Genomic DNA, 115,343 nt, shown 5'->3' on the forward strand with positions numbered 1-115,343 from the left:
CGAGACCGAGGTCATCGCGGGCAACGGGCGGATCCTGACGGCCGGCGCCATCGACGCGCACGTCCACTTCATCTGTCCGCAGATCGCCGACGAGGCGCTGTCCTCCGGCATCACCACGCTGATCGGCGGCGGCACGGGCCCGGCCGAGGGCTCCAAGGCGACCACGGTCACCCCCGGCCCGTGGCATCTGGCCCGGATGCTGGAGGCGATGGAGGCCTACCCCGTCAACTTCGGTCTGCTGGGCAAGGGCAACACCGTCTCCCGTGAGGCGATGCTGTCGCAGATCCGTGGTGGAGCGCTGGGCCTGAAGCTGCATGAGGACTGGGGATCCACTCCGGCCGTCATCGACGCCTCGCTGACCGTGGCGGACCAGACGGGCATTCAGATCGCCATCCACACGGACACCTTGAACGAGGCCGGTTTCGTGGGCGACACCCTCGCCGCGATCGCCGGACGCGGCATCCACGCGTACCACACCGAGGGCGCGGGCGGCGGGCACGCGCCCGACATCATGACCGTGGTCTCCGAGCCGCATGTGCTGCCGAGCTCGACGAACCCGACGCGGCCGTTCACGGTGAACACCGCCGAGGAACACCTCGACATGCTGATGGTGTGCCACCACCTGAACGCGGCCGTGCCGGAGGACCTGGCCTTCGCCGAGTCCCGGATCCGGCCGTCCACCATCGGCGCCGAGGACATCCTGCACGACCTGGGCGCCATCTCGATCATCTCCTCGGACTCCCAGGCCATGGGCCGGGTCGGCGAGGTCATCATGCGCACCTGGCAGACGGCGCATGTGATGAAGCGGCGGCGGGGTGTCCTGCCGGGTGACGGTCGCGCGGACAATCGTCGAGTACGTCGCTATGTCGCCAAGTACACGATCAACCCGGCGCTCGCGCAGGGCCTGGCGCGCGAGATCGGCTCCGTCGAGACCGGCAAGCTCGCCGACCTCGTGCTGTGGGAGCCGGCGTTCTTCGGCGTCAAGCCGCAGCTCGTCATCAAGGGCGGGCAGATCGCGTACGCGCAGATGGGCGACGCGAACGCGTCCATTCCGACCCCGCAGCCGATCCTTCCGCGGCCGATGTTCGGCGCGATCGGGCGGGCGCCCGCGTCCAACTCGGTCAACTTCGTCGCGCCGTTGGCGATCGAGGACGGGCTGCCGGAGCGGCTGCAGCTCGGCAAGTCGTTCGTCGCCATCGCGTCGACGCGTGCCGTGACCAAGGCCGACATGCGGGAGAACGACGCACGGCCGCGGGTGCGGGTCGATCCCGACAGCTTCGCCGTGCACATCGACGGGGAGCTGGTCGAGGCGACCGCCGCCGCCGAACTGCCGATGGCCCAGCGTTACTTCCTCTTCTGAGGGCGGGTCCGATGTCCAGGGCAGCGCTTCTCGTTCTGGCCGACGGCCGGTTTCCCGCCGGAGGGCATGCGCACTCCGGCGGGGCCGAGGCCGCGGTCAAGGCCGGGCGGATCACCGGGGCGGCGAGTCTTGAGGCCTTCTGCCGGGGGCGGTTGCATACGGCAGGGCTGGTGTCGGGGGCGCTGGCGGCCGCTGCCGCGGTGGGGGTCGATCCGGTGTCGTTGGATGCGGCCGCGGATGCGCGTACACCGTCCGAGGCGTTGCGTGGTGCCGCGCGGAAGCTGGGGCGGCAGTTGATGCGGGCCGCTCGGGCGACGTGGCCGTCTTCCGAACTCGACGCGCTGGCACGGGAGTTTCCCAAGGGGGCGCATCAGCCGGTGGTGCTGGGGCTTGCGGCGCGGGCTGCCGGGTTGGGGGCGGTGGATGCGGCGTACTGCTCGGTGTACGAGTGTGTGAGTGGGGCTGCTTCGGCGACGGTGCGGTTGTTGAGTCTTGATCCGTTCGATGCGACGGGGGTTCTGGCGCGGTTGGCGCCTGAGATGGACCTGGTTGCGGATCGGGCGGTGGAGGCGGCTCGGCGGGTGGCCGACGAGGGGGTCGGGGCGTTGCCTGCGGGTTCGGCTCCGTTGTTGGAGATCGGGGCGGAGGTGCATGCGGCTTGGGCTGTACGGCTGTTTGCGTCCTGAGTTTCTTTCGCCCCCGCCGCCCCTACCCGTCCCATCCCTGGGGGCTGCGCCCCCAGACCCCCCTTCGCCTGGCGGCCTCGTCCTCAAACGCCGGACGGGCTAGATAGCTATTGGAGCCGCTTCTATGCATCTTGACCACTCTCACGAGGGCGTTTCCGCCATCAGCGCCGACGCCCGCCGTCCCGACGGCTCCCGTCGTGCCCTTCGTGTCGGGCTCGGTGGGCCCGTCGGTTCCGGGAAGACCGCCACCGTTGCCGCGCTGTGTCGTGCCCTGCGGGACGAGCTGTCCCTTGCCGTGGTCACCAACGACATCTACACGCGCGAGGATGCCGAGTTCCTGCTCAAGGAGGCCGTGTTGCCGCCGGAGCGGATCACCGCTGTGGAGACGGGGGCCTGTCCGCACACGGCGATTCGGGACGACATCTCGGCGAACCTGGAAGCGGTGGAGGATCTGGAGGACGAGGTCGGGCCGCTCGATCTGATCCTCGTCGAATCCGGTGGGGACAATCTCACCGCCACCTTCTCCAAGGGGCTCGTCGACGCGCAGATCTTCGTGATCGATGTCGCCGGAGGGGACGACATTCCGCGGAAGGGCGGCCCCGGCGTCACCACCGCCGATCTGCTGGTCGTCAACAAGACCGACCTCGCTCCGTACGTCGGCTCCGACCTGGCGCGGATGGCGGCCGATGCCAAGGCGCAGCGGGCCGAACTGCCGGTCGTGTTCCAGTCGTTGAGGAGCGAGGCCGGCGTGGCGGACGTTGCCGGGTGGGTGCGGGCGCAGCTCGCCTCGTGGCGGGCGTGACCGTGACCGGTGTGCGGGCCACCGCGAGGATCGGCGCCCGGGAGGACGGACGCGGCGGTACCGCCCTGCCGGTGCTGGAGGGGGAGGGGCCGATCGCCCTGCGGCGTACGCGGGGGAGTGGCTCTCAGGCGCATGTCATGCTCGTCGGCGCGATGAGCGGCCCGCTCGGCGGGGACCACTTCACGGTGGTCGCGGACGTGGCCGAAGGAGCCCGGTTGAAGGTCGGGTCGGCCGCGGCGACCATCGCGCTGCCCGGGCAGGCGAAGGGCGAGGCGCGCTACGACGTGCGGCTCTCCGTCGCCGACGAAGGTGAACTGCACTGGCTGCCCGAGCAGTTGATCTCGGCGGGCGGCAGCGATCTGTACGTCGGCACACAGATCGACCTCGGTGCGAGCGCCCGGCTCGTGCTGCGCGAGGAACAGGTGCTCGGCCGCGTCGGTGAGGAACCCGGCAGGCTCACCAGCCGTCTCACCGTGCGGATCGCGGGGCGGACCGTCCTCGACCAGGAGCTGGCGTGCGGGCCCGGGGCGCCGGGAGGCTGGGACGGGCCCGCCGTCCTCGGTGGGTATCGGGCCGTGGGGCAACTGGTCGTCGTACGACCGGAGTTCGCGACCGAGCCCGCGGTGGCCCGGGTCATCGGGGACACGGCTGCCGTGACGCCGCTCGCCGGGCCCGCCGCGCTGGTCACGGCCGTCGCGCCGGACGCGCTGCGGCTGCGCCGGGTGCTGGACGAGGCGCTGACGGTTCTGGGCGAGGGTTCCGGCCAGCGAACGGCGTAATCCGGTTATCGGATTGGCAAAGAACGGTCGTCAACCCTGTTCTCAGGGATCACACAGCCGAGAGGATCCCCGTACTCATCACAACGACGTACGGGGAGGTCCCACTTGAGGGACATGCGACCAAAAGGCCGGGTTGCGGCGCTCGGTTCGGCCGGAGTGCTCGTCACGGCGACCCTGATAGCGGGCGCTGTCGCGGCGCCCACCGCCGGCGCGACCAGCCGGCACGGGCAGGATCGCGAGGCCCGTGGCGTGTCGCTGGCCGCCGCCCGTGCCGCGAAGGCCGGGATCGACTGGCAGGACTGCCCCGCCGACTGGGGACTCGAGAAGCCCATCCAGTGCGGCTGGGTCACGGTTCCGCTCGACTACGCCAAGCCGAACGGCAAGCAGATCAAGCTCGCCGTCGACCGCATCGGCAACACGGGCACCAAGGCGGAGCGCCAGGGCGCCCTCATCTACAACCCCGGCGGCCCCGGCGGTTCGGGCCTGCGCTTCCCACGCCGGGTCACCACCAAGGCCCCGCTCTGGGTGAACACTTCGAAGGCGTACGACTTCGTGGGCTTCGACCCGCGCGGTGTCGGGCACTCGGCGCCCATCTCCTGCGCCGATCCTCAGGAGTTCGTGAAGGCGCCCAAGCTGGACCCGGTGCCGGACTCCGAGGCCGACAAGCGCGCCCAGCGCAAGCTCGCCGCCGAGTACGCGGCCGGCTGCAAGGAGCGCAGCGGCGAGATGCTGCCGCACATGACCACGCCGAACACCGCACGCGACCTGGACGTGATCCGGGCCGCGCTCGGCGAGAAGAAGCTCAACTTCCTCGGCGTCTCCTACGGCACGTACATCGCCGCCGTCTACGGCACGATGTTCCCGACGCATGTGCGCCGTATGGTCGCCGACAGCGTCGTCAACCCGTCGCGCGAGAAGATCTGGTACGAGGCCAACCTCGACCAGGACGTCGCCTTCGAGATGCGCTGGAAGGACTGGCAGGACTGGGTCGCCAAGAACGACGCGACCTATCACCTGGGCGACACTCGGGCCGAAGTCCAGGCCCAGTGGCTGAAGTTGAGGGCCGCGGCCAAGGAGAACCCGATCGGTGGGGTCGTCGGTCCGGCCGAGCTCATCAGCTTCTTCCAGAGCGCTCCTTACTACGACTCCGCGTGGGCGCCCACCGCCCAGGTGTGGAGCAAGTACGTCGCCGGTGACACTCAGGCGCTCGTCGACGCCGCCGCTCCCGACCTGTCGGACACCGCGGGCAACGCCGCCTCGGAGAACGGCAACGCCGTCTACACCGCCGTCGAGTGCACCGACGCCAAGTGGCCCACCAGCTGGAAGAAGTGGGACCGCGACAACACCGAGCTGCACAAGAAGTACCCGTTCATGACGTGGGCCAACGCCTGGCTGAACCTGCCCTGCGCCACCTGGCCGGTCAAGCAGCAGACCCCGGTGAACGTGAAGACCGGCAAAGGTCTGCCGGGCGTGCTGATCGTGCAGGCCACGCGTGACGCGGCCACTCCGTACGAGGGCGCGCTCGAGCTGCACAAGCGCTTCAAGGGCTCCCGCCTGATCACCGAGAAGAACGCGGGCTCCCACGGCGTGACCAGCCTGGTCAACCCGTGCATCAACGAGCGGGTGGACACCTACTTGCTCACCGGCAAGCTGGACGGCGCCGACGTGACCTGCGCACCGCACGCCACGCCCAAGCCGTAAAGAGTCGTACGACATGAGGGGCGGCCGGAGTCTCCGGCCGCCCCTTGCTCACGCCTCCAGCCAGGCGTCCTCCGCCGCGTAGTCGAAGAGGTCGCCGTAGGACTGGAACATCTTCGGGTACGCCTCCCGCCAGTCCCGTCCGGCCAGTCGGCGCTCGATCCAGGCGACCGTGGCGGGGAGCGTCTCCGCGTACCGCGCCACCGGGTGGTAGCCCAGCTCCCGTTCGGCGGCGGACATGGCGCAGACCACGGGCGCCGGAACCGACCACGGAGTGTCGCCGACGGTCGGTGCCGGAGGCGGCCCGTCCACGAGCACGCTCTCCGTCTCGACGCCCATGACCGCGTCGATGGCCCCGGCGATCTCCGCCACCGTCGGCGCGTCGGGATCGACGGCGTTGAGGACGCGCGAGCCGGGCCGCGCGGCGGCCAGCCGGATCAGCTCCGCGATGTTGTGCACGCTCGCCGGATGGAAGCGGCTCTCGCCGCCGAAGGGGAGGATCCGCCGGGTCCGGCCGTCCAGGTTGCGCTTGACGAAGTACAGCTCGCGCGGAGTCTGGCAGTGCGGGCCGTGGATAGCGCCCGCGCGCAGCAGCGTCGTCGGCAACCGGTCGTCGGCGGCGAGGAGTTCACGCTCCAGCGCGGCCTTGCGGGTGCTGTACGAGGCGTCGCCCGGCCGGACCGTGCGCTGGTCCTCCGTGAGCGGCACCGGATATACGGGAAAGCCGTCGGGCTCGCCCTGTGTGTCGAAGTTCCGGCCCTTGTCGTCCTCGTACACCGACACGCTGGAGATCACCACGGCCGAGCCGACGCGTCCGGCGAGCGAGATCAACTGCCGTGCGTGCTCGGTCCCGTAGGCGACCATGTCCACCAGCACGTCACAGCCGTCGCCGACCACGGCGGCCAGGGCCGCGTCGTCCGCCCGGTCGACGCGCGCGACGCGCACCCCCTCGGGCCAGTCCTCGTCCCGCCCGCCGCCCCGCGAGACGGCGGTCACCTCCCAGCCGTCCCGGGCCAGCGCGTCCACCGCCGGCCGTCCGATCTGTCCTGTCGCTCCGAGCACCACAGCACGTCTCATACGGCGACCGTACGGGCGATGAGATCCGCTGCGGAAAGGCTTCTGCCGACAGCAGAGTTCAGCCGAGCGGCAGCCGCGGGAACCGGCGCTCCTTGGCCGCGCTCGCCGCGGCCTGCTCGGCCTTGACGACGGCCGCGTACTGGTCGACGTACTCCTGCTCGGAGAGCGAGAGGATCGCGTACATGATCTCGTCGGTGATGGCGCGCAGGATCGCCTTCTCGTTCTCCATCCCGGCATAGCGGGAGAAGTCGAGGGGCTTGCCGAAGCGGATGACCACCGGGTGGATCTTCGGGATCTTCCGGCCCGGCGGCTGGGCCTCGAAGGTGCCGATCATCGCGCAGGGAATGACGGGGGCCTGGGCCTTCAGGGCCATGACCGCGACGCCGACCTTGCCCTTGTAGAGGCGGCCGTCGTGCGAGCGGGTGCCTTCCGGGTAGATGCCGAGCAGCTCGTCCTTGCGCAGTACGCCGAGGCCCTCGCGGATCGCGGCCTGGCCGGCCTCCTTGCCGGAGCGGTCGACCGGGATCTGCCCGGCACTGCGGAAGAAGGTCGCGATCAGCCGGCCCTTGAGACCGGGGCCGGTGAAGTACTCGGCCTTCGCCAGGAACGTGATGCGCCGCTTGAGGATCGCGGGCATCAGGAAGTGGTCCGAGAAGGAGAGGTGGTTGCCGGCGACGATGGCGGCGCCCGTCGCGGGAATGTGCTCGAGTCCCTCGATCCGGGGGCGGAAGACCAGTCTCAGCAACGGACCCAGCAACACATACTTGAGCACGTAGTAGAACAAGGGGTGGCTCCTCACTCCGGTGGTTCGGCTCAACCGCCGTGTTCTAGCAGGTCAACCGGCACGTCGTGGGCTGTCAGTGTAGGGGCAGGCGGCACCGGCGGGAACCGTCCTGCCCCTTCTGCGGCTCTGGAACAACTATGGGCGTACACCACCCGGGGACGATGCCCGTGAGCCGAAGAGGATGTAATGCTCCGCATTCATTTCACCCCCCATGACCTGCAGAATATTCGAATTCTCCGCAGACCGGATCCGCTGTGGGAGCTGATCTGCAGTGTGTGCCGCCTGAAAACAGGCCAGGGGCCGCTGGAATTCGGCCATTGGCGTCGCTCCGTGCACGCCAGAATGGAAGGGGACCGGGTTCTGGGGGCGGCGCTGCAGCCGTTACGGACACTGGTCCCCAGCGTCGGATACATTCCCGATTTCCTCACACCCCCGGCCGCCGGAGGGGAGCTGTCCGACGCGCTCGACCTGGTGCGTGGCACCCCGCGCGGGCGGATCGTACGTGAGCTGACCCGGCTCGGCGAGCGCCGGGTCCTGCCGGGCTGGACCGTGACGCTGGGCAGGCCGGGGGACGAGGGGCTGGCCGCGCTGACCCGTGCGCTGGACGCGTACTTCGGCGCCGTGCTGCGGCCGCACTGGCCCCACATCCGAGCGGTCGTCGGCAATGACATCGACCTGCGCACCCGCACCCTCCTGGACGGGGGCACCCAGGCGCTGCTCAACGGCCTGTATCCGCTGGCCCGTTGGAACGCTCCCGTCCTGGAGGTCGACTACCCCGTGCGGCGCGACCTCCTCCTCGAAGGCCGCGGTCTGCTCCTCGTCCCGTCCTTCTTCTGCTGGCGCCGGCCCACCGCCCTGGCCGATCCCGCGCTGCCGCCGGTGCTCGTCTATCCCGTGTCGAAAGCCCCGTTGGACCTCACCCGGGCCACGGGGCAGGGCGTCGTACGCCTGCTCGGCCGCACGCGGGCCGCCATCCTGGCCGATGTCGCCCGGCGAGACGGCCGTACCAGCTCCGAGGTCGCCGAAGCGGTCGGTATCGCTCCGGCCAGCGTGAGTTACCAGATCGGTGTCCTGCGGGAGGGCGGTCTTGTGGACAGTCAACGCGCCGGTAAATACGTCCTCCACGCGGCCACCGCATTGGGCTTACGGTTACTCGACGCGCGGTGACGCGCGGTGACGCTGCGGTGCGACATTTCGAACCACATTGAAGTGTTTGAGCTTCGCTTCCGCCGATGCGAATGTGACGGCTGTCCTTGCGATGACTGTTTGAGGCCTGTGCGCTGTGCCGGGCCGAACCAGGGGGAAACGCATGAGATATGCCGCAGGACCAGGAAGAAATCACACACCACGCCGCCGGGCGATATGGGTGGCCGTCCTCGCACTGCTGGCCGGACTGTTCTCGACGGCTCAACTCGCCGGCGCCGACAGCGCGTCCGCACTGCCGCCGCCGCCCCAGCCGGCGATGAACTGCGACAAGCCGTGGGTGATCATCAATGCCTACGGCACGGCCGAGTATGTGACACCGGGCGTGACCACGCCTTACGGATCCATCGGAGTCAACGACACCTACGTCAGGGCGGTGAACTCGGCGCTCAACGACCAGGGAGTGCCGGACAGCGACATCACCGCGCGCAATCTGCCCTATCCCGCGTCGGCGATCGACTGGGACCTGCCGTGGCCGCCCTTCCTGGGCGACAACCCGGGGCCCGACGACTACTGGGAGTCGATGTGGAAGGGCCGCGACGAACTGGTCCGTGAGATCGAGTTCTACTCCGACTGCCCGAGCCGCCCGACGCTGGTGCTGATCGGATACTCGCAGGGTGGTCAGGTGATCAAGAACGCCCTCGCCGACTCGGCCGTCGCCGGGGACCAGCGCCGGTCCGACTCGGTGGGCGCCGCCATCACCATCGGGGACGCGTCCCGCCACAACGGCCAGGCCGGAATGGCGCAGAACAGGCAGATGCTGACCCTCAACCGTGACTACCAGGAGACCACCACCACCATCGACCGCGGCGGACTGATGCAGCGGGTGTCGGTGCCTTCGGTGTTCGCCGGGTTCATCGGTGACGGACGGTACTTCGACGTCTGCCGCACCGACGACCTCGTGTGCAACAAGCCGGGACGCCCCGGCACGGGCAACTGGCTGGCTGAGTTCGGCCTGAGCATCGACGACGGTACGACCAACCCGCCGCACATCGCCTACCGGGACAACGCCCGCCCCAACGGGAACCCCAGGATCGTGTGGCAGAACGAGCAAGGCGCACGCGTCGCGGCCGATGTCGCCGAACGTGCCGTGGCCGCCGCGGTGGCCCAGCGCAACATCGTCCACCCGCCGCCGGAGCCGGAAGTACCGCCCGGCACCACGCCGGTCGAGATGTGGGCGACCGATGTCAACGTGCGCACGGCCCCGACGACCGACGCCGCGATCACCCACCGGTTCCCCGGTCCCACCACCGTCTACGTCCAGTGCCAGAAGCATGCCGAGTCGGTGACGGACGGCGGTGTCACCAACGACGTCTGGTCGTATCTGCCCGTCCAGCACGGCTGGATCAGCAACGTCTATCTGCGGGGCCCCGCGTGGCTTCCGGGGGTGCCGGAGTGCGCTGGCTCGACACCGCCGCCCGAGCAGGGGCTCTACCACTGCGACATCGGCGGTGACCCCGAGAACTGGTGCGCCCGGGTGACCGGCATCGACCCGGGATCGTTCCTCGGCATGTACAACGAGCCGAACTACGATCACGGGCGGAGCTCGTCCTACCAGGGCCACAACGGCGACGAGTTGATCGTGCACTGCTGGACGACGGGTGCGGTCGACGCCGACGGGACCGGCAACCGGTACTGGTTCTTCGCCGACACCGGCGGAGCCCTGCCGGGCGGTTACGTCAACGACCACTACCTGACGACGGGCAGGTTCGCGGACTGGAGCCAGGTCATCCCGCCCTGCTGAAACCGGAGTTGATCGTCGTACGGCGCTGCGCCATCACAGCCGTACGACGATCAGCGCCGTGTCGTCGGTGGCACCTCCCGGCGGCAGCAGCTCCAGCAGGACGGCGTCGGCGAGGGTCTCGGGGTCGGCCCCCAGGTGGCGGCCGAGTGAGTCGGCGAGGCGGGACAGGCCGGTGTCGATGTCCTCGCGGCGGCGTTCGATCAGGCCGTCCGTGTACAGCACGAGCGTCGCGCCCTCGGTGAAGGTGATGCGGGCCTCCGGTCGGGGGATCGGGCTCGGGCGGGCGTCCAGCGGGGGATCGGTGGCCCGGTCGAGGAACTCCACCCGGCCGTCGGGGTGCAGCAGCGCGGGCGGGGGGTGTCCGGCGCTGCTGTAGGTGATGGTGTGGGCGTCGAAGTCGATGAAGGTGGTGACCGCGGTGGCCGATTCGGCGCCGTCGACCACATGGGCGTAGCGGCCCAGGACGTCCAGGGCCTGCGCGGGTCCGTCGGCGACGCGTGAGGTGGCGGTGAGCGCGCTGCGCAGCTGGCCCATGACACCGGCGGCCTCCAGGCCGTGGCCGACCACGTCGCCCACGGAGACGCCGATGCGGTTGCCGCCCACCAGGTCGACCAGGTCGTACCAGTCCCCGCACACGTTCAGGGCGCCGACGGCCGGACGGTAGCGGACCGCGGCGCGCTGGTCGCCGACCTGGCGGCGGGCGGGGAGCATCGCCTCCTGGAGAGCGAGGGCGACCTCGCGCTCGCGGGCGTGGGCCTGGCGCAACCGGTCGTTGAGTTCCTGGAGTTCACGGCCGCGCGTGTACAGCTCGGCCTCCAGCACCCGGGCGCGGCCACCCATGGGACCGCCGCGGGCCCGGATGAGTTCGGTGACCTCCTCGACCCGGTGCACCACCAGCACGACTGTGCCGTCCGGTCCGAACACCGGCGCGTTCACCGGGCTCCAGTAGCGCTCCTCCCACTGCCCGGGGCGCTCGGGGGATTCGACGTCGTACCGCTGCAGTGCCATGGTGTCGCGCTCGCCCGTGGCCACCACCCGGCGCATGGAGGTCTGCACGTTGTGCATGCCCTTGGACGACGGGTTGTCGGGGTTCTCCGGGAAGACGTCGAAGATGTAGCGCCCCACGACCTGCTCGCGCTCGCGCCCGGCGAGCCGCAGGAAGTCCTCGTTGACGTCCGCGTACACCAGCTCGGGGGTGAGCAGCGCGACCATTCCGGGCAGGCCCTTGAAGACCGCCTCGTAGTCGATCGACGCGTCCTTCATGGCTGCCGCCTCACCGCCGGTTCACCCCAGTTTCGCACGATATAAAACGGGGTTCGTGGCTCATTGCGGATCTGTCAGGGACTGCTCGGCCCAGATGATCTTCCCCTCGGGCACGAACCGGGTGCCCCAGTGCTGGGTGAACTGGGAGACCAGCAGCAGCCCGCGCCCGCCCTCGTCCGTGGTGCGGGGATGACGCAGATGAGGTGCGGTGGCGCCACCGTCGAAGACCTCGCAGACCAGGGAGCGCTCCCTGATCAGCCGCAGCCGCACCGGGCCGTCGGAGTGCCGGATGGCGTTGGTGACCAGCTCGCTGACGACCAGCTCCGTGGTGAAGGCCAGCTCCTCCAGGCCCCACTCCGTCAGCTGCCGGGCGGCGGCCTTGCGGGCGTCGGCGACGATCGCCGGATCCATGGGCAGATCCCAGTCCGCGACCTGGTCGGCGCCCAGCAGCCGGGTACGGGCCATCAGCAGGGCCACGTCGTCGTGCGGGCGCTCCGGCGACAGCGCGTCGACCACGGTCCGGCAGCGCAGGTCGAGCGAGGACGCGCGCTTCTCCAGCGCCCGGCGCAGCCGGTCCCGGCCCGCGTCCAGGGCCCAGTCCTCCTCCCCGCGTGCCAACAGCCCGTCGGTGTGCAGCGCGAGCGTGCTGCCCTCGGCCAGCGCCAGCTCGACCGCCTCGAAGGGCGGTCCGCCCGCACCGAGCGGCGGCCCCTGCGGAAGGTCGACGAAGGTCACGGAGCCGTCGGGCATGATCACGGCGGGCGCGGGATGCCCGGCCGCGGCCATGGAGCACTGCCCGTCGACGGGGTCGTACACCACGTACACGCACCCGGAGCCCGCCGTGCCCGGCTCCCCGGAGTCCGGTGCCACGCCTTCCTCGCGCGCCGACCGGGCGGCCAGGTCGTCGAGGTGAGCCAGCACCTCCTCGGGCGGCAGATCCAGCGCGGCGAGCGTCCGTACGGCGGTCCGCAGCCGGCCCATGGCGGCGGCCGCGTCGATGCCGTGCCCGGGCACCTCGCCGACCACGAGGGCGACGCGGGCACCGGAGAGCTGGACGACGTCGTACCAGTCGCCGCCGAGGCCGGTCAGCTCGTCGGCCGGGCGGTAGCAGGCGGCCACCTCCACCGCGTCCTGCTCGGGCAGCCGGTGCGGGAGCAGACTGCGCTGCAGCACCAGCGCCGCGTCGCGCTCGCGGGTGTAGCGCCGGGCGTTGTCCACACAGACGGCCGCCCGCGAGACGAGATCCTCGGCCAGGGCGAGGTCGTCCTCGTCGAACGGTTCCTGGCGGTGGCGCCGGAAGAACGTGGTGACGCCCAGCGTGGTGCCCCGCGCCCGGATCGGCACGATCACGACGCTGTGCAGCCCCAGCTCCAGGAAGGTCGCCTCCCGGCCGCCCGGGATGTCCGTGGCCCACTCCCGGGCGAGCGGGTCGAGCCGCTCCTCGCGCCAGGACAGACCGGTGGCGAGCGAACGGACCGGGGGCGACCCGGCGACGTAGGCGGCCACGGAGCCGACGGGGACGACCGCCTCGGGGACGTTCTCGTGCACCGACTGCTGACCGGCCCGGCGCAGCGGCACCCGGTCCAGGTCGCCGACCGGCCCCGGCGTCAGCTCCGCTCCCCGCAGCACCGGTTCCAGCAGGTCCACGGTGACGAAGTCCGCGAAGTCCGGCACGGCCACGTCGGCCAGCTCCTGCGCGGTCCGCAAGATGTCCAGGCTGCGGCCGATGTGCTCGCCGGCCCGGTCCAGCAGCGCCAGCCGCTGCCGGGCACGGTGGCGCTCGGTGATGTCGACGACGGTGTAGTACACGCCCATCGGACGGCCCCGGTCGTCGTGCAGCCGGGTGAACGACATGACGTGCGCCGTCTCCCGGTGCGGCGCGGACTGCACCTGGCCCACGTGCTCGTATCCGACCACCGGCTCACCGGTCTCCAGCACGTGCCGCATCTGCGCCTCTATGCCGTCGGCGTCCAGGCCCGGCTGGATGTCCGCGAGACGCAGCCCGAGCCGGCTCACGGGCGGTCCGCCGCCGTACTGCTCCAGGGCCGCGTTGGACCACACGAAGCGCAGGTCCGTGTCGACGATGGCGATGCCGACCGGCGACCGGTCGGCGATCTGCTCCAGCACCGAACGGCTCATGTCCCAGCCGGGCGCCCCGGCCAGCTCCGAGAGCAGCACCAGCCACCGCGTGCGGCTGTCGGGCTCCTCCGCGCCGGTGATCCGCACCATGAGCCGGTCCTGCTGTCCGCCGCCGCGCCTGACCGTCAGCAGACCCGCCCAGCCGCCGTCCCTGCGGCACCGCTCGACGATGTCCGGCATCCGCTCCGCGTCCTCGGCGGACAGCAGGCCGGCCACGCTCGTCCCGATCACCTCGGAGGCCGCGTGGCCCAGCAGCCGCCTGGCCTCGTCGGTCCAGCCGGTCACCACGCCCCGCGCGTCGAGCAGCAGGGGCGCGGCATCGGCCACGTCGAACCGTGGCCGGGCAAGGTCGTGCTCCTCATATGTGCCCACGGCCGACCTCTCTGTCGCTGAGAGTGGTCTACCACCTCTTGTCCCCATCTTCACCCTTCGGGACGGACCGCGGCGCGGGCGGTGTGGTGACCGGGTGGCAGGGCGCGTACGGACCGGTGCCGCGCGCCCCGCCACCTCCCGTTCAGGCCCCCAGCACCTTCTCCAGCGCCACCAGGGCCTGGGTGAGTTCCCCGGCGGTGATGGTGAGCGGCGGGGCGAGGCGGATCGTCGAGCCGTGGGTGTCCTTGACCAGGACGCCTTCCCGCATGAGGCGTTCGCTGACCTCGCGGCCGCTGCCGAGGGCCGGGTCGACGTCGACGCCCGCCCACAGCCCGCGCGAGCGGAAACCGACGACTCCCTTGCCGACCAGCGCGGACAGTCCGTCCCGCAGCACCGTGCCCAGTTCGGCCGCCCGCTGCTGGAACTCACCCGTCTCCAGCAGCTCGACGACCGCCGTGCCTACCGCCGCCGCCAGGGGATTGCCGCCGAACGTCGACCCGTGCTCGCCGGGCCGCAGCACACCCAGCACGTCCCGGCGCGCGACCACCGCCGACACCGGCACGATGCCGCCGCCGAGCGCCTTGCCGAGCAGCAGGACGTCGGGGACCACCGACTCGTGCTCGACGGCGAGCGTGCGGCCCGTGCGGCCAAGCCCCGACTGGATCTCGTCCGCGATGAACAGGCAGCCCTCGCGGCGGGTCAGCTCGCGCACACCGGCCAGATAGCCGGCGTCCGGGATGACCACCCCGGCCTCGCCCTGGATCGGCTCGATCAGCACCGCCGCCGTCGTCTCGTCGACCGCCGCCTCCAGCGCGGCCAGATCGTTGTACGGCACGATCCGGAAGCCCGGCGTGAAGGGGCCGAAGCCGGTGCGGGCGGTCTCGTCCGTGGAGAAGCTGACGATGGTCGTCGTACGGCCGTGGAAGTTCTCCGCCGCGACCACGATCGTCGCCCGGTCGGCGGGGACGCCCTTCACGTCGTACGCCCATTTGCGGGCCACCTTGATGCCGCTCTCCACGGCCTCGGCGCCCGTGTTCATGGGCAGCACCATGTCCAGGCCGGTCAGTGCGGCGAGCCGTTCGGCGAACTCGGCGAGCTTGTCGTTGTGGAAGGCGCGCGAGGTCAGCGTGAGCCGGTCGAGCTGGGCGTGGGCGGCCTCGATCAGGGCGGGGTGGCGGTGGCCGAAGTTGAGGGCCGAGTAGCCGGCCAGCATGTCGAGGTAGCGGCGGCCCTCGACGTCCTCCACCCAGGTGCCCTCGGCGCGGGCGACGACCACGGGCAGCGGGTGGTAGTTGTGCGCGAGGACCGGCTCTTCGGCGCGGATCAGGTCGGCGGAGGAACGGGTGCGGGCGGGCGCTGTCATGGGCGGATCTCCTGAGTGCAGCACTTGATGCCGCCGCCGGCCTTCTGGAACTCGGAGAGGTCGACGGGGACGGGAACATAGCCGTGGTCGTCCAGCCGGGCGGCGAGGGACTCGGCCTGGGGCGCGATGAAGACATGGCGTCCGTCGGAGACGGAGTTCAGCCCGAACGCCATCGCGTCGTCGCGGGTCGCGAGCACGGCGTCCGGGAACAGCCGCGCGAGGACCTCACGGCTGCCCGGCGAGAACGCCTCCGGGTAGTACACGATGGTGTCCTCGTCGAGGACGAACAGCGCCGTGTCCAGGTGGTAGAAGTACGGGTCGACCAGCGTCAGGCTGATCACCGGGTGCCCGAAGAACTCCTGCACCTCGCGGTGGGCCTCCCGCGTCGTCCGGAATCCGGTGCCGGCCAGGACGTACCGGCCCGTCCAGACCAGGTCCCCCTCGCCCTCGCAGACCGACTCCGGGCGGTGGACGGCGAAGCCCGCCGCCTTGAACCACATGTCGTAGTGCGTGGACTCGGGCCGCCGCTGCGGTGCGTGGAAGAGCGAGCCGAAGACACGGCCGTCCACGACGACCGCCGAGTTCGCGGCGAACACCATGTCCGGAAGACCGGGCACCGGCTCCACGGTGTCGACGGTGTGGCCGTGGGCCCGGTAGGTGCTGATCAGGGACTGCCACTGCTCCTGGGCCAGATCGACGTCGACGCGGACGTCGGGATGCATCCAGGGGTTGATCGCGTACTGCACGGCGAAATGTCTGGGTTCACAGACGAGGAAGCGCCGCCGGCGCGGCACACGGCTTTCGGACACAGAGGGGTTCCTCCGCTTCCTGGGGTGTCGAGTCGGGTTGACACCACGTTAGGAAGTGACCGATACGCCCGACAAGAAACAATGCTTGCGTGTCCGCGCAGGAATGCTGCGTCTTTACGATCCTCAGCGCACGTCTCATGCGCCCTCGGGGGCGGGCTGGCTGGCGCCCGCCTCCGGACTCTCCGGGATCAGATGGGACAGCACCATCACGCTGATCGTCTTCCGGATGAACGGCTCCGCACGGATCCGCTCCAGCACCTCCTCGAAGTGCTCCACGTCCCGCGCCCGCACATGCAGCAGCGCGTCCGCGCCGCCGGTCACCGTCATCGCCGCCGTGATCTCCGGATGGTTGCGCACCACTTCCGCCAGCCGCCGCGGCGGCGCCGCCCCCTCGCAGTACACCTCCACATACGCCTCCGTGCGCCAGCCCAGCGCCGACGGCCGCACCGTCGCCGTGAACCCGGTGATCACCCCCGTCTCCCGCAGCCGGTCCACCCGCCGCTTGACGGCCGTGGCGGACAGCCCGACAGCCGTCCCGATCTCGGCGAAACTGGTTCGCGCGTTGGCCATCAGCGCGGTGATGATCTTCCGGTCGAGGTCGTCGAAGGAATCGGCCCTGCTGTTCATGGCCGCACTGTATCCAGCGGAAACGTCCCCCCGAGCACGTGCGCAGGCGTACGAATTGCTCCTAGACTCCGGGTTCATGCTGCGCGCCCTCGCCGTCGACGACGAACGACCCTCGCTGGAGGAGTTGCTCTACCTCCTGAACGCGGATCCCCGGATCGGCACAGCCGAGGGCGCCAGCGACGCCACCGAGGCGCTGCGCCGCATCAACCGGGCCCTGGAATCGGGCCCGCGCGGTCCCGAGGCCATCGACGTCGTCTTCCTCGACATCAACATGCCCGGCCTCGACGGCCTCGACCTGGCCCGGCTGCTCACCGGCTTCGCCCAGCCGCCGCTCGTCGTGTTCGTCACCGCCCACGAGGACTTCGCCGTGCAGGCCTTCGACCTCAAGGCCGTCGACTACGTGCTCAAGCCCGTCCGCAAGGAACGGCTGGCCGAGGCGATCCGCCGCGCCGCCGAGCTGCGGGACAGCGCCCCGCACATACCCGTGCACGAACCCGACCCCGACCACATATCCGTCGAGCTCGGCGGCGTGACCCGCTTCGTCGCCGTCGAGGACATCACCCACGTCGAGGCCCAGGGCGACTACGCCCGGCTCCACACCGACAAGGGCAGTCACCTCGTACGCATCCCGCTGTCCACCCTCGAGGAGCGCTGGCGCTCCCGCGGCTTCGTCCGCATCCACCGCCGCCATCTCGTCGCCCTGCGCCACATCGGCGAACTCCGGCTGGACGCCGGCACCGTGAGCGTCGTGGTCGGCTCCGAGGAACTCCAGGTCAGCCGGCGCCACACCCGCGAGCTGCGGGACCTGCTGATGAGGAGGCCGTAGCCGTGCCGAACCAGGACCCCGCCGAACGGCGCGTCGTCGTCACCGGCCCGCCGCGCCGCAGCCGACCCACCTCCGGCTACTACCGCCCCCGCACCGAGATCGACGAGCAGACCACCCTCGGCCACACCTACGTCCGCTCCCTGATGCGCACCCAACTGCGCGCCGCCCTCGCCGTGTTCGCCGTCCTCGGCCTGCTCGTCGGCCCGCTGCCGCTGCTCTTCGCGACGGTGCCCGACGCCCACGGCGTCCAATGGGCCGTCCTCGGCTTCGGCATCTACGCCCCGCTCGTTCTGCTCGCCCGCTGGTACGTGCGGCGTGCCGAGCGCAACGAGCGGGACTTCGTACGCCTCGTCGAAGACCGCTGAAGCCGCGGACCCATGAACTCCAGCTACGCCGTCCCCGCCGTCGCCCTCGTCGTCCTCGCGACGGTCTTCGTCGGCGCGTTCGGCCTGCGCATCTCCCGCACCACCTCCGACTTCTACGTCGCCTCCCGCACCGTCGGCCCCCGCCTCAACGCGGCCGCCATCAGCGGCGAGTACCTCTCCGCCGCCTCCTTCCTGGGCATCGCGGGCCTGGTCCTGGTGCAGGGCCCCGACATGCTCTGGTACCCCGTCGGCTACACGGCGGGCTATCTGGTGCTGCTGATCTTCGTCGCCGCCCCGCTGCGCCGCTCCGGCGCCTACACGCTGCCCGACTTCGCCGAGGCCCGCCTCGCCTCCCAGGCGGTACGGCGGCTCGCGGGCGCCTTCGTCGTCGGCGTCGGCTGGCTCTACCTGCTGCCCCAGCTCCAGGGCGCCGGACTGACGCTGACCGTCCTCACCGGCGCACCGGACTACCTCGGCGGGCTGATCGTCGCGGTCGTCGTGGTCGCCACGGTCGCCGCGGGCGGTATGCGCAGCATCACCTTCGTGCAGGCCTTCCAGTACTGGCTCAAGCTCACCGCCCTGCTGGTCCCCGCGCTCTTCCTGGTCCTCGCCTGGCAGGGCGACGGATCACCGACCCGCGCCTTCGAGGAACCGGCCACCTTCCGTGAACAGCGCGTCGTCCGCGTCGACGACAGCCTCGACATGAAGCTGGACAAGCCGCTGACGGTCACGGTGACCGGCACCGTCGACGGCCGCGCCCACGAGGACACCGAACTACGCCTCCCCGCCGGCACCCACCACATCGACGCGGGCACCCGGCTGACCTTCGACAAGGGCACCCCCGTCCCCGAGGCCGACCGCGTCGGCGACGGCAGCCTGTCACCCTCGCAGGCCGAGAGCCGCGGCGAACGCCCGCTGTACGCGACGTACGGACTGATCCTCGCCACCTTCCTCGGCACCATGGGCCTCCCGCACGTCGTCGTCCGCTTCTACACCAGCCCGCACGGAGTCGCCGCCCGCCGCACCACCGTCGCCGTCCTGGGCCTGATCGGCGCGTTCTACCTGCTGCCCCCGGTCTACGGCGCCCTGGGCCGCCTGTACGCCCCCGAGCTCACCCTCACCGGAAATGCGGACGCCGCCGTCCTGCTCCTGCCCGACCGCATGATCGGCGGTCTCGGCGGCGACCTGCTCGGCGCGCTGGTCGCCGGGGGAGCCTTCGCCGCATTCTTGTCGACGGCATCGGGGCTGACGATGGCCGTGGCGGGCGTGCTCACCCAGGACGTGTTGCCGTCGCGCGGCGTACGGCACTTCAGGCTCGGTACGGTCCTCGCGATGGCCGTACCCGTGGCCGCCAGCGTCCTGGTGGGCGGACTGCCGGTCGCCGACGCCGTCGGGCTGGCCTTCGCTGTGTCCGCGTCGTCGTTCTGCCCGCTGCTCGTGCTCGGGATCTGGTGGCGGCGGCTCACCCCACCAGGTGCCGCCGCCGGAATGCTGGTGGGCGGCGGCTCCGCACTCGTCGCCGTCGCCGCGACCATGGCGGGCTTCCCGGGCAGCGGCGCCCTCCACGCCCTGCTCGCCTGGCCCGCCATCTGGTCGGTCCCGCTGGGCTTCCTCACCATGGTGCTGGTCTCCCTCTCCACGCCGAGCCGGGTACCGGCGGGGACAGCGGCGATCCTGGCCCGATTCCATCTCCCGGAGGAGCTGCGCACGGAGGTAAAGGCATGAACGGTTCGGTAGCGCCCCAAAGGGGCGCGGGGAACTGCGCGACCAGCCACGACGGCGCCGCGGCCGCGAGACGGCGTTTCCTGGCACGACCAGCGGAGCTCACCGCATGATCGGATTCATCGCAGGCCTGTGCGTGGCGATCCTCCCGTTGCTCGCCGCCGGATTCTGGCTCGGCCGCCGCACCGCACGCCCCGAGAGCCTCGTCGGTCTCGGTACCCCGGTCGAGCACGCCACGTTCCAGACCCTGCACACCGCCTCCCTCGCCGCGCCGCCGCTGCGCGCGGGCCTGACCGAGGAGACCGCCCGCAAGTCGGCCCGCAGACTGCGCACGCTGCTCGGCACGGACGCGCTGTGCCTGGCGGACCAGAAGGAGGTGCTGGTCTGGGACGGGGTGGGCGGCCACCACCGGGCGGAGATCATGGAGCGCCTCGCCGGCCCTCTGGAGTCGGGCCGGGGCGAGGCCTTCCCGCTGACCTGCGAGACGCCCGACTGCCCGGTCCGCTGGGCCGTCGTCGCCCCGCTCACCGTCGACGAGCGGGTGCACGGAGCGCTCGTCGCCTGCGCGCCCCGCGAATCGGCGGTGCTCGTGCGCGCCGCCGGCGAGGTCGCCCGCTGGGTCTCCGTCCAGCTGGAGCTGGCCGACCTGGACCAGTCCCGCACCCGCCTCATCGAGGCCGAGATCAAGGCCCTGCGCGCCCAGATATCCCCCCACTTCATCTTCAACTCGCTCGCGGTGATCGCCTCGTTCGTGCGCACCGACCCCGAGCGCGCCCGCGAACTGCTCCTGGAATTCGCCGACTTCACCCGCTACTCGTTCCGCAGGCACGGCGACTTCACCACTCTCGCCGACGAGCTCCACGCCATCGACCACTACCTGGCGCTCGTCCGGGCACGCTTCGGCGACCGCCTCTCCGTCACCCTCCAGATCGCCCCGGAGGTGCTGCCGGTCGCCCTGCCCTTCCTCTGCCTCCAGCCGCTCGTCGAGAACGCCGTGAAGCACGGGCTCGAAGGCAAGGCGGCCTCCGCGGGCAAGTGCCACATCAGCATCACCGCACAGGACACCGGAGCCGAGGCGCTGGTCGTCATCGAGGACGACGGCGCCGGAATGGACCCCGTCGCCCTGCGCCGCATCCTCGCCGGCGAGGCCAGCCCGTCGGGCGGCATCGGCCTGTCCAACGTCGACGACCGGCTCCGCCAGGTGTACGGAGACGACTACGGCCTCGTGATCGAGACCGCCGTGGGAGCGGGCATGAAAGTCACCGCCCGGCTGCCGAAGTACCAGCCGGGCGTGCACTCGGCGAGCCGGTTGACCCGCCCCTGACGCTCACGTGCTCTTGGTGGCGATCATTCCGAGAGTGATCAGTCCCAGCACGACCCAGCCGAACCACAGCCAGCCACTGCTGCCGAGCGCCACCGTATAGGCGGTCACCACGACCAGTCCGCCGACCGTGAGCACCCCCATCGCCTTGGTCGATCCGTCCGAAGAACCGGGCATCGCAACACCCTCCTCATGGTCCGTCCCCCTCCATGGTGCCCCGGTTCTGCCTCCACAGCGACGTGTCCGCGAACTCCGTCCCCCGCCCTGCTGCTGAACGAAAGGCCGGTCAGTGTCCCCGTGCGTTCAATGAGGCCAAATACGCGTTGTACGCCTCGAGTTCCTTGTCGCCGTCCCGGTCGGCCGCCCGGTCCTTGCGCCGCGCCTGCCGCTGCTCACTGCTGTGCCACTGGAACAGCAACGCGAGCAGCACCAGCACGGACGGGATCTCACTGAACGCCCAGGCGATTCCGCCGGCCGCGTTCTGGTCGGAGAGCGCGTCGATACCGAGCGAGGCGGGCGGGTTCTGGAACGTCTCGACCATCGGCGTGGACGCCATCATCAACGCGATACCGAAGAACGCGTGGAACGGCATGCCCGCGAACAGCTCCAGCATCCGCATCAGATAGCCGGGCCGGTTCGGTCCCGGATCGACGCCGATGATCGGCCAGAAGAAGACGACACCCACCGCCAGGAAGTGCACCATCATCGCGACGTGCCCCGTCTTGGACCCCATCAGGAAGTCGAAGAGCGGCGTGAAGTACAGCGCGTACAGGCTCGCGATGAACAGTGGAATGGTGAAGGCCGGGTGGGTGACGAGCTGCATGTACCGGCTGTGCAGCAGCGCCAGCAGCAGCTCGCGCGGCCCCTTGCGCCCCTTGCCGGCGACGGGCAGCGCCCGCAGCGCGAGCGTGATCGGGGCGCCGAGCAGGATCAGGATCGGCGACAGCATGCTGATCACCATGTGCTGCACCATGTGCACGCTGAACATCACCATGCCGTAGTCGTTCAGCTTGGTGCACATCACCAGCGCGATGGTCAGCACACCGACGACGTACGAGACCGTCCGCCCCACCGGCCAGCTGTCACCGCGCCGCCGCAGCCGCACGACGCCGTACGCATACAGCGCGAGCCCCACCAGACAGGCGACGAGGAAGAACGGGTCGGCCGACCACTGAAGACCCCGCCCCAGCGTGAACGGCGGCAGATCCATGGTCATGCCGTGCCCGCTGTGATCCATTCCGACGGCTCCTGATTCGTGGGGGTTGTGCGTGTCTGTCCGCACAAGGGTATGACCGACCCCGGCCACGCCTGTGACCGGGGCCAGTGCAACCCACCCAGGGGCGCGGGGAACTGCGCGACCAGCCACACACGACCCGCACCCGGCAGATCAGGGAACCGTCAGAGCACGCATTCCGCTTCTTCGTATCGCTCCGCGGGAACCGTCTTCAGTGTCTCCACGGCCTCCGCCAACGGCACCATCACGATGTCCGTCCCACGAAGCGCCGTCATCTTCCCGAACTCCCCGCGGTGCACGGCCTCCACCGCATGCCACCCGAACCGCGTGGCGAGCACACGGTCGTACGCGGTCGGCGTCCCCCCACGCTGCACATGCCCGAGGATCACCGGCCGGGCTTCCTTCCCCAGCCGCTCCTCCAGCTCGATCGACAGCTGACGGGCGATCCCGGCGAAGCGCTCATGGCCGTAGATGTCCTTGCCGCCCTCGTCGAAGGCCATGGAGCCCGGCTTCGGCTTGGCCCCCTCCGCCGCCACGACGATCGCGAACCGCTTCCCGGCCTGGAACCGCTCCCCGACGACCGCGGCCAACTCCTCGATGTCGAAGGGCCGTTCCGGTACGACGATGGCGTGGGCGCCGGCAGCCATGCCGGAGTGCAGTGCGATCCAGCCGGTGTTGCGGCCCATGACCTCGACCACGAGCACACGCTGGTGGGACTCGGCGGTGGTCTTGAGGCGGTCCAGCGCCTCGGTCGCCACGCCCACGGCCGTGTCGAAGCCGAAGGTGACGTCGGTCACCGCGATGTCGTTGTCGATGGTCTTGGGCACGCCCACGATGGGCAGGCCGCTGTCCGACATCAGCCGGGCGGCCTTCAGCGTGCCCTCGCCGCCGATCGGGATGACGGCGTCGAGACCGAGTTCCTCGACATGGCCCTTCGCCCGCTCGACCCCGTCCCTCAGGTGGGACGGCTGGACGCGGGAGGAACCGAGGATCGTGCCGCCACGAGCGAGGATGCCGCCCACCGCGTCGAGGTCGAGCTTGAGGTAGTCGCACTCCAGGAGGCCTTTCCAGCCGTCCCGGAAACCGATGACCTCGTCGCCGTGGTCGGCGACGGCACGGTGCACGACGGACCGGATGACGGCGTTCAGGCCGGGGCAGTCGCCGCCGGACGTGAGGACACCAATGCGCATAGCCCGAAATACCTTCTCAACGTGGGCCGGGGACCGGACCACGTTGTCCGGTTCGATCCCCGCCACCCTAGCGGGAGGAAGGGGCGGGGCCGAATGGTGCGTCCGCCTGCTGGACGACCCCGCTCACCTGTGCGGACACAGCGTCAGACGGGCCGGTAAAGCCTGGCTGGAGCCCAGGTGTACAGGCAGCTCAGGCAGGCTGCTGAGCCGCCGCGATGCGCTCGCCGCGCAGCGCCTCGTACCACCGGTCGTCGGTCGGCGGCAGCGCGTTCACGTCGAGCGCCAGCTTCAGCAGCAGGTCGGCGATGAGCGGGTTCCGGGCCAGCACCGGGCCGTGCATGTACGTACCGAACACCGTGTCGTTGTACGCGCCCTCCGTGCCGTCTCCCGTGCCGTTGCCCTTGCCGAGCTTCACCTGGGCGAGAGGGCGGGCGGTGGGGCCGAGGTGGGTGACGCCCTGGTGGTTCTCGAAGCCGGTCAGCGGCGGCAGCCCGAGGCGCGGGTCGATGTCCCCGAGCACGTCGCCGACGCACCGCTCACCCTCACCGCGCACGGACACCACGTCCAGCAGCCCCAGACCGGGCTCGCGCTGGCCGAGGTCGTTGATGAACTCGTGGCCGAGGATCTGGTAGCCCGCGCACACCGAGAACACGATCGCGCCGTTGCCGACGGCGCGCTGCAGTCCGCCGTCCCGCCGCAGCCGCTCGGCCGCGAGCCGCTGCGGGCGGTCCTCGCCGCCGCCGATCAGGTAGATGTCGCCGGACGTCGGGATCGGCTGGTCGCTGCGGACGTCCAGGCGGGCCACGTCGAGGCCGCGCTGCCGGGCCCGGCGCTCCACGACCAGGACGTTGCCCTGGTCGCCGTATGTGCTGAGCAGGTCGGGATAGATCCAGACGACCCGCAGGCTGTTGTCGCTCACAAAAGTCCCCTGTGTGTCAGTTGCCGACGCGGCGGCGCAGGTCCTGGAAGGCGGTGTAGTTGGCGATGACCTCGATCCGGCCGGGCGGGCTCATCTGCACGGCCTGGTCGAGGTTCTCGCAGACCTGGAAGTGCTGGTTCGCGACCTCCAGCCGGACCGCGAGGTCCAGCCTGCGGTCGCCGATGACGCAGATCGGGTGCCCGGTCAGCCGCGTGTAGTCCACGTCCCACAGCCAGGAGGTGTCGGTGCCGTCGGCGCCGCGAGCGTTCACGGAGAGGATCACCGGGGTGGGCGGCGGGTCGATGAGGGAGAACGTCTCGAGCCAGCCGGCCGGGTTCTTCGCGAGCAGCAGCCGCAGATCGCGCTCCATGAACTGCACCACGTCATAGCGCCCGGCCACGGCCTGCACCTGGTACATCCGCTCCAGCGCGACCTGCGGCGGCACCCCGAACACGGCGGCGACGGCTGCCGACGAGGCGGCGTTGGCCTTGTTGGCGCGGCCCGGCAGCTGAAGGTGAATGGGCCAGGCAGAGCCGTGCGGGTCGAGGACGTGGTCGCCCGAGAGTGCCCAGCTGGGCGTGGGCCGCCGGAAACCGCACTCACTGCAGAACCAGTCGTCGCCCGGGCGCTGCATCACGCCACCGCAGGACGGGCAGGACCAGGCGTCGTCCTTCCACATCTGACCGGCGGCGACCCAGATCACGTTGGGGGAGGAGGAGGCGGCCCACACCACGAGCGGGTCGTCGGCGTTGGCGACGACCACGGCCTTGGAGCCCGCGAGTCCCTCCCGCCAGTTCTCGGCGAGCATCCGGGTCTCGGCGGCGCGGTCGAGCTGGTCGCGGGAGAGGTTGAGCAGGGCGATGCACTTCGGATCGGTGTCCCGGGCGACCCCGGCGAGGTACTTCTCGTCGACCTCGATCACGCCGTACCGCGCCTCGGACCCACCGGCCAGCGCGGAGGTGATACCGGCGGGCATGTTGGCACCGAGCGCGTTCGAGACGACCGGGCCCGCGGCGCGCAGGGCCTCGGCGATCAGCCGGGTCGTCGTGGTCTTTCCGTTGGTCGCCGACACCAGGATCACGTCCAGGTTCTGGGCGAGCCGGGCGAGGAGGTCGGGGTCGAGCTTGAGTGCCACGCGGCCGCCGATCACCGAACCGCTCCCGCGCCCCGCGGCACGCGATGCCGCCGCGACCGCCTTGCCCGCGGTCACGGCGAGCTTGGCCCGCGGCGTGAGCGGGTCCGAGTTGCCTGACATCAGTTCCCGATCCTCCTTGCGTACGCGCCGCGCCTCTGCCTGACGGCAACGTGGTGGTGGTCAGCCTATCGAGATCCATTCGCACTCCCGAATCGCCGTACCCTTGCGGCCATGCGAAACGGCTCCATTCCGGGCGCGCACGGGCGCGTCCGGCCCCTCACCCTGCATGGCGCTCCGCTGCTGCGTGAGCGGTGCCGCGAGGTGACCGACTTCGGCCCGGCCCTTACGGCCCTCGTCGAAGACCTGTTCGCCACGATGTACGCGGCACAGGGAGTCGGCCTGGCAGCGAATCAGATCGGCGAGCCCTTGCGGGTGTTCGTCTACGACTGCCCCGACGACGAGGACGTACGGCATCTGGGCCACGTCGTGAACCCGCGGCTGGTGGAGGCGGACGGCGTGGTGATCCGCGGTCCCGAGGGCTGCCTCTCCCTACCGGGCCTGGAGGCGGGCACGGAACGGTACGACCACGCGGTGGTCGAGGGCTTCACGGTGACAGGAGAGCCGATCACGGTTCACGGCACGGGTTTCTTCGCACGCTGCCTGCAGCACGAGTACGACCACCTGGAAGGCAAGGTCTACGCGGACCACTTGACGGGCTGGCGCTACAGGCGACTGATGCGACAGGCAACGCGAGCTTCTTGGGGTAGGGCGACTGGTCCGACTTAAGGGGCGCGGGGAACTGCGCGACCAGCCCCCACAACCCGCAGACGGCACACAACCGTCAGAACCCAGGACCCCCCACTTTGTCCCCGGCCGCAGCCAACCGCCCCCACAACAGGTCGGCCAGACTCCGCACCAACTCAGCCCGAGAACAAGGCCGTTCCCCCAGCCACCAATCCCCGGCCGCGTGCATCATCCCGACGATCCCATGCCCCCACACCCGAGCCAGCTGCTGGCTCCCCGGCCCGAGATGCAGCCGGTCCTCGATGACCTGGGCCAACTCCTCGCCCATCCGCCGAAGCAGCGGCCCCGCCTGAACGCCGACATCGAACCCGTGGTCACTGGTCGACCCCTCGGACGGATGCATCAGGAACCGGTACACCTGAGGACGCGCCTCGATCGCCGCGAGATACGTGTCGAGCGTGGCCTCGACCCGCTCCCGCCGGTCCGCAGGGGCGTCCAGCGCGGCCCGCAGGGAATCCAGCAGGGCGTCGGTGTGACGCTTGGCAAGGGCCGCGTAAAGTCCGCCCTTGTCACCGAAGTGCCGGTAGAGGATCGGCTTCGTGATGCCCGCCTCCGCCGCGATCGCATTCATCGAGGCCTGCGGGCCGTCGCGCAGCACCACTCTGTCCGCGGCCTCCAGCAGCTCACGCCGACGGCGGTCGGCGGAGCGCTGCTGATCGGTCCGCTGTGTGGTGTCCATGTGATCTCCCCCTGCTCGATCGGTGACGCCTGCGCAAACTAACACTCATTACGCTCCTGACATCGAACGGGCTGCCGAGCCGTCAGGAGTTGACTTTTCCTACCGGTCGGTAACAGACTTCGGTTACCGCAAGTAACAAGATAGTGCGCCACTGCTGGAGGGGACATGGCCGAGTTCACCATGGAGCTCAACGACGAACAGAAGGAGGTCCGGGACTGGCTGCACGGTTTCGCCGCCGACGTCATCCGTCCCGCCGCCGCCGAATGGGACGAGCGTGAGGAGACTCCCTGGCCTGTCATCCAGGAGGCCGCCAAGGTCGGCATCTATTCCCTGGACTTCTACGCCCAGCAGTATTTCGACCCCACCGGCCTCGGCATCCCCATGGCCATGGAGGAACTGTTCTGGGGGGACGCGGGCATCGCCCTGTCCATCGTCGGCACGGGCCTCGCCGCCGTCGGCGTCCTCGCCAACGGCACCGAGGAACAGATCGGCACCTGGATTCCCCAGATGTACGGCGATGCCAACGATGTCAAGGTCGCCGCGTTCTGCTCCTCCGAGCCCGACGCCGGCTCCGATGTGGCCTCCATGCGGACGCGTGCCGTGTACGACGAGGCCAAGGACGAATGGGTGCTCAACGGTACGAAGACCTGGGCGACCAACGGCGGCATCGCCAACGTCCATGTCGTCGTCGCCGTCGTCGACCCGGACCTCGGCTCCAAGGGGCACGCCTCCTTCATCGTCCCGCCGAACACTCCTGGCCTGTCCCAGGGCCAGAAGTTCAAGAAGCACGGCATCCGCGCCTCGCACACCGCCGAGGTCGTGCTGGACAACGTGCGGGTTCCCGGCTCCTGCCTGCTGGGTGGCAAGGAGAAGCTGGACGAGCGGCTCGCCCGGGCTCGGGAGAGGGCGAAGGCGTCCGGTGGTGAGCGGGTGAAGAACGCGGCGATGGCGACGTTCGAGGCTTCGCGGCCGGCGGTGGGTGCGATGGCGGTGGGCACCGCTCGGGCCGCGTACGAGGTGGCCCTCGACTACGCCATGACGCGCGAGCAGTTCGGGCGCCCGATCATCGACAACCAGGGTGTCGCCTTCGAGATCGCGGACATGCGGACGTCCATCGACGCGGCCCGTCTGCTGGTGTGGCGCGCGTCCTGGATGGCGGTCAACGGGAAGCCGTTCACGGCGGCCGAGGGCTCGATGTCGAAGCTGTTCGCGAGCGAGACGGCGAAGAAGGTGACCGCGCAGGCGATCCAGATCCTGGGCGGGAACGGGTACACGCGGGAGTATCCGGTGGAGCGGATGCATCGCGATGCGGCGATCTACACGATCTTCGAGGGGACCAGTGAGATCCAGCGGCTGGTGATTGCTCGGACGCTCTCGGGGATGTCCATTCGGTAGTGCGCGGGCTGCGGGTTGTGGGGGCTGGTCGCGCAGTTCCCCGCGCCCCTTCGAGCGCTACCTGTGCCGGAGTGGAGTTAGTTGCTGGATGTCGTATCTGGCGCGCAACTCCTCGATCGCTGTGTGATCCGGCGGACCCCCGTTGCCCAGGATTTCCAGCAACTCCTCGAAGTAGCGCTCGTGATCCGGCGGTGGGCTGGCCTGGAAGAACATCTTGGCCGGGTTGTCCGTTGGATTTGCGAACGCATGAGGGCAGCCGGGTGGGACGACGATGAGCGTGCCCGGGGTCGCGCGTACGACCCTGTTGCCCGAACTCGACTCCCACTTCTGCCAGTTGTCGGGGGTACGGATCCGCGGCTCGAAGGCGAGTACGTCCAGCTCGCCTTCCAGGACGTAGAACAACTCCTCGCTGCGCGTGTGCACATGGGCGCCGACGTCGAAGCCCGGAGGGACGAGGACCTCGAAGGTGGAGGCCGTCCGGGAGTGCGTGCCGGTGACCTTGAAGGTCACGTGCTGGGCCGGTGTCTGGACGACCCGGCCGTGGCCCGGTGGTACGAGGAGCCCCTCCGTCGTCGTCATCGGCGTCTCACCACGTGACCGGCAGGGCCTCGGGCCCGCGGATCAACGCGCCCTTCTTGAAGGGCACTTCCCGGGGCGGCACGGCGAGCTTCAGTCCCGGCACCCGGTCGAGGAGCGCGTCGACGAGGAGCTCGGACTCCAGCCGGGCCAGCATGCCGCCGGGGCAGTAGTGCGGGCCGAAGCCGAAGGAGACGTGGGGGTTGGGGTTGCGAGAGAAGTCGATCATCTCGGGTTGCGGGAAGACGTCCGGGTCGCGGTTGGCGGCGAGGTACGACACGTAGATCGCGTCGCCCGCCCGGATCCGTACGCCCTTGATGCCGACGTCCTCCATCGCGATCCGGGACAGCCCGACGGCGTTGCGGTGCGGGATGTAGCGCAGCAGCTCGTCGATGGCCTGGGGGCGGATCTCCGGCTCGGCGCGCAGCCGTGCGGTGAGGTCGGGGCGGGTCAGCAGGATGTAGAACATCTGCCCGCTGTTGTTGGTGACCGCCTCGCCGCCGATCTGGAGGAGCACCGCGAGTCCGACGGCCTCCTCCAGCGTCACCTCGCCCTTGCCGACGGCCGCGCCGAGCAGTGAGGTGACGTCCTCGCCGGTGCTGCCCTCGCGCATGCCGATGAGGTCGGCGAAGTAGGCGCCCATCTCGTTCTTGGCCTTCTCGCTGACGTCGGCGCCGTGCGAGGAGGACAGGATGAGCTGGGTCCAGGTGTGCATGCCGTGCCGGTCGGCGGCCGGGACGCCCATCAGCTCGCAGATCACGGCGATGGGGAAGGGGCTGAGGACGGTTGCGGTCAGGTCGGCCGGCGGGCCGTCCTGGAGGAGTTCGTCGACCAGTTCGTCCAGCATGCGGCGGGACTTCTCCCGTACCCGCTCCACGCCCTTCGCGGTGAACGCGGCCGCCACCGAGCGGCGCAGCCGGGTGTGGTCCGGCGGGTCCAGGAAGCCGACCGCGCCGCGGGCCGGGATGAAGTGCGGGGCGAGCCGGGTGACCTGCCGGTCCATGACGGCCTCGCGGCTGAACCGGGGGTCGTTGGTCACCATGCGTACGTCGTCGTAGCGGGTGACCAGCCACGCCCAGCCCTCGCCGTTGGGCAGCTGGATCCGGGTGACCGGGCCCTCGTCCATCAGCTGGCCGAGGATCGGGTCGAAGTCCACGCCCGACAGGTCGAGCGCCGGCCAGTGCCGGACGGGGGGAAGGGTTTCGGTGATCGTCTCTTCGGTCATCTCACGTCGTCTCGTCAGTTGCGGTGCCAGCGGCCCAGGGCCATCTCGGCGGTGATACCGGGACCGAACCCGGCGAGGAGCCCGCGCGCCTTGTGCTCGGCGCCGCCCTCCTCGAACAGCCGGCGCAGCGCGTCCAGGACGACGGCGCTCGCGATGTTGCCGTACTCGGTGAGTGTCGACCGGCTGAACCGGAACGCGTGCGGGTCGACCTGCAGGAACTTGCTGAGGTCGTCGAGTATTCGGGGCCCGCCCGCATGGACTATGTAGAAGTCCAGGTCGGCGGCGTCCCAGCCGTGCAGGCCCGCGAGGTCCTGGAGCGCCGGGGCGAGCGGCTCCATGGTGGCCGGCACCCGCTTGTCCAGCAGGAAGTGGAATCCGGTGGCCCGGACGTCGTACATGATCCACTCTTCGGTCTTGGGGATCAGGTACGAGCCGTTGCGCTCCAGCGTGATGCCCTCGCCGCCGCGCCCGCGGACCGCCGCTGCGGCGATGCCGTCGCCGAACAGACCGTTGGACAGCAGCGAGCCGACGCCGATGTCCGTGGGCTGGTAGCACAGCGAGCAGAACTCGCAGGCCACGATGAGCGCGTTGGCCTCGGGGTAGGCCGTGCAGAAGTCGTGCGCCCGGTTGATCGCCGCCCCGCCGGCCGCGCAGCCCAGCTGGGCTATGGGGAGCTGGCGGGTGGTGCTGTCGAAGTCCATCTCGTTGATCAGCCAGGCCGTGAGCGAGGGCATCATGAAGCCCGTGCACGACACATAGATGATCACGTCGATGTCGGTGGTGAGCAGCTCCGCGTCGTCGAGCGCCCGCTGTATGACCGCCGGGACCCGGGCCTTCGCCTCGGCCTCGTAGATCTTGTTCCGCTCCTCGAAGCCGGGGTGCTTCAGGGTCTCCTCGATCGGCTGCACGATGTGCCGGGTGCGTACGCCGGTGTTCTCGATCAGCCGGAGGGCCAGCGGCAGTTGGGGGTGGTCGGAGTGGCGGGAGCGAGCCAGCTCCAGCGTCTCCTCCATCGTGATCACGTGCTCTGGAACGGACACCGAGGGTCTGCACAAAGTCGCCATGAACCGTGCCTGCTTTCGCCTTCCGGAAGGCCTGCGCCCCCCGGTCAGAAGGTTGTGCATTCACGATCACCCGACGGGGCGACTATCTCGCGCCGGACTACTCCAAATTGGGGATCACTGGAATTGCCTAGCGCTACGGCGTGCCCCCGCTGCTGTGCGCGATACAGGCGACATCGATACGATCGGCCAGCTTGGCCAGCTCGATCGTCAGAGCCGCCACCGTGTCCTCGTCCAGTTCCTCCTGCCCGGCCTCGACGAGGTGCAGCCATCGCGCACCCACCGTCCGCAACAACTTGCTGACGTCGGCGGCAGCCACCTGCAGGGTCCCGCGGTCGTCGACGATCAGAGGCAGAGTCACTTCGCGGTTCACAAAGGGGATCGTAGCCGCGGAACCCTCACGCTCCGTGCCATACGGTCGTGATGTTGCAGAACTCGCGGATTCCGTGCCCGGACAGCTCACGCCCGTACCCGGACCGCTTCACTCCGCCGAACGGGAACGCCGGGTGGGACGCCGTCATCCCGTTGACGTAGACGCCACCCGCCTCCAGGTCCCGTGCGAACCGTTCGACCTCGGTCCCGTCGCGCGTCCAGACGTTGGAACTCAGCCCGAACGGCGAGTCGTTGGCGATGAGCACGGCCTCGTCCAGGTCGCCCGCACGGTACACCGTGGCCACCGGCCCGAACGCTTCCTCGCGGTGGATCCGCATCTCGCGGGTGATGCCGGTGAGGACGGTCGGCGGGTACCACCAGCCGGCCTGCTCGGGACGTTCGCCGCCGCACAGCACGGCCGCTCCGCCGCGTACCGCGTCGTCCACCAGCTCCTCCAGATCGGCCCGGCCCTGCTCGCTGGCCAGCGGCCCGACCTCGGTCTCCTCCTCCAGCGGGTCACCGACCGTGAGCGCCCGCATTCCGGCGACGAACCGCTCGGCGAACGCGTCGTACACATCGGCGTGCACGATGAACCGCTTGGCGGCGATGCAGGACTGGCCGTTGTTCTGCACCCGTGCGGTGACCGCGACTTGGGCGGCCCGGTCGACGTCGGCGGAGGGCATGACGATGTACGGGTCGCTGCCGCCCAGCTCCAGCACCGTCTTCTTCACCATCTCCCCGGCGACGGACGCGACCGCGCGGCCGGCGGGCTCGCTGCCGGTGAGGGTGGCCGCCCGGACGCGCTCGTCGCGCAGGATGTCCTCGACCGCGCCGGAGCCGATGAGCAGGGTCTGGAAGCAGCCCTCGGGGAAGCCGGCACGGTGGAACAGGTCCTCCAGGTAGAGGGCGGTCTGCGGGACGTTCGAGGCGTGTTTGAGGAGGCCGACGTTGCCCGCCATCAGCGCGGGCGCGGCGAAGCGGACGACCTGCCAGAGCGGGAAGTTCCACGGCATGACCGCGAGCACCGGGCCCAGCGGCCGGTAGCGGATGAGGACGCGGGAGGCGCCGGAGTCCCGCACGTCGGCGTCGGCGGGTTCCTCGTCGGCGAGGAGCTCGGCCGCGTGGTCGGCGTACCAGCGCATCGCCTTGGCGCACTTCGCGGCCTCCGCGCGGGCCTGCTTGACCGGCTTGCCCATCTCGGTGGTCATGACCCGGCCGATGTCCTGCTGGTCCTCCTCGAGGAGATCGGCGGCCCGGCGCAGCAGCAGGGTGCGCTCGGCGAAGCCGGTCGCCCGGTAGGTGCGAAACGTGGCTTCGGCGAGCTGGAGCCTGCGTTCCAGTTCTTCGGCGCCCATGGCCTCGTACGTCTTGAGCGTCTCGCCGTTCGCCGGGTTCACCGTCGCGATGGGCATGGCTGACCTCCTGAGGGCGGCTTTGGTTCGACCTTCCCGCGCTGCGTGGGGGACCGCAACGCGTAGGCCGCTGTTCAGCCCGAGTGCTCCGCCAGCCGGTCGAGAAACGCGGTCTGCGCCTTCACGATCACGCCGCGGGCCCGGTCGAGCCCGAACCATTCCACCCGGTCCAGCTCGGGGAACTCCCGCGTCTGCCCGGACTTCGGCGGCCACTCCATCCGGAAGGTGCCGGGGACGACGGCAGCCGGGTCGAGGTCGGCCTCCACCGCCCATACGGTGACGATCTTGCCGCCGGTCTGTCGGACCTCGCCGAGGTCGATCGCCTCACCGTCCGGCGGCGGCAGCCCCAGCTCCTCCTGGAACTCACGGCGGGCGGCGTCCCAGGCCGGCTCGTCGGGTTCGTACTCGCCCTTGGGCACGGTCCACGCCCCTTCGTCACGGCGCGCGAAGAACGGGCCGCCCATATGCCCGAGCAACACCTCCACGCCCCGGTCCGTGTGCCGGAACAACAGCAGGCCGGCGCTCGTCCTCACGGCGTCACCTCGGGATGTGCGGCCAGCAGCGTCTCCACCGTGTCCGCCTCCTCCGGCCGCTTGTCCTCGCGGTAGCGGACCACGCGGGCGAAGCGGAGGGTGACGCCGGCCGGGTAGCGGGTGGACTTCTGCAGACCGTCGTAGGCGATCTCGACGACGAGTTCCGGGCGTACGGTCACGCCCCAGCCGTTGTCCTCGACGGTCAGCTCCTGGAGGCGCTCGGTCTGCCAGGTCAGCATGGCGTCGGTCATGCCCTTGAAGGTCTTGCCGAGCATGGCGAAGGAGCCGTCGGGACGCAGCGCGCCCAGGTGGAGGTTGGAGAGCTTGCCGGTGCGGCGGCCGTGGCCCCACTCGGCGGCCAGGACGACGAGGTCGAGCGTGTGCACCGGCTTGACCTTCAGCCAGGACGCGCCGCGCCGGCCGGCGCTGTAGGGGGCGTCGAGGGCCTTGGCGACGACGCCCTCGTGGCCGCGCTTCAGGGTCTCGGCGAGGAAGGCGTCCGCCGCGTCGATGTCGTCGGGTCCGTCGACGAGCGTCCGGCGCACCCGCATCGGCTCGGGCACCAGCCGCGCCAGCTCCGCGTGCCGCTCGGCGAACGGCAGGTCGAGCAGGTCGCGGTCGCCGACGGACAGCGCGTCGAAGAAGACGGGGGAGACGGGGACCTCCTGGGCCGCCGTCGCCACGTCCACGCGGGAGCCGACGCGCCCGGCGGTCTCCTGGAAGGAACGGGGCCGCCCGTCCGCGCCGAAGGAGATCACCTCACCGTCCAGGATGAAGCGCTCACCGTTCAACTCCAGGGCCGCCGAGGTCAGTTCGGGCAGCCGGTCGGTGATGTCGTCGAGGGTGCGGGTGTAGACGCGTACGGCGTCGCCGTCCCGGTGCACCTGGACGCGGATGCCGTCGAGCTTCTCCTCGATCGCGCACGCGCCGATCTTGTCGACCGCCTCGGCCACCGAGGACGCGCTGTGCGCCAGCATCGGCAGGACCGGGCGGCCGACGGTGAGCCGGAAGCGGTCCAGCGACGCCGGGCCGTCCGCGAGCAGCGCCTGGGCGACGGTCTGGAGGGACCCGGCGAGCATCACCGCCCGCCGTACGTCCGCCGCCGGCGCCCCGGTCGCCACCGCGAGGCCCTCCACCGCCACCGCCTCCAGCGCGCCCTGCCGTACCTCACCGGTGATCAGCCCGAGCAGGAACCGCTGCTCGTCCTCGGTGGCCGCGCCCATCAACTCACCCACCAGCCGGGCCCGTTCCGCCTGCGAACCGGGCCCGGACACCTTGCCCAGCTCGCTGAGCAGGGCGTCCACCTCGCGCACGCTCAGGGTCGGCTCGGCGGCCGGGGCGACCGGGCGGCTCAGCACCTTCCAGCCGACGCCGAGCCGTCCCTGCGGAAGCCTTCCGGCGAGATACGGGATCACTATCGGTACGTCGTCCGCCTCCGCGTCCCGGAACAATTCCGCGAGGAGCGCGATCTTGCGGGACCGCGCGGAGGTGGCGGCGACCTCTTGGGACACTTGGGCCAGCCGGGTCAGGAGCATGCAGCCCATGGTGCGACGGGCTCCGCCGGTTTTCACCCCGACGAACGGTTGTCGATTGTCTGCGGGCTCGTTGTGGCTGGTCGCGCAGTTCCCCGCGCCCCTTAGGGCGTTTTGTCGAGGTCCGTCATTAGTAGCTCCCCGTTGATCGTGGCGCCCGCGCGGTAGCCGCCGCTCGCCGCGTTCACTACCTGCTCGCCGAAGCCCATCGCGTTGCCCGCCGCCCAGACGCCCGGCACGGTTGTCAGGCCGGTCGGGTCGACCACCGGGTACGAGCCGAACGGGGTCTCCTGGAGCTCGGCGCCGAGCTTCTCCAGCAGGCCGGTCTGTGGGATTGCGCGCGGCGCTACGAACAGCGCCTGGCGGTCGTACGTCGAACCGTCCGTGAGTCGTACGCCCCTCAGCCGGTCGTCCTCGACCACCAGGCCCGCGACCTCGCCCGGGATGACGTGTACGCCCGCCGCGGCCAGTCTGCGCAGGTCGTCGTCCGACAGGTCGTCCTCGGCGACCTTGTGGAGGAAGAGGGTCACGTCCTTGGACCACTGGGAGACGATCAGGGCCTGGTGAACGCCCATCGGGCTGGTCGCCAGCACGCCGAAGGCCTGGTCGCGTACCTCCCAGCCATGGCAGTACGGGCAGTGCAGCACGTCGCGGCCGAAGCGCTCGGCGACGCCGGGGACGTCCGGCAGCTCGTCCTTGAGGCCGGTGGTGACGACGAGACGCCGGGCGCGTACTGTCCGTCCGCTCGCGAGCTCGACCGTGAAGTCCTCGGCCTTGGTGACGTCCACGGCCGTGTCCCGGACCAGCTCGACTCCGTACCGCGAGATCTCCTCGCGGCCGATCGCGAGGAACTCGGCGGGGGACATGCCGTCGCGGGACAGATAGCCCTGCATGTGCGCGGCGGGGGCGTTGCGTGGTTCGCCCGCGTCGACCACCAGGGTGTGGCGCCGGGCCCGGCCCAGGATGAGGGCGGCGGACAGGCCCGCCGCGCCGCCGCCGATGACGACCACCTCGTATGTGTCGCTGTATGTCTCGGTCATGGTGACCACCTCCACGCCAGACGGTCGCGCCACCACTGCCGCATTGACAAACACATTTGCCGAAACTGCAATGGACTCCATGAGTGACGACGACATGGACGAGGTGCTCGCCGAGGTCGGTCCGCGGCTGCGGCGGATCCGCAAGGAGCGGGGCGCCACGCTGGCCGGGCTCTCCGAGGCGACCGGTATCTCGGTGAGCACGCTCTCCCGGCTGGAGTCCGGGCTGCGCAAGCCCAGCCTGGAGCTGCTGCTGCCGATCGCGCGGGCGCACGAGGTGGCACTGGACGAACTGGTGGGCGCTCCCGCAGTGCGTGATCCCCGGGTGCGGGCCGAGCCGATCAAGAGGCACGGGCGCACATACTGGCCGCTGACCCGCCAGCCGGGAGGGCTGCAGGCCTTCAAGGTGCTGGTGCCGCAGGAGGAGGCCGAGCCGGTGGAGCCGCGGACCCATGAGGGCTACGAGTGGCTGTATGTGATGTCGGGGCGGCTGAGGATGGTCCTGGGCGATCACGACATCGTGCTGAACGCGGGGGAGGCCGCCGAGTTCGACACGCGGGTGCCGCATTGGTTCGGGTCGACGGGGGAGGGGCCGGTGGAGTTCCTCAGTCTGTTCGGGCCGCAGGGGGAGCGGATGCATGTGCGGGCGCGGCCGAAGCGGGCGTGACGGACGCGACTGTTCCCTGATCGGCAAGCGACCGCTTAGTATGCGAGGGATCTGGTCGGACGAAGCAGTCTGTGGAGGCCCCGCATGCAGGCATGGCAAGTGCACGAGATCGGTGAGCCGGGCGAGGTGATGCGGCTGGCGGACGTGGCGCGGCCGACGCCCGGCGACGGCCAGGTCCTGCTGAAGGTGCGAGCCGCCAACATCAACTTCCCGGATGCCCTGATGTGCCGGGGCCAGTACCAGGTCAAGCCGCCGCTGCCGTTCACGCCGGGCGTCGAAGTCTGCGGCGAGACCGAGGACGGGCGCCGGGTGATCGCCAACCCCGCCCTGCCGTACGGCGGCTTCGCCGAGTACGCCGTCGCGGATGCGGCGGCTGTGCTGCCCGCGCCCGATTCTCTGGACGACGCCGAGGCCGCCGCGCTGCACATCGGTTACCAGACGGGCTGGTTCGGTCTGCACCGGCGGGCCCGGCTGGAGGCCGGCGAGACGCTGCTCGTCCACGCTGCCGCGGGAGGGGTCGGCAGCGCGGCCGTGCAGCTCGGGAAGGCGGCCGGCGCCACCGTCATCGGAGTCGTGGGTGGCGCCGAAAAGGCGGCGGTCGCACGGGAGTTGGGCTGCGATGTCGTCGTCGACCGCCGTGCCGAGGACGTCGTCGCCGCCGTGAAGGAGGCCACCGGTGGCCGGGGCGCCGACGTGATCTACGACCCGGTCGGCGGCGCGGCCTACACCCAGTCCGCCAAGGTCGTCGCCTTCGAGGGCCGGATCGTGGTCGTCGGCTTCGCCAGCGGGACGATCCCCAGCCCGGGCCTCAACCACGCGCTGGTGAAGAACTACGCGATCCTCGGCCTGCACTGGGGCCTGTACAACACCAAGAACCCGAAGCTGGTCCAGCACTGCCACGAACAGCTCACCGAGCTGGCCGCGCGGGGCGCGATCAAGCCGCTGGTGAGCGAGCGGGTGCCGCTGGCGGGGGCCGCGGCGGCGGTGCAGCGGGTCGCCGACGGGGCCACGACGGGCCGGGTCGCCGTCGTTCCCTCCCTGGAGAACGGAGCCGCCGCATGACCGACGCCGCAGAACTGCGCAGCCGCACACGGGAGTTGCTGGCCGCGCACCCCCCTGCCACCACGGAACGCATCGACTTCCTCAAGGCCCGCTTCGACGCCGGACTCGCCTGGGTGCACTACCCGGAGGGCCTCGGCGGACTCGGTGCGCCGCGCTCCCTCCAGGCCGTCGTGGACGCCGAGTTGGAGGCGGCGGGCGCCCCTGACAACGACCCGCGGCGCATCGGCATCGGCCTCGGTATGGCGGCGCCGACGATCCTGAAGTACGGCACCGAGGAGCAGAAGCAGCAGTTCCTCAGGCCGCTGTGGGTGGGCGAGGAGGTCTGGTGCCAGCTGTTCAGCGAGCCGGGCGCCGGGTCCGACCTGGCCGCGCTCGGCACGCGTGCGGTCAGGGAAGGCGACGGCTGGGTCGTCAACGGGCAGAAGGTGTGGACCTCCAGCGCCCATCTCGCCCGCTGGGCCATCCTCATCGCCCGCACCGACCCGGACCTGCCCAAGCACCAGGGCATCACGTACTTCATCTGCGACATGACGGACCCGGGCGTCGAGGTCAGGCCGCTGCGCCAGATCACCGGCGAGGCCGAGTTCAACGAGGTGTTCCTCACCGACGTCCGCATCCCGGACGCGCACCGCCTCGGCGCGGTCGGCGACGGCTGGAAGGTCGCGCAGACGACGCTGATGAACGAGCGCGTCTCCATCGGCGGCATGCGCATCCCGCGCGAGGGCGGCATGATCGGGCCGATCGCGCAGACCTGGCGCGAACGCCCCGAACTGCGCACCCACGACCTCCACCAGCGCCTGCTGAAGCTCTGGGTCGAGGCCGAGGTCGCCCGCCTCACCGGCGAACGCCTGCGCCAGCAGCTCGTCGCGGGCCAGCCCGGCTACGAGGGCTCCGGCATGAAGCTGTCCTTCGCCCGCCTCAACCAGGAGATCAGCGGCCTGGAGGTCGAACTCCTCGGCGAGGAGGGCCTGTTGTACGACGACTGGACCATGCGCCGCCCGGAACTGGTCGACTTCACCGGCCGCGACGCCGGCTACCGCTACCTCCGCTCCAAGGGCAACAGCATCGAGGGCGGGACCAGCGAGGTCCTGCTGAACATCGTCGCCGAGCGCGTCCTGGGCCTGCCCGCGGAGCCGCGCACCGACAAGGACGTCGCGTGGAAGGACCTGGCCCGATGACCGCACAGCGTGACCTGCTGTACTCGGAGGAGGAAGAGGCGCTGCGCGCCGCCGTCCGGGACCTGCTCACCGACCACTGCGACGCGGCGGGCGTGATCACCCGCACCGAGTCCGACGCCCCGCACGACCTCTCCCTGTGGAAGTCCCTCGCCGACGGCATGGGCCTCGCCGGCCTGCTCGTCCCCGAGGCACGGGGCGGCCAGGGCGCCACCCACCGCGAAGTCGCCGTCGTCCTGGAGGAGTTGGGACGGGCCGTCGCCCCCGTGCCGTATCTGACGAGCGCCGTGGTCGCCACGGAGGCCCTCCTGGCCTGCGACGCCGACGACCTGCTCGCCGAGCTGGCGTCCGGCCGGCGGATCGGCGTCCTCGCCGTCGCCCTGAACGTCGCTCCGGACGGCGCCTTCAAGGCCGTACGACAGGAAGCCGGTGCCCTGCACGGCGAGTTGACCGGCATCGCGGACGCGTCGGCCGCGGACGTGCTGCTCGTGCCCACGGACGACGGTGGGCTCTACGCCGTGGACGCCGATGCCGTGAGCGTCGTACCGCAGGTGTCGCTGGATCTGACGCGGCCGGTGGCACGGGTGGTGCTGGAGGGCGCTCGCGGGCGTCGGCTGGGCGATGCCGAACCCGCCGTACGACGGGCCCTGCGGGCCGGAGCCGGGCTGCTCGCGTCCGAGCAACTCGGGCTCGCCGACTGGGCGTTGACCGAGACGGTCCGGTATCTCAAGGAGCGCAAGCAGTTCAACCGGCCCGTCGGCGGGTTCCAGGCGATCAAGCACCGGCTCGCGCAGCTGTGGCTGGAGGTCGTCAACCTGCGCGCCGCCGCCCGGAACGCGGCGGACGCGCTCGCGACCGGCGAGGACGCCGAGGTGGCGGTCGCCGTCGCGCAGGCCTACGCGGCGGGCGTCGCCGTCCACGCCGCTGAGGAGGCGCTGCAGTTGCACGGCGGTATCGGGATGACCTGGGAGCATCCGGTGCATCTGTATCTGAAGCGGGCCAAGGCGGACTCGATCGCGTACGGCACCGCGGGCGGCCACCGTGCGGCGCTCGCCGAACTGGTCGACCTGCGCGCCCCCTGACGTACACCTGGGAGTAGACCGAGAGAAGCCTGTCCCACCAGGGGCGGGCTTTTCGGTGTGTCTTCGGCCAAGGAAGTGAACTCACGGCGGCAGTCCGGCCAACTCACTTTCTCAGGCGGTTTCTTGAGCCGCTCTCGAACGCATACTCGCTGGGGTTTCACTTCAGAACACCTCGGGGAGAGAGCATGGCCCACACCACCCGTCGCAGAGTCCTCACCCTCGGCGCCGCCCTCGCGGGCGCGGTCGTGGCGCCCGCCTCACAGGCACTGGCGGGCGAGCAGAAGAAGCATCACCCGCGCCCGCTCTGGCGCGCCCACGCACACAACGACTACGAGCACCCCCGTCCCCTCCTCGACGCCCTCGACCACCGCTTCGGCAGCGTCGAGGCCGACATCTGGCTCGTCGGCGACCAGCTACTCGTCGCGCACGACCAGGTGGACCTCGACCCGGCGCGCACCCTCGAATCCCTCTACCTGAACACGCTCGCGTCCCGCGTGAAGGCCAACCGCGGCTCCGTCTACCGGGGTTACCGCGGCTCGCTCCAGCTGCTCATCGACATCAAGACCGAGGGGTCGTCGACGTACCTCGAGCTCGACCGGCACCTGCGGCGCTACAAGGGCCTGTTCACCACGTACGCGCACGGCCGGGTGTACCCCGGTCCCGTCACCGCGGTGATCTCCGGCGACCGTGCGGCCCGCGTCCCCATGGAGGCCCAGACCGTACGCCGGGCCTTCTACGACGGCCGGCTCGCCGACCTCGGCACCTCCGCGCCCGCCTCCTTCGTCCCGCTGATCAGCGACAACTGGACGCTCAACTTCACCTGGCGGGGCGTGGGCGCCTTCCCGGCCGCCGAGCGGCAGAAACTGCACACCATCGTCCAGGCCGCGCACGCGCGCGGGCAGAAGGTCCGCTTCTGGGCCACCCCGGACATCGCGGGCCCCGCCCGGGACGCCCTGTGGACGGAACTCCTCGCCGCCGACGTCGACTACCTCAACACCGACGACCTGATCGGCCTGGAAGCCTTCCTGGACGCACACGCGGCGTAAGCGCTCCGGCTGGAAGTCCGGTGCATCGCCTGCCGGTCCGTCGTGGCTGGTCGCGCAGTTCCCCGCGCCCCTTCGGGGCGCTGCCGCACCGGACTCGCCGGAGCCGCTTCGACACCACACGTTCGGAGGACACGCCAGCCGCCCGGACGAACCCTCCGCTACGCCACACTCGTGGCCGAACGCCGCGAAGCGGACGTGGCGGAGGAGGTTTTCGATGGCCGTGTCCATCTCTGTGGTGCTGCTGCTGTTGATCCTGGCGGTGATCTTCCTGCGGCACGGCGGGCTGAAGCCCAGCCACGCGATCGTCTGCGCGCTGCTCGGGTTCTACATGGCGAGCACGAGCATGGCGCCGACCATCGAGAGCGGCCTCACGGCGACCGCGGACATCGTCAGCGGTCTGAGACCGTGAGGCCACCGCGGCGGTCAGCCGGCCGAGAAGACCCCGATGCCGTTCGGGACGGGGCGTTCCACGCCGCCTGAGGGATGGTTGCGTACGGACACGGCGGTCGCTCCCGGCACGCGGGCGACCAGCGTCGTCGACCCGCCGCCGTCCAGGTTGAACGCGTCGACCGAGCCCAACTTCCGCATGGCGTCGGCGACTTCCGCGACCGTCAGGCCCGTGCGGTACTCGGCGGCGCCGTCCAGCGCGAGCAGAATCACCCGCCGCCCGCCGTCCGCGATGCCCACGGCCGTGCGCACCGCCGCGGTCCTGTTGTCCAGCCCGGGCAGCGGCTGTCCGTCCGTCAGGACCGGGAAGCCGCCCAGGGCGAAGCTGAACGGTTTGCGGGACTCGGCCGGCACCAGCTTGTGCTGCACCGTGACGCGCTCCCCCTTGGACAGCTTCCGCAGCCGCTGCGCACCCGCCTCCCGGCCGACCAGCACGGTGCTGTCCTTGGCGATGGTGCCGCTGCCCGGGGTGTCGGCGGTCGACACCACGCGTCCCCCGCGGACCGTCACCTCGTATGTGTCGGTACTGCACGGCGCGGCCCGGTCGGTGTCCGTGCCGCACGTCGCGCGCACCCGGGAGACGCTGCCCCATTTGGCGGTGTAGGCGCCGACCGAGCCCACCGGCAGCGCGTACTGATTGAGCCCGCCGAGCGGCAGCTTCCCGTCGGGCGTGCCGATCGACCCGCTCAGGGAGAGGCTGTCCAGCCGGGCCCGCCGGTCGTCGCCGACCCCGAACACGTCCTTCGTGGTCCTGCCGGGCGGCATCGCGGGACCGAAGCGCTGGCCGCCCGGCACCGCGGCGCTCAGGGCGCTGCCCTTGGCGATCGCCGGTCCCACGCTCGCGCCGGTCGCCTGCACGCCCGGGTGCTGGGTCTCGGTGAGATTGAAGAAGTCGCCGTTGACGCCCCCTACGGCGCCCTGGGCGTCGGCCAGCCGGGACACGGTCCCGCGGGCGGCCACCGCCCCCGGATACAGCAGTCCCAGCCGGACCTTCGGATTGCGCAGGTCGACGCTGAGCACATGCGCCCGCGTCAGGCCTTTGGACGCCTGGATCTCGAACTGCTCGTAGGTGACACCCGGAGCGATCCGGGTGCCGCCCTGAACGGCGCCGGCCGGTGCCGCCCCCGCCAGGGCCGCACCGGCCAGCGCGCCGAATGCCGTGAGAAGCGTGAGGACCGATCTGCCTGTTCCGAACCGTTTCTGACGACGCGTCACCGTGCCCCCTGAGGTCTCGTCACATGTCGTGGGACTCAGGGGAATTGGAACAGAGGGCGGTGACCGCCGGGGTGCCTAAGCGCCGACTACGCGCGAACGGATCAGAAAACGCACCCCCTCGGGTGCCTCGAGCGAGAAGCCGCTGCCCCGGCCCTCGACGACGTCGACGATCAGCCGGGTGTGGCTCCACACCTCGTACTGACTCCTCGACATCCAGAAGCCCACCGGCTCCTCGACCCCCTCCACGGCCAGCTCCGCGAGCAGCACGTCCGAGCCGCCGGTACGGAACTCGCCCTCCGGGTAACACATGGGCGCACTGCCGTCGCAGCAGCCGCCGGACTGATGGAACATCAGCGGACCGTGCGCCTGCCGCAACGAACGCAGCAGGTCGGCGGCCGCGGGCGTGAGCTCGACACGCGGGGTCTCTTCATCCATGCCGACAGCGCAGCACGCGGGAGGTTGCGAGGGGGTTGCAGGGCTACACGATCTCCACGAGCAGGTCTCCGCCCTCCACCTGCTGGATGCGGTTGATGGCCAGCCGCGTGACCCGGCCCGCCGTCGGCGCGGTGATGGCGGCCTCCATCTTCATCGCCTCGATGGTGGCCACCGTCACGCCGGCCTCCACCACGTCGCCCTCGGCGACCGAGAGCGTCACCACGCCCGCGAACGGCGCCGCCACATGCCCGGGGTTGGTCCGGTCCGCCTTCTCGGTGACCGGGGCGTCCGAGGCGGCGGCCACGTCGCGGACCTGGATCGGCCGCAGCTGGCCGTTGAGGCCGGCCATGACGTTGCGCATGCCGCGTTCGTCGGCCTCGCCGATGGCCTGGAGCTCGATGAGCAGGCGTACACCGGGCTCCAGATCGACGGCGTACTCCTTGCCGGGGCGCAGACCGTAGAAGAAGTGCCTGCTGTCCAGGACGCTGGTGTCGCCGTACGACTGACGGTGCGTCTCGAACTCGCGCGTCGGGCCCGGGAAGAGCAGCCGGTTGAGGGTGGTGCGGCGGGACTTCTCCAGGCCGTCGCGGTCCTCGGCGGTCAGATCCGGTACGGGCCTCGCGTCGGCGCGTCCCTGGAGCGCCTTGGTGCGGAACGGCTCCGGCCAGCCGCCCGGCGGGGTCCCCAGCTCGCCGCGCAGGAAGCCGATGACCGAGTCGGGGATGTCGAACCGTTCGGGCGTCTCCTCGAAGTCCTCCGGCGTCACACCGGCTCCCACCAGGTGCAGGGCCAGGTCGCCGACCACCTTCGACGAGGGGGTGACCTTCACCAGCCGGCCGAGGATGCGGTCGGCGGCGGCGTACATCGCCTCGATGTCCTCGAAGCGGTCGCCGAGGCCGAGCGCGACGGCCTGGGTGCGCAGGTTGGACAGCTGGCCGCCGGGGATCTCGTGATGGTAGACGCGTCCGGTGGGGGAGGCGAGGCCCGCCTCGAACGGCGCGTACACACGGCGGACGCTCTCCCAGTACGGCTCCAGGTCCCCGACGGCCTGGAGGTCCAGGCCCGTCGGCCGTTCGGAGTGGTCGGTGGCGGCGACGATCGCCGACAAGGACGGCTGCGACGTCGTACCCGCCATCGAGGCCACCGCCCCGTCCACCGCGTCCACGCCCGCCTGGGCCGCCGCGAGGTAGGTGGCGAGCTGGCCGCCCGCGGTGTCATGGGTGTGCAGATGGACCGGCAGACCGAACTCGCGGCGCAGCGCCGAGACGAGGGTCGCGGCGGCGGGGGCACGCAGCAGGCCCGCCATGTCCTTGACGGCCAGGACGTGGGCGCCCGCCTCGACGATCTGCTCGGCGAGACGCAGGTAGTAGTCGAGGGTGTAGAGCCGTTCGGCGGGGTCGGACAGGTCAGCGGTGTAGCAGAGGGCCACCTCGGCGATCGCCGTTCCCGTCTCGCGTACGGCGTCGATGGCCGGGCGCATCTGGCCGACGTCGTTGAGGGCGTCGAAGATGCGGAAGATGTCGATGCCGGTGGCCGCGGCCTCCTGCACGAAGGCGTCGGTCACCTCGGTGGGATACGGGGTGTAGCCGACGGTGTTCCGGCCGCGCAGCAGCATCTGCAGGCAGACATTGGGCACGGCCTCGCGCAGGGCGGCCAGGCGTTCCCACGGGTCCTCGGCGAGGAAGCGCAGGGCGACGTCGTAGGTGGCGCCGCCCCAGCATTCCAGGGACAGGAGCTCCGGCAGGGTGCGCGCGACGACGGGGGCGACGGCCAACAGGTCCTTGGTGCGTACCCGGGTGGCCAGCAGGGACTGGTGGGCGTCGCGGAAGGTGGTGTCGGTGACGCCGAGCAGCGGCGACTCGCGCAACGCGCGGGCGAAGCCCTCGGGGCCCAGCTCGGCGAGCCGCTGCCGTGAGCCGGCGGGCGGCTCACCGGCCGGCCCGGACGGGAGCTTGGTCGTGGGGTCGATGAGGGCAGGCCGCTCGCCGTGCGGCTTGTTGACGGTGACGTCGGCGAGATAGGTCAGCAGCTTGGTGCCGCGGTCCGCGGAGTGCCGTGCCGTCAGCAGGTGCGGCCGCTGCTCGATGAACGACGTCGTGACCCGGCCGGCCTGGAAGTCGGGGTCGTCCAGGACGGCCTGCAGGAACGGGATGTTCGTGGCGACCCCGCGGATACGGAACTCGGCGACCGCGCGCCGGGCCCGGCCGATCGCGGCGGTGAGATCCCGGCCCCGGCAGGTGAGCTTCACCAGCATCGAGTCGAAGTGCGCGCTGATCTCCGTACCGGCGTGCGTGGTACCGCCGTCCAGACGGATGCCCGAGCCGCCCGGTGAGCGGTAGGCGCTGATCCGGCCAGTGTCGGGGCGGAAGCCGTTGGCCGGGTCCTCGGTGGTGATACGGCACTGCAGCGCGGCGCCGCGCAGGGTGAGGGTCTCCTGGGCGAGCCCGAGGTCGGCGAGGGTCTCGCCGGAGGCGATGCGCAGCTGCGCCTGGACCAGGTCGACGTCGGTCACCTCCTCGGTGACCGTGTGCTCGACCTGGATGCGCGGGTTCATCTCGATGAAGACGTGGTTGCCGTCCCGGTCGAGCAGGAACTCCACGGTGCCGGCGTTGCGGTAGCCGATCTCGCGGGCGAAGCGCACGGCGTCCGCGCAGATCCGCTCCCGCAGATCCGGGTCGAGGTTGGGCGCGGGCGCCAGCTCGATTACCTTCTGGTGGCGGCGCTGCACCGAGCAGTCGCGCTCAAACAGGTGGATGACGTTGCCCGCGCCGTCGGCGAGGATCTGCACCTCGATGTGGCGGGGCTCCACGACGGCCTTCTCCAGGAAGACGGTCGGGTCACCGAACGCGGACGCCGCCTCGCGCGAGGCCGCCTCGATGGACTCCCGCAGCTGGGCCGGCGTCTCCACACGCCGCATGCCACGCCCTCCGCCGCCCGCGACGGCCTTCACGAACACCGGGAAGCCGACCTCGTCGGCGGCACGGACCAGTTCGTCGACGTCGTTCGAGGGCTGCGAGGAGCCGAGCACCGGTACGCCGGCCGCGCGGGCGGCGGCCACCGCGCGGGCCTTGTTGCCGGTCAGCTCCAGCGTGTCCGCGTCCGGCCCGACGAAGGTGATGCCCGCGTTCTCGCAGGCACGGGCCAGTTCGGGGTTCTCGGAGAGGAAACCGTAGCCCGGGTAGACGGCGTCCGCTCCGGCCCGCTGAGCCGCCCGTACGATCTCGTCGACCGAGAGATACGCCCGCACCGGGTGGCCCGGCTCGCCGATCTCGTAGGCCTCGTCCGCCTTGAGCCGGTGCAGCGAGTTGCGGTCCTCGTGCGGGAACACGGCGACGGTGCGCGCCCCCAGCTCATAGCCGGCGCGGAACGCACGAATGGCGATCTCGCCTCGGTTGGCGACCAGTACCTTGCGGAACATCCTGGATCCCTTCGCGGCGTGCCCGTGACGAGGACCATGGTGTCGGCGACGCCGCGGTCATGCCATGTGAGCCGGGACACGATTTGGCGCCCCTACGACTCCTTCACCGCTCACGGCGCCCGGAACCCTCGAAAGGTCACGCGGGCGCGGGTTTCGAAACCGAGCCGTCCGTAGAGTGCGATCGCCGCGGTGTTGACGTAGGTTCCGGGACCGGATGCCTGCGCTGAGCGCGCTCACCAGGCGGGCGGCATGGCCTCCCCGCGTGCCTCGGTGCCAACGAGGACGGGCGGGATGCGGGGAACGGCTGCCGCAGCGTCGGCATCAGGGCGAGGCCGGTTCGCGGCTTCTCAGGCGCGGCCGGCCTCGGCCCGTACCCGGGTCAGTAGCCGTAGATCATCTTGTAGGCGACCTCCGGGAGGAACTGTCCGGCCGAGGAGCCGCTTCCCACGCCGCAGTTGCCGTCGGACTCGCCCGGGACCTTGATCCACAAGAGCATCTCGGCGCCTCCGCCCAACTGGGTGGGGGTTCCGATACGGCGGCCTGAGGGGTTGCACCACTGGCCGTTGGAGCCGTTGCCGTTGCGGCTGGTGTCCACGACGAACGGCTTGGTGTAGCCGTACCGGGCGCGCAGCTCATTGTTGACGGCGTTGCCGTACGCGGTGTTCTCAGCCGTGGTCAGGTAGTTGGAGACGTTGAGCGAGAAACCGTGGGCCTGTCGGACGCCGGCTTCGTGGAGGCGCTGGGCCATGGTCGCCGCGCTCGCCCAGGCCGGGTTGCCGGCGTCGAGGTAGACCCAGGTGTTGGGAGCCTGGCGGTTGAACTCGGCGAGTGCGCCGGTGAGCATGGCCTCGCGTTCGTCGATCTGGGCCTGGTTCATGCAGCCGTAGTCCCCGAGGGAGTCCGGTTCGAGGACGACGAGGGCCGGGCGGCCCGCGATCCCGCCCGCGAACTGGGCGATCCAGCTCGCGTAGGCGGACGGCGAGGCGGCTCCGCCCGCGGAGTGCCCGCCGCAATAGTCGCGGTTGTAGATGTTGTAGGCGACGAGGACGGGCAGTTTGTCACCGGCGTCCGCGGCGCCCACGTACGCGCCGGTCGCCGTGCCGATGGTGCCGCTCCAGGAGCCGAACCAGCGGGCCGTCGGGGTGTTGGCGATGGAGGTGTTGATCGCGGACGCCCGGCCGTCGCCGGAGTTGGCGGCGACCCACCGCTTCGCGCTGGAGTTCGGGTCCACGTAGAACCCGTTGGTCATGGTCGTCGGGTCGGCCGCGTGGGCGGACGGCGCGGCGGCGAGCGCCAGCGGCAGCGAGGAGAGCGCTGCCAGCAGGGCGAGGAGTCTGCGGCGCATGACGGGTACCTCGGCTTTCTCAGGGGTGCGTCCGAACGTCGCCGGTGAGCGCGGGGGAGCGCTCCCACAAGAAGCGCTCCCCACCGGCACGGCCGGTCAGCAGGTCGAGTCGGTCTGGTACTGGAGCCGGTCGTTCAGGGCGTGGACAGCTCGAACCGCGTGACGCGGACCGCGCCGCCGAGCGCCTGTGTGGCGTGGTTGAAGAGGGCGAATCGGTAGCCCATGAAGAACCGCCAGTCGTTGCCCATGGAGAAGGCGGGCCCGAGGCGGGTGAACGTGGTGCCGTCGGTGCTGTAGGAGAAGGTGCCGGGGCGGGGCGCTCCCGGACGGATGTCCGCGCCCGCGCGCAGCCGGACACGGCCTCCGGAGACCTGGGCGCTCGCGACCTCGGTGCCGGTGCCGGTGGTGTTCCAATTGCCGTCCATGGTCAGCCCGTTGACCATCACGACCCGCGTCGTGCCACCGTCGCGCTTGACGCCGATCCAGGCGGACGAGTCACGCAGCAGGGCGAGCCCGGCCCGGTCGCCGTCCCGCATCGCCGAGAAGTCGAGGTCGACCGTGGCCGTGGAGGTAGGACCCTGGATGCGGTGGGTGAGCGTGTTGCGGGCCCAGTACAGGTCGTTGGTGACGGTCGCGGTCCGCAGGGTCAGGCCGTTGTTCACCGACCACTTGGTGTTGTCCGGGTTGTGGTTCCACTCCCACCTCGGTTTGAGGGTCGTGCCGTCGAAGGTGTCGACGCCGGTCATGGGGGTGACCTGGCGGGGTGGGGTGGGCACGGCCGGGCTGGGATACGAGGTGCCCCACGCGCCGTTGACCAGTTGCACGACGGGCCAGCCGTCCGAGGTCCAGGTGATCGGCGCCAGGGCGGGCATCCGGCCGCCGGGGTACGCGTCGACGAAGGCCATGTAGTACCAGGCACCGCTCTGCGTCTGCACCAGCCCGCCCTGGTGGGGGACACCACCGCCGGGGATCGGCCCGCGCAGGTCGAGCAGGACCTGCCGCATCGTGTACGGACCGAAGGGGCCGCTCGACGACTTGAGGATGTACTGGCCGTTCGCGGGGCGGGTCAGGAAGATGTAGTACTGCCCGTTGATCTTGTAGAAGCGGGCGCCCTCAAGGGTGCCGACACTCGACGGTGTCGTGAACACCTGCTGCGTGCGCACCTGGTTGCGGCCGTCGGGCGAGAGCTGGGCCACGCTGATGGTGGTGTTCCCGTAGGCCACATACAGGGTGTCGTCGCTGTCCACGAGCAGACCGGCGTCGTAGTACGGCGTGCTGATCGTCGTCAGCCTGTTCCACGGCCCCTCGACGGCGGTGGCGGTGTAGATGTAGGTCCGGGCGAAGTCGATCTGGCCCAGCCAGTAGAACGTCCTGTTGCTCGGACGGTAGGCCAGCGACGACGCCCAGACGCCCCGGACGTAGCCACGGGCGCCGTTCAGGTCGTACTTGGCGCCGAAGTCGAGGACGGGCACCGAGTGGCCGGCGATCTCCCAGTTCACCAGGTCGTACGAGCGCAGGACGGGCGCGCCCGGCGAATAGTGCATCGTCGAGGCCGACGCGTAGAAGGTGTCGCCGACGCGGATGATGTCGATGTCCGCGAAGTCCTGCCAGATCACCGGGTTCGTGTACGCCGCGGCGGCTGCGCGGGCCGGTCCATGGGCTGCGGTCAGCGGGAGGACCGCGCCGGTGGCCAGGCCGGTGGCGGCCGCCAGCGCGTGACGACGGGAAAGGGGTTGATGAGGCCATGACATATTCATATGGGGCGTGCTCCTTGCGGCTCGGCGGTTGCGGTGGCGCAACCCGGAGGTGCACTGCCGGGTTCGAGTGGAGCGGCTGTGGCGTTTTCGGAATCTCGAACGCAAGTCGAGTTGTCGAGCAACCTGGATGATAGGGGGCCGGTGAGTACCGTCAAGGGTTCCCGCATGATTCGTGGGATGTCTCGAAACATTCGAGCCCCCTCAGGGTGCGAATACGACCCTTTCTGAGCCCTTGGCGGGCAAGACACGGAAGGTTTGCCCTACGTGTTGACATGACCGCTCGCCTCTCTAGTATCCGTGAGGCTCTCGGTTTCCGAACGACGTCCGAAATTTCGGACCCCCCTTGCATGATCTACCGGAAAAGGAGCCCAGGTGCCCAGACGATCAGGCGGACGATTGCTCCGTCTCCTCGCGACCGCTGTGCTGACGATCACCGCGTCCGTGACGGCCTCCTCTCAATCCACCGCCTCGGCCGCGCCGGGCAGCCCGGCGCTCACCCCGCCTCTGGGGTGGAACAGCTGGAACAGCTTCGGGTGTGGGATCACCGAGGCCCAGGTCCGCCAGGCCGCCGACGCGATGGTGTCCTCCGGCATGCGCGACGCCGGCTACCGGTACGTCGTGGTCGACGACTGCTGGTTCGATCCGCAGCGCGACGCGGCAGGCAACCTGCGGGCCAATCCGACCAAGTTCCCGAGCGGGATGAAGGCCCTCGGTGACTACATCCACAGCAAGGGCCTGAAGTTCGGCATCTACCAGGTGCCGGGCGAGCGCACCTGCGCGCAGACGACCGGCGCCTATCCCGGGGCGACGGGCAGCAGAGGGCACGAGGTCCAGGACGCCAACACGTTCGCCTCGTGGGGCGTCGACTACCTCAAGTACGACTGGTGTTCCTCCGAGGGCACCCGTGACGAGCAGGTCGCGCGGTTCTCGCTCATGCGCGACGCCCTGCGCGCCACCGGGCGGCCGATCGTCTACAGCATCAACCCCAACAGCTTCCACGCCATCACCGGCTCCACGTACAACTGGGGCGAGGTCGCCGACCTGTGGCGGACGACCGAGGACCTGCTCGACATCTGGCAGAACGGCAACACCAACAGCTATCCGATGGGCGTCGGCAACGTCCTGGACGTCAACGCGCCGCTGGCCGCGCAGTCGGGCCCGGGCCACTGGAACGACCCCGACATGCTGGTCGTCGGCCGTCCCGGCCTGTCACTGACCGAGTCCCGCTCCCACTTCGCCCTGTGGGCGCTGATGAGCGCCCCCCTCATGGCCGGCAACGACATCCGCACCATGTCCGCCGACGTGAGCGCGATCCTGCGCAACCCGCGTCTGCTGGCGGTGAACCAGGACGCGCTGGGCGCGGGCGGGCGCAGGGTGCGCGACGACGGCAACACCGAAGTGTTCGCCAAAGCCCTGTCCGACGGTTCGGTCGCGGTGGGCCTGTTCAACCGGGGAGGCAGCACCGCGACGGTCACCACCTCGGCCGCGCAAGTCGGCCTGTCCGGCGGGCAGTTCACCCTCACCGACCTGTGGACCGGCGGCACGTCCAGCACGTCCGGGCAGATCTCGGCGAGCGTCCCCGCGCACGGCGTTGCCGTGTTCCGGGTGACCGGGGGCAGCCCGCTGGCCGCCACGACCTCGCGGCTGCGGGGCAACGGCTCCGGCCGCTGCGTGGACGTGGACAACGCCTCCACCGCCGCCGGGGCCACGGCTCTGCTGTGGGACTGCCACACGGCCGCCAACCAGCTGTGGACCACGTGGGCAGGCGGCGAGATCCGCGTCTTCGGCGACAAGTGCCTGGACGCCTACAACCAGGGCACCACCAACGGCACCCGGGTCATCACCTGGCCCTGCAACGGCCAGAACAACCAGAAGTGGACCGTCGGCTCCGACGGATCGATCCGCAACGTGAACGCCGGGCTGTGCCTCGATGTCAACGGCGTCGGCACCGCCAACGCGACCCCGCTGGTCCTGTGGACCTGCAACGGCCAGGCCAACCAGAAGTGGACCCGCGTGACCGGGAGTTGAGCAGACGGTCCGGCGCCGGACGGCACGCAATCGTCCGGCGCCGGTCGGTCAGGCGACTGTGCCCGTGACCGAGCTGCCGGACTTCGTGACGTGGTACGTGACGGTGCTGCCGCTGTAGAAGTGGAAGACCAGCGTCGCCGGTTCCCCGTCGCGGAGCGTCTTGAGGAACTCGGGAGTCAGGGTGATCGTGCCGTTCGGGTAGTCCGGCGAGAACGCCTTGTTGAACTCCTGGTACGGCGTCCAGTCGGTCGGGCCGGCGTTGGTGCCGTCGGCGTACGTGGCGTGCATGGTCGCCAGGTCGTTGCCCCGGTACTGGGTGGGAACGGCGAACGCCTCGGTGGTGCCGGAGGCGTTCGTGAGGACAGGGACGTCATGGGTGACGATGTCGATGTTCCAGGGCAGCCCACTGGTGAACCGGGCCTGGAGCGTCGAGTTGACGCCGTACTCGCGGTTGCCGACCAGGCGGGTCAACGCCGTGGCGGTGAAGGTCAGTTGGTTGCCGGAGACGGTGTAGTCCCGTCCCGCCGTCAGCTTGGTGTCGCCCTGCCACACCCCGCGGAACTTGGTGCCGTTGGGGTTCAGGGTGAGCGACTTGGCGGTGACCGGGCCGGACTTCGGCACGAAGACCTTGTCGAAGGATGCCGTGCCCGAGCGGGTCGTCCAGCTCGACTTGATCCAGGCGAACAGGGCCGGGTCACGCCACTGGAGGGTGTCGCGGTTCAGGTAGGCGAACGGGTCCCACAGGGCGGTGGTGATGCCGTACCTGCGTGCCGCATAGCCCACATGCTCGTAGTACTTGAGCGCCTCGCCGCGCTCGACGCGGGTGGGGTGGAAGTGATTGGGGTACTCGAGCAGGCCGTACTCGCCGATGTAGAGCGGGATGCCCCTGGCGACGAAGGTGCGGTGCACGGCGGCGAAGGAGTCGTCCAGGAACTTCTGCGCGGTGGCGTCGTAGTGGGTGCCGCCCGCGACGTTCACGCTGAACGGGTACCAGCTGTAGAAGTGCACCTGCGCCACGAGCTGACGGTCGTTCAGCGAGGTGATCGTCTTGTACAGCTCGTCCAGGTAGGGCTGGTCGCCGCTGCCGAACGGTGTGGTCAGCGACAGCATGCGGGTCGCGTTCCCGCCGCCCGAGGAGCGGACGATCTTGTGGAAGGAGAGCTGAAGCTCATTCAGGAACTGGGTTTTCTGCGCTTCCGTGGCGTTCTCGAACTGCGGCTCGTTGATGCCCTCGAAGAGCAGGGAGCGCGGCTCGTCGCGGAACGTCGCGGCGATCTGGGTCCACGTGGAGTTGAAGCGGGCCAGCACGTTGTCGTGGTCGGTGGTGATCTTCGAGACCCACTGCCACGAGTCGTGGTGGACGTTGAGCACGACGTACAGGCCACTGTCCTGCGCCCAGTCGACGAACTGCTTGACGCGGGCCATGTACGTGGCGTCGATGGTGTACGGCGCGATGGCGGACTGGTGGTCGGTCCAGGTCACCGGGATGCGGACGCTGCGGAACCCGTCCTTGGCGATCTTCTGGAACGTCGCTTTGCTGGTCTGCCCGTTGCCCCAGGAGTCCTCGTTGGGAATCGCGTCCAGCGTGTTGCCCAGGTTCCAGCTGGGCTGCATCGCGGCGACGGCGTCCATGGCGCGGGCCGGAACTCTGACGGTGGACCGTGTCGGCTCCGCCGCGGCGTCGGTAGCGGCGGTCGAGGTGCCGCCGGCCAGTCCCAGCATGACGGCGAGTACCAGGAGCAGGGAGCCCAGGCGGCCGGGGGCGCGGCTGCGATGGTGTGCGGGGTGCCGTATGTCCTTCATATGTCGTCCCTTTCGGTCGGTCGTGCCCTTCGGTTCCGGTCGTGCCGTTCGGTCGGTTCAGCCTTCGAGGGGCCCGTGGTCGAACCAGTCGAAGTGGACGGTTCCTGCGGTGGCGTACATGCCGATGACCCGGCCGGTGAAGCCGCCGGCTACCTCGGTCGACAGGTAGCGGCCGTCGAGGGCGGCGAACTCGGTGAACGTGCCGTCGGGTTGCTCGATGCCGAGGGAGACGACATCGGGTCCGGTGCACGGTCCGTGCGGAGGCGGTGGGTCCGTGATGGTGACGGCGAGGACCAGTGGCCCGGCGGGTACGGAGCGTTCGGCCACGACCGTGCGCAGGGAGCCGACGCGCGCGATCACCCGTACGTCCGTCCCGGACGCCTCGATCGCGTAGTGGTGGCGCTCGTCCAGCCGGACGGCGAGGCCGCCGCGCCCCTGCTCCGCGTCGACCAGGGTGCGGGCCCGGCAAGTGAGGTGCTGCTGGCGTCGGCCGGTGAACACCATGTCGGGCTCGTCCAGCGAGCCGCCCCGCGCGCGGAGCATCAGCCAGCCGGGGCGCTCCTTGGTGGTGCAGAGCCCGGCGGGGCGGTCCCGCACGGAGATCCAGGCCGGCCCGAGTTCGCTCAGCTCGAAGTCGTCGCGCCCTTCCTCGGCGGGAGCGGGGGAGAGCGGCCAGGGGAGCTCGGCCAGGTCCAGGGTGACCTCGCCGACGACCGGCCAGCCGTCCTCCCAGGTCACGGGAGCCAGGAAGGTCTCCCGGCCGAGCACGTGCCAGCCGGGGGTGCCGCCGCGCGGTCGTACGCCGAGGAAGACCATCCACCAGGAGCCGTCGGGTCCTTGGACCAGGTCCGCGTGTCCGGTGTTCTGCACGGGGTGGTCGGTGCCGCGGTGGGTGAGGATCGGGTTGGCCGGGCACGGCTCGAACGGACCCTGGGGCGTGCGGCCGCGAGCGATCGACACGCCGTGACCGCGTTCGGTGCCGCCCTCGGCGATGAGCAGGTACCAGTAGTCGCCGATCCGGTACAGGTGCGGCGCCTCCGGTGCCTTCGCGCCGGGGCCGCCGGACCAGAGCTTGTGCGGTGTGCCGTACGTCTGTCCGCTGGACGGGTCGAGTCGGACCTGCGCCACTCCCGCGACCGTGCACCAGCAGGTGCCGTCCTCGTCCCAGGCCAGATCCGGATCGATACCGGGCACGCCTGGTGCCGGGATCGGATCCGACCACGGTCCGGCCGGGTCGGTCGCGGTGACGATCAGGTTGCCGCCGCCCTCCTGGGCATTGGTGACGATCAGCCAGAAACGGCCGTCGTGATGGCGCAGGGTGGGGGCGTAGATGCCGCCCGAGGACGGCATGGAGGCTGGCAGACGCAACTGCTCCGGCCGGTCCAGTACGTTGCCGATCTGCCGCCAGTGCACCAGGTCACGGCTGTGGAAGAGGGGTACGCCGGGGAAGTACTCGAAGCTGGAGCAGGCGAGGTAGTAGTCGTCGCCGACCCGGCAGACGCTGGGGTCGGGATGGAAGCCGGGGAGCACGGGGTTGGCGGCGCGGGCGGGCCGGTTCTGATCGGGCACCCTTGGTGGTCCTTTCGTCGGGGCAGCGGCAGGAGCGGTGGGCAGGGCGAGCGCGATCCAGGGGTCGTCCCAGCCGGGCAGCCCCAGGGGCCAGGACGGCGCGGCGCGGGGCAGGTCGGCGTGGATGGCCTTGTACGCGGCGACCGCTTCGTGGACCAGGGCGCGAGCCTCGGGCCCCAACTCCGGGAGGCGGCCGGAGAGATGGATACGGCCGAGTAGCGCGCCGACCATGGTGAAGGCGACCTCGTCGAGGGAGTCCTCCGGGCGAGGCGAGGCAGTACGTGTCGCGGCTGCCGTGCGCGAGACGGGTACCGTCTGCCTGGACCGCCAGGGCCTCGGGGTGGGCGAAGGTGAACCAGGGTGGCGGGGAGGCCGTCGGGGTGGCGAGGTCGACGGCCACGCCGTTCGCGTGCAGGCGCTCGATGTGGGCGTCGAGCCAGGCGAAGTCGTAGCGCCCTTGCTCCGGTTCGAGCAGGGCCCAGGAAAAGACGCCGAGAGTGGCCAGGTTGACCCTGGCCCGGCGCATGAGCTCGTCATCCTCTTTCCAGACCGGCTCGTCCCACTGCTCGGGGTTGTAGTCCCCGCCGAAGGCGAGGCCGCCCAGGTGGTCGGTGATGCTGCGTGCCGACATGACGGTCGCGGCCCTTCCCTCGAAGCTGTCGAAGCGCTTCACTTGATGGGGAAGGTAACGGACTTGTTTCGTGGGGAACAAGGGACTGAACGCAAGGAAAGTATCTTTGACAGGGGGAAATTGGCTGGCAAACAGGGGCAGAGGGGTGGGCGTCGATGCGCTTCGACACGCTTCGAAACCTCACCTGCCCACGGGGACGGCGGGATCAGTGCTGGGCGAACTGAACCCGGGTCGGTTGCACGACGTTCGGTCGCACAGCGATCCCGGCGATGGTCAGTTGCTCTCCGTAGATGTCCGTGAGCCTGATCGAGCTGCCGCAGCCGCTGCCGCCCTCGGAGAGGAAGTAGTTGTATTCGGTGCGCGGCAGCTGCCGCCAGCCGCCGCCGGCCCGGACCTCCAGGCGCGCGACCGGGTTGCGGTGCCCGATCGCCTGGATGCCGCACCAATACTGGCTGGACCCGGTCTTGTACCTGATGGAGATCGTCTCGGACGTGCTGGGGCTCAGCAGCTGCCAGGTGATCGGGATCCGGCCGACCTTGAGGTCGGCGAGTTTGGCGAAGGCCTGTTGGCTGAGGTCGATCTGCCCGGGTGCGCAGGGCAGGGGGCATTCGTTGGTGATCCGTACGGTGATCGACTTCCCGTTGGCCGCACGGACGAGGACGTACGCGCCGCACGCCCTGGACGTCTCGTAGTCCGTGGTGTTCATCGCCGCGATCATGAGGTCGGGACTCGGGCCGAACAGACAGGCGCCGTTTCCGTCGGCGGCCTCGTAGGCGGTGGCGACTCCTTGGTAGGTGGTCTTCGGCTGAATGCGTCCTGTCGTCGATGCCGTGCCGGCTGCCGTTCGCGGGGGCCGAGGGGTGGCTTTCGGGGACGGTCGTGCTGCCGGGGTGGTCGCACTGCGCGTGGGGGACGGGGTGCCGGTCGCGGTCGGTTTCGCTGTCGTGGTCGGCGTGGCCGAACCGGTCGCGGTGGCTGTCTCTTGGGTGGTGGCGATGGGCGTGGCCGCGGTGGGCCCTGCATCGGCCTTGCCGTCCTGCGGCAACGCCATGACCAGGTAGGCGAGTACGCTCACGGCGGTCACCGCCACGGTGGCGCCCAACACGAGCCTGCGCCTTTGCCTGCGCTGCCGCGCGGCCTGCCTCGATGTCGTCATTACCCGTCCGTTCGGAAGATCGAGCCGATGGTGCACTGCTCAGTGACCGCCGGACCCGAAAAGGTTGCCGACGACTTCTCAAGGAACGGTGGGCCGGTTCTCCTTACGTCCCGAGGATCAGACGGCCGTGAAGGTCCACAGCAGGTTGTCGCTGGTGCCGTACGTCCTGGCATGTTTGTGACCTGACAGTGCGCACCCGACTCGCTGTTTCGTCATGGCATGCCCAAGCGCTGGCGGTAGCACCGGAGAGGGCCGGCGTTCGCCAGGGCGGCGGAGGCGGGGTCGCCATCGAGAGCCCGATCGTCACGGCCGCCTGCGCCACGGCGCCTGACCTTGTCCGTGTCCGTGTCCGGAAGATCGCCACGCTGCCTCCTCGTAGTACGGAGTTCCACCCTGGGGGCGGCGCGAGATGGTGCGCAGTTGTCCTGAGGTAGCGGCATCGCCGGCCAAAGTCGGAATCGCCAGCGTCCCAGTATCATCAACGTCACTCGGGGGCTCATCAGGTGGGACGTGCTCACGGGCACGGTGGGGGGAGGGATGAGCGGTGTCTCTGACGGACAAGGCCATCGAGCAGCTCCGTGAGCTGATCCGGACCGGTGCCCTGCCGCCGGGCTCGAAGCTCCCACCGGAGCCGGACCTCGCCGCTCAGCTGGGGCTCTCCCGCAACCTCGCCCGGGAAGCGGTCAAGGCGCTGGCCGTCGCGCGGGTCCTGGAGGTCCGGCGGGGCGACGGCACGTATGTGACCAGCCTCCAGCCGAGTCTGCTGCTGGAGGGGCTCGGCGGCGCGGTGGAACTGCTCCAGGGCGACTCGGTCGCCCTGCAGGATCTCATGGAGGTACGGCGGCTCCTCGAACCGATGGCCACGGCACTTGCCGCCACCCGCATCTCCGACGCCCAACTGGCCGAGGTGAAGCGGCATTTGGACGCCATGCGCGAGGCCTGCGACGACGTCGAGCGGCTCAACGCCCACGACGCCGCCTTCCATCGCGCCGTCGTCTCGGCCACGGGCAACGACAGCCTCCTGGCCCTCCTGGAGGGCATCTCCGGCCGCACCCTGCGCGCCCGCATCTGGCGCGGTCTGGTCGACGACAAGGCCGCCGGCCGCACTCTCGCCGAGCACGAAGCGATCTTCAACGCGCTGTCCACCCGTGACTCCGCCCTCAGCCAGGCCGCCGCGCTGCTCCACGTGAGCAACACCGAGCAGTGGCTGAGGGCACACCTGCGCGCCACCGAACCCCTCTCCGTCGGAACGACAGCGCGGACGTGACGGGCGGGCGGTATTCAGTCAGCGCAGCGCGGCCGGGCCATCGTCACCGGCTGTGACCGCGACGGGCCCGTCCAATGGACCTCACCCCGGTCGGCCGGCTCGCCACCGACCTCGAGGACGCACGCCACGGAGACGGGCAGCCGCAGCCGGACGCCCTGCCTTGATCTGGCCCGCTACGGACGCGGCAGCGCCTCCTGCGGCCCTCGACGCCGTTCCGAAGCACCGTCTCCACCCCCGCTCCGCGACCTGCTCCTTCACGGTTCTGCGCACCCGCACGGCGGGGACACCGTCGCGGTGGACATCCGGTGGTCAATCCCATGTCTGGTGGAACGGTGCCTGACGGGTTCACGAGGGTCATACTCATGGCTCGCGAGTGCGCCACATGGGCAAGAGGGGGAAGCGGTGGAGGCTACGGTTTCACGGGTGCGGCAAGGCGCCATACCTCCGGTCGTCGCGGCGCGGTGGGCGCTGTGGACGTTTGTCATCGTCAACTTGGTGATCGTCGAGGTCTTGTTCCTCACCGCCGGGACCGGCAAGAACGGGGTGCTCACAGTCGCCAAGTTCTTCGGTCTGCACGCCGCCGTGCTGATGCTGTTCCAGCTGCTACTGGTGGCCCGGCTGCCGTGGCTCGACCGCCGTATCGGCATGGACCGGTTGACGGTGTGGCACCGGTGGGTCGGCTTCACCCTGCTGTGGACCCTCCTCACCCACGCCACGCTGGTGGTGCTGGGCTACGCGACGCTCGATGACGCGTCGATGACGAAGACGTTCTTCGCGCTGGCCGGAGTGCCGGCTTCCCTGCTCGGCATGCTGGCCGCGGCGATCGTCGTCGTGGTCGCCGCGGTCTCCGTCCGACAGGTGAGGCGGAGATTGCGGTACGAGACCTGGCACGGCGTGCATCTGCTGCTGTACGTGGCGTTGGGGCTGGCGTTCGTCCACCAGTTGCAGGAGACCACGACCTTCAGCTCTTCCGCGTTCGCGATGACCTACTGGTGGGCGCTGTGGCTGTTCGCGTTCGGTGCCCTGATCACGGGGCGGATCGTGCTGCCTCTGTGGCGCAACGCCTATCACCGGTTCGAGGTCACGGCGGTGGTGCCGGAGTCGGACGACGTGGTGTCGGTGCACATCACCGGCCGCCACCTCGACAAGCTGCCGACCAGGGCGGGCCAGTTCTGCATCTGGCGGTTCCCCGGGCACAACGGCTGGTGGCCGGCCAATCCGTTCTCGCTGTCGGCGGCACCCGACGGCCGCACGTTGCGCCTGACCGCCAAGGCGGTCGGCAGCACCAGCGCCGGCCTGCGGAACGTCCCGGTCGGGAGCCGCGCGTTCGTCGAGGGGCCGTACGGGGCGTTCACCTCGTTGCATCGCACGCGGCCCGGCGCGCTGCTGATCGCCGGAGGAGTGGGGATCACACCGGTCCGAGCCTTGCTGGAGGAGGAACCGGCCGGTGACGTCGTCGTGCTCTACCGGGTGCGCAGCGCGAACGACGCCGTGCTGGTCGACGAGGTACGGGCACTGGTCGAGGCCCGCGGCGGGCGGCTGCACCTGCTCACCGGCCGCACGGGGGAGGGGAACCCTCCGTTCGCCCCGGACAGTCTCCGTGCCATGGTTCCCGACATAGCCGAACGCGACGTGTATGTCTGCGGCCCGCCCACGATGACCTCGGCCGTGCTCAGCGCCCTGCGCGGGCTGAAGGTTCCCCAACGGCAAGTGCACGCCGAGCGGTTCGGCCTGGCCTGAGCCCTGCGCGGGCGTGCGCTCAGTGCCTGTTTCTGAACCGCCGTTCTGGGTAGTTTTGGGTCCTACGCTGGCATGGTGTCCGAGGGCGCCGGGCGGGATGGAGAGCGCGGCCCGATGCCGTGTACTGCTCGGCGACCTGTCGTGCCAGGCAGTGGCGCCGGGAACGGCGTCTGCGCAAGAGGGTGGCCGCGGAGTTGAGCGGTGACGGCCGGACTGTCTGCCCCGAGTCCGGAAGGAAACGTACGGCGAACGGTCACGGTGACCGCATCGCGAACGCATCCGAATCGCATCTTCGATCAGATTCCGGTCACTTCCGGTCATTTATTGTGATCTTAGGATTGTCGGTCCGACTCTCGGTCGCAGAGGCGGGCCGCGTCTCGTCGCTGCCCCAAGTGCCGCGTCCCGGCCCGCAGTTGGCGGTGAGACACCATGGCCGAAGAGATCCAGAACGCCGACATGGTCGGCAGCGTCAGCGCCAGCCGCTACGAGCAGATCGTGGCCGAGCTGCGCAAGGTGGTGGAGAACCAGACCCGGGGCCAGTTCACGATCGGTGACTACGCCCTGGAGATCGAGCCGATGCGCGAGGCCGGCGGCCAGGAGCGGGGCGAGGAACTGTTCACGGTCAAGGAGTCGATGTTCCGTCTGGCCGAGGACATCGCTGTCGTACTCGACGGTGAAGGAGGCCAGGTGGACGGCCTCGCGCTGGCCGGAGGAACACCGCCAGCCCTCCGTGTCCTACACGGTCCACAAGATCCTGGCGGGCATCACCGACGAACAGGAACGGTTCGCCACGATCCTCACCCCGCCGGAGGAGAGGGCCCGCTGGTCGGCGGATGAGGCCCGGCGCCGGGTCGGCCGGCAGGTCGAGCATCCGATCACGCCGCAGGAGAAGGTCAGTGCGATCCACACCCTCGCCCGGGACGAGGACGTCGCGGCCAGCGTCACCAGTGATTTCCTGCGGCGCCCGGCCGTGGTGTCCCAGGTCAAAGAGGAGGACAAGGTCCGGGTCGTGGAGGAGCTGACCCGTGACGATCACGTTGCCGCGAAGGTGACCACGGGTCTGCTGCGGCGCCCGGACGTCGCCTTCCGGGCGATGTCGGACGACACCGCCCGTCACCAGGTCAACCACGCTCAGGTCGAGCGGGGCCGGCAGGCCCGCGAGGACTTCGAGGAGACCAGCCCGGTCGCGCCGGCGATCCGTGCGATCGACCGGTCGGTGGAGTTCCTGGACCTGGTCACCGCCTGCCACGCGTTCGTCGCGGCGTCCGGGCGGGTCGTCCCGGGCCTGCGCGACCGCCAGCTCGGCGACGACGAACGCGTGATCGTGCACGAGAACGTCGCCCGGGTGAGGGCGACGCTCGACTGGATCGAGACGGCTGTCGACACCGGGAAGGTCGACGTCGACGGCGAGCTGGCCCGGCTCCTGCAAGGCGAGTAGCCGTGCCGCGCGCCTCCGAGCGCAGATCGCCAGCAGCCCAGCGACACGCCGACACCGTCCGGTTCGTGCTGTTCGAGGCACGGCCGGCCGGTCTGACCTTCGTCCAGCTGGTCAGATCCAGCGAGTTGTCGCCCCATCAGACCCGTTCGGGCCTGGCCTGCCTGCGGGACACCATCACCGAACGCGGCTGGCCGCCGTTGATCTGGACGAGGCCGGACGGCTACAAGTTCTGCGCCGATCCCGCCGAACTCCAGGCATACGAGGTCGCGATCATCCGCGGCAAGCTCACCGAGATCCGCCGCTTCATCACTGGGACCGTCGCCCCGCACGCCGCTCTCCAGCCCAAGGGCCGGTGGATCAAACACCTCAACACCCAGCTCAACTCGGTCGAGTCCACGCTCGATGTGATAGCCGACTTCACCGACGCCTGACTGGTGGGACCGGCCGCGAAGCGGCCGGTCCCACCCTGTCTTGAGGGAGGAGAGACCGTTGCCGCGGCGACGCTGCTACCCCTCGGACACCTGGGAAGACGAGTGGGCCCTGATCGAACCGCTGCTGCCGACACCGGCCTGCGAGACCCCGGCCGGCGGCCGTCCGGAGAAGCACCCCCGCCGGGAGATCGTGGACGCGATCCGCTACGTCGTCGACACCGGATGCAAGTGGAGGGCGCTGCCCAAGGACTTCCCGCCCTGGCGCACGTGTTACGGCTTCATGGCCCGCTGGGCTGCCGCCGGCGTCATCGGGCAGATCCGTGACCAGCTCCGCAAACGGATCCGTCGTGAGATGGGCAAGGCGCCCGGAGCGGTCGCCACCGTCGTCGACTCCCAGTCGGTCAAGGCTGCCGACACCGTCGGCAAGGACTCCCGCGGCTACGACGCCGGAAAGAAGATTAACGGCCGCAAGCGGCACCTGGTCGTGGACACCAAGGGCCTCCCTCTGCTCGTCATGGTCACCCCGGCCGACATGACCGACCGCAACGCGGCCAAGGAAGTGCTCTTCCGGCTGCGGCTGATGCACCCCGAAATCACCATCGTCTGGGCCGACTCCGCCTATGCCGGACAGCTCGTGACCTGGGCAAAGACCTTCCTGAACCTGACGATCAAGACCGTCAGCCGCCCGAAAAACGTGCCCGGCTTCGTCGTCCTGCCCCGGCGTTGGGTCGTCGAACGCTCACACGCATGGGTCATGCACGCGCGCCGGCATGCTCGCGACTACGAACGGCTCATCCAGCACTCGGAGTCGCTGATCACCTGGGCTGCGATCACGCTCATGACCAGGCGCATCACCCGCAGGCAGTCCCGCCGCACCAGCCAGCCGGCATCCCGCGAGAAAGAGAGAGACTGACGGTCGCCCGGACCACCGCCACCCCGCTCCAACCGCGTCGCGGCTCGTCCTCCCACTCTTCCACGGCGCCGCTCAACCGGCCAGGCTCCGCAGCACCGCGTCCGTTCATTGATCTGGGCCGGGAGGTGGCGATTGCCAGGCGGTGCCGCAGCGCAAACCGAGCTATCTCCCGTATCCGGCGGCCGGACTGTTGTCCCGGACAGGACGTCCACCAGTCCGGACAGCGCAAAGCTGTCCGGGACAACAGTCCGGCCTTGTGCGGCATCTGCGCCCTCGGCACATTCGCTGGTACGCGCCCCGTCCGGGGCGCGGCAGGTAGTAGGGGGAGGAACCGTGGATACGACAACAACGCGCTCGGCGCCCGGTCGTGCGGTGGCACTGTTCGTCGCAATGCTGGTGAGCCTGTCAGCACTTGCGTGGTGGCAGGCGCCCGCGGCCGAGGCGGCGACCGCCGCACCCAGACCGGGTAACGGGGCGAATGACACCGTGTACTTCATCAAGGGGTACACGCCCGACGGGATCTCGTGCAAAAGCAAGTGGGGAGCCGCGACCCAGGCGATGCGCTCCTGGGGCTGGACGGGCAAGTTCGTGCGGGTGGGGCTGTATGCGGCGGACACACGCAGCAAGGGGTGCGCCGTCAACCTGCTCGATCCCCACCCGGAGCAGGGCACCGTCAACGTTCCTATCAAGGATCTAGGCAAGGCCCTGGCCTGGGACATCTACAACAACTACTCCTCGAAGGAGAAGAGCGTCGACCTGGTGGGCCACTCCATGGGCGGTCTGATCGCCCGCGCCGCCATCGCCGGCGTCCAGCGTCACGAGGAGGGCTGGCCCGAAAGGCTGTACGTGGAGGACGTCGTCACCCTGGGGACACCCCATCGGGGAACTTTCACAAACGTGAACGATGACCGCCAGTCAAAGGACATGGTTCAGCGATCTGACTTCATCAACTGGCTCAACGAGACTCCTAACCCTCAGGCCGAAGGAGGAACCGACTGGACGCTGATCGGGTCCGGGGCCGACGAGGCGGTCGCCGTCAGTTCAGCCACCCCCGCCCCGGCAGAGGGCTGGTCTCACCTGGTGCGGTACAGCCCGTTCGAGTTCATCTCCCACAGCGCGCTGAGGACGACGACGCGCGGCAGCAGCTACTCGATGAACTATTTCAACAAGGGCACCGGCTGGCGACAAACTGACATTGGCGCTGCCCCGATCAGGGTGACTCACAACGCCCTGTACTGGGCACGGAAGTGGTAAGCGGCGGCTGACGTCATCAACCGGCCGACGGGGTACCCCGACCCCGTCGGCCGGTTCGTCTTGCCCTCTCACTACATATCGCCAGATCCAACCCCCGATGAACATCGGGGGTTAAGACACAGGCACTAAGGCTGGCTGGCGCCCACAGCCGGGGCAATGGCCACCGGCTGTCCCGGACAGTCACGGGCTGGCCGGGCTGGTCAGGGCCTTGTCCGGACCGCGTCCGGGACAGCCGATGCATGGCGGATTCCGCCGTTGTCCCTCCTGCCAAAGCCACAGCAAGATGACGTTCATGGGGAACCTGGGGGAGTTATCGCCGTACGAAGCCCGAGACGCTGCCGGTTTCATCGAGTCGATGGGGCAGCTCAAGGAGCGTTCAGGACTGACCTATCGCGAATTGGAGGAGCAGGCCGCCCGAAACGGCGACGTGCTGGCGCGCAGCACGCTGGCCGACATTCTCAGACGGACAAGTCTGCCGCGCCCCGACCTGCTGGCCGCATTCGTCCGCGCCTGCGGGGACGGTGAGCGGGTCGACGCCTGGCTGGACGCCAGGGACCGGCTCGCCGCCGCGCACACGACTGCCGCGCCCGTCCCTGAGCCCGACTTCGAACCCGATGCTCAGCCGCAAGCCGAAGCGGCTGCGATCGTGCGGCCCCGCCGGACCAGGACCCGCACAGCCGCCGCTGCGACCGCGCTCACGCTCCCGCTTCTGGCCCTGGCCGCCTGGGGATTGCTCCCCGGTGACTCCGACGAGCCAAAGACACCGGCTTCTCCCGCCGACGGCTGGGTCACCATCCGCCCCGTGCGCACGCCCGATCTCTGTCTGACCGACGGACGCGACCGCGACGGCGCCTACGACAGTGCCATAGCCGTCCAACTTCCCTGTGCCCAGGCCCCCGTGCCGCGCACCTACCTCGAACCGACAGGTGCGGGGCTCTACCGCATCCAGTGGCACCATCCCCAGCTGGGAAAGGGATGCCTGACGGTCATGGGCGAGGACCAGCTCAAGGGCATGCTCGAACCCCGCCGGAACTGTGCGCAGGGCACCCTCTTCCGCCTGGAACCCACTGCCGGGACCTTCCGGCTGCGTCCGGCCACCAGCAGCGGGTGCATAGGCATCGTCGACAACGACACCACTGCGGGCGCCGAGGCGATCGAGGAACGCTGCACCGGCGCGGCGGATCAGCGTTTCCTGGTCCGGGCGGGCTGATAGCCCCGTGCACCTGAGCCTTTGCAGGCGGTGGCCCCTTCCCTGTCCTGGCCGCGCGGGCGGCTCCTTCAACGACACTGAGAGGCGAGTCGTCGCACGAGGCAATGAGTGGTGTGCATCGTGAAGTCGCAGGTCGCGGGTCTGGTGTGCGTGACGAGTGGGGGTACTCGTGCTGGTCGGCGGCCGATGACCATGGCCTAGATCATCGGGCATGTCCGGTTCCGGCGGGATGCCGGGTTCGGCTGCGCCCACCACCGGCCCCCGCAGGGGGCCCGCGTGTTCCTGCTGTGCGGGGAGGGTTCCCGCACCTTCGGTAGTCACGTGCTCGCCCCTCCGTCGCCGTCTGCAGGTGTATACCGGTGTATCCAGGCCCAGTTGGACCGCTGGGGCGTCGCCGCGGGCCCGGAGCCGGTCAGCCGCCTCATACGTGAATTGGGCCTGGTGCCCTGCCAGCCGCGGCCGAGGAGGTTCGGCCTCACGCAGGTCGCAGCCGGCCAGGTGCCGGACCTCGTCGGCCGCGACTTCACGCGGACGCGTCCGGCGCAAAGCTCGTCGGACAGGATCCGGACAAGGCGAGTGACCAGGCCGGACAGAGTGTCAGCTGTCCGGGACAGAAAACTCTGATTGCGCCGCCTGCATTCCCCCGTCAGTCTTTGTCTCGCTGTCCGGTCCGCATGTACCCCGCTTCCATCCGCACACGGAGCGGCCGGGCCGACTATCCGAGCGACTGCCCGAATACCAGACCGGAGAAGGTCGTTGCGAGCCCTCCAGGGCTTAGCTTGAGTTTTAACCTCCGCGCTCGTGCGGAGGAGGTTGTCGTAGCCCCCTCCGCGGGGCTGTCGGCGCCCTGGCGTGAATTACCGCCAGCGAGGCCAGCCGTCAACCAGACCGCCCTGGTCCGAGCAGTACGCATAGGACTTCACGCCGCTGGTGGCCGAGACCCAGGGGCCTTTATCGGTACCGCGCACGCACTGGACTTCCGCCCGCACCTGCGTGTAGCCGGGGGCGGGCGAGTAGCACCAGACGGCGAAGGTGTTTTCGTCCCACCAGTTCTGGCAGTTGGCACCAGCTGCGGTAGCGGTGTTCGTGCCGACTGCGAGGATGCCTCCTGTTGCCAGCGTGAGGGAGGCCGCAATGGCCGCGGCACGGCGCTTCAGAGTGCTCATGTTGCCCCTTTCTTGACCGAAAGTGCCCTGCGTATCCGGTAAGCAAAGGCTGGCCGACACGGCCAAGGAGGATCAACAGAAACGCGCTGTCCCGGACAGTCGCAGCTTGTCCGACCTGGTCAGAGTCTTGTCCGGATGTATGTCCGAGCCGTGTCCGGCGTCGGACACGACTGGAAGCGGGCGTTGCTGGGCAAGGGGCGAGCGTGTCCGCACCTCATCAGTGCCTGTCTGATGCTGACCTGACAGGGTCGCGGGAGGCTTGCCGGGCGCTCCCGGGCCGACCCGTCGGCGCGGCCGACGCGGGCCTTGCTGCATAGTCACGGCCACGCTGAACCCCGTTCCAGGCATAGCCGTCATTCCGGCCTCTCGCGCCGTTCTCTGAAGCGTTCCCATAACGGCAACGCGAACGGTGCCGTCCGTAGAGGTACCGGCCCCCAGCCTCCTGGCCAGGAATTCCCAGGTTCAGACACAGGCACTTACTCCGACTCCGGCACCACTGACCGTCCTGGGGCGTCCGGCCCCGCAGGGGCAGCCGCACGTACGTCACGCGGGCTCGCGCCGAGTTCACGGCGGCAGGCCTTGTTGAAGGCCTGGAGGTCGGCGATGCCCACGGCCGCGGCGATGGCGGTGATGGACAGGGTGGAGGACAGCAGGAGGTGGCGGGCGCGTTGCAGGCGTCGGTGCCGGATGTACGACACGACCGTGCGGCCGGTGTCGGCACGGAACACGCGCGTCAGATGGGTGTGGGAGATGCCGACGGCGCGAGCGATGTCCGGTACGGACAACGGGCCGGCCAGGTGTTCCTCGACGTAGGCCTGCGCGGCGGCCACGAAGGGATGACGGCGGCCGGCGCCCTCGCCCCTCGGCAACTCGGCGATGCGCCACAGAGCGGTCCAGACCTCGGCCGTGGCTCGCGGGGGTGAGGTCGGCATGGCGGTCACGGCGCGGCGGAGCAGGTCGGCCAGGTGTGTGCCCTCGGCCGCCGCGTCCTGCATCACCGGCACCACCCGCGCGGTTCCGATGTCGCGCAGCCGCAGATGGACGTAGAAGTGCTCCGACCTGCCCCGGTAGTGAAAGTGCACCTCCGTGTTCGGCGGCACCAGACTGACGTGACCGGGGCGGATGGGATGGACCGACTGCCCGAGGGACAGCGCGCCCTCGTAGTTGTAGAGGTGCAGCTGCCACAGGTCGGGCAGCCGGAAGACCTCGTGGGCGGTGGAGACACCGTGCACCCCGATGCCGGCACCGACCACGGTGGGCGCCTCGTCGATCCGTACCGTCGCGTATTTCACGAGGACGGAAAATTACCAGCACTGGACGATTTCAGCCCACGACCGATCCGGACCGGGCACGTACGTTCGTCGCATGTCAACCAGCACGTCAATCAACACGTCAGTCAGCACGCCAACCAGCAAGCAACTCCTGACATCCGTTCAGGTGGCCCGCTTCGTCGCACAGGGATTCCTGCGTCTGGACGGGGTGGTGCCCCAGGACATCAATGAACGGGCCATCGCGGCCTTGACCGAGGGACTGCCGGAAGTGTCCTACGGCACTCCGCTGGGCGGGGCGTTCGCGAAGGACACCTTCATCCACGAACTGCTCGCCCTGCCGGTCGTCGCAGGCGCCGTCGAGAGCCTTGTCGGCCCCGACCCGACCGTCGACCACCACGCGGTTCATGTGCGCGAACCGCATGAGGGACACGCGCAGCCGCTGCACGGCGACGCGATCATCGACGTACGGCCCGACGCGTTCGACATCCAGCTCATGTACTACCCGCACGAGGTGACCGCCGGGATGGGCGGCACCCTCAGTGTGCCCGGAAGCCATCTGCGCAGGATCAACGAGACGGACATCGGCCGCGTCCAGAACCTCAAGGGACAGACCCGTCTGACCTGCCCGGCGGGCACGGTCGTTCTCCTGCACCACGGCATCTGGCACGGTGGCCGCCGCAACGACACCGCGAGCCGTCGCTACATGTACAAGATCCGCCTCAACCCGACCGTGCCGCAGGTGCGTCTGTGGGACACCTCCGACCTGCACGACCCTGCGGTGACCGCGGAGCTCGACACGTACTTCCCCTGGTACGAGTGGGCCGCGGCCCGACTCGAGATCTACAACCGGGTCCTGCTGTGGCGGGCTCTGACCGGTGACGACTCGTTCGACGTCGAGTACTGGGTCACGCGCGTCACCAACCGGCCGGCCCTGAGGAGTCACGCATGAGGCAGCAGGTTCTGGTCCTCTATCTCGCGACGTCCGCGCTGGACTCCGACGTCGTGGGCTGGTCCCGATACGACGGGACCGGCCGGACCCGTCCGACGACCGGTGACAGTGACGAACCGCCCTATCCCACGGGGCTTGCCGCGCTGCACGACGGGTGGCGCCTGTTCCAGGCCTCCCAACTCCTGCCGCCGCAGCCCGGCCACGAGTACGACGTCTCGTTCCTCAAGCACGAGTTCTTCTTCGAAAAGGTGGAGGACAGCGCTCGCCCTTGACCCGGACGGTTCTCTTCGAAGCGCTTCGACAATATGGTGTGCGCCGGAAGCGGGAGACCCGGACGAAGGGCTGGCACATGGCATTCAGGGTTCCGTGGCGCAGATGCGGGAGGCGTACGGGGGTGCTCGCCGCGGTGACCGCCTTGATGGCGGGGCTGCTGACCGGACTTGGGGCCGCGGGGACGGCTCAGGCGGCCACCGCGTTGTCGCAGGTGCACACCGCGGGGCGGGTCAAGGATGCCGGGAACACGGTGCAGTACAGCTGGCCCGGTGTGTACTTCGAGGGCACTGTCAGGGGCACCGGCGTGGGCATCGTGCTCAATGACTCGGCCGCCGACTACGACGTGCAGATCGACGGAGCCACGGTCGCCACGCTCGTGACGCCCGGCAACACCACGCACTGGATCAACGGCCTCCAGGACCGCACGCACACCGTCCGGCTCGTCAAGCGCAACGACACCCCGGGCGACACCAGCACGTTCGGCGGCTTCGTCGCGGCGCCCGGCGGTGCCGTACTGAGCAAACCGGCTCCACGCAGCCGCCAGATCGAGTTCATCGGCGACTCCCTCACGGTGGGCTACGGCAACCTCTCGACCTCCCGCACCTGCACCTCGGACCAGGTCAAGCGGACCACCAACTCCGATGTGAGCTACGGCGCCCTCACCGCCCGGCAACTGAACGCCGACTACCAGATCAACGGCTACTCGGGCCTCGGCATGGTGCGCAACTACAACGGAGGCCGGCCGGACGTGACGTACCGGACCTTCTACGACCGTGCCCTGCTGAACGTGTCGGGCGACGTCTGGCAGAACCCGGGCACCTGGCGCCCCCAGGTCGTGGTGGTCAACCTCGGCACCAACGACTTCTCGACCGCCGTCAACCCCGGTGAGCCGTGGACGCCCGACAGCCTCGCGGCCGGATACCGCAGCGCCTACGGCGAGTTCCTCCAGAAGCTGCGTACGCGCTACGGGCCCGGGACGACCATCGTGGCGGTCGGCGCCGGCCAGTACGCCGGTCATGTCCAGCAGGTGGTCAAGGCACGCAACGACGCCGGTGACGGCGGGGTCCGCTACTGGTTCCTGGACGATGCGGGCCTGGACTTCCTCGGCTGCGACTGGCACTACTCGGCCCGTGACGACCGGCTCATCGCCGACCGGCTGACCCCGTTCATCGCCGGTCTGCCGACAGGTTGGTGACGGCACCGACCACCGTTCACCGCTCCCTCCCCCCCAACGGAAAGGGGTGCAAGATGTCTTCCTCCGTCAGCAGACGGCGCCTCCTGCAAGCAGCCGGGGCCACCGCCGCCGCCTCTGCCACCGGTTCCGTCATCGGCAGTTCTCCCGCCCGAGCGGCTTCCGTCCCGCCCGCACGAGCGGACATCGGGGTCTCCGCGCATCCCTTCGCACTCGACCAGGTCCGGCTCACCGCAAGCCGGTGGCTGGACAACCAGAACCGGACGCGGAACTACCTGCGGTTCGTCGACGTGGACCGGCTGCTGCGCAACTTCCGCGCCAACCACCGGCTGTCCACCAACGGCGCGGCTGCGAACGGCGGTTGGGACGCGCCGGACTTCCCCTTCCGCACTCACGCCCAAGGGCACTTCCTCACGGCGTGGGCCCAGCTGTACGCCGTGACCGGGGACACCGCCTGCCGGGACAAGGCGACCTACATGGTCGCGGAGCTGGCCAAGTGCCAGGCCAACAACAGCGCCGCCGGTTTCAGCGCCGGGTACCTCTCCGGCTATCCCGAGTCCGACTTCACCGCGCTCGAGCAGCGGACCCTGAGCAACGGCAACGTGCCGTACTACACCATCCACAAGACCCTCGTCGGCCTGCTGGACGTATGGCGCCACATCGGCAGCACCCAGGCCCGTGACGTGCTGCTCGCCCTGGCGGGGTGGGTCGACTGGCGCACCGGTCGGCTCAGCGGCCAGCAGATGCAGGCCATGCTGCAGACCGAGTTCGGCGGCATGAACACCGTGCTGGCCGATCTCTATCAGCAGACGGGCGACGCGCGGTGGCTCACCGTCGCCCGGCGGTTCGACCACGCCGCGGTGTTCGACCCGCTGGCGTCCAACCAGGACAGGCTCAACGGACTCCACGCCAACACCCAGGTACCCAAGTGGATCGGGGCCGCCCGGGAGTACAAGGCCACCGGGACCACCCGCTACCGGGACATCGCCACCAACGCCTGGAACATCTGCGTCAACACGCACACGTATGCCATCGGCGGCAACAGCCAGGCGGAGCATTTCCGCGCCCCGAACGCCATCGCCGGCTACCTGAACCAGGACACCTGCGAGAGCTGCAACACCTTCAACATGCTCACCCTGACGCGGGAGTTGTTCGCGCTGGACCCGAACCGGGCCGCGCTGTTCGACTACTACGAGCGGGCGTGGCTGAACCAGATGATCGGCCAGCAGAACCCGGCCGACGACCACGGCCACGTCACCTACTTCACCCCGCTCAACCCGGGAGGCCGACGCGGTGTGGGCCCGGCGTGGGGCGGCGGCACCTGGAGCACCGACTACGGCACCTTCTGGTGCTGCCAGGGCACGGGCCTGGAAATGCACACCAGGCTCATGGACTCCATCTACTACCGCAGTGACAACACGCTGATCGTGAACCTGTTCGTGCCGTCTGCGCTCACCTGGTCGGAGCGCGGCATCACGGTCACCCAGACCACGTCGTACCCGAACAGCGACACCACGACCCTGCACGTCACCGGCGACGTCAGCGGAATCTGGGCGATGCGCATCCGCATCCCGGGCTGGACCACCGGTGCCACGGTCAGCGTCAACGGCACGGCGCAGAACATCGCCACCACGCCCGGCAGTTACGCCACCCTGACCCGCTCCTGGACCTCCGGGGACACGGTCACCGTCCGCCTGCCCATGCGGATCGTCATGCGGGCGGCCAACGACAACGCGAACGTCGCCGCGATCACCTACGGCCCGGTGGTCCTGTCCGGCAACTACGGCAACTCCTCGCTCAGTTCCCTCCCCTCGCTGAACACGTCCTCGATCACACGGACCAGCGGCAGTTCGCTCGCCTTCACCGCGACCGCAAACGGCTCCACCGTCAACCTGGGCCCGTTCCACGACGCGCACGGCCACAACTACACCGTCTACTGGAACACCGGCGCCACCGTCCGTCTCGCCAACGTGGGCAGCGGTCTCGTGCTGGGCATCCAGGACATGTCCACGGCCGACGGTGGCCGCGCCCTGCAATGGAACGACTCGGGCACCGCCGACCACGACTGGCAGATGATCACCGACGGAAACGCGGTCCGCTTCCGCAATGCCCACAGCGGCAAGGTGCTCGGCGTCCAGGACATGTCCACGGCTGACGGCGCGACCGTCCTGCAGTGGTCGGACAACGGCACCGCCGACCACAGATGGACGCTGCTCGACCAGGGCGACGGGACCTACAAGATCCGTAACGCGCACAGCGGCAAGCTGCTCGCCATCGCGAACAACTCCACCGCTGTCGGCGCGTTCGCGGTCCAGGACTCGGACAACGGCACAGCCGACAACCGGTGGCGCATCATGAGGGACTAGCACTTACGGACTAGGAGAGGGTCTGCGCACACCAGATCGTCTTGCCGTTGGTGGTGTGCCGGGTGCCCCACCCCTGGGTGAGCTGGGCGACGAGCAACAGGCCCCGCCCGCCCTCGTCGAAGGCGCGGGCCCGGCGCAGGTGCGGGGCGGTGTTGCTGGCGTCGGAGACCTCGCAGATCAGGGACGTGTCGCGGATCAGCCGCAGCCTGATCGGCGGCTCGCCGTATCTGATGGCGTTGGTAACCAGCTCGCTGACGACCAGTTCGGTGACGAACGACGCCTCCGCCAGGCCCCAGGCGTCCACCTGGTCGACAGCGAACTTCCTGGCGCGCGGCACCTGCGCGGGGTCCGGCTCTACGTCCCAGTCGGCGACGTGGTGGGGATCGAGCGCGTGCGTACGAGCGAGCAGCAGGGCGGCGTCGTCGGTGCGGCGTTCGGGAAGCATGGCGTCCATCACCGTGTCGCACAGGGCCTCCAGTGAGGTGGCCGAGTGGTTCAGGACCCGCCGCAGTTCGGCGATTCCCTCGTCGACGTCGCGCTCGCGGCTCTGCACCACTCCGTCGGTGTAGAGGGCGAGCAGGCTGCCCTCGGGCAGTTCGAGCTCGGTGGCCTCGAAGGGCAGTCCGCCGATGCCGAGCGGCGGTCCCGGCTGCGCGGGCACCGGCGTCCTGGTGCCGTCGGGGGAGATGATCAGCGGCAGGGGATGGCCGGCGCTCGCCAGCGTGAAGCGCCGGGAGACCGGGTCGTAGACGGTGTAAAGGCAGGTGGCCCCGGACTCGCCGGTCGGCTGGAAATGGCCGGCGGACTGGAGGTCGCTGGCGAGGTGGAGGACCAGGTCGTCCAGGTGGGTCAGCAGCTCGTCCGGCGGCAGGTCGACGTCGGCGAGGGTGCGGACCGCCGTGCGCAGCCGGCCCATGCCGGCCGAGGCGTGCAGGCCGTGGCCGACGATATCGCCGACGACCAGGGCGACCCGGGCGCCGGACAGCGGAATGACGTCGAACCAGTCACCGCCCACTTCCGCGCCGGTACCGCCGGGCAGGTAGCGGGATGCCACGTCGACCGCCTCCTGCTTCGGCATCCCCTGCGGCAGCAGGCTGCGTTGCAGGGTCAGCGCGGTCGTGCGCTCGCGCGAGTACCGGCGGGCGTTGTCTATGGCGACGGCTGCCTTGGCGGTCAGCTCCTCGGCGAGGATCAGGTCGTCGGCGGTGAATGCCTCGGGCCGGTCGCGGCGGGAGAAGGCGACGACGCCGAGCAGCGTGCCACGCGCCCGGAGCGGCACGGTGATCCGGCCGGTCAGCCCTTCCGCGGCGATGGTCCCGTCGATCAACGGGTTACCCGGTGGCCAGTGCGCCGGGTCGGCGGCGAGCCCCGGCCCGAACGCCCATTCGCCGCCCTGGCCCGGCTCGGCGGCGAGCTCGACCGTGGACCTGCCGGTGGCCATGCAGCGGACGGCGACGGAACCGGGAGCGTGACTGACCGGAATCGCGGGCCCGCCGGCCCGGTCGCTGTCCTCCCTCGCGCTGTGCTGGGCGGCACGGCTGAGCGCGATGGTCTCGCCGGGGGTGAACGCGGACGCGGAAGGCGGTTCCTCACCGTGCAGCACCTCGTCGAAGAGATCCACGGTGACGAGGTCGACGAATCCCGGCACCGGGGTCCTGGCCAGTTCCTGGGCGGTGCCGATCACGTCGAGCGTCCGGCCGATGCCGCGGGTCGCCTCGTTGAGCAGGAGCAGGCGTTGCCGAGCCCAGTACTCGGCGCTCATGTCGAATCCCCAGTTGGCGACCGCGCGGACCCGGCCCTCCGCATCCCGGACGGGCCAGATGCTGGTGGCCCAGGCGTTGGCGTAGTTGCTGCCGAGCGGGCGGAAGACGGTGATGAGACGCGCGGGCTCGCCCGTCCTCGCCACTTCGGCGACCTTGTCGGTGTAGGGCTTGTCGTCCCTTTCGGGAAACAGCTCGCGGTCGTATTCGGGCAGCACCTCGCGGTACTTCTTGCCGAGCACCTGCTCCTCGGAGTGCGCGATCACCCGTCCTGAGGAGGCGTTGATCCACAGGAACCGCAGCTCAGGGTCGTAGACGCCGAGAGCGAAGGGGGACTGCTCGAAGGCCCGGTCGGCGATCACCGGGCGGCGTCCCCAGCGCTGGACGGTCACCGCGTGACCCAGTACTCGCGCGTCGGGGCCGAACAGGGGGTGAGCCGTCACCACGGCGTCCACCGTGGAGCCGTCCCGGTGGCGCAGGGGGATGAAGCCCATGGGGTCGGGGCCGGTGCCGTAGCCCTCGGGGAAGCCGGGTGGCGGAGGATCGACCAGCAGATCGGTCACCGGGCGGCCGACGGTGTCCTCCGCAGTCCAGCCGAGCAGCAGCCGGCCCCCCTCGCTCCAGCCGCTCACCATGCCGTCCGGGTCCACCACGACAACGGCAGTGGGCGCGTCCTGCTTGCCGGCCATCTCCACGCGCCACGCCTCCGTCCGGACAGCCCTGCCCATCAAGGCTGGTTTCCAGCGGCTGCTTCCAGCCTAGATCGGCCCCCGCTCCACGGCGCTCCGACCGGTGCGTTCGGGGTGCCAGGTGCCTCAAAGGTGCGCTCCGGCCTGGTCCCCGCAGGTGCGGGGACCAGGCCGGAGCGGGCACCCTTCCGGGGTCACCTCACGGAGTGAGCCGGTAAGCGTTCGTGATCGTCTCCCGTACGGTGTTGCCGCCCGTGTCCTTCAGGTCCACCCGGAAGGACACGGCCTTGGCGATCGCCGGGTGCTTCACGCTCACCGAGCGCGCGCCCCGCGCGTCGGTCGTCACGGTGAGCGGCTTCCAGGACCTGCCGCCGTCGTAGGAGACCCTCACGGTCAGTGCGGCGACCCGCCCGGCCGCGGCGGCCGCGCCGCTCAGCTTCAGCGGCACCTTGAGCGTGCTGCCCGCCGGAGCCGTCCCGCTCAGGCTCAGCTTCGGCGCGAGCCGCACCGTCGACAGCGGCAGCTTGACCGTGTCGTCCGACGTCGGCCGGGCCGAGGTGAACGTCCACACCCCTGCCACCTTCGTACTGGTGGAGGTGTCAGCGGCGGAGCGGGCCGCCTCGACCGTCAGGCGGTACACGCCGGAGGCGGCGGGAACTTCGGCGCTCAGCCATTCCGTGGCCGGGCCCTCGGCGAGGATCCGCCCGCCGGATTCCAGCCGGGCGAAGCCGCGGGTGACGATCGAGGACCCAGGGTTACCGTTGCCGTCGTTGAACAGCGGGATTTTGGCGTCGATGTAGTCGCCGGTCCGATTCGCACCTCGCTCATCGGGACCGCCCGCCGCGAGATCGGGGCCGACCACACCGGTGTTGAACCTCAGCGCCTGGCTGGAGCCCGGCTTGTATGTCACCTCCTTCTTCGTGTACTGCATGCGCACCTCGCTGCGGGCGTCGAGCTGTGCGGCCGTCCAGGACCAGCGAACCCCGGTCGTACTGAGGTAGTGCGTGGTGGTCCGCGGCAGCTTCTGCTCCTCCGGGTCCGGAATGCCGACGCCGCTCCCGAGGTCGTCCAGCGGAGTGATGTGGACCAGGCCCTTCGCCCCGGTGACGGAGGCGCCGAAGCCGAGCTTCACCTCGGCGACCTCGGCCCGGGTGATGGTGCGGTTCAGGCCGGTGAAGAAGCTCCCCTTGCGGTTGAAGGCGAGCCGGTAGTCGACGTTCGTGCCGGGCTTCTTCCATACGCCGTTGAACTGGGCCCGCATCGTGTCGGACGCCGGACCGAGGGCGGCGGTGCGGATCGGCGGCACCCCGTTGGTGGACCAGGAGTTGAACGCTCCGACAGACAAGTCGTAGTAGCCGACAGTGGAAGTGACGAGTTTCGCGGCCGGATCCGGGGCCTTCACGGCGAGCGGCTTGGCCTTGCGGGAGTCGAGCGTGACCGTGACGTTCTTGTTCACTTCCAGAACCGGCTGGACGAAGAAGCCCAGCTCGTTGTCGCGGGCGAAGACCAGGCTCTCCAGCTGGTACGACCCCTTGGGCAGCCGCTGGACCACCGTGCCGTTCGCGCTGTACGGGAGCTCCATGGGGCTGCCGAGTCCGTCACCCGGGGTGATCATCGTCGTGTAGGTGGCCGGGTTCGCCCCGTCGGCGTCGATGTGCCGCACCGTGACGTCGTATGACTCCACCTCCCGTTCGACCACGAGACCGGTACGTACCTGCTGGCCGCCTCCCGACGCCAGCACCGTGCCGCCGAAGACCCCGTCGACGGTGCCCTTGCGCGTGTCGGCGGTGACGGTGGTCTTCGCGGTGCCGCCGGCCGGAACGGTGAGCTGGGCGTCCTTGACGGTGAACATGCCGGCCGGGGCGGGCCTGCCCGACGGGTCGGCCCCGGAGGCACTCAGCCGCAGGGTGACGGGCCGGGTGCCGTGGTTGCGGTAGGTGAGGGTCTTGGCAGCCGGCCTGTCGTCGGCGTGCGGCCAGGCGTGCGTGCCGAAGCCGAGGGAGCCGGGCTCGGAGACGACCACGGCAGTGGCGGCTCGCGCCAGGTCCACCCGGCCGGCGCCCTGCTGATGGGCGTTCAGCAGCGGGTTGGGCTTGGCCGAACCGGTCAGCAGCGCTTTCAGCCGGGCTCCGCTCCAGTCCGGGTGCTGCTGGAGCACCAGGGCGGCGGCGCCCGCGACGTGTGGGGAGGCCATCGACGTGCCGCCGTGTTCCACGTAGCCGTCACCTGGGGGCTCTTCGCCCTGCGTGGTCAGAGCGGCGGTGATGTCCACGCCGGGTCCGGTGATGTCCGGCTTGGGCGTGCCGTCGAGGTTGGGGCCGCGGCTGGAGAAGGCGGCGATCTGGTCCTGCTTGTCCACGGCGCCCACGGTGAGCGCCGCGGGGGCGCTGCCGGGCGACCAGATGCTCCGGGGACCGTCGCCCGAGTTGCCCGCGGCCACCACGAACAGGGCCTTGCCGGAGAGGCGGGCGACGGCCGCCTCCATCGGGTCGACCTCCGGGGAGTCGAGGGCGCCCAGACTCATGTTGACGACCCGCGCGCCCTGGTCGACGGCCCACTGCATGCCGGCGACGATGCCCGAGGTGGATCCGAAGTTGTCGTCGCCCAGGACCTTGCCGTCCAGCACCGTCACGCCGGGCGCCACGCCCTTGAAGCGGCCGCCGGACTTCGCACCGCTTCCGGCGAGGATGGAGGCCACGTGCGTTCCGTGCCCGAAGCGGTCCTTGACCACGGGGGACTCGCTGAAGTTCTTCTGCGCCACCTCGACGCCCGCGAGGTCCGGGTGGGTCTCGTCCACGCCCGAGTCCAGGACCGCCACCTTGATGCCCTTGCCGCTGTAGCCCGACTCCCACATGGCGGCCGTACCGATCTGCGGCACGCTCTCGGCCAGGGTGCCCCGGACCTTCGCGTCCAGCCAGACATGGGCGACGGGCCGTGCGAGGGCGGCCGTACCTCCTGACGTACGGGCAAAAGCGCGGCCTGTGACGGCCGCCCACAGCGCGGGCGCACCGGACTTGGGCGCCTCGAAGGCCTCCCCGTCGACCGCGGGCAGCGCACGGCGCTCCCGGACGGCCACGCCCGCGAACGGGTCGCCGCCGGCGGTCAAGTCCCTTGTCCCGGCGCCGTCTTGCTTGTAGCCGACGATCAGCGGCAGTGTGGTGCGGTGCGCGTCGTCGTACCTGCCCCGGACCAACTGCGCGACGTCGAAGAGCCGACGGTCGAGCACGCCGTCGGCGACCAGGCGCAGGGCGTCCTGCGGGACGACGTACGTGTGGCCGGCCTCGCGCCGCACCGAGAAGCCGAGCTCCTCGCGGCCCTTGCCGCGCACCAGCCGAACGACCTGGCCGTCGGCGCCGACATCCACACGGTCACCGGTGACCAACGTGACGGTCGCCGGTGGCTTCGATCCCTCCTGTGCGGCGGAGCCGACGCCTCGCGCCGGCAGGCCGCCGGCCGATACCGCCGACGTGAGCAGCGCCCCGGCCGTCAAGACGGCAACTGCCGCCGTTCTCGCGCGTACTGTGGATCCCACTCGCGTTCCCCCGCCTTTATGTGCACGTCAATGCGTTCTCCGCTATCACGCGCGTGGGACGGGTTCGGTTCTCAGTGACGAGTGGTCAGCCGGTGACCCCGTTTCGGAGATCGGCGCTAGTCGTCCACCACCGTGGACCTGGCCAATGCCCAGAGGGCGAGGAGGTCGAGTGTCATCACGCTGATCGACCACAGGGGATAGAAGGGGATGAACATGAACTGGGTGATCAGGCTGACCGCCGCCAGTACCGCGCCGGCCCCTGTGCCCCAGGCTTTGCCGAGCAGTACTCCCAGGCCGGCGGCGACGAGCCCGATGCCGATGACGATGTGGATCCAGCCCCAGGCCGTCAGACTGAACTCGTAGGTGTAGTCGGGCGAGCTGAAGAGGGTGTCGCGGGTGACGCCGACGACGCCGAGAAGGACGCTGAGCGTCCCGCTCAACTCCAGCGCCCAGCCGGCGAAGAGGGCGAGGCCCCCGCCCAGTAGCTCTGCGCCGCGCTGGGACTTCCGAACCCCGCCGGTTGACTGTGCCATGCCACGGCCCCTTCCGCTGTATCGACGGTCTCAGCCTTCCTCCACCGCCTGCACCCGGCGACTTCAGCGGGCTGTCCGGGTGAGGGACACCGCATAGGGGCATGCCGGGGAACCCGTGTCACGAAGTCGGCAGTACGGCCGTAGCCCTGTCGACGATGGTCTCCGGGTCGGGTGTGGCGTCCAACTCGGCTCCTCGCTCGTCCGGTTCGAGGGGCTCGAGGGTGGCGAGCTGCGAGTCGAGCAGCACCTCGGGCATGAAGTGTCCCGTGCGGTGGCCGATCCGCTCCGCCAGCAGCTCGGGGCGGGCTGTCAGGTGGAGGAAGAACGCGTGAGGACAGGCCGCCCGGAGCGCGTCACGGTAGCGCCGCTTCAGCGCGGAGCAGGAGACCACGCAGCCGGTGCCGGCCGCGTCCCGTTCGCGCAGCCAGTGGCCGATGGACTCCAGCCAGGGTTGCCGGTCCGCGTCGTCGAGCGGGACACCGGCCGACATCTTCGTGATGTTGGCCGGCGGGTGCAGGTCGTCCGCCTCCGCGAAGGGGACGCCCAGCCGCTTGGCGAGTAGTCGGCCCACCGTCGACTTGCCGGTGCCGGCGACTCCCATGACCACGATGCACGCGGTGCGGGGTTCGGGACTGGGGGACATCACACGCGCTGACGTGTGGGTGGACCTTCCGAACCGGCCGGGTACTCCTCCAGCGGTACAAGGTCCCTCTCCCAGGCGGACAGTACGGGTTCGAGGACCCGCCACGCTTCCTCGGCCTCGTCGCCGCGGATGGACAGGGCGGGATCCCCCTCCAGGACGTCCAGCAGGAGCCGCCCGTAGGCAGGCAGGCCCGGTGGTTCCATGTCCGCGGTCAGCGAGAGCGGAGCCAGCTCGTCGGCATGCGCGCCGATGCCTGTCAGATCGAGGGTCAGCCCTTCCGGTTCGAGCCCGAAGCGGAGCACGTTGGGCAGGGCTTCCCCGCTGTGGCCGAAGGGCAGGTGAGGTACGGCGCGGAAGCGCACCGCCACCTCCTTGCGATCCGCCCCGAGCGCCTTGCCGCTGCGGAGCCGGAACGTGGTACCGGCCCAGCGCCAGCTGTCCAGTTCCAGTTCCACCTCGGCAAGGGTCTCGGTGCCGCGCTGTGGGCTGACGCCCTTCTCGTCGACGTAGGCGGGAATGTCGCGCTCGCCGATTCTGCCGGGCAGATAGCGTGCGCGCCGCGTGCGGTGCACGACGTCGTGCTCGGTCAGCGGTCGCACGGATCGCAGTACGTCGACCTTGCGGTCCCGCAGGTCCCGCTCGCCGAGGGTGACGGGCGGCTCCATGGCCACGAGGCAGAGCAGCTGCAGGAGATGGTTCTGGATCATGTCCTTGAGCGCGCCGACGTGGTCGTAGTAGCCGGCCCTGCCTTCCAGCGTGAGAGTCTCGTCCCACACGATCTCCACTTCGGCGATGTGGGTGCTGTTCCAGATCGGCTCCAGCACGCGGTTTGCCAGGCGGCTGCCGAGTACGTTCTGGACGGTCGTCATCGCCAGGAAGTGGTCGACCCGGAACACCGCCTGCTCCGGCACGAGGTCCGCGAGCAGCCGGTTGAGCTCCTGCGCGCCGGCCAGGTCTTCGCCGAACGGCTTCTCCAGCACGATCCGGCTGCCCTCCGGCAGACCTGCCTCATGCAGTGCCGTGACCACGCGGGGGAAGAGTGCCGGGGGGAGGGCGAGGTAGACCGCGACCGGGCCGTCACCTGCGATGGCCGCGGCGACATCGGCGGGGTCGGTGACGTCGCACCGCACGTAGCGGGCCGATGCCGCGATCGCTTCCCTGGCGTCGGCCGGAGTGGGTCCCCCGTGACGGTCGAGCTGGGCGGCGATCCACTCCCGGTACTGCTCGCTGCTCCAGTCCTCCCTGCTCGCGCCGGTCAACTGCAGCCGGTCGCCGAGGTGTCCGGCCACCTGGAGGGCGGCCAGCGCGGGCAGCAGGTAGCGCGCGGTGAGGTCGCCTGTCGCGCCGAATACGGTCAGCCGGTCGATCATCCTTGTGCACCTGCCTTCGCCCGGGCGAGGTTCACGCCACTGGCGATGATCCCGATGTGGCTGAACGCTTGGGGGAAGTTGCCCATGAACTCTCCTGTGACCGGGTTGATCTGCTCCGACAGCAGTCCCAGCGGGCTCGCCCGGGCGCACAACGAGGCATACAGCTCTTCGGCGTCCTGGATCCGGCCCTGGCCGATCAGGTTGTCGACCAGCCAGAAGCTGCAGAGCACGAAGGCGCCCTCGTCGCCGGCCAGACCATCGGGGGACTCCTTGTGCAGATATCGGTAGAGCAGCCCGTCACCCGCTGACAGGCGGTCGGCGATGGCGTGGGTGGTCGCCACCATCCGTGGGTGATCAGCCGGCACCACATGGCGCAGCGGGAGCGCGAGCAGGCTGGCGTCGAGAAGGCCGCCGCCGTCCAGGTGGGCGCTGAGGGTCTGCGCGTCCTCGTCCCAGGACTGCTCCAGGATGAGCCGACGCAGTTGGTCCGCCGCGGTGCGCCACTGTGCGATCCGCCCGGGCAGGCCGAGCCGCTCACCCATCTGCGCGGCCCGGTCCAGGGCCACCTGGCACAGCCCGGCCGAGTACGTGAACACCCGGCCCTCACTGCGTACTTCCCAGATGCCCTGGTCCGGCTGGCGCCAGGTCCGCTCAGCGGCGTCGGCCAGCGTGGCCAGGTTCGCCCACAGCTCGGTCTGGATCTCGCCGCCGGAGCGCAGCCACTGGTCGGCGCAGTCCAGAATCTCGCCGTAGACGTCATGCTGGCGCTGGTCGGCCGCTCCGTTGCCCCAGCGCACGGGGGCTGAGCGCTGGTAGCCCTCCAGTTCGCCGTCCTCGACCTCGTCCGGCACCAGACCACCCCGGAGGTCGTACATGATCCGGGGCTGTCCGCTGTATTCGAAGGCGTCGAGAACCCAGCCGAGGAAGGCGTCGGCCTCGCCGCGGAAGCCGATGCGGCGCAGCGCGAACACGGCGTAGGCGGCGTCGCGGATCCAGGCGTAGCGGTAGTCCCAGTTGCGGATGCCGCCGATCGGTGCGGGTAAGGAGGAGGTGGGGGCCGCGACCAGCGAGCCGTTGGCCCAGTCGTCGCACAGTTTCAGCGTGATCGCGGAGCGCCTGACCAGGGGTTCCTCGGGACCGTCGTAGGCGAAATGCTGCATCCAGCGGCGCCATGCGTCGGCGGTCGCCCGCAGCATCGCGTCGGTGTCGAGGCGGTGGTGACGATGGAAGCGGCCCCAGGACAGCACGAGATCGAGGCGCTCGCCCTGGTGCAGGTCCACGATCTCGTCCGCGCCGTACATCCGCGCCAGCTTCTGCCGGCTGGGGACCGATTCGACGCCGATGACGAGTCCGGCGCCACGGAGCCTGGCCCCGGCTGTCGCCATCAGACCGACGGGCCCCTGCGCGAGGACGGCCACGGTCCCGCCCATCGGGATGTTTCCGTGCTCCGCGCCCATGAACCCGGTGGAGATCATGTCGGCGCAGTAGACGGCCGCCGCGTCCGAGATATCGTCAGGGATTTTCGCGAGATTGGCATCTGCGTCGTTCACGTGGAAATACTCGGCAAACACTCCGTCCTTGGAATTCGCGAACTTGAAGCCCCCGAGCGGCGCACCGGACTGCGAGGGGAAGCCGTTCTGGGAAGCCAGGTCGCCCCAGTCGGGAGTGATGGCGCCGACCAGTACACGGTCGCCGGGCTGGAAGTCTCGTACCTCGCTGCCGATCGCATCTACGACACCCACTGCCTCATGTCCCAGCGTCAGGTCCTCCCTGGGGCCGATGCCGCCCTGGACGGTATGAGAGTCGGACGTACAGATGAGGGCCCGGGTCGTCCGCACGAGCGCGTCGCCGGGGCCCAGTGGCGGAACCGGTTTTTCCATGAAACCCACACGCCCGATTTCCTTCATCACGAATGCCTTCAATTTCTTCGTCCCTTCTGTCGGTGCGTCGCTCTGTTCTGGCATTGCTCGCCGCCGATACGTCTGATCACGCCTGGCCGCGGACGACCACGACGGAACTGTGCGCGTGGTGCAGCAGCGCCTGACTCACCGAGCCCAGGAGCAGACCTGCGAACCCGCCGCGGCCCCGGGCTCCGACGACCACGAGCTGGGCGTTCCTGCTTCTCTCGATCAGCACCTCCCGGGCTTCGCCACTCGCCACCTCGCGGCTGACCCTGACATCCGGGTGCTTCTCGGCGTGTCCGGCGAGCGCCTGGGCCAGCAACCGCTCCGCAGGCTCGACGCCCGTACCGGCCGGCGCGTGATCCGGGAGCCATACGTGCACGGCGGCGACCTCGGCTCCGCGCAGCGCCGCTTCGGCAAAGGCGAACTCGACCGCCGCCTCGCCCGCGGGGGAGCCGTCGACGCACAGCACGATCGGGCCGGCGTCGGCCGAATCCTCACGGGCCACCATCACCGGGCACCGGCTGTGGGCCGTCAGGGACGCCGCCGTCGATCCCAGCAGCATGCCGATGAAGCCGCCCACCCCGCGCGCACCCACGACCAGCAGCTCCGCCGCCTGCGACTCGGCCTCCAGCACCGACACCGTGTCGCCGGGCTCCATGGCCTCCGTGACCGTCACCTCCGGGGCCACGCTGCGCGCACGGTCCGCGGCCTCGCTGACCAGGCGATTGAGCGGCGTGGTGTCCAGCGGCGAGTACATGGGTCTGACCGGCCAGTTGAGGGCGTACACCACGCGCAGTTCCGCACGCCGCCGCCGGGCCTCCCTGGCGGCCGTCTCCACCGCGGCGAGACTCGAGGACGAGCCGTCCGTTCCCACCACCACCAGGTTGCCCATCACTCCTCCATGGCTCGATCCCACCCGCGACGTCAGTACCGCTGTGCCTTGGCGAGACGGGGAGTGAGTTGTGCGTCCGCGGGCTGCCGGCTGAAGGCGATGGGTTGCTGCTTCTCGCCCGGGTCGAGGTTCTCCGCGCCGACGAAGTTCGTCTCGACGACCTTTCCGGACGAATCCTCGAAGTCGATCCGCACGGCGTACGAGGCCCTGGCGTCGGTCTTGTTGGTGATCGTGACCAGCACGGCGAGCAGCCCGCTCGTCTCGTTCCTGGGCAGGCCCTTCATACCGACTTCGGACACCGCGTTGCCGCGTCCCTCGACATCCTTGAGCGCCTCCTGCGCGGCGGCACCGGCGCGGGCGGCCTCAGCCTCGACGGACGCCTCGAACTCAGAGGCGCGGACAGACGCCGAGGAGGCCGCCGCCGAGGCCGAAGCGTGAGCGGAGGCGATCGCGGAAGCCGCCTCGGAGGCCAGCGCCGACGGCGGCAATCCGGAGAAGGACGCAGGATCGGGGCTACGCGTAGTCGGCGCCGACGTGGAGCCGTTGTCCTCGTCGTCGCCGCATCCGGTGATGGCCACGGCGGACAGCGCACAGCCGAGTGCCGCCACGAGGGCTCGGTGGCCAGCCCTGCTCACGCGGCCGGGGTGGTCTCGCAGCATCCTGTCGTCCTTGCGCCTGGCCGGATGGATCCCCTTCATCGTCGGCGCCGGGCCGGCGGCGCGTCGATTCGGCGTGGGCCGTTCGTATGGCGGCAATGGCTGGAGGCCGAGCTGGGCAGGCCTCGTCCGTCATCGAGGGCAAGTCAAAAAGCACGAGCGCGGAAGAAGGCGCCTGACGGGCAGATACCCAGGTCAGGCGCCTTTCCTTGTGCTGTCACGTGATCCGGGCGGGCTCGGCCTTCAGCCGAGCCCGCCGCACCGGCTCCATACGAGAGCCGGACTTGTGGCACTCCGTCAGCGCCGTGTCAGCAGACCCGGACGGTAGGGCCATTGGCCGTAGTCGCCGCCGGAGTTGGGGTCGCGTCCCTGGTAGAGGAGCTGCAGGTTGCAGGGATCGACGGTGAAGGTCTGATCGGCGGTGGTGCGGATCAGTTCGCCGTGGCTGATGTCGTTGGTCCAGGTGGCACCACTGTTGGCCTTGCCGGCGAAGGGGTTGCTCTCGGTCGCGGCCTGGGGTGTCCATGAGCCGTTCAGACTGGTGGCCGTGAACGAGCGGAAGTAGCGGCCCTGCGAGCCGATCGCCTCGACGATCATGAGGTACCGGTTCTGGCCCTGGAGCTTGTAGACCTGCGGGGCTTCGAACAGGTTGTTCCTCGTATCGCTCATGATCGTGGTGTAGTTCGAGCCGAAACTGCTCGGGAAGTTCCCGATGGGCATGCTGGCCCGGTAGATCTTGCCGTTGTCACCGGCGAAGAACAGGTACATGTTCGAGCCGTCAGCGATGAGCGTCTGGTCGATGGGTCCTGTTCCGGAGTCGGGGAGGCTTCCGGAGAAGAGCGGCTGCTCCGCTGACCAACCATTCGGGTTGGTGGGGTCGCTCGACGTCCGGTAGGCGAACTGGGTCCGACCCCACTGGTAGGCGAGCACCCAGATGTTCTTCGGCGCGAAGTAGAAGAGCGTGGGCGCGACGGTGGAGTTCGACATCGCGTTCTGGCTGGCCGAGCCCATCTCCGGCCAGTTGGTGAACAGGCCGAAGTTCATCGAGCCCCAGCCCGATCCCTGTCCCACGCCGTGCGTCGTCGCGTAGACGAGGTGCCTGCCGTTGTAGGGGACGACGGTGAAGTCCTTGAGCGAGGCCCACCCGGACCTGGGCTGCGCCAGCGCGCCCGTCGATGACCAGCGGTATGTCGACGGGAGGTCACACTGGCCGGGGGTATCGCTGCCGACCTTGACGAGCTGCCACTGCTGGTTGGTGCCACCCCAGTCGTCGTACTGGACGATGTTGCCGCCGTCGGCGGTGGAGCCGCCTTGCACTTCGAGGGCCTTGTTGCTGTGGCGCGCGATGAGCCGCACATAGCCGTCCGCGCTGTCGGCCAGCCGGAACTGCTGGTTGGTGCCGTTCAGGTCGGCCCACTGGACGACCGAGCCGCCGTTGGCGGTCGAGAAGTTGTGGACGTCCAGCACCTTGCCGGAATGGCGGGACTTGATGCGGTAGTAACCGCCGCCGGCGTCGACGAACTGCCACTGCTGCTGGTTCTGATCGTTCCTGGACCATTGGGTGATGCGGGCGCCGTCACTGGTCGCCATGTTGTAGACGTCCAGGGCCTTGCCGCTGTTGCGGTTGACGAGCACATATGAGGCGTTGGGGTCGACGGTCGCCGCGCTGGCGGGCTGGGCGCCGAGGAAGGTGGCCACGAGCAGCAGGGGTGCGAGGACGGCGAGTAAGCGTCTTAGGCGGACAGGGGACGGGTGGCGAAGCCACATCAGAGGGCCTCCTTTGGGGGCGGGGTGAAGTGACCCCGATGAGCCGCGGAGTGGATGTCTCGGAGTGCAGAGCTATCTCGAATGTTTCGAAGAAATTCCCGGATGCTGTGACGCCACAAGCTAGGAATGCGAGGCTCTCCGGTCAAGGCCTGACGCCGATCTGTCCACAAACAGCGCCTCCCCCTTTGGACTGGACAAGGCGTCGCTTCGACCGGAATCGCCCGGCTCGGTCAGAAAGTTTCGGGCAAGGAACCGAAACTTCTTGTGCGGGGAGTATTGACGAGTCATCGTCAACGCCTCAATCATCCCATCATCCCCGCCTGGGGAAGCGGCCATAGTTCGATATATCGAACCGCGTTGGCCTTGAGCAATTTGAGCCGCACGGCAGATCCGCGTACAGCCGCACAACAGATCCGCGCACCAAAGCACCCGCGCCACCCGTTTTCGTTCCGGTGAGGCGACGCCGCGTGGCGGTCTCCCGGCTGAGCCGCGATGGAGGTACCCCCATGCCTGTGTCGAAACACCGCGGTGTCCGGTGACTCCGTGCTGACTCATTCCCCCGCGCTTCAGTCCTTCGCGCTTCAGTCCTTCCGCGTGTTTCTACCTTGGAGGAAAGCCATGGGCTCGTATGCCCTCCCCAGACCCCCCGTCCGCCGGAAGATCCGCGGCCTGCTGCTGGCGCTGCTCGTCGGCTCCCTCGGAACGGCCGGCGCGCTGGCGGCGCCTCAGCCCGCACAGGCCGCCGAGACCACGCTCGGCGCCGCGGCGAAGCAGAGCGGCCGCTACTTCGGCACCGCCATCGCCTCGGGCAGGCTGGGCGACTCGACGTACACGTCGATCGCCAACCGCGAGTTCAACTCGGTGACGGCCGAGAACGAGATGAAGATCGACGCCACCGAGCCCCAGCGGGGCCAGTTCAACTTCACCGCAGGTGACCGCGTCTACAACTGGGCGGTGCAGAACGGCAAGCAGGTGCGCGGCCACACCCTGGCCTGGCACTCCCAGCAGCCCGGCTGGATGCAGAGCCTCAGCGGCAGCAACCTGCGCCAGGCGATGATCGGCCACATCAACGGCGTGATGGCCCACTACAAGGGCAAGATCGCCCAGTGGGACGTCGTGAACGAGGCCTTCGCCGACGGCAGTTCGGGAGCCCGGCGCGACTCCAACCTGCAGCGCACCGGCAACGACTGGATCGAGGTCGCCTTCCGCACCGCGCGCGCCGCCGACCCGGCCGCCAAGCTCTGCTACAACGACTACAACGTCGAGAACTGGACCTGGGCCAAGACCCAGGCCATGTACAACATGGTCCGCGACTTCAAACAGCGCGGCGTCCCGATCGACTGCGTCGGCTTCCAGGCCCACTTCAACAACGACAGCCCGTACAACAGCAACTTCCGCACCACCCTGCAGAGCTTCGCCGCCCTTGGCGTCGACGTGGCCATCACCGAGCTCGACATCCAGGGCGCCTCGGCCAACACCTACGCCAGCGTGACCAACGACTGCCTGGCCGTCCCGCGCTGCCTCGGCATCACCGTCTGGGGTGTGCGCGACAGCGACTCCTGGCGACCGCAGCACACGCCGCTGCTGTTCAACAACGACGGCAGCAAGAAGCCCGCCTACACCGCCGTCCTCAACGCACTCAACGGCGGCACCACCACGCCTCCTGGGAATGCCGGACAGACCAAGGGCGTCGCTTCGGGCCGCTGCCTTGACGTGCCGAACTCCAGCACCACCGACGGCACCCAGGTCCAGCTCTGGGACTGCAACAACGGCACCAATCAGCAGTGGACGCACACCGCCGCAGGTGAGCTCAGGGTCTACGGCAACAAGTGCCTGGACGCCGCCGGCACCGGCAACGGCGCCAGAGTCCAGATCTACAGCTGCTGGGGCGGCGACAACCAGAAATGGCGCGTCAACTCCGACGGCTCCATCGTCGGCGTCCAGTCCGGCCTCTGCCTCGACGCCGTCGGAGGCAGTACCGCCAACGGCACCCTGATCCAGCTCTACTCCTGCACGAACGGCAGCAACCAGCGCTGGACCCGCGCCTGATGGGACCCGCCACAGACGAAAGGGTGAGTCGATGAAGACCCATGGTGCGGCTTCCGCCGCCCCTCCACGCAGACATCGCTGGTGGTCCCGGATCGCCGCCGTGCTGGCCGCGACCCTCGCGATCGGCATGCTCACCGCGGTGAATCCGGCGCCCGCCGAGGCGGCGACGGTGGACACCAACGCCTGGTACGTCCTGGTCAACCGCAACAGCGGCAAGGCGCTGGACGTCTCCGGCACGTCCACCGCCGACGGCGCGCGGGTCAGCCAGTGGACGCGCCACGACGGAGCCAACCAGCAGTGGCAGTTCGTGGACTCCGGCGGTGGCTTCTACCGCCTCAAGGCCCGGCATTCGGGCAAGGTTCTCGACGTGGCCGGCTCCTCGACCGCGGACGGTGCCGCGCTCCAGCAGTGGGCCGACCACAACGGGGCCAACCAGCAGTTCCGCCTGGCCGACTCCGAGGCGGGCCACGTAAGGCTGATCAACCGCACCAGCAGCAAGGCGGTGGAGGTGCAGGGCTCCTCCACCGCCGACGGCGGCAACGTCGTCCAGTACTCCGACTGGGGCGGCGCCAACCAGCAATGGCAGATGGTCAAGCTGTCGTCCGATGGCGGCGGCAATGGCGGATGCGGCAGCGCCCCGACTCTGACGAGCGGTACGCACACGATCCAGAGCGGCGGCAAGAGCCGCAGCTTCATCCTCAGGGTTCCCGCCAACTACGACAACAGCCGCCCCTACCGGCTGATCTTCGCGTTCCACTGGCGGGGCGGAACCGCCGGCGACGTCGCCTCCGGCGGCACGAGCGGGGCCGCCTGGTCCTACTACGGCCAGCAGGAACAGTCGAACAACAGCGCAATCCTCGTCGCCCCCCAGGGCCTCGGCAACGGATGGGGCAATTCGGGCGGTGAGGACGTCACGTTCGTCGACGACATGATCCGGCGCATCGAGGCCGGACTCTGTGTCAACCCGGCACAGCGTTTCGCCACCGGATTCAGCTGGGGCGGCGGCATGAGCTACGCACTCGCATGCAGCCGCGCGAACGTCTTCAAGGCCGTCGCGGTCATCGCCGGCGCCCAGATCAGCGGATGCAGCGGCGGCACCCAGCCCATCGCCTACTTCGGAATCCACGGCATCAGCGACAACGTCCTCAACATCGGGCAAGGACGGTCCCTGCGCGACAAGTTCGTCGCCAACAACGGCTGCGCTGCCCAAAGCCCGCGCGAGCCCGCGCCGGGCAGCCGAACACACATCACCACCACCTACTCGGGCTGCCGTGCCGGATACCCGGTCCAGTGGGCCGCGTTCGACGGAGGCCACGGGCCCGGTCCGGTCGACGGCTCCGGCGGCGAAAACGGCGCCACCACCTGGACCAAGGCAGAGATCTGGAGGTTCTTCGCACAGTTCTAGTGACACACCCGCACCAAGGAGTGGAGCCAGGATCATCCTGGCTCCACTCCGGCTACGTCCGGCAATGGTCCGGATCTTGATCCGTGAGCGGGACCGATCACGCCACCGTGAATCCGTCGAACGTGGCGATGCCCCGTGCGCCGTTCCAGCCGTTGGCCGCGGTCATGAAGACCCCGACGTCCTGTGCGGCCGCCGCACCTCCCGGCGTGGCCGTGCCCACCGTTGTCCAGGTGACACCGTCCGCGCTGGCTTCCCCGATGTACGAGGCGCCGGACCTGGTCAGCCGCAGCCGCACCGGCGCGGTGAAGGAGCCCGACAGCGCGATCGAGTCGAAACGGCCGTCACCGTCGGCGTCCCAGCTCAGCGCGCAGCCGTTGGACGGTGTGACCGCCAGGTTCACATAGCCCGCGCCGGCCTGAGTGCCCAGGTCGTTGCGGACGACGAGGCCCGCCCGTGCCCAGCCCCCGGTCGCGTCCTGGGACGTGACCATGACCTCGGCCACGGTTCCGTCACCGTACGCGCCCGCCCGGTACACCGCCCCGAACTCGTTGGTGGCGCCCCACAGATCGGCCCCGGCGCCCTCGACGGCGATCTCGTCGCCTGCCTGGCCGAACACGGCGTCGTTGTAGGAGACAGTGCGGTACGGGTCGCCGACCCCGGCCGCGGCCACCAGCCGTACCGGCGCGACCGCCTTCCCGCCACCCGCGTACGCCGCCGCCGTGACGACCCGGCCGACCAGTTCCGTCGGCTCACCCGCAAGAGAGACCTCGAAGCGAGCGGCGAACGTCTCGCCGGACGCCACCGATGCCGCGCGCACCGGATCGAGCGGCTTCACCGCCATGCCCTCGGGGGCGGGGAGGGAGAGGGTCACGCCGCGTGCCGCCGCGAACCCGTTCCTGTTGGTGAAGGTGACTGTCACCGTTGCGGGCGTGTCCTCGGCCACCGCTCCCCGGTCGGCCCCTGCGGTGAGGGCCGCCTGATGGGGAGTGGTGGCGAGCAGGTCGCGCACGCGGCGGGCCAGGGCGTACGGGGAGCCATGGGGCTCGGTCGGGTGCGTCTCGTGCGCGTGCGCCCAGCGGTCCTCCAGGGCGAACCAGTCGATCGTCGCCGGGTCCTTGCCCGTGGCGAGTCCCTTGGTGAGCGCGTCGAAGTACGTCTTCCAGCGGGTGCGATACAGGCCGCCGACCAGCCCGGACCACTCCCGGTTCGCGTAGTCGTGCAGGCCCTCGTCGCTGCTGGCGCGTCCGCCCCAGGTGGTGAGGAGGGAGCGGGCGTCGTATTCCAGGCGGTCCTTCTCGGCTCGGTCGGCGCCCCAGGAACGTGCGTCGGCGAGCCACCGTCCGAGCAGGTGCGGGCCGGAGGCCGCCAGCAGGTCGTCGAGGAGGTCCATCCAGTGCAGCCAGGTCCCGGTCAACCTGCCGAACAGGGCCTTGTCCCCGGCCTCGTACGCGGCCTTGATCTGCGGCAGCAGGACACGGCTGCGGTTGGACAGGACCTGCCGGGCCACGTCGACGACGTCGTACCGGTAGGCCGAGCTGTCCCTCAACTCCGCGCTTACGGCAAGGAGTTCGGTGAGTGCGGTGTCGAAGGCGGTGGTGTCGTAGCGGTCCTTCTCCGGGCCCCAGGCGGCGGCCTTGTTCGCCGTCAGGCTCGGACGGGCGCCGAACAGGCCGTCGGGTGCCTCGCTCCAGGAGTCCGCGCGGGACATGTTGTACGCGGTGTCGCGGATCGTCTGCCAGGCCGCGGCGGCGTGCCGGTCGGGGCCGCCGTAGCGGGAGAGGGCGTAGGCGGCGAACCAGTCGTCCAGGTCGATGACGCCGGGTGTCCAGGCCAGGTCGGTGAGGAGCGCGAGGGCGGGCGCGTTGTTGTCGGCGGCCTCCGGCATCGCCGCGATCCCGGCGAGCGAACTGCCCTCCTTGTCGCGCCACTTGGGGTACTGCTCCACCCAGTCCGGGGCGTTGGCGCCCATCGGGGTGTGGCCGCCGAAGTTCCAGATGCTGCCGAAAGCGTACGGGGTGCCGTCCCAGTCGCTTTCGCGGTCGGTGACGGTGGTGTAGCGGTCGGACAGGCCGTCGACGATCAGCATCCGGGACTTGTCGACCCCGTCGAGCAGCGCCTTGGACGGGTTGGACTGCCAGCCCAGGATGGCCCAGATCGCGCCCGGGTGAGCTTTCTGGAGCGCCCCTTCGACGGCTGCCGCGGCTTCGTCCACCGGAACGTCACCAGGGTTGCCGCCTTCGTGCAGCAGGTCCATCTTGTACATCGTGCTGTCGCCGAACCGCTCCGACTGGGCCCGGTAGAAGGCGGCGGACACCTCGTCGAAGGCCGTCGTGCGCGGGTCGAGCCAGTCGGGTCGCTTGAAGGCGCCCCAGGAGCCCTGGGGGACCACGGCCGCGTCCCCGCCGTGTTTGGCGACGAAGTCGTCCGGCACGGTGCCGAAGTAGCCGGGCAGGACCGGGGTCATGCCCAGTTCCCGCACCCGGTCGGCGATCTTCCGCGCGAGGTCGGCCCGGCGCTCGATGAGCCGCCGGGACACCGGGCCGCCGAACCCCGACATGTTCTGCAGCAGCCACCACGGCTGATGGGCCGGTGCCGGAATCCACGCCCGCATCTCGGCGTCCGAGTAGCCGAACTGCCGGAAGGTGTCGTAGTAGACGGCGTCGCCGCCGGTGTAGACCAGCACTCTGTTGATGCCGTGCAGCGCGAGCACGTCCAGCTCGCGCTCCCACGCGTCCCAGTCCCGGTAGGGGCCGGTGTAGCCGTCGTTGGTGTCGTTGAGGGCGAACCGGTGCGGCACGTTCGCCGATCCGGCGATCTCCCCGTCGGGGGCGGGCAGCAGCCTGGGGAGGTTCAGCTGTTCGCCGTTCCAGGAGATGTCGGCCTTCGCCGCCCGCGCGAGATAGGTGTTGAGGCCGGTGAGCAGCACCGCCGGGCTGGTGCCCTCCACGGTGATCGCCCCGGCCCGGCCGGTGACCTTGAACCGGTCGGCGCTGCCGCCGTCCAGCGAACGCAGCGTCACCTGCCGGTGGTGGTCGGGCAGCAGCCGTCGCACCGCGACCGATGCGGGGGTCGTGTCGAACGGCTGCGCGGCCGCCGGTGCGGCATGGGCACCTGGCGGCGGCGTCAGCAGCACCACTGAGCCGAACGCGGCCGCTCCGGTCAGCAGGAGTCTGCGGCTGAGGTGTTGGTTGCCTGTCATGAACGTCCTTTCACAACTTCTCGGTTCAGACGACGGTCATCGCGAAGATGTGCAGAGCGGGGCCACCGCTCGGCAGGCCGTCGCTGACCTTCGGCAGCACGACGGAGTGCAGTTCCTTGTTCTCCAGGTCGACGCCGAAGGTGTAGAGGCTGACCGGGTTGTTGTCCTGGCCCGAGGGGGTGTTGCGGTACGGCAGGACCACCGCGGCCGCGGGGGTCGCCCAGTACCAGTCGGGGACCTCGACGGAGAAGGCCTGCTCCGTGCCGTCCGTGTACACGACCTTCCCGGACCCCTTGCCGTCGCCCCAGGTGCAGGTGCCGAGGAAGGCCAGCCGTGAGCCGGTGCCGGACAGCCGTACGGTCTGCCCGGAGGACACCACGTTGTCCTTGGCCCCGGGCTCCGTGTCCGGCCAGGTGAAGGTCGTTCCGCCGTAGGTGACCGAGGCCCCGGGAGTCAGTCCGACCGATGCCAGCGCCTGGGCGGACAGGCTGGATCGCGAGCCGTCGATGTCGGCGGTGGTGGTGGCGTCGTCGGAGGAGATGCCGGCGTTGTCGAAGGCGCTGGCCAGCGACCGGTACGGCAGTTTCAGCGACGAGGTCGCGCGGGTGCAGTCGGAGCCGTGCCGGTGGACGTCGAAGAGCGCGTGCGCGATGCAGGGGACCACACCCTCGGCGTCGTCGGGGAGCCGGGTCTTCCAGGTACGGGTCACCACCTTGCCGGGCGCCACCTTGCCGAGGACGAAAGGCGCCTGGCCGGAACCGTCCACGGAGAGATACAGCACGGTGCCGCGCAGCGTGATCCTTGTGGTGTTGGTGAGCTCGGCCGTCAGTGTCACCGCTTGACCGGGCTCGGGGGCGGGCGGCTCGAGGGTGATCGAGATGGGCGGGGTGAGGAAGTCCTCCTCGGAGCGGTAGGGACTCATGCTTCCTCCACCGTGAAGTGGTCGAAGACCGCCTGGACGGTCGTGCCGGGGTAGTTGAGGTTGACGGCGCTGGCGACGACGCCGGCGTCCATGGCGCCACTCGCCGAGGGCACCGTCACGCTCGCGACCTCGGTCCAGGAAAGGCCGCTGTTGGTGCTGGAGTACGCGGTGCAGGAGGTGCCGTCGCGGACCAGGCGCAGCCAGGCGGGGTGGGTGGAGCCGCCACCGCCGGCCCAGGTGTCGAGCCGTCCGTCGCCGTCGCTGTCGGTCATGAACTCCAGGCCGAACGACTTCGACATGGTGAGTACGGCGTAGCCGCCCTTCTCCGGCGCGGTCAGGTCGTTGGCGAGGGCGATGCCGTACTTGGCGGAGGGGTTGTCGCTGCCGGTGAGGCTGACCGTCTTGACCTGCACCACGCTCGACTCGGCGGCGGAGCCGGGACGGAGGATGCCCCCCTTCTCGTCGGTGCCGCCGGAGAAGTCGCGGCCCCCCGCCCAGATCACCAACTGGCTGCCGTACTGGCCGAACTTGGCGTCGTCGGTGGTGGCGAACGTCCGGTACGGGTCCCGCACTCCGTTGGGCTCGTAGGGAACCGTGACCGTCTTCGCGGACCGCGCGCAGTCGCTGCTGCGGCCCTCGACGTCGAAGACCACGTGCGCGGTGAACGACACGTTCCCGGCCACGTCGGCCGGCATCGCCGTCTCCCAGCGCCGGGTTGTCTTGGCGCCGCGCCGCAGGTCGCCCAGCGGGATGGTCTTCGCCGCCGTGGTGGCGCCGGGGTCGATCAGGTGGAGCACGGCGTTGCGGAGCGGGAAGGGGCAGTCGTTGGTGAGGACCGCGGTGGCGGTGACCGTGTCACCGCCGGCCGGCTCGGCGGGTTCCGTGGTGACGGTGAGCGTGGGCCCCAGGGTGTCGAACTGGGTACCGTTACTGATTCCCATGCCGGTCACCGGGCCCAGTCGACGGTGAAGACGTTGGCGATGTCGCTGGGCAGGGAGGACGGGACGGTGATGTTGATCTTTCCGTCACCGCGGGTCCATCTCAGACTGCCGCTCTTGCCGAGCAGCCGGATCCGGGAAGTGGCGCTGATGGGGATGTCGCCGGGCACCGAGAGGGTGCCGCTGGGCGCGCCCAGCACGATGATGTTGAACTTGCCCGGGGAGACGGTGTAGCGGATGCCGAGCGGGCTGCCCTCCTCCTCCGCCCGCACCCAGGGCGTCGACCCGTAGATCGCCGGGCCGTTGACCTTCAGCCAGGCGCCGATGTCCCGCAGCCGCTCCTGCATGATCTCGGGGATCGTGCCGTCCGGCCTGGGACCGATGTTGAGCAGCAGGTTGCCGTTCTTGCTGACCACGTCTGCGAGCAGCTGGATCAGGAACTCGGAGGTCTTGTAGTCCTCGTCCGGCTCGTGCTTGTTGTAGCCCCAGGAGTAGCCCATGGTCATGCAGCACTCCCACTTCTGCGGATCCATCGTGGGGTTGGTGCGCTGCTCGTACGTCGCGAAGTCGAAGTGGGTGTCGAACCGGTCGTTGATCACCACGCCCTTGGGGTGCTTACGGTTCTTGGCCTGGTTGTAGTAGTGGGCCAGGGGTTCCTCGCTGCGCCACGGCGGTTCGCCGGTGGGCCGGAACCACTGTCCGTCGGCCCAGAGCAGTTCCGGGTCGTACCGGTCGATGATCTCGTACAGCTGCTTGAGCTCGTAGTCGCCGATGTAGTCCTGGACCGGCTTGTAGCCGGTCATCGGGATTTCCTCGTCGGTGTAGAAGTTGCGCATCGGCCGGCCGATCGCCGGGTTGAAGTACTCGCCGAGCGAGTAGTACAGGCCCGGGCGCACGGTGCCGCGCTTGCGGGCCGCGGTCATCAGCTCACCGACGAGGTCGCGCTTCGGGCCGTACGCCACGGAGTGACGGTCCGTCACCTTGCTGGGATAGAGGGCGAATCCGTCATGGTGCTTGCTGGTCAGCGCGAAGTACTCGGCGCCCGCCTGCTCGAACAGCTTCACCCAGGCGTCGGGATCGTACTTCTCGGCCTTGAACTGCGGGATGAGGTCGTCGTAGGTGACGTCCTCGCCGTAGGTGTCGCGGTGGTACTTCCACTCGGCGGTGTCCTTGGTGCTCTGGTACCAGAGGTACCACTCGGAGGCGCTTCTCGGCGTCGCGCCGGCGATCACCGAGTAGATGCCCCAGTGGACGAAGATGCCGAACTTGGCGTCCTTGTACCAGCGCGGCACGGGATGGGTGTCGAGGGACGCCTTGGTGGGCTGGTAGTCGGGTATGCCCGGGGCGCCGGACACAGCGCTGTGCGCGAGCGCATGGGCGGTGCCGGGCGGGGCGAGCAGCACCGCGCCGCCGAGGGCGGCCGCGGTGGTCATGAAGTGTCTGCGGTCGACTGCCATGAATGTGCCTTTCACTCGTGCGTGGAGAAGGAGTCGAAGAGCGCTGTCGTGATCTGGTCGGGGTAGTTGAGGTTGACGGCGCTCGCGACCAGCCCGGCGTCGCCGGTGCCGCTCGCGGACGGCACGGTGGCGGTGGCGACCTGCTGCCAGGCGGTGCCGTCTGAACTGGCGTACGCGCTGTAGGCGGAGCCGCCGCGGACGAGCTTCAGCCAGGCGGGGTGGTACGAACTGCCGCCCCCGGCCCAGGTGTCGAGCTTCCCGTCGCCGTCGCTGTCGGTCAGGAACTCCAGGCCGAACTGCGCGGACATGGTGAGCACGGCGTAGCCGCCCGCCTCCGGTGCGGTGAGGTCGTTGGCGACGGCGATCCCCGCCTTGGCGGACGGGCCGCTGCCGGTCTGACCGGCGACCCGGGCGGTCACCGTGCTGGACGGCGGCGCGGCGTCGGCGAGGTAGACCGCCGCCTTCTCGTCTTTCCAGCCGGACAGGTCCTGGCCGCCCGCCCAGATCGCGAACTGGGCGCCGTTCTGCGCGTATTGGGGCTGTTCGGTGGTGGTGGCGGTCGTCAGGTACGGCGCCCGCACCTCGGACGGAGCGGGGGCCACCGTCGCGTCCACGCTGTCGGAGTCGCGCCGTGTACGGCCGTCCTGGACGAAGGACGTGCGTACGCTGATCTCGTGGGTGCCCCAGGCCGCGTCGGCCGCGGGGGTCACCGTCCAGGTGACGGTGGCGCTGTCGCCCGGGGCGAGGGAGCGTGTCCGCGTGCTGCCGGCCGGTTCGGCGGACCAGCCGTCGGGGAGATCGAGACGGGTGCTGACCTGGGTGACCTTTGTGGGGCCGGTGTTGGTTACGGTCGACATGATTTCCGTGCCGTCGCCCCCGGCTTGCAGGGTCGGCCGGTACGGGGTGAGCCGGACGCGTGCCGACGGGCAGTCGCGGGCCGCCCCCAGGGTGGTGAGGTCGACGGCGTCGGCGAACGCCTTCATGCCGGTGTCGTTGGGATGCAGATGGTCACCGGAGTCGAACGCGGCGGCGTACCGGGTGGGGTCCTCCGGGTCCCGTACCGCCTTGTCGAAGTCGGCGTAGTCGTCGAAGACCCCGCCGGAGTCGCGGACGAACGCGTTGACCTTCTGCCGGTCGGCCTCCTTGGCCTCGGTCCACCAGTCGCCCCAGCCGCGATACGGGACGACGGTCGCGCCGATCACGCGCATCCCGCGGGCGTGGGCCCGCCGCGCGATCTCCTTCATGCCGTCGATCACCTGGTCGCCGGTGGCGCCGCCCCAGCTCAGGTCGTTGACGCCCTCGAACAGGACCACCGTCCGGGCGCCCGGCTGCGACAGCACGTCGCGTTCCAGCCGGTCCAGCGCCGACGGGTTGCCGTCCACGCCGGCCGTGATCCGGTTGCCGCTGATGCCCTCGTTCAGCACTCCGGCGGTGGTCAAGCAGGCTGACAGCCGCCCCGCCAGATAGTCGGGCCAGCGCCGGTTGGCGTTCGCCGTGGAGGACGCCCCGTCGGTGATGGAGTCGCCGAGCGCCACCACGGCGCCTGCCGTGTCACCACCCTGTACGTCGACACCAGTCAGGAACGGGAAGGTGGAATCGGTCCGGGTGAAGGCGTCCCCGTCGGCGTCCGAGGCGTGGTCGCCGCCGCCGTCGGGCGTCCAATAGACGGTCTGGAGGCCCATCCAGTGCTGGCTTATGTGGGTGAGCCGGCCGGGGAAGTACAGGCTGACGACCAGGTCGCTGCGGGCCGGCACGGGGACCCGGACGGCATCGCTCACCGCCTGCTCCCCGGCGGCGATGGTCACCTCGTCCTTGCCGCCGAACCGCAGCTCGTACGGCTTCGCGACGGCCGAGCCGCCGTCACTGCGCCCCACGGTCGCGTGCCCGATCGTCACCGGCTCGGTCGTGAAGCCGTTGGTCAGGCGGATGCGTACGTTCGACCCGCCGGCGCTCACCCGCACCGGTATCCGTACGGTCACCTCCGAGGTGCTCGGGTCGTACGAGGCGTGCTGTGCGGTCGCCCAAGTCCCTGTCCACTCCGGCTGCTTGGTCTCGGCCGCGGCCGGAGTCGCCGGGAGCAGGGCAGCCAGGACGGCGGCCACGGCCGAGATGAGGGCCACGAGTCTTCGGTGTCCACGCGGGCGTCCAAGCGGTCCAAGCACAGGTCTTCCTCGTTACCGTTCCGCGCCGGTGCGCGCGAGCGCCTGGTACGCCTTGGTGGCGCCCTTGGCCTTGAGGTTCACGAACGCCGGGGTCACCCCGAGCGGGGCCGCGTATCCCTTGAGCGTCACGGGACCGCGGACGACCTTGCTGTTGGTGACGTCGCGCCACGTTCCGGACGGCAGGAAGACGTCCCGGGTGGTGCCTTCGTCGAGCTGGGGCGCGGCCAGCACGGCCGGGCCGAGCATCCACTCGTCGGTGACCGTGTAACTCGCCGCTTCCTTCGGGAAGTCGAAGAAAAGCGGTCGCATGATCGGATCACCGGTCTTCAGCGTCTGCTGCACCTGGTCCCAGATGTACGGGGCCAGCCGCTCGTGCGTCGCGATGGCCGACCGGTAGAGCTCGACCGTCTCCGCGTCGTAGCCGACCCACTCACCCGTCGTCGCGTCCCGTACACCGGTGGGCGAGGTCGAGGCGTACATCAGTGGCATCAGGGAAGCCGCCTGCGCCCAGCGGGCCAGGACCTCCTTGGTCGGCGGCGGGTAGCTGAGGGAGCCGCCGATCATGTCGGTCTCGACGAAGGGGTAACCGATCGTCGAGACCGCCAAGTTGGCCGACACCGCGGCGCGGAGCCCCGCGAAGGTGGTCGGCTTGTCGGCCGTGCGGGTGGCGAAGCCCTTGGCCTGCGCGGCGTTCCACGCGACCCGCAGCCCGGCGCCCTGCTGATCGAACTCGTCGGCCAGCTCGGTGCCGTACTTCACGTAGTCGGTGCGGGTCGCCCCCGGATAGGGGGCGCACCGGTCGTCGAAGAAGGCGGTGTCGAACTTGAACCCGGCGACCCCCAACTCACGCGTCTGCGCGTGGAGATCGTCGGTGTACCACTGCCGCGCGGCCGGGTTCGCCAGGTCGATCAGCCCGGTCTGCCGGCCGTTCCACCAGGTGAACAGGCACGGCTTGGACGGGTCGGACGGGTCCTTCAGCAGGTACCCGTTGTCGACGGCTTCGGAGAAGTTGGCGGCGGTCTCGGGCATGTACAGGCCCGTCCACATGCCGAGGTCGAAGCCGAGGCGGTCGAGTTGCTCGGACAGGGCGGGCAGATCGGGGAAGCGTTCGCCGAAGTCGGCGGCGATCACGCTCTCCTCGATCTGCACCGCGTGCCCGCCGAGCCCGGCGCCGGCCAGCGCGCGGGCCCAGTCGAGGACGTTCTCCTGGGTCTGCTCGCCGTAGAGCTGGGCCCAGGAGTTCCACAGCGGGGTGGCGTACTGCTCGTAGGAGGTGTCGGAGCGCTCAGGCTTGCCGACCAGCGCGATGTGGTCGCGGTACACCTCGGCCGGGGTGTCCTCGACGAACACGGTGGAGGCGGCGGGCCGTTCACCGGTGACGGTGAACTCGCCGAGCCCGTTGCCGCCGGAGTTGATCCGCACGTCCATGGGGTCGTTCGTGTCCGCCCGCAGCCCGGTGGCGCTGGAGGTGTACCAGAAGGGGGAGACCACCTGGTACGACGCCGGGCTGAACCCGGTGTCCACCAGCTGCCCGGAGTCCAGTGGCCACGGCTGGACCGTCTGGTCGCTGTTCTCGCCGTGGCCGTACCAGTGCCCGGCGCTGCTGAGGTCGTACGCCGTGCTGAGCGCGTCGGCCCGGGCGCCCGAGAGGGACCAGTTCACGTCGTACCGGTCGGAGCGCAGGGTGATCCGCAGATCGACGGTAACGCCAGGCAGGTCGGTGGCGGCGGTGACGCGCAGGGTGTTGCCGTCACGGGTGCTGCCGGTGACCTCCCGGACGACGTGCCAGTCGGCGCCGGTCCGAAATCGGAACGCTTCGGGCGCGGTGGCCAGTACGGTCCGGCCGGCCCGCACCGTGGTGAGGGCCAACCGGTCGGTGGTGAGCCGCAGTTCGTAGCTGCGCGTCGCGAAGGTGATCGGCCCTGAGTCGGCTGCCGCCGGGGCCGTGCCGAGCAGCGGGGCTGCCAGCACCAGCGCCGCCGAGCCGCAGCAGACGACTCGTCTCACCGTGGGCATCAGGCACCGCCGCCGCAGGTCAGCTTGGCGTCCGCCCAGTCGGCGTGGTCCGTGGACACATCGCCGTCGCCGTCGACCAGCAGGTCCAGCCAGCGGGCGCCGGTCACGTCCACGTCGACCGCGGTGCCGCCGTCGGAGCCGTACAGGACCGGGGTGGTGGCAAGGGTGCGGCCGTCGGCGATCACCTCGAAGGAGACGCTGCCGTTGTCACCGACCTCGTCGTCCACCCCGGCGGTCGCGGTGAACCGGGTGCAGCCGCCGCCGAGATAGACCCGGACCTGGCTGTTCGCGTGCACGCCGAGTCCCTTGTCGTACGTGGTGCCGCCGACCGAGAGCGTCCGCCCGTCACCCGCCGCGGACTCGCCGTTGGAGGCGTCCTTCTCCACCGGGCCCCAGCCGTTGACCGCCTTGACCAGGGTCAGGTCGCTCACATGGGCGTCGGCGGACAGCCCGGACGGTGGCACCTGCACGGCCCGCTCGCCGGTTACGGTGCCCGGACGGCCGGGCTGGGTGAGCTTGGCGGTCGCCGACAGGACGGCGTAGTGGACCGGGTCGCCCGGCGGGGTGACGGTGTAGGCCGCGGTCACCGTGTCGCCGGGCCGCACCCGGGCGAAACGGGTGGTGTCGTCGGTGGTCGCGGTCCAGCCGTCCGGGACCTTCAGTGCCAGCTCGACGTTCCGGGCGGTCGGCGCGTCCTTCGGCACGGTGACGCTGACGGGGACCTCGGCGGCGGTGCCGGTGCTCAGGAACGGCTCGGCGTCGACGGTGACTTGGGCGCCCGCGGACGGCATGGCGTACGTCTTGGCGTCGTACGAGCGCGCGGCCACCGTACCGATCTTGATCCCGCCCGCCGAGGCGCCGAGATCGACGAGCTTCGCCGAACCCGGGCCCGCTCCGGCCTCGGTGGACCACACGGCCAGGGCGATGGTGTTGCTGCCCCGCTCGCGCAGGAGGCCCTTGGGGATGACGAACCGTGTCTGCGGTCCGGTGTCCGGCAGATAACGGCCGATCAGCCAGCCGTTGACGAAGATCTGCGCCCGGTAGCCGGTGCCGCCGCCTTCCGCCTCGGCGAGATCGAGTGCGATCGCGTTGTCCTGGCCCTGCGGCAGATCGAGCCGCGCGGAGGTGCGGTACCAGCGCACGCCCGGCCCGGTCTTCCCACTCTGCTCTGCGAGGGTGGCGCGCTTCCAGCCGGCGTCGGGGTAAACCGCCAGCGACCAGCCGGCCCGCTCCCCGTACAGCCCGCCGTTGTTGTACGGGCCCCGGGCCGTGTCGACCGGGTCCTCGCCACCCCGGCTGCCCTGGATCTTCCAGGTGAGGGTGGAGGCCCCGCCGATCACCTCGGCGCCGAGCAGGCCTCGCGGCTCCTTGGAGTAGTCGTGGCCCCATTCCTCGTTGTGGCCCGCGTTCTCCACGAGGACGGAGAGGACATTGTCTGCGCTGTCTCCGCCGGCCTTCAGTGTGCCCGCCGGGATGTCGAAGGTGTGCGCGCCGTCGCCGGAGCTGCCGAGGTAGCGGCCGTTGAGCCAGACCGCGTACTGGCCGGTCGGGCCGGTGTTGGCGTTCAGCGCGAGCCCCGTCGCCTGGCCCGTGGTCTTGAACCGGCCGCGGTACCAGACGTTGCCGTGGTGGTATCCGTACTCGTCCATCGCGAGGACCGGGAGCGATCCGGCCAGCTCCGGGTTGTTGGCGGTGAGACGGTCGGCGGTGGTCCAGGTGGAATCGTCGAAGCCGGGTGCGGACTCCGGCGCCTCCTCCTTGTACTTCCATGTGGTCAGCGCCGGCAGCTCGACCGGGCGCGGCGCCTGGGTGACGGCGACCTTGCGGCCGTTCCAGGTCACCTTCTTGGCGTCCGCGATGACCTCGATCTTCGCGGCCTTGGTGGAGTCACCGGTCAGTTTGAGGGTGCCGCCCGCCAGTTCGGCCGTACGGACGAGGGACGGTCCGCGTACGAGGACCGGGCCCGCGGCCGTGTCCTGCCGCCACCAGTGGGCCGTCTCGGCGGTGTCGGCGATGAGCAGTTCCAGACCGTTCACCAGCACCCGGGCCATGCCCTTGTGCGTGTAGTTCAGCCGCAGATCGCCGCGTTCGGCGTCCCAGGTGGTGGTGACATCGCCGTCGAGGACGGTGACCTCGGGCCGCTCGGCGTACCGCAGTACGGTCTCGCCGGCCTCGCCGTCACGCCCGTACAGCAGCGCCACGTCCCGGTCGCCGATCCGGGCGTGCGTCATGATCTCCGAGGTGGAGTAGACGAGCCGCTGGTCCTCGCTCAAGTCGTAGCCCGCGACGAGGAGTTTGGCGTCCCGGCCGTCGACGGTGATCGTGCCCTGCTGCGGTACGCGCGGGTAGTCGCCGTCCGCGCCTTTCAGCGACAGAGTCGTCTCGTCCTTGTCCTTCACGCGGGTGTCGGCGTGCCGGACGGTGAAGAACTGGGTGCCGTCGTCGGGGTTGACGCGCCGGTCGATGCGCAGGGCGTCGTCGGACGGGACGGGGCTCTCGGCCTTGTCGGTGCGCGCCAGCGGGGTGACGGAGTTGACCATGTATCCGAGGCGCTTGAACTCCTGGTACTTCTCCGTCAGTTGGCGGGACTCGTTGATCGGGGCGCCGTAGTCGTACGACGTGTAGACCGCGTTGGGGTCGGCGAGCCAGCCCCAGTTGGTGCCGCCGTACGTCATGTAGAAGGACTGGCCGCTCACCCCGGCGGCGATGTTCATCTTGCTGAACACCCGGGTGAAGTCGGTCCCGGTGAGTTTCGCGCAGTCCTGGTACCCGGTGCCGCCCCAGGGGTCGAAGGCGCCGCCCTGTGCCTCCGGGATGATCAGGGGGGACTCGGGCTTCCACTCGTTGACGTACGAGTAGTCGGGCAGGTTCTTCCAGGTGTCGGGGTCCTTGCAGTCGAAGCCCTGCGGGTAGGCGTCGAAGCCGTAGATGTCCGGGGCGCCCTTGCCGCTGACCCAGTTCTTGTTTGCACCGCCGTCATTGACGAAGGTGGGCACGTCGATGCCGTCTTCCTTCGCCCAGTCGATGAGGGTCTGCATGTAGTCGGCGTCCTGACGACCGCCCTGGTACTCGTTCTCGACCTGATAGAGGATCACGTTCCCTGTGCCGCGCGTGAGTTGGTGCCGCGCGATGATCGGGTTGATCCGGCTCATCCACTCCCGGGCCGCCTTCATGTATTCCGGCTCGGAGGTGCGGTTCACGCCGGCCTGCGTCTTCCGCCATGCGGGCATGCCGCCGCCGGAGACCTCCGCGTTGATGTACGGGCCCGGCCGAGCGATCACATACAGGCCCGCGCGCTCGGCCTCGTCCAGCAGCCGCTCCACGTCACGGGTACCGGTGAAGTCGTACGAGCCCGGCTTGGCCGAGTGATAGCCCCAGTCGAAGTAGAGCGAGACGGCGTTGAATCCGCCCGCCTTGATCTTCTGCAGTACATCGCGCCACGCGTCGGGGCTGGGCAGACGGAAGTAGTGGAACTCGGCGCCCCAGATGTACAGGGGTTTGCCGTCGACCCGCACGGAGTACTGGTCGTAGGTGACGGTGTGCGGGGCCGTCGGCTCCGCCTGAACAGGTGCCGCGGCAGCACCTGCGCTGGTCAGGGGCATGACAGACAGGGCTCCGGCAAGCAGCAGGGATCTCCACTTACCCCTCATGACGTCAGCCCCTTCACGACGGCCGCCCGCGCGGTCTCGATGTCGTTGACGTCCTTCGTCCGGCCGTCGAGGTTCCGGGTCGCGGTGGTGAGGGCCTCGGTCAGGGCGTCGCTGTCGGTGCCGCCGTCCTTCTTCCGCAGCTGGGCGATGAGTTCGTAGTCCTCGATGCCCTCCTTCAGCTGCTCCCAGCGGACGCTGGACATCGGGCCGTCCTTGCCGGGGTAGACCAGGTACTCGTCGCCCTGGGTGAAGATGTGCACCGGCTGCTTGAAGGGGTCGCTGGTCCAGCTGTTGTACGACCAGCGCAGGAAGCCGTCCAGATTCCGCTGGGCGGAGATCCACGGCAGCATCCGGGACTCGACGGCGGGCGAGTAGGACAGCGTGTTGGGGTGGGCCGGCGCGCCGTACACGTAGAAGGTCGTGGTCTTCCCGGCCTTGCGCCGCTCCTCCACCTTCTCCTTCGTCATCGCGTCGATGCCGCCCCAGTCGACGGACAGGTTGGACGCGACGCCTTCGGTGCTGATCGAACCGGCCACGGAGATACGGTCGTCGAAGACCGGCGCGACCTCGTGGACGAAGTCCTTGACGACCGTCATGGTGTCGATGGGCCGCTCGTCGAAGGACAGCCAGGTGTCCTCCAGCCAGCCCTTGGCCTTCAGATGCTTCTCGAAGGCGGGCAGGAACGCTCCCCACGCCTCGCGCCAGCGGTCGCCGCCCAGATCGACGTTCTCGTAGACCGTCTTGCCGGTGCGGGTGTCGGTGTAGGTGAGGTGCTCCTGGTCCTGGAACGCCAGCATGGAGAAGGCACCGATGTCGGGCCCGAGACCGGCGCGTCTGGCGGTCTGGACGTACTTGTCCCAGCGGCCGAAGTCGAAGGAGAACGCCTCTCCGTTCCAGGTCCAGCCCACCATGCTGGTGTACGGCGTGGCAGTCTGCGACTCCCGGGTGCCGAGTGACCACTGGTGGTGCCACGGGTTGTCGACGATGGTGGTGTTGATGACCTTCTGGCCGCGCGACGCCAGATCGCGGTTGTACTTCTCGATCAGCTTCCAGTGCTGGTCGGACCAGAGCTTGACGCCGTGGTTCTTGGCCATCGTCTCCGGCTGCGCCCATACGTCGAGGAAGAAGTCGTAGTCCTCCGGGTCGGGCACGCTCGCGTCCGCGACCTCGATGGTCAGCGGGTAGGTGGTCTGGGTACGGCCATCGGCGTTGACCTTCACCGTGCCGGTGTAGGTGCCGGGTCGGGCCTTCTCGGGGATCTGGAAGGTGAACCACAGCGGCTGCGCCGCGTACGCGGGCACATCCACGGAGGAACGCTCCTCGAGCGCGTCGCCGACCACGTCGGGGTTGCGGTCGCCGGATACCTCCTTGCCGGAGCTGACCTGGTCGATGGTGGCGGACCAGTCGACCTCGCTCTTGGAGCGCTGTACGGGCACGTACTTGACGAACCGGACCTGGGTGTCGGCACCGGACAGCTTCGCGCCGCCGGGTCCGGTGAGGTCGCCGACCACGGCCTTGACGTTGTCGAGGTTCTTGCCGGAGGCGATCGCCAGTTGCGCCGAGACTTGCTCGTTGCGCACGGCGGAGAGCTTCAGCTCCTTGGTGTCCTTGCCCTTGATGGCGGTCATCGGGTAGCGCGGAACCCGTTCCTCCGCGGAGCCGGCGAAGGAGCCGGTGGGAACCCAGGTGATGGTGTCTCTGGTGCCCATGGCGTCGGCGACCTTGACGGTCAGCCAGGTGGTGGTGGCCTTTGCATTGAGGTCGGTACCGGTGGTCGTGCCAGTGGTGCCGGTGACGGCTATCGCGGTGGTGCTCGCGGCCACGACCACGCCCGCGACGAAGCCGGCGACAGCTGAGGACGTACGTGCCATGGGGGTGGGTTCCCTCTCTCACGGACGTGCAGGGAGTGGCCCGTCCCCCGGCAGGCCCCACGGGGGTGGGAGGCCTGCCGGGAAACGGGGATGATGCCGGCGGTGCCACTGGCACCTGTGGCGTCAGGAGGTGACGGAGAATCCGCTGAAGACGGCTTCGATGTTCTCGCCGGGGTAGTTGGCGTTGGCCGCGCTGGCGACCATCCCGGCATCACCGGTACCGGCGGCCGATGGCACCTGGGCGGTACCGACCTGCGACCAGGTCTCGCCGTCCTTGCTGGCGTACGCGGTGTAGGTGGCGCCGTCCCGGGTCAGCTTGAGATGCGCCGGGTGGTAGGTGGAGCCACCGCCCGCCCAGGTGTCGAGCTTGCCGTCGCCGTCGCTGTCGGTCATGAACTCCAGGCCGTAGCTCTCGGTCATGACCAGCACCGCGTAACCGCCCTTCTCGGGTGCGGTCAGGTCGTTGGCGAGGGCGATGCCCGCCTTGCCGACCGGTGAGGCGCTGTCCTGGGAGACCAACTGCGCCTGCACGGTGGCCTTCTCGCTGGCCGCGTCGTCGCGGTAGATGAGGCCCTTCTCGTCCTTCCAGCCGGACAGGTCCTGGCCGCCCGCCCAGATGGCGAACTGGTCGCCGCCCTGGGCGTATTGGGCGCCCCCGGAGGTGGTGTCGGCCGTCAGATACGGCTCCTGCACGCTGCCCGGGGCGGCCTTCACCTGCGCCGGAACGGTGTCGGACACCTTCTGCGAGCCGTTGGATCCGGTGTAGGTGACGGTGCCGGTGAGGGCGTGGCTGCCCCAGCGGGCGTCGTCGGCCGGGGTTACCGTCCAGGTGGTGGTGAGTGTGGCGCCGTTCTTGAGGGACTTCGCGGTGGTCGGGCCGGTCGCCTTGGCACTCCAGCCGTCGGGCAGGTCCAGGGCCGCCTTGGCGTTCTTGAGGGTCCGGGTGCCCCAGTTGGTCACCTCGGTGGTCACCTCGAACGGCTTACCGGCGTCGGTGGACGGGGCGTCCGGGGTGATCAGGACGGAGGCGGCCGGAGCGTCGTCGCGCTTGAGCGCCTTGACGGCCTTGGCGGCACCCTTGGCCTTGAGGTTGACGAAGGCCGGGGTGACGCCGAGCGGCGCCGCATACCCCTTGAGGGTCTTGGGGCCGCGGATCACGGTGCCCTGATTGACGTCGTACCACGTGCCCGGCGGCAGATGGACGGAGCGGGTTGCACCCGTGCTCAGCTTGGGCGCGGCCAGCACGGCCGGGCCGAGCATCCACTCGTCGGTGACCGTGTAACTCGCCTCGTCCTTCGGGAAGTCGAAGAACAGCGGCCGCATGATCGGATCGCCGGTCTTCAGGGTGCTCTGCACCTGGTCCCAGATGTAGGGGGCGAGCTTCTCGTGGGTCTCGATCGCCTCCCGGTAGAGGTCGACCGTCTCCTGGTCGTAGTCCACCTTCTGCCCCGTGGTGGTGTCGTTGGTGTCCACCGGGGAGGTCGAGGCGTACATCAGCGGCATCAGCGAGGCGGACTGCGCCCACCGCACCAGTACGTCCTTCGTAGGCGCGGGCTGGCCGCCGGAGCCGCCGATCATGTCGGACTCGACGAACGGGTAGCCGATGGTGGAGATGGCCAGGTTCTGGGTGGCGGAGGCGCGCAGGGAGTCCCAGCCGGTGCCCTTGTCGACCTGGCGGGTGACGAAGCCCGCCTCGTGGGCCGTCTGGTTCCAGTGCACCCGGATGCCCGCGCCCTGGAGGTCGAACTCGTCGGCGAGCTCGGTGCCGAGCTTCTGGTAGTCCGTGGCCTGGTGGCCCTCGCGCGGCGCGCACTTCTCGTCGAAGAAGCGGGTGTCGAACTTCAGCCCGTCGATGTCGTACGTGTCCATCAGCTTCTTGAGGTTGCCCTCGTACCAGGCCTTGGCGTCCGGGTTCGCCAGGTCGATGATCCCGGCCTGGCCGTTCCACCAGGTCACTTCGCACGGCTTGCTGGTGTCCTTGGCGTCCATGAGCAGATAGCCCTTGTCGACCGCGTACTGGTAGTTGTCGGAGTCCAGGTTGATCCACAGGGTGACCCAGATACCGAAGTCGAACCCCATGTCGTGGATCTTCTTGGACAGGCCCTTGGGATCGGGGAAGGTCTTGGGATCCCAGGTGAGATTGCCGTAGTTCGACTCCCACTTGTCGTCGAGCTGGATGGTGTGCCCGTCGAGACCGTTGTCGTGGAGGTCGGTGGCGTAGTCGAGCAGTTTTTCCTGGTCGATCTTGGTGTAGAACTGCGCCCAGGAATTCCACAGCGGTTTGGCGTACTGCTCGTAGGGGGCGTCGGACTTGGTCGGTTTGCCGACGATGCCGATGTAGTCGCGGTAGACCTCCAGCGGGGTCGACTCGACGAACACGGTGGCTTTGTAGATGTCGGGCGACTCGACGGTGAAAGTGCCGAGGCCGTCCTTGCCCTTGTTGAGCGCCACGTCCATGACGTCCCCGGTGTCGACGCGCAGACCGGTTGACTTGGAGGTGTACCAGAACGGGTCGATCATGTTGTACGACGCCGGGCCGAAGGTCTCGTGGTCGACCTCGCCGGCGTCGAGCGGCCAGGGCTGGTTGACACCGGGACCGCCCTGCGGGGTCTCCGCCTCGCCGTGGCCGTACCAGTGGCCGGCCGATGACAGGTCGTAGGCGAGGCCCAGTTGCTCCGCTCCGCCGCCGTGGACGTCCCAGTCGAGCTGGTAGCGGTCGGCGCCGGGGGTGATCCGGGCCTCCACCGTGGTGCCGTCGAGGGTGCTGTCGGCGGTGACGGTCAGGACGCCGTTCTTCCACGTCCAGTCGGTGACGCCGGTCGCGTGCTGCCATGTGCCGTCGGCCGCGGTGAAGCGCAGGGCGCCGGTGTCGCCGGTGGCGGTGGCGAGCACGGTCTTCCCGGCGCGGCGCGTGGTCAGGGCGAGTTCGTCGGTGGCCACGTCGAGGGTGTAGCCGGGGGCTCCGGCGGAGGCCGGCACGGAGACCGTGACGGTGTGCGTGGTGTGGGCCACCTTCGGCCCGCCGGTGGTGGCGGTGGGGCGGGCGGCGGCCGTTGCCGTGGTAGAACCAGTGACGGGCGCCATCAGCATGGCGGCGGTCAGGGCGGCAGCGAGCAACAGGCCGCCGGGATTGCTCAGTCGGGCGTGCACTCGTGTCCTCCTGTCGGACAGGACGGTGACGGTGACTCAGAAGCTGCGGTGCGTGATGCCGGTGGCGTGCGGAGTGCGCGGTCACGAGGAAGCGCGGCGCTTGGGAGGGCTTGACGTCTGTTTGATGCTGCGTGCAGATGCAAGATTCCAAGCGATTTCGCTCATGTTCTTGCGGTAACCGCCACCTGTCAACCTGCGGGACATGCGGCTTCCCAAGGGCCCCGAGGGTTCTCGTGGAACAGTTGTTGTCCCTGGTGGCAGTCGGTCCCGGAGCCCGCTGAGAGGCCTCGACGGGCCCGGAATCCGTTCGTAACGGACGGGTAAATTCTGCGACTTCCCCGAGATCCGTCCGGGGGCGCCCGGTCAGGTCAGGATCACGGAACGGGCCAGATGGCGCGGATTGTCCGGGTCCAGCCCGCGTGCCGAGGCGAGGGCGGCGGCGAGCCGGTGCACCACGACGAGGTCGGACAGGGGGTCCCGGCCGAGTGCCACCAACTGCCCGCCGGTGCGGGCGATGTCGTCGGCGAGACCGGGCGGAAGGGCCGCCGGGTCTCCGAACCACCACGCCACGCGGCCGGGTCCGGTAACGCTGATCGGGCCGTGCCGGTACTCCATCACCGGATAGGCCTCCGTCCAGGCGCCCGCCGCCTCGCGCATCTTCAGCGCCGCCTCCTGGGCGATCCCGTAGGCCCAGCCCTGCCCCAGGAAGGTGAACTGCTCGGCCTCGAGCACCCCGGCCGGCAGCGGTTCGTCCAGCGCAGAGTGCCCCTGCTGCGGCAGATGTCCCAGGTCCTCGCCCAAATGCGCCCGCAGGAGCACCAGTTCCGTGCTGGCGAACCGGGTCTGGACGACCGAGATCTCGTCGGCGAAGTCGAGCACGACGACGGCGTCCGCCAGCCCCGTCACCGGCGCCTGTGGTACCGCGGTCACCGCGGTCGTGGGGGTGTGCCCGTGCAGTCGGCGGAGCAGTTCCAGCACCTCGGTCGTGGTGCCGGACCGGGTCAGCGCGACCACCCGGTCGTAGGCACGCCCGGCCGGCATCTCGGAGGCGGGAAAGGCGTCGGTCTCGCCGTGGCCACCCGACTCCCGCAGCGCCGCGTATGCCTGGGCGATGAACCAGGACGTTCCGCAGCCGACGACGGCCACCCGCTCGCCGGTTCGGGGCAGCGAGGTGAGGCCGTCGGGCCGCCGGGCCAGTGCCACGGCCTGCCGCCAGCAGTCGGGCTGGGTGGCGATCTCGATCTCGGTCTGGCTCATCGGGAGTCTCCCCTCTCGGGCGCACGGTGTGACCGATACGTGATGTGACGGCCCTTGACGCCATGCGCGTTTCATTGAGCATCATGTCGTTGGATGATTGATAACACCAGTAATCGAGCATAAACAAGCAAGCGAGCGCGCCATCAGGCGAGCACGCGCTTGACGAAGCACGCCATGCGTGCGGAGAGGTACTCCGTGAAACGGCACCTCGCATGCCTCGCCGGGGGACTGTCCCTGGCACTGGCCCTCACCGGATGCGGCAAGGGCAGCTCGTCGGACAGCGGCGGATCCGACGGCAGGACGATCAGGTTCGTCGCGGCGAAGTACGACGACGACACCCAGGCTTACTGGACGGCGCTGATCAAGGACTTCGAATCCGCGAACCCCGGCTACCGGGTGAATCTCGAAGTCGTCGACTGGGAGCAGATGGACTCCAAGGTCAAGACGTACGTCCAGACCAAGCAGGAACCCGACATCCTCAACTACAACAAGTTCTCCGACTTCGCCCGCGACGGCCTGGTCCACAAGGCGCAGGACGTCGTCTCTCCCAAGGTGCTGGCCGACTTCCTCCCGTTGTTCCGCCAGAAGGCGCAGTACGAGGGAACCCAGTACGGCCTGCCCTTCATCTCCAGCGCGCGCCTGTTCTTCTACAACAAGGACATCTTCGCCAAGGCGGGCATCGACCGGCCGCCGTCCACCTGGGCCGAGGTCGAGGCCGACGCCAAGAAGATCAAGCAGGCCGGTTACATCGGCCTGGGGCTACCCCTGGGGGCCGAGGAGGCCCAGGCCGAGTTCCAGATCTGGGCGATGAACAACGGCGGCGGCTGGACCGACGCCTCGGGCAAGTGGGCCATCGACCAGCAGGCCAACGTCGACACGCTCACCTATCTGCGGAAACTGACGAAGGACAAGCTCACCCAGCCCAACCCGGAGACCACCAACCGCAAGGACGTCTTCAACCAGTTCGCCCAGGGCAGGATCGGCATGCTGAACGGGGCGGTCTTCATGCGGAAGGGCTTCATCGACCCGGTCGACGAGAAACTGAACTACGGCGTCGCGCCCCTGCCGAGCAAGGACGGCAGTACGCACAAGACGCTCGGTGTGCAGGACTACCTGGTCGCGTTCAAGAAGGGTGAGGGGTCGAACAAGGCGGCGGTGAAGAAGTTCCTCGACTTCTTCTACGAGAAGGAGAACGCCGCCGAGTTCGTCTCCGCCGAGGGGTTCCTGTCGGTCACCAAGTCGGCCGGTGAGGTGCTCAGTTCCGACAGCCGGGACGCCGCCTACTACAAGCCGTTCGTCGACGCCCTCTCCGACGCGGAGTTCGCCCCCACCGACGACCCCGCATGGGCCGCGGTCGACGGCGCCGTGAAACAGCGCATCGGCACGGCGGTGGCGGGCGGCGACCCGGCGAAGGTCCTGGGCGAGATCCAGAAGACCGCGCAGAAGGGCGACTGACCTCGGTGGCCGTACACGATGTCACTGTGAGCGCCACCGGGGCCGAACACCCGGCCCCGGTGGCGCCGGCACCACCCTCGCCGCGCCGCCGTCGCAGGACGTGGCGCGCGCTGGAGCCCGTGTTGTGGCTCGGTCCCGCGACCCTCCTCATCCTGACCATGGTCGTCTGGCCGGTCATCGAGATGATCCGTACGTCCCTGACACGGGTGAGCTCCACCGGACAGTCCCAGGGGTTCGCCGGCGTCCGCAACTACACCGACCTGTTCGCCCAGGGCGACCTGCCCGGAGTACTGCTGCGCACCCTCGTGTGGGTCGTCGGAGTCGTCACCGTCACGCTCGTGCTCTCTCTCGGCCTGGCCGCGCTGCTGAACTCCCGGTTCCCCGGGCGCAGGCTGGTGCGGTGGGCGCTGATCGTGCCCTGGGCCTCGTCCGTGCTGATGACGGCGCTCATCTGGCGCTGGATGCTCAACAACTTCTACGGCGTGGTCAACCGGCTACTCATGGACGTCGGTGTGCTGGACGCGCCCGTCAACTGGCTGGCCAAACCAGGTCTGGCCCTCGCCGCGATGATGGGCGTGGCGGTGTTCGTCTCGCTGCCGTTCACCTCGTTCGTCCTGCTGGCCGGTCTGCAGAGCATCCCCGCCGAGGTGTACGAGGCGGCGCGGGTGGACGGCGCCGGCCCGGTCCGCGGTTACCTGGGCATCACCCTGCCTCTGCTGCGACCCTCACTCGTGGTCGCCGCGATCATCAACATCATCAACGTGTTCAACTCGTTCCCCATCATCTGGGCCATGACGCGCGGCGGCCCCGGGTTCGCCACCGACACGACCACCACCTACCTGTACAAACTCGCCTTCGACAACCAGTCGGTGGGGGAGTCGGCCGCCATGGCCGTCGTCAATTTCGGGCTGATCCTGGCTGTGGTGCTGGTCTATCTGCGCTTCGTCCGCCGACAGGAGGACACCACGTGAGCAGGACCGCCGTCATCCCCCGCAAAGCCGCGCCGCGCAGAAAGCGGCCAAGACCGATGAAGCTGCGCACCGTCCTGCTCACCGCCGTCGGATGGCTGGTGGCGCTGGCGTTTCTCGCGCCCTACGCGGAAATGCTGCTGACGGCGCTCAAACCGACGCCCGAACTGATGAAGTCCCCGCCGTCCTATCTGCCCTCCCGATGGGAGTGGTCGAACTTCACGCACATCTGGTCGCTCACCGACCCGCGCGTCGCGGACGCGCTGGTCTTCTCGCTGTACGTCGCCGGGGCGGCGACGCTGCTCGCCCTGGCCGTCGGGATGCCCGCCGCGTACTACACGGCCCGGCACCGCTTCCGCGGGCGCGGCGCCTTCCTGCTGCTCGTACTCGTCACTCAGATGTTCGCTCCGACCGCGCTGCTGGTCGGCATCTACCGGGAGATGGTCAGCCTCGACCTGACCGACACCGCCGAGGGCCTCATCCTGGTGAACGCGGCGTTCAACCTGCCGTTCTGCGTGTGGATCCTCAACGCGTACTTCGCCAGCATCCCCCGGGAACTGGAGGAGGCGGCCTGGCTCGACGGCACCGGACGGTTCGGTGCCCTCACCCGTGTCGTACTGCCGCTCGCGATGCCCGGTGTGGTGACCGCGCTCGTCTACACCTTCATCGCCGCGTGGAACGAGTACGTGGTGGCGCTCACCATCACCTCGTCCAGCAACCGGATGACCCTGACCAAGGCGGTTCCCGGCTTCGTCACCTCGTACCACGAGCAGTGGCAGTACCTGTTCGCCACTTCGCTCGTCTCGATCGTGCCCGTGGTAGTGCTGTTCGTCTTCGTGGAGCGCCACCTCGTCTCCGGCCTGACCGCGGGCGGCGTCCGGGGATGACGACGGGATGCGCATCGCGGCCGGGGCCGGCACGGGAGCGGCGTGCGGTGTCAGGCGCGGATGACCTCCACACCGGCCGCCACGAACGACTTGGTCAGCTCGTCCGAGGCGGCCTTGTCGGTCACCAGGACGTCGATCTCCTCCACCGGGCAGATGCGGGCGAAGGCCCGCTGGCCCAGCTTGGAGGAGTCGGCGACCGCGATGACCTGCTGGGCGCGGCGGGCCAGTGCCCGGTTGATGCTGGCCTCGCCCTCGTGGTGGGCGGTCGCCCCGTGGGCCACATCGATGGCATCCACCCCGATGAAGACCTGGTCCAGTGCGATCTCCGCGAGCAGTTCGGTGGCCAGCGGCCCGATCAGCTCATAGGACGCCGGCCGGGCCACTCCACCGGTCACCACGAGCTTGACGTGGCGCCGCACGACCAACTCGTTGGCGATGTTCAGGGCGTTGGTCACCACGGTGACCGCCGTCTCCGCGCCGCCGGAACTCAGGTCGGCGCGGGTGGCCAGTGCCCGCGCCACCTCGGTGGTCGTGGTGCCGCCGTTCAACCCCACCACGGCGCCGGCCTTCACCAGCTCGGCGGCCGCGTGCGCGATCCGCTCCTTCTCCGGAGCGTTGCGCGCGGCCTTGTAGCGCAGGGGCAGGTCGTAGGCGATGGCGTTGAGCGAGGCCCCGCCGTGCGTGCGGGTGACCATCTGCTGGCGGGCCAGCTCGTCGAGGTCTCGCCTGATCGTCGCGGCGGAGACCCCCAACTCCTCGGCAGCCGCCTCGACTTCGATCCGCCCGTCGCGCGTCAGCATCTCCAGCAGCGCGCTCCACCGGGCCTGCGGTCCCGCCATGTCTCACAACTCCCTGTCCGTGGTGTGCGCCACGATGTGCGCACCTCCATGGAATCACAACGCTTGATTGGGTGTTTTATGGTCGCCAAACGAGCAAAACCCTGCACTTCCCGTAAGCCCTTGCCGCTGTTGCGGCCCTCACACGCCACGATCGGGGGCCGTCTGTGCCGCTGACTCCCACCGCCGACGTGGTGAGCTCCGCGTGCCGCGACAGACGGGCCGTCGGCGCGTTCAACGTGATCACCCTGGAGCACGCCGAGGCCGTGGTCACCGGGGCGGAAGCCGCGGGCTGCGCGGTCATCTGCCAGATCAGCGAGAACGCCGTGCGGTTCCACGGCAGCCGGCTCGCCCCGATAGCCCGCGCCACCGCCGCGCTCGCCGAGGCGGCCGCCGTCCCCGTGGCGCTGCACCTCGACCATGTCACCGACGAAGCGCTGCTGCGCCGCGCCGCGGACTGCGGCTTCGGATCCGTCATGTTCGACGCGTCCGCGCTGCCGCACGCCGAGAACGTCGCCGCCACGCGCGCCGCGGCGCGGTGGGCACACGCCCATGGCCTATGGGTGGAGGCGGAACTCGGCGAGATCGGCGGCAAGGACGGAGTGCACGCCCCCTCGGCACGTACGGACCCCGATCAGGCACGCGACTTCGTGTCCGCCACCGGGGTCGACGCACTGGCCGTCGCGGTCGGCAGCTCCCACGCGATGACCACACGCACCTCCCGGCTGGACCACGGCCTCATCACCCGCCTCGCCGAGGCAGTTCCCGTGCCGCTGGTTCTGCACGGCGCGACGGGCGTGCCCGACGTGGAGCTCCGGCAGGCGGTGGCGGCCGGCATGGTCAAGGTCAACATCGGTACGGCACTGAATGTCGCCTTCACCGGCGCGGTCCGCGACACACTTGCCGCGGCGCCCACGGTCGTCGACCCCCGCCCGGCCCTCACCGCGGCGCGTCGGGCGATGGCCGATACCGTGACCTCGGCGCTGCGGACCCTGTCGGGCGGTGGGTACGGGACGAGATGAGCC

At 69.8% G+C, this 115,343-nt stretch carries 87 protein-coding genes and 2 pseudogenes (1 of these 89 only partly in view); 37 read left to right on the top strand and 52 right to left on the bottom strand.

Annotated features, from left to right (window positions below; genetic code table 11):
* The 5 genes from KCH48_RS06175 to KCH48_RS06195 all read left to right on the top strand — a co-directional run.
* Nucleotides 1-1,360: the 3' portion of an urease subunit alpha gene (locus tag KCH48_RS06175; RefSeq protein ID WP_210571112.1), read on the top strand. It extends 362 nt beyond the left edge of the window; the window shows 1,360 of its 1,722 coding nt (coding positions 363-1,722); its start codon lies beyond the left edge, outside the window; its stop codon occupies nt 1,358-1,360.
* A gap of 11 nt (nt 1,361-1,371) precedes the next feature.
* Complete coding sequence (locus tag KCH48_RS06180; protein WP_210571113.1) at nt 1,372-2,046, top strand: urease accessory protein UreF; 675 nt, start codon at nt 1,372-1,374, stop codon at nt 2,044-2,046.
* A 124-nt stretch (nt 2,047-2,170) separates the two neighbouring features.
* Complete coding sequence (ureG, locus tag KCH48_RS06185; RefSeq protein ID WP_210571114.1) at nt 2,171-2,848, top strand: urease accessory protein UreG; 678 nt, start codon at nt 2,171-2,173, stop codon at nt 2,846-2,848.
* Nucleotides 2,836-3,627: an urease accessory protein UreD gene (locus KCH48_RS06190; RefSeq protein WP_210571115.1), complete on the top strand. Its 792-nt coding sequence runs from the start codon at nt 2,836-2,838 to the stop codon at nt 3,625-3,627. Before ureG ends, KCH48_RS06190 begins: the two co-directional genes overlap by 13 nt.
* A 114-nt stretch (nt 3,628-3,741) precedes the next feature.
* Nucleotides 3,742-5,328, top strand: a complete 1,587-nt coding sequence (locus tag KCH48_RS06195) for an alpha/beta hydrolase (RefSeq protein ID WP_210571116.1) — start codon at nt 3,742-3,744, stop codon at nt 5,326-5,328.
* Between the two features lie 48 nt (nt 5,329-5,376).
* On the opposite strand, the gene KCH48_RS06200 is transcribed toward KCH48_RS06195, so the two are convergent.
* The gene (locus KCH48_RS06200) at nt 5,377-6,390 is read right to left on the bottom strand and encodes an NAD(P)-dependent oxidoreductase (RefSeq protein ID WP_210571479.1); all 1,014 of its coding nucleotides are present in this window, start codon (nt 6,388-6,390) and stop codon (nt 5,377-5,379) included.
* A gap of 70 nt (nt 6,391-6,460) precedes the next feature.
* Complete coding sequence (locus tag KCH48_RS06205; protein WP_210571117.1) at nt 6,461-7,186, bottom strand: 1-acyl-sn-glycerol-3-phosphate acyltransferase; 726 nt, start codon at nt 7,184-7,186, stop codon at nt 6,461-6,463.
* 330 nt (nt 7,187-7,516) lie between these two features.
* Between KCH48_RS06205 and KCH48_RS06210 the strand changes: the two genes are divergently transcribed.
* Both KCH48_RS06210 and KCH48_RS06215 read left to right on the top strand, forming a co-directional pair.
* Nucleotides 7,517-8,353, top strand: coding sequence for a helix-turn-helix domain-containing protein (locus KCH48_RS06210; protein ID WP_307840816.1), 837 nt, complete (start codon nt 7,517-7,519; stop codon nt 8,351-8,353).
* Nucleotides 8,354-8,552: 199 nt separating this feature from the next.
* A complete protein-coding gene (locus tag KCH48_RS06215) occupies nt 8,553-10,133 on the top strand; it encodes a cutinase family protein (protein WP_210571119.1) in 1,581 nt (526 codons plus the stop codon).
* Between the two features lie 33 nt (nt 10,134-10,166).
* Here the strand turns inward: KCH48_RS06215 and KCH48_RS06220 are convergent, their stop codons facing one another.
* The 5 genes from KCH48_RS06220 to KCH48_RS06240 form a co-directional block, all read right to left on the bottom strand.
* Nucleotides 10,167-11,396, bottom strand: a complete 1,230-nt coding sequence (locus tag KCH48_RS06220) for a SpoIIE family protein phosphatase (RefSeq protein ID WP_210571120.1) — start codon at nt 11,394-11,396, stop codon at nt 10,167-10,169.
* A gap of 60 nt (nt 11,397-11,456) precedes the next feature.
* Nucleotides 11,457-13,907: a SpoIIE family protein phosphatase gene (locus tag KCH48_RS06225; RefSeq protein ID WP_210571121.1), complete on the bottom strand. Its 2,451-nt coding sequence runs from the start codon at nt 13,905-13,907 to the stop codon at nt 11,457-11,459.
* Nucleotides 13,908-14,049: 142 nt separating this feature from the next.
* Nucleotides 14,050-15,270, bottom strand: coding sequence for an ornithine--oxo-acid transaminase (rocD, locus tag KCH48_RS06230; RefSeq protein WP_210571122.1), 1,221 nt, complete (start codon nt 15,268-15,270; stop codon nt 14,050-14,052).
* Entirely contained in the window at nt 15,267-16,079 is an 813-nt protein-coding gene (gene ddaH, locus KCH48_RS06235; RefSeq protein ID WP_210571123.1) for a dimethylargininase, read from the bottom strand. The genes rocD and ddaH overlap by 4 nt, the downstream gene beginning before the upstream one ends.
* Nucleotides 16,080-16,214: 135 nt before the next feature.
* The gene (locus KCH48_RS06240; protein WP_210571124.1) at nt 16,215-16,706 is read right to left on the bottom strand and encodes an Lrp/AsnC family transcriptional regulator; all 492 of its coding nucleotides are present in this window, start codon (nt 16,704-16,706) and stop codon (nt 16,215-16,217) included.
* A 76-nt stretch (nt 16,707-16,782) separates the two neighbouring features.
* Here KCH48_RS06240 and KCH48_RS06245 point away from each other — a divergent pair, with 76 nt between their 5' ends.
* The 4 genes from KCH48_RS06245 (at nt 16,783) to KCH48_RS06260 (ending at nt 20,943) form a co-directional block, all read left to right on the top strand.
* Complete coding sequence (locus KCH48_RS06245; RefSeq protein WP_210571125.1) at nt 16,783-17,532, top strand: LytTR family DNA-binding domain-containing protein; 750 nt, start codon at nt 16,783-16,785, stop codon at nt 17,530-17,532.
* Nucleotides 17,533-17,534: 2 nt separating this feature from the next.
* Nucleotides 17,535-17,897 carry a hypothetical protein gene (locus tag KCH48_RS06250; RefSeq protein WP_210571126.1) on the top strand — a complete coding sequence of 121 codons (363 nt, stop codon included), beginning with the start codon at nt 17,535-17,537 and terminating at the stop codon, nt 17,895-17,897.
* Nucleotides 17,898-17,909: 12 nt separating this feature from the next.
* Nucleotides 17,910-19,622 carry a cation acetate symporter gene (locus tag KCH48_RS06255; protein ID WP_210571127.1) on the top strand — a complete coding sequence of 571 codons (1,713 nt, stop codon included), beginning with the start codon at nt 17,910-17,912 and terminating at the stop codon, nt 19,620-19,622.
* Nucleotides 19,623-19,728: 106 nt separating this feature from the next.
* Entirely contained in the window at nt 19,729-20,943 is a 1,215-nt protein-coding gene (locus tag KCH48_RS06260; protein ID WP_210571128.1) for a sensor histidine kinase, read from the top strand.
* Nucleotides 20,944-20,946: 3 nt separating this feature from the next.
* Here KCH48_RS06260 and KCH48_RS06265 read toward each other — a convergent pair whose 3' ends face one another.
* From KCH48_RS06265 to KCH48_RS06285, 5 genes are all read right to left on the bottom strand, one after another.
* Complete coding sequence (locus KCH48_RS06265; RefSeq protein WP_210571129.1) at nt 20,947-21,117, bottom strand: hypothetical protein; 171 nt, start codon at nt 21,115-21,117, stop codon at nt 20,947-20,949.
* 109 nt (nt 21,118-21,226) lie between these two features.
* A complete protein-coding gene (locus tag KCH48_RS06270) occupies nt 21,227-22,177 on the bottom strand; it encodes a cytochrome c oxidase assembly protein (protein ID WP_210571130.1) in 951 nt (316 codons plus the stop codon).
* Nucleotides 22,178-22,338: 161 nt separating this feature from the next.
* A complete protein-coding gene (locus KCH48_RS06275; protein WP_210571131.1) occupies nt 22,339-23,364 on the bottom strand; it encodes a 6-phosphofructokinase in 1,026 nt (341 codons plus the stop codon).
* Nucleotides 23,365-23,554: 190 nt separating this feature from the next.
* Nucleotides 23,555-24,283: a type 1 glutamine amidotransferase gene (locus KCH48_RS06280; protein ID WP_210571132.1), complete on the bottom strand. Its 729-nt coding sequence runs from the start codon at nt 24,281-24,283 to the stop codon at nt 23,555-23,557.
* A 16-nt stretch (nt 24,284-24,299) separates the two neighbouring features.
* Nucleotides 24,300-25,538, bottom strand: a complete 1,239-nt coding sequence (locus KCH48_RS06285; RefSeq protein ID WP_210571133.1) for a MurT ligase domain-containing protein — start codon at nt 25,536-25,538, stop codon at nt 24,300-24,302.
* A gap of 111 nt (nt 25,539-25,649) precedes the next feature.
* Here KCH48_RS06285 and def point away from each other — a divergent pair, with 111 nt between their 5' ends.
* Complete coding sequence (def, locus tag KCH48_RS06290; RefSeq protein WP_210571134.1) at nt 25,650-26,204, top strand: peptide deformylase; 555 nt, start codon at nt 25,650-25,652, stop codon at nt 26,202-26,204.
* 55 nt (nt 26,205-26,259) lie between these two features.
* On the opposite strand, the gene KCH48_RS06295 is transcribed toward def, so the two are convergent.
* Entirely contained in the window at nt 26,260-26,901 is a 642-nt protein-coding gene (locus KCH48_RS06295) for a TetR family transcriptional regulator (protein WP_210571135.1), read from the bottom strand.
* A gap of 165 nt (nt 26,902-27,066) precedes the next feature.
* Here KCH48_RS06295 and KCH48_RS06300 point away from each other — a divergent pair, with 165 nt between their 5' ends.
* Nucleotides 27,067-28,296, top strand: a complete 1,230-nt coding sequence (locus KCH48_RS06300) for an acyl-CoA dehydrogenase family protein (protein WP_210571136.1) — start codon at nt 27,067-27,069, stop codon at nt 28,294-28,296.
* Nucleotides 28,297-28,353: 57 nt separating this feature from the next.
* On the opposite strand, the gene KCH48_RS06305 is transcribed toward KCH48_RS06300, so the two are convergent.
* The 8 genes from KCH48_RS06305 to KCH48_RS06340 form a co-directional block, all read right to left on the bottom strand.
* Entirely contained in the window at nt 28,354-28,875 is a 522-nt protein-coding gene (locus KCH48_RS06305; protein WP_210571137.1) for a cupin domain-containing protein, read from the bottom strand.
* A gap of 7 nt (nt 28,876-28,882) precedes the next feature.
* Nucleotides 28,883-30,097, bottom strand: coding sequence for a cytochrome P450 (locus tag KCH48_RS06310; RefSeq protein WP_210571138.1), 1,215 nt, complete (start codon nt 30,095-30,097; stop codon nt 28,883-28,885).
* Between the two features lie 14 nt (nt 30,098-30,111).
* The gene (locus tag KCH48_RS06315) at nt 30,112-31,221 is read right to left on the bottom strand and encodes a type III polyketide synthase (RefSeq protein ID WP_210571139.1); all 1,110 of its coding nucleotides are present in this window, start codon (nt 31,219-31,221) and stop codon (nt 30,112-30,114) included.
* A 73-nt stretch (nt 31,222-31,294) separates the two neighbouring features.
* The gene (locus KCH48_RS06320; protein WP_210571140.1) at nt 31,295-31,531 is read right to left on the bottom strand and encodes a DUF6213 family protein; all 237 of its coding nucleotides are present in this window, start codon (nt 31,529-31,531) and stop codon (nt 31,295-31,297) included.
* Between the two features lie 25 nt (nt 31,532-31,556).
* Entirely contained in the window at nt 31,557-32,942 is a 1,386-nt protein-coding gene (locus tag KCH48_RS06325) for an NADP-dependent succinic semialdehyde dehydrogenase (RefSeq protein WP_210571141.1), read from the bottom strand.
* Between the two features lie 74 nt (nt 32,943-33,016).
* Nucleotides 33,017-33,475: an NUDIX domain-containing protein gene (locus KCH48_RS06330; protein WP_210571142.1), complete on the bottom strand. Its 459-nt coding sequence runs from the start codon at nt 33,473-33,475 to the stop codon at nt 33,017-33,019.
* Nucleotides 33,472-35,010 (bottom strand): ATP-dependent DNA ligase, encoded by a 1,539-nt coding sequence (locus tag KCH48_RS06335; protein WP_210571143.1) that lies wholly within the window; start codon nt 35,008-35,010, stop codon nt 33,472-33,474. The genes KCH48_RS06330 and KCH48_RS06335 overlap by 4 nt, the downstream gene beginning before the upstream one ends.
* 101 nt (nt 35,011-35,111) lie before the next feature.
* Nucleotides 35,112-36,047, bottom strand: a complete 936-nt coding sequence (locus KCH48_RS06340) for an NAD(P)/FAD-dependent oxidoreductase (protein ID WP_246884905.1) — start codon at nt 36,045-36,047, stop codon at nt 35,112-35,114.
* A 79-nt stretch (nt 36,048-36,126) separates the two neighbouring features.
* Between KCH48_RS06340 and KCH48_RS06345 the strand changes: the two genes are divergently transcribed.
* The 6 genes from KCH48_RS06345 (at nt 36,127) to KCH48_RS06370 (ending at nt 41,485) form a co-directional block, all read left to right on the top strand.
* Nucleotides 36,127-36,711, top strand: coding sequence for a helix-turn-helix domain-containing protein (locus KCH48_RS06345; protein ID WP_210571145.1), 585 nt, complete (start codon nt 36,127-36,129; stop codon nt 36,709-36,711).
* 84 nt (nt 36,712-36,795) lie between these two features.
* Nucleotides 36,796-37,773, top strand: a complete 978-nt coding sequence (locus KCH48_RS06350) for an NADPH:quinone oxidoreductase family protein (protein WP_210571146.1) — start codon at nt 36,796-36,798, stop codon at nt 37,771-37,773.
* The gene (locus KCH48_RS06355; protein WP_210571147.1) at nt 37,770-38,951 is read left to right on the top strand and encodes an acyl-CoA dehydrogenase family protein; all 1,182 of its coding nucleotides are present in this window, start codon (nt 37,770-37,772) and stop codon (nt 38,949-38,951) included. The genes KCH48_RS06350 and KCH48_RS06355 overlap by 4 nt, the downstream gene beginning before the upstream one ends.
* Entirely contained in the window at nt 38,948-40,030 is a 1,083-nt protein-coding gene (locus KCH48_RS06360) for an acyl-CoA dehydrogenase family protein (RefSeq protein WP_210571148.1), read from the top strand. Before KCH48_RS06355 ends, KCH48_RS06360 begins: the two co-directional genes overlap by 4 nt.
* Nucleotides 40,031-40,215: 185 nt before the next feature.
* On the top strand, nt 40,216-41,076 hold the full coding sequence (locus KCH48_RS06365) for a phosphatidylinositol-specific phospholipase C/glycerophosphodiester phosphodiesterase family protein (RefSeq protein WP_210571149.1): 861 nt from the start codon (nt 40,216-40,218) through the stop codon (nt 41,074-41,076).
* Nucleotides 41,077-41,290: 214 nt separating this feature from the next.
* On the top strand, nt 41,291-41,485 hold the full coding sequence (locus tag KCH48_RS06370) for a hypothetical protein (protein ID WP_210571150.1): 195 nt from the start codon (nt 41,291-41,293) through the stop codon (nt 41,483-41,485).
* A 14-nt stretch (nt 41,486-41,499) separates the two neighbouring features.
* Here the strand turns inward: KCH48_RS06370 and KCH48_RS06375 are convergent, their stop codons facing one another.
* The 5 genes from KCH48_RS06375 to KCH48_RS06395 all read right to left on the bottom strand — a co-directional run bounded on the left by KCH48_RS06375 (nt 41,500) and on the right by KCH48_RS06395 (nt 49,687).
* Nucleotides 41,500-42,738: a phosphodiester glycosidase family protein gene (locus KCH48_RS06375; protein WP_210571151.1), complete on the bottom strand. Its 1,239-nt coding sequence runs from the start codon at nt 42,736-42,738 to the stop codon at nt 41,500-41,502.
* 75 nt (nt 42,739-42,813) lie between these two features.
* Nucleotides 42,814-43,173 carry a DUF779 domain-containing protein gene (locus tag KCH48_RS06380; protein WP_210571152.1) on the bottom strand — a complete coding sequence of 120 codons (360 nt, stop codon included), beginning with the start codon at nt 43,171-43,173 and terminating at the stop codon, nt 42,814-42,816.
* Between the two features lie 43 nt (nt 43,174-43,216).
* Nucleotides 43,217-46,591: a pyruvate carboxylase gene (locus tag KCH48_RS06385; RefSeq protein ID WP_210571153.1), complete on the bottom strand. Its 3,375-nt coding sequence runs from the start codon at nt 46,589-46,591 to the stop codon at nt 43,217-43,219.
* A gap of 379 nt (nt 46,592-46,970) precedes the next feature.
* Entirely contained in the window at nt 46,971-47,936 is a 966-nt protein-coding gene (locus KCH48_RS06390; protein ID WP_210571154.1) for a glycoside hydrolase family 6 protein, read from the bottom strand.
* A gap of 134 nt (nt 47,937-48,070) precedes the next feature.
* On the bottom strand, nt 48,071-49,687 hold the full coding sequence (locus KCH48_RS06395; protein WP_210571480.1) for a glycoside hydrolase 43 family protein: 1,617 nt from the start codon (nt 49,685-49,687) through the stop codon (nt 48,071-48,073).
* A 378-nt stretch (nt 49,688-50,065) separates the two neighbouring features.
* On the opposite strand from KCH48_RS06395, the gene KCH48_RS06400 reads away from it, so the two are divergent.
* Complete coding sequence (locus tag KCH48_RS06400) at nt 50,066-51,721, top strand: ricin-type beta-trefoil lectin domain protein (protein ID WP_210571155.1); 1,656 nt, start codon at nt 50,066-50,068, stop codon at nt 51,719-51,721.
* 48 nt (nt 51,722-51,769) lie between these two features.
* Here the strand turns inward: KCH48_RS06400 and KCH48_RS06405 are convergent, their stop codons facing one another.
* From KCH48_RS06405 to KCH48_RS06420, 4 genes and pseudogenes are all read right to left on the bottom strand, one after another.
* The gene (locus KCH48_RS06405) at nt 51,770-53,524 is read right to left on the bottom strand and encodes a cellulase family glycosylhydrolase (protein ID WP_210571156.1); all 1,755 of its coding nucleotides are present in this window, start codon (nt 53,522-53,524) and stop codon (nt 51,770-51,772) included.
* 57 nt (nt 53,525-53,581) lie between these two features.
* On the bottom strand, nt 53,582-55,093 hold the full coding sequence (locus tag KCH48_RS06410) for a glycoside hydrolase family 43 protein (RefSeq protein WP_210571157.1): 1,512 nt from the start codon (nt 55,091-55,093) through the stop codon (nt 53,582-53,584).
* A 262-nt stretch (nt 55,094-55,355) separates the two neighbouring features.
* Nucleotides 55,356-55,724 (bottom strand): annotated as a pseudogene (locus KCH48_RS06415) (beta-galactosidase); the annotation flags it as partial.
* A gap of 205 nt (nt 55,725-55,929) precedes the next feature.
* Entirely contained in the window at nt 55,930-56,880 is a 951-nt protein-coding gene (locus tag KCH48_RS06420; protein ID WP_210571158.1) for an expansin EXLX1 family cellulose-binding protein, read from the bottom strand.
* Between the two features lie 544 nt (nt 56,881-57,424).
* Here KCH48_RS06420 and KCH48_RS06425 point away from each other — a divergent pair.
* The 7 genes and pseudogenes from KCH48_RS06425 (at nt 57,425) to KCH48_RS06455 (ending at nt 65,133) form a co-directional block, all read left to right on the top strand.
* Entirely contained in the window at nt 57,425-58,147 is a 723-nt protein-coding gene (locus tag KCH48_RS06425; protein WP_210571159.1) for a FadR/GntR family transcriptional regulator, read from the top strand.
* A gap of 402 nt (nt 58,148-58,549) precedes the next feature.
* Nucleotides 58,550-59,887: a ferredoxin reductase family protein gene (locus KCH48_RS06430; RefSeq protein WP_210571160.1), complete on the top strand. Its 1,338-nt coding sequence runs from the start codon at nt 58,550-58,552 to the stop codon at nt 59,885-59,887.
* Between the two features lie 429 nt (nt 59,888-60,316).
* Nucleotides 60,317-61,325 (top strand): annotated as a pseudogene (locus KCH48_RS06435) (DUF6192 family protein).
* A 2-nt stretch (nt 61,326-61,327) separates the two neighbouring features.
* Nucleotides 61,328-61,756, top strand: a complete 429-nt coding sequence (locus KCH48_RS06440) for a RacP protein (RefSeq protein WP_210571161.1) — start codon at nt 61,328-61,330, stop codon at nt 61,754-61,756.
* 58 nt (nt 61,757-61,814) lie between these two features.
* Nucleotides 61,815-62,669 carry an IS5 family transposase gene (locus KCH48_RS06445; protein WP_210571162.1) on the top strand — a complete coding sequence of 285 codons (855 nt, stop codon included), beginning with the start codon at nt 61,815-61,817 and terminating at the stop codon, nt 62,667-62,669.
* Nucleotides 62,670-63,002: 333 nt separating this feature from the next.
* Nucleotides 63,003-63,923, top strand: coding sequence for a hypothetical protein (locus KCH48_RS06450; RefSeq protein WP_307840818.1), 921 nt, complete (start codon nt 63,003-63,005; stop codon nt 63,921-63,923).
* A 292-nt stretch (nt 63,924-64,215) separates the two neighbouring features.
* Nucleotides 64,216-65,133: a helix-turn-helix transcriptional regulator gene (locus KCH48_RS06455; protein ID WP_246884907.1), complete on the top strand. Its 918-nt coding sequence runs from the start codon at nt 64,216-64,218 to the stop codon at nt 65,131-65,133.
* 857 nt (nt 65,134-65,990) lie between these two features.
* On the opposite strand, the gene KCH48_RS06460 is transcribed toward KCH48_RS06455, so the two are convergent.
* Nucleotides 65,991-66,299 carry a hypothetical protein gene (locus KCH48_RS06460; RefSeq protein WP_210571164.1) on the bottom strand — a complete coding sequence of 103 codons (309 nt, stop codon included), beginning with the start codon at nt 66,297-66,299 and terminating at the stop codon, nt 65,991-65,993.
* Between the two features lie 476 nt (nt 66,300-66,775).
* On the bottom strand, nt 66,776-67,591 hold the full coding sequence (locus KCH48_RS06465; RefSeq protein ID WP_210571165.1) for an AraC family transcriptional regulator: 816 nt from the start codon (nt 67,589-67,591) through the stop codon (nt 66,776-66,778).
* 73 nt (nt 67,592-67,664) lie between these two features.
* Here KCH48_RS06465 and KCH48_RS06470 point away from each other — a divergent pair, with 73 nt between their 5' ends.
* From KCH48_RS06470 to KCH48_RS06485, 4 genes are all read left to right on the top strand, one after another.
* Nucleotides 67,665-68,519: a phytanoyl-CoA dioxygenase family protein gene (locus KCH48_RS06470; RefSeq protein ID WP_246884908.1), complete on the top strand. Its 855-nt coding sequence runs from the start codon at nt 67,665-67,667 to the stop codon at nt 68,517-68,519.
* Nucleotides 68,516-68,791 (top strand): hypothetical protein, encoded by a 276-nt coding sequence (locus tag KCH48_RS06475; RefSeq protein ID WP_210571166.1) that lies wholly within the window; start codon nt 68,516-68,518, stop codon nt 68,789-68,791. The genes KCH48_RS06470 and KCH48_RS06475 overlap by 4 nt, the downstream gene beginning before the upstream one ends.
* Before the next feature lie 77 nt (nt 68,792-68,868).
* On the top strand, nt 68,869-69,987 hold the full coding sequence (locus KCH48_RS06480; RefSeq protein WP_374104657.1) for a GDSL-type esterase/lipase family protein: 1,119 nt from the start codon (nt 68,869-68,871) through the stop codon (nt 69,985-69,987).
* A gap of 53 nt (nt 69,988-70,040) precedes the next feature.
* On the top strand, nt 70,041-72,350 hold the full coding sequence (locus KCH48_RS06485; protein WP_210571167.1) for a beta-L-arabinofuranosidase domain-containing protein: 2,310 nt from the start codon (nt 70,041-70,043) through the stop codon (nt 72,348-72,350).
* Nucleotides 72,351-72,360: 10 nt separating this feature from the next.
* Here the strand turns inward: KCH48_RS06485 and KCH48_RS06490 are convergent, their stop codons facing one another.
* The 9 genes from KCH48_RS06490 to KCH48_RS06530 form a co-directional block, all read right to left on the bottom strand.
* Nucleotides 72,361-74,838 carry a SpoIIE family protein phosphatase gene (locus KCH48_RS06490; protein WP_246884909.1) on the bottom strand — a complete coding sequence of 826 codons (2,478 nt, stop codon included), beginning with the start codon at nt 74,836-74,838 and terminating at the stop codon, nt 72,361-72,363.
* Between the two features lie 160 nt (nt 74,839-74,998).
* A complete protein-coding gene (locus KCH48_RS06495; protein ID WP_210571168.1) occupies nt 74,999-78,289 on the bottom strand; it encodes a S8 family serine peptidase in 3,291 nt (1,096 codons plus the stop codon).
* Nucleotides 78,290-78,447: 158 nt separating this feature from the next.
* The gene (locus KCH48_RS06500) at nt 78,448-78,864 is read right to left on the bottom strand and encodes a hypothetical protein (RefSeq protein WP_246884910.1); all 417 of its coding nucleotides are present in this window, start codon (nt 78,862-78,864) and stop codon (nt 78,448-78,450) included.
* 118 nt (nt 78,865-78,982) lie between these two features.
* On the bottom strand, nt 78,983-79,507 hold the full coding sequence (locus tag KCH48_RS06505) for a gluconokinase (RefSeq protein WP_210571486.1): 525 nt from the start codon (nt 79,505-79,507) through the stop codon (nt 78,983-78,985).
* Entirely contained in the window at nt 79,507-80,877 is a 1,371-nt protein-coding gene (locus KCH48_RS06510; RefSeq protein ID WP_210571169.1) for a glucose-6-phosphate dehydrogenase, read from the bottom strand. Before KCH48_RS06510 ends, KCH48_RS06505 begins: the two co-directional genes overlap by 1 nt.
* Nucleotides 80,874-82,757 carry a glycoside hydrolase family 15 protein gene (locus KCH48_RS06515; protein ID WP_246884973.1) on the bottom strand — a complete coding sequence of 628 codons (1,884 nt, stop codon included), beginning with the start codon at nt 82,755-82,757 and terminating at the stop codon, nt 80,874-80,876. Before KCH48_RS06515 ends, KCH48_RS06510 begins: the two co-directional genes overlap by 4 nt.
* A gap of 106 nt (nt 82,758-82,863) precedes the next feature.
* Nucleotides 82,864-83,673, bottom strand: coding sequence for a universal stress protein (locus tag KCH48_RS06520; RefSeq protein ID WP_210571171.1), 810 nt, complete (start codon nt 83,671-83,673; stop codon nt 82,864-82,866).
* A 32-nt stretch (nt 83,674-83,705) separates the two neighbouring features.
* Nucleotides 83,706-84,332, bottom strand: coding sequence for a hypothetical protein (locus KCH48_RS06525; RefSeq protein ID WP_210571172.1), 627 nt, complete (start codon nt 84,330-84,332; stop codon nt 83,706-83,708).
* 294 nt (nt 84,333-84,626) lie between these two features.
* Nucleotides 84,627-86,096, bottom strand: coding sequence for a non-reducing end alpha-L-arabinofuranosidase family hydrolase (locus KCH48_RS06530; RefSeq protein ID WP_210571173.1), 1,470 nt, complete (start codon nt 86,094-86,096; stop codon nt 84,627-84,629).
* 618 nt (nt 86,097-86,714) lie between these two features.
* On the opposite strand from KCH48_RS06530, the gene KCH48_RS06535 reads away from it, so the two are divergent.
* Nucleotides 86,715-88,145, top strand: a complete 1,431-nt coding sequence (locus KCH48_RS06535; protein WP_210571174.1) for an endo-1,4-beta-xylanase — start codon at nt 86,715-86,717, stop codon at nt 88,143-88,145.
* Between the two features lie 100 nt (nt 88,146-88,245).
* Nucleotides 88,246-89,550, top strand: coding sequence for an RICIN domain-containing protein (locus KCH48_RS06540; RefSeq protein WP_210571487.1), 1,305 nt, complete (start codon nt 88,246-88,248; stop codon nt 89,548-89,550).
* A gap of 97 nt (nt 89,551-89,647) precedes the next feature.
* Here the strand turns inward: KCH48_RS06540 and KCH48_RS06545 are convergent, their stop codons facing one another.
* The 10 genes from KCH48_RS06545 to KCH48_RS06590 all read right to left on the bottom strand — a co-directional run bounded on the left by KCH48_RS06545 (nt 89,648) and on the right by KCH48_RS06590 (nt 110,172).
* Nucleotides 89,648-92,749: an alpha-N-acetylglucosaminidase TIM-barrel domain-containing protein gene (locus tag KCH48_RS06545; RefSeq protein ID WP_210571175.1), complete on the bottom strand. Its 3,102-nt coding sequence runs from the start codon at nt 92,747-92,749 to the stop codon at nt 89,648-89,650.
* Nucleotides 92,750-92,774: 25 nt separating this feature from the next.
* Nucleotides 92,775-93,671: a beta-glucosidase gene (locus tag KCH48_RS06550; protein ID WP_210571176.1), complete on the bottom strand. Its 897-nt coding sequence runs from the start codon at nt 93,669-93,671 to the stop codon at nt 92,775-92,777.
* The gene (locus KCH48_RS06555; protein WP_210571177.1) at nt 93,668-94,612 is read right to left on the bottom strand and encodes a hypothetical protein; all 945 of its coding nucleotides are present in this window, start codon (nt 94,610-94,612) and stop codon (nt 93,668-93,670) included. Before KCH48_RS06555 ends, KCH48_RS06550 begins: the two co-directional genes overlap by 4 nt.
* Nucleotides 94,613-94,617: 5 nt before the next feature.
* The gene (locus tag KCH48_RS06560; RefSeq protein ID WP_210571178.1) at nt 94,618-96,066 is read right to left on the bottom strand and encodes an alpha-L-fucosidase; all 1,449 of its coding nucleotides are present in this window, start codon (nt 96,064-96,066) and stop codon (nt 94,618-94,620) included.
* Between the two features lie 11 nt (nt 96,067-96,077).
* Entirely contained in the window at nt 96,078-98,186 is a 2,109-nt protein-coding gene (locus KCH48_RS06565; protein ID WP_307840821.1) for a GDSL-type esterase/lipase family protein, read from the bottom strand.
* Nucleotides 98,187-98,240: 54 nt separating this feature from the next.
* Nucleotides 98,241-100,244 (bottom strand): glycoside hydrolase family 31 protein, encoded by a 2,004-nt coding sequence (locus KCH48_RS06570; RefSeq protein WP_210571180.1) that lies wholly within the window; start codon nt 100,242-100,244, stop codon nt 98,241-98,243.
* Nucleotides 100,244-103,846: a beta-galactosidase gene (locus KCH48_RS06575; RefSeq protein WP_246884912.1), complete on the bottom strand. Its 3,603-nt coding sequence runs from the start codon at nt 103,844-103,846 to the stop codon at nt 100,244-100,246. Before KCH48_RS06575 ends, KCH48_RS06570 begins: the two co-directional genes overlap by 1 nt.
* 44 nt (nt 103,847-103,890) lie before the next feature.
* Entirely contained in the window at nt 103,891-105,765 is a 1,875-nt protein-coding gene (locus tag KCH48_RS06580) for a DUF4091 domain-containing protein (protein ID WP_210571181.1), read from the bottom strand.
* 123 nt (nt 105,766-105,888) lie between these two features.
* Nucleotides 105,889-108,855, bottom strand: coding sequence for a TIM-barrel domain-containing protein (locus KCH48_RS06585; RefSeq protein ID WP_210571489.1), 2,967 nt, complete (start codon nt 108,853-108,855; stop codon nt 105,889-105,891).
* A gap of 423 nt (nt 108,856-109,278) precedes the next feature.
* Nucleotides 109,279-110,172 (bottom strand): SIS domain-containing protein, encoded by an 894-nt coding sequence (locus tag KCH48_RS06590; protein ID WP_210571182.1) that lies wholly within the window; start codon nt 110,170-110,172, stop codon nt 109,279-109,281.
* A gap of 195 nt (nt 110,173-110,367) precedes the next feature.
* On the opposite strand from KCH48_RS06590, the gene KCH48_RS06595 reads away from it, so the two are divergent.
* From KCH48_RS06595 to KCH48_RS06605, 3 genes are read left to right on the top strand one after another with little or no spacing between them, the layout of a single operon-like run.
* Nucleotides 110,368-111,627 (top strand): extracellular solute-binding protein, encoded by a 1,260-nt coding sequence (locus KCH48_RS06595; RefSeq protein ID WP_210571183.1) that lies wholly within the window; start codon nt 110,368-110,370, stop codon nt 111,625-111,627.
* Nucleotides 111,628-111,653: 26 nt separating this feature from the next.
* Entirely contained in the window at nt 111,654-112,598 is a 945-nt protein-coding gene (locus KCH48_RS06600) for a sugar ABC transporter permease (RefSeq protein ID WP_307840823.1), read from the top strand.
* Nucleotides 112,595-113,482 carry a carbohydrate ABC transporter permease gene (locus KCH48_RS06605; RefSeq protein ID WP_307840824.1) on the top strand — a complete coding sequence of 296 codons (888 nt, stop codon included), beginning with the start codon at nt 112,595-112,597 and terminating at the stop codon, nt 113,480-113,482. Before KCH48_RS06600 ends, KCH48_RS06605 begins: the two co-directional genes overlap by 4 nt.
* 50 nt (nt 113,483-113,532) lie before the next feature.
* Here the strand turns inward: KCH48_RS06605 and KCH48_RS06610 are convergent, their stop codons facing one another.
* A complete protein-coding gene (locus tag KCH48_RS06610; protein WP_210571185.1) occupies nt 113,533-114,321 on the bottom strand; it encodes a DeoR/GlpR family DNA-binding transcription regulator in 789 nt (262 codons plus the stop codon).
* Between the two features lie 164 nt (nt 114,322-114,485).
* Here KCH48_RS06610 and KCH48_RS06615 point away from each other — a divergent pair, with 164 nt between their 5' ends.
* On the top strand, nt 114,486-115,340 hold the full coding sequence (locus KCH48_RS06615; RefSeq protein WP_210571186.1) for a class II fructose-bisphosphate aldolase: 855 nt from the start codon (nt 114,486-114,488) through the stop codon (nt 115,338-115,340).
* Nucleotides 115,341-115,343 lie beyond the last annotated feature (3 nt).

Origin of the sequence: Streptomyces sp. GESEQ-4 (assembly GCF_017948455.1) — a bacterium.
In the GTDB taxonomy this organism is placed as follows: domain Bacteria; phylum Actinomycetota; class Actinomycetes; order Streptomycetales; family Streptomycetaceae; genus Streptomyces.

Excerpts from the sequence above, each read along its gene's own strand:
- KCH48_RS06180 (WP_210571113.1), top strand. The coding sequence starts at position 1,372 with ATGTCCAGGGCAGCGCTTCTCGTTCTGGCCGACGGCCGGTTTCCCGCC.
- ureG (WP_210571114.1), top strand. The coding sequence starts at position 2,171 with ATGCATCTTGACCACTCTCACGAGGGCGTTTCCGCCATCAGCGCCGAC.
- KCH48_RS06195 (WP_210571116.1), top strand. The coding sequence starts at position 3,742 with ATGCGACCAAAAGGCCGGGTTGCGGCGCTCGGTTCGGCCGGAGTGCTC.
- KCH48_RS06220 (WP_210571120.1), bottom strand. The coding sequence starts at position 11,396 with ATGAAGGACGCGTCGATCGACTACGAGGCGGTCTTCAAGGGCCTGCCC.
- rocD (WP_210571122.1), bottom strand. The coding sequence starts at position 15,270 with ATGACAGCGCCCGCCCGCACCCGTTCCTCCGCCGACCTGATCCGCGCC.
- KCH48_RS06240 (WP_210571124.1), bottom strand. The coding sequence starts at position 16,706 with ATGAACAGCAGGGCCGATTCCTTCGACGACCTCGACCGGAAGATCATC.
- KCH48_RS06245 (WP_210571125.1), top strand. The coding sequence starts at position 16,783 with ATGCTGCGCGCCCTCGCCGTCGACGACGAACGACCCTCGCTGGAGGAG.
- KCH48_RS06255 (WP_210571127.1), top strand. The coding sequence starts at position 17,910 with ATGAACTCCAGCTACGCCGTCCCCGCCGTCGCCCTCGTCGTCCTCGCG.
- KCH48_RS06260 (WP_210571128.1), top strand. The coding sequence starts at position 19,729 with ATGATCGGATTCATCGCAGGCCTGTGCGTGGCGATCCTCCCGTTGCTC.
- KCH48_RS06265 (WP_210571129.1), bottom strand. The coding sequence starts at position 21,117 with ATGCCCGGTTCTTCGGACGGATCGACCAAGGCGATGGGGGTGCTCACG.
- KCH48_RS06270 (WP_210571130.1), bottom strand. The coding sequence starts at position 22,177 with ATGGATCACAGCGGGCACGGCATGACCATGGATCTGCCGCCGTTCACG.
- KCH48_RS06275 (WP_210571131.1), bottom strand. The coding sequence starts at position 23,364 with ATGCGCATTGGTGTCCTCACGTCCGGCGGCGACTGCCCCGGCCTGAAC.
- KCH48_RS06285 (WP_210571133.1), bottom strand. The coding sequence starts at position 25,538 with ATGTCAGGCAACTCGGACCCGCTCACGCCGCGGGCCAAGCTCGCCGTG.
- def (WP_210571134.1), top strand. The coding sequence starts at position 25,650 with ATGCGAAACGGCTCCATTCCGGGCGCGCACGGGCGCGTCCGGCCCCTC.
- KCH48_RS06295 (WP_210571135.1), bottom strand. The coding sequence starts at position 26,901 with ATGGACACCACACAGCGGACCGATCAGCAGCGCTCCGCCGACCGCCGT.
- KCH48_RS06300 (WP_210571136.1), top strand. The coding sequence starts at position 27,067 with ATGGCCGAGTTCACCATGGAGCTCAACGACGAACAGAAGGAGGTCCGG.
- KCH48_RS06305 (WP_210571137.1), bottom strand. The coding sequence starts at position 28,875 with ATGACGACGACGGAGGGGCTCCTCGTACCACCGGGCCACGGCCGGGTC.
- KCH48_RS06310 (WP_210571138.1), bottom strand. The coding sequence starts at position 30,097 with ATGACCGAAGAGACGATCACCGAAACCCTTCCCCCCGTCCGGCACTGG.
- KCH48_RS06315 (WP_210571139.1), bottom strand. The coding sequence starts at position 31,221 with ATGCACAACCTTCTGACCGGGGGGCGCAGGCCTTCCGGAAGGCGAAAG.
- KCH48_RS06325 (WP_210571141.1), bottom strand. The coding sequence starts at position 32,942 with ATGCCCATCGCGACGGTGAACCCGGCGAACGGCGAGACGCTCAAGACG.
- KCH48_RS06335 (WP_210571143.1), bottom strand. The coding sequence starts at position 35,010 with ATGCTCCTGACCCGGCTGGCCCAAGTGTCCCAAGAGGTCGCCGCCACC.
- KCH48_RS06340 (WP_246884905.1), bottom strand. The coding sequence starts at position 36,047 with ATGACCGAGACATACAGCGACACATACGAGGTGGTCGTCATCGGCGGC.
- KCH48_RS06345 (WP_210571145.1), top strand. The coding sequence starts at position 36,127 with ATGAGTGACGACGACATGGACGAGGTGCTCGCCGAGGTCGGTCCGCGG.
- KCH48_RS06350 (WP_210571146.1), top strand. The coding sequence starts at position 36,796 with ATGCAGGCATGGCAAGTGCACGAGATCGGTGAGCCGGGCGAGGTGATG.
- KCH48_RS06355 (WP_210571147.1), top strand. The coding sequence starts at position 37,770 with ATGACCGACGCCGCAGAACTGCGCAGCCGCACACGGGAGTTGCTGGCC.
- KCH48_RS06360 (WP_210571148.1), top strand. The coding sequence starts at position 38,948 with ATGACCGCACAGCGTGACCTGCTGTACTCGGAGGAGGAAGAGGCGCTG.
- KCH48_RS06365 (WP_210571149.1), top strand. The coding sequence starts at position 40,216 with ATGGCCCACACCACCCGTCGCAGAGTCCTCACCCTCGGCGCCGCCCTC.
- KCH48_RS06370 (WP_210571150.1), top strand. The coding sequence starts at position 41,291 with ATGGCCGTGTCCATCTCTGTGGTGCTGCTGCTGTTGATCCTGGCGGTG.
- KCH48_RS06380 (WP_210571152.1), bottom strand. The coding sequence starts at position 43,173 with ATGGATGAAGAGACCCCGCGTGTCGAGCTCACGCCCGCGGCCGCCGAC.
- KCH48_RS06385 (WP_210571153.1), bottom strand. The coding sequence starts at position 46,591 with ATGTTCCGCAAGGTACTGGTCGCCAACCGAGGCGAGATCGCCATTCGT.
- KCH48_RS06390 (WP_210571154.1), bottom strand. The coding sequence starts at position 47,936 with ATGCGCCGCAGACTCCTCGCCCTGCTGGCAGCGCTCTCCTCGCTGCCG.
- KCH48_RS06395 (WP_210571480.1), bottom strand. The coding sequence starts at position 49,687 with ATGTCATGGCCTCATCAACCCCTTTCCCGTCGTCACGCGCTGGCGGCC.
- KCH48_RS06405 (WP_210571156.1), bottom strand. The coding sequence starts at position 53,524 with ATGAAGGACATACGGCACCCCGCACACCATCGCAGCCGCGCCCCCGGC.
- KCH48_RS06420 (WP_210571158.1), bottom strand. The coding sequence starts at position 56,880 with ATGACGACATCGAGGCAGGCCGCGCGGCAGCGCAGGCAAAGGCGCAGG.
- KCH48_RS06455 (WP_246884907.1), top strand. The coding sequence starts at position 64,216 with ATGGGGAACCTGGGGGAGTTATCGCCGTACGAAGCCCGAGACGCTGCC.
- KCH48_RS06460 (WP_210571164.1), bottom strand. The coding sequence starts at position 66,299 with ATGAGCACTCTGAAGCGCCGTGCCGCGGCCATTGCGGCCTCCCTCACG.
- KCH48_RS06470 (WP_246884908.1), top strand. The coding sequence starts at position 67,665 with ATGTCAACCAGCACGTCAATCAACACGTCAGTCAGCACGCCAACCAGC.
- KCH48_RS06475 (WP_210571166.1), top strand. The coding sequence starts at position 68,516 with ATGAGGCAGCAGGTTCTGGTCCTCTATCTCGCGACGTCCGCGCTGGAC.
- KCH48_RS06480 (WP_374104657.1), top strand. The coding sequence starts at position 68,869 with ATGGCATTCAGGGTTCCGTGGCGCAGATGCGGGAGGCGTACGGGGGTG.
- KCH48_RS06485 (WP_210571167.1), top strand. The coding sequence starts at position 70,041 with ATGTCTTCCTCCGTCAGCAGACGGCGCCTCCTGCAAGCAGCCGGGGCC.
- KCH48_RS06490 (WP_246884909.1), bottom strand. The coding sequence starts at position 74,838 with ATGGGCAGGGCTGTCCGGACGGAGGCGTGGCGCGTGGAGATGGCCGGC.
- KCH48_RS06500 (WP_246884910.1), bottom strand. The coding sequence starts at position 78,864 with ATGGCACAGTCAACCGGCGGGGTTCGGAAGTCCCAGCGCGGCGCAGAG.
- KCH48_RS06505 (WP_210571486.1), bottom strand. The coding sequence starts at position 79,507 with ATGTCCCCCAGTCCCGAACCCCGCACCGCGTGCATCGTGGTCATGGGA.
- KCH48_RS06510 (WP_210571169.1), bottom strand. The coding sequence starts at position 80,877 with ATGATCGACCGGCTGACCGTATTCGGCGCGACAGGCGACCTCACCGCG.
- KCH48_RS06515 (WP_246884973.1), bottom strand. The coding sequence starts at position 82,757 with ATGGAAAAACCGGTTCCGCCACTGGGCCCCGGCGACGCGCTCGTGCGG.
- KCH48_RS06520 (WP_210571171.1), bottom strand. The coding sequence starts at position 83,673 with ATGGGCAACCTGGTGGTGGTGGGAACGGACGGCTCGTCCTCGAGTCTC.
- KCH48_RS06525 (WP_210571172.1), bottom strand. The coding sequence starts at position 84,332 with ATGCTGCGAGACCACCCCGGCCGCGTGAGCAGGGCTGGCCACCGAGCC.
- KCH48_RS06530 (WP_210571173.1), bottom strand. The coding sequence starts at position 86,096 with ATGTGGCTTCGCCACCCGTCCCCTGTCCGCCTAAGACGCTTACTCGCC.
- KCH48_RS06535 (WP_210571174.1), top strand. The coding sequence starts at position 86,715 with ATGGGCTCGTATGCCCTCCCCAGACCCCCCGTCCGCCGGAAGATCCGC.
- KCH48_RS06545 (WP_210571175.1), bottom strand. The coding sequence starts at position 92,749 with ATGACAGGCAACCAACACCTCAGCCGCAGACTCCTGCTGACCGGAGCG.
- KCH48_RS06550 (WP_210571176.1), bottom strand. The coding sequence starts at position 93,671 with ATGAGTCCCTACCGCTCCGAGGAGGACTTCCTCACCCCGCCCATCTCG.
- KCH48_RS06555 (WP_210571177.1), bottom strand. The coding sequence starts at position 94,612 with ATGGGAATCAGTAACGGTACCCAGTTCGACACCCTGGGGCCCACGCTC.
- KCH48_RS06560 (WP_210571178.1), bottom strand. The coding sequence starts at position 96,066 with ATGGCAGTCGACCGCAGACACTTCATGACCACCGCGGCCGCCCTCGGC.
- KCH48_RS06570 (WP_210571180.1), bottom strand. The coding sequence starts at position 100,244 with ATGCCCACGGTGAGACGAGTCGTCTGCTGCGGCTCGGCGGCGCTGGTG.
- KCH48_RS06575 (WP_246884912.1), bottom strand. The coding sequence starts at position 103,846 with ATGCCCCTGACCAGCGCAGGTGCTGCCGCGGCACCTGTTCAGGCGGAG.
- KCH48_RS06580 (WP_210571181.1), bottom strand. The coding sequence starts at position 105,765 with ATGGCACGTACGTCCTCAGCTGTCGCCGGCTTCGTCGCGGGCGTGGTC.
- KCH48_RS06585 (WP_210571489.1), bottom strand. The coding sequence starts at position 108,855 with ATGCTGATGGCGCCCGTCACTGGTTCTACCACGGCAACGGCCGCCGCC.
- KCH48_RS06590 (WP_210571182.1), bottom strand. The coding sequence starts at position 110,172 with ATGAGCCAGACCGAGATCGAGATCGCCACCCAGCCCGACTGCTGGCGG.
- KCH48_RS06610 (WP_210571185.1), bottom strand. The coding sequence starts at position 114,321 with ATGGCGGGACCGCAGGCCCGGTGGAGCGCGCTGCTGGAGATGCTGACG.